Consider the following 112,912-nt stretch of genomic DNA (forward strand, 5'->3'; position numbering starts at 1 on the left):
ATTGGTACGATGGCCTGAAGCAGGAAAAGAATGTGTTCTGGGTTGAAAACGGTGATGCCCAGGGCTTCTTTGATCTGCTGACCGAGCGCCTGGCGCGCCTGAAATAACGCTTTCGGCGGTGTTGCTTACTCGCGCTCGGGGTCGTGTGCCCCCTTGTGATCGGCTGGGTATTTTTCGAATACCTGGCCGATGAACGCCTGCGCCGCCTGGGTGCCCAGCTCCTTGACCAACAGGTCGATGCCGATGATTGCCAATTCTTCCGGGCTTCCGGGGCTATAGGAGCTCTGTCCCAGGGGCCACTTGGCTTTGATGTCGGCTTGGAGCGTTACGGTGGTCATGGAAATCTCACGGGGCTGAAGTGCGGGGCGGCGCGCTGGAACGCGGCTTTTACGCGGGCAGTTAAGCATTTTGCGCCGCGTTTGGCACTGCTACTTAGGCATGAGGCAAGCGCTGTGCGACACTGCTCTCCTGTTTAATTGCCGGGGAACACCGCGTGCAGATCGATTTGAACAACCCCGAGAACCTGACACTGGCCGCTGTGCGCCAGTTGATTGCGAGTGCCAGTGACGACGAGCACACGCAGTTGCGGGTGACCAAGGCCGGTATTGCCTACATCTCCTCCGGCAGGGCCGTAGGTGGTGTGGAGATTGATGGTCTGTTGTTTCGCCTGGAGACCTGGGCCAAGGGGTCCGGATATGTCGGCAACGTGGCGGCCAGCGACGAGGTCTGGGTCACGCAGATTTTCAACGCCCTCAAGCAGAATTGGCCGAAACCGCCGTTTGACTACATCGACATATACTGACTGCGTTCATATTTGGTGACGATTGGCCTGGCGAATACCGCTTGAGAGTCAGGCAGACTTGCCCACCGGCGGTTTACGTCTTGAAACCAATCCGCCTCACAGCTGTCGCACGATCTCTGTCCATTTTTTTACATAGGAGGCTTCATGCCTTGGAAGCTCGCATCATTCGGTACTTTGTTGGCAGCACTCGCATTGGCGGGTTGCAGCACCCCGGGTGCCTCTGAGCCAGCCAAAGACGCCGCCGTGACCGATGCAGGTCATAGCCGCTGTGAGTCGAAGGCTGCCGAGTTCGCGATCGGCCAGAAAGCGTCTCCCCAGTTGCTGGAGCAGGCCCGTGCCCGCGCTGGTGCGCAGAACGCCCGGATTCTCAAGCCCAATGACATGATCACCCTGGAATACCGCTCCGACCGCCTGAACCTGAACACCGATGACAACCTGGTGATCACGCGCGTCAATTGTGGCTGATTGCTTCCAGCTTTTTGCAGCGCTCATAAAAAACCCCGTCACATGGACGGGGTTTTTTTAGCTCAGCGGAGAATTACTCGCCGCGAACCTGTGCAGCTTGCATACCCTTTTGGCCTTTCTCAGCCACGAAGGAAACGGTTTGGCCTTCTTTCAGGCTTTTGAAACCGTCGCTTTCGATAGCTTTGAAGTGTACGAACAGGTCGTCACCGCCACCTTGAGGAGTGATGAAGCCGAAGCCTTTTTCATCGTTGAACCATTTAACGGTGCCGGTTTGGCGATTAGACATGGTGTATCTCCAAGAAACATATATTTTCAGTAGTACTGTGCTGCTCAGGCCAACTGGGCACACTGGGCTATCATAGTCGAAATGTTCGGCTTGGGAGCCCCCCCAAGGCATTGTTTGCTAATCAATAGCGTTGCGTTTAGTGCTTTTTTCGACTGAAAGCCCCGATCTACGGGGCTTTCAGCCGAAATGTCAGCTGGTAAAAAAAGCCGTAAAAGCTGCGTAATTTGTATGAAATGGCTGTTTTTGGGCTGTTTTTTCGGCAAGACGACCGTCTGATCAGTGGTCGTTCTTACTTTTTCTTCACGACTTTGCAGGACGAAATCGCCGAGACCGCTTTGTTTTTGAGCTCGGGCTTGGCATCCGGGTTGCTCATCAACTCTTTGATTTCTGCCGTGGTCAATTCGGCATTGATCTTGTCGGCGCCGCATTCGCAATGGTCTTTGGCAGTTTTAGCGTCTACGTTCTGGCTGGCTGCAGCGCTGCAGTCTTTGACGAAGCTGTCGCGGGCGCCGGCCGGCCAGTTCGACGGGGCGGCTGCCTGTGCGCCAAGTGACAGGAGACTCAGGGAGGCGGCGAGAGCGAGGGTCGAGGTAAAACGCATCATGGGATGCTCCTTTGGGTCGGGGACAAACGGCAATTCTCAGGGGATTGGAGGTGGTGCGTACAGCTCAAGTTCCGTTTTGCAGCTATAAAGCCTGGAATTTGTCTTTACCAGGCCTGGCGTCGGCGCGATGACCGTTCATCTGTGCTAGCATCGGTGCCCTGGCTATTTCCAGGTGTGCCATTTGCCGCCTTGCCATGTTCTTTTTAGCTCACTCCAGTCACTCTGGTTCGATTATCGGTTGGCCGAAAGGCTCCTGCCGCTGTAAGGCAGGCGTTCATCACTGAACGGCCTGGTATTGGATCTTGTACTGGCTCATCCCAACCCACGTGACCTTTGGTAGGGGTCACCACTAGGAGAGGAGGCGCCATGCCAACTATTACTCTTCCCGACGGCAGTCAACGTTCATTCGATCATGCGGTTTCCGTAGCTGAGGTCGCCGCATCCATCGGTGCCGGCCTGGCCAAGGCCACCGTCGCCGGCAAAGTCGACGGCAAGCTGGTTGATGCCAGCGACCTGATCACCAGCGACGCCAGCCTGCAAATCATCACGCCCAAGGACCAAGAGGGGCTGGAGATCATTCGCCACTCTTGCGCGCACCTGATTGGCCACGCGGTCAAGCAGCTGTACCCGACGGCGAAAATGGTAATCGGCCCGGTCATCGACGAAGGCTTCTATTACGACATCGCCTATGAGCGTCCTTTCACTCCGGACGACCTGGCCGCTATCGAACAGCGCATGCATCAGCTGATCGAAAAAGATTACGACGTGATCAAGAAAGTCACGCCGCGCGCCGAAGTGATCGACGTGTTCACCGCCCGTGGCGAAGACTACAAGTTGCGTCTGGTGGAAGACATGCCGGACGAGCAGGCCATGGGCCTGTACTACCACGAAGAATACGTCGACATGTGCCGTGGCCCGCACGTGCCGAACACGCGTTTCCTCAAGTCGTTCAAGCTGACCAAGCTGTCCGGCGCCTACTGGCGTGGCGACGCGAAGAACGAGCAGCTGCAGCGGATCTACGGCACCGCCTGGGCTGACAAGAAGCAGCTGGCCGCTTACATCCAGCGCATCGAAGAAGCCGAAAAGCGTGACCATCGCAAGATCGGCAAGCGCCTGAACCTGTTCCACCTCCAGGAAGAAGCGCCGGGCATGGTGTTCTGGCACCCGAACGGCTGGACCCTGTATCAGGTGCTCGAGCAGTACATGCGCAAGGTGCAGCGCGACAATGGCTACCTGGAGATCAAGACTCCCCAGGTCGTTGACCGCAGCCTCTGGGAGAAATCCGGGCACTGGGCCAACTACGCCGACAATATGTTCACCACTCAGTCGGAAAACCGCGATTACGCCATCAAGCCAATGAACTGCCCTTGCCACGTGCAGGTGTTCAACCAGGGCCTGAAGAGCTATCGCGAGTTGCCGATGCGCCTGGCCGAGTTCGGTGCCTGCCACCGTAACGAGCCATCGGGTGCGCTGCACGGCATCATGCGCGTGCGTGGTTTTACTCAGGACGACGCCCACATCTTCTGCACCGAAGAGCAGATGCAGGCTGAATCCGCTGCGTTCATCAAGCTGACCATGGACGTTTACCGCGATTTCGGCTTTACCGAAGTCGAGATGAAGCTGTCCACTCGTCCGGAAAAACGCGTGGGTTCCGACGAGTTGTGGGATCGCGCCGAATCCGCACTGGCCGCAGCGCTAGACAGTGCGGGCCTTGCGTACGATCTGCAGCCTGGCGAGGGGGCCTTCTACGGTCCTAAGATCGAGTTCTCGCTGAAAGATTGTCTTGGTCGTGTCTGGCAATGTGGTACTTTGCAGCTCGATTTTAACCTGCCGATCCGTCTGGGAGCCGAATACGTCTCCGAAGACAACAGCCGTAAACACCCGGTTATGTTGCACCGGGCGATCCTCGGCTCGTTCGAGCGGTTCGTCGGGATCCTGATCGAGCACTACGAGGGTGCATTCCCTGCGTGGCTGGCGCCGACCCAGGCAGTGATCATGAATATCACTGATAAACAGGCAGATTTTGCCGCTGAAGTTGAAAAAACTCTCAACGAAAGCGGATTTCGTGCCAAGTCCGACTTGAGAAATGAAAAGATCGGCTTTAAAATCCGCGAGCATACTTTGCTCAAGGTTCCCTATCTTTTGGTTATCGGAGATCGGGAAGTCGAGATGCAGACTGTCGCTGTGCGTACTCGTGAAGGTGCTGACCTGGGCTCGATGCCCGTCGCCCAGTTCGCTGAGTTCCTCGCGCAAGCGGTTTCCCGGCGTGGTCGCCCAGATTCGGAGTAATTATTATTAAGCGTGAAATGAGACAAGATAAACGAGCTGCACCGAAAGCCCCGATCAACGAGAATATCTCGGCACGCGAGGTTCGGTTAATTGGCGCTGACGGCGAGCAGATTGGCATCGTCTCGATTGATGAAGCGCTTCGTATCGCTGAAGAGTCCAAATTGGACCTGGTGGAAATCTCCGCCGACGCAGTCCCGCCTGTTTGCCGGGTGATGGACTACGGCAAATCGATCTTCGAAAAGAAGAAGCAGATTGCTGCGGCGAAGAAGAACCAGAAGCAGATTCAAGTAAAAGAAATCAAGTTTCGTCCAGGGACGGAGGAAGGGGATTACCAGGTAAAACTGCGCAACCTGGTACGTTTCCTGAGTGATGGGGACAGGGCCAAGGTATCCTTGCGATTCCGCGGCCGTGAGATGGCCCACCAGGAGCTGGGTATGGAACTCCTCAAGCGGGTTGAAGCTGACCTGCTCGAGTACGGTTCCGTCGAACAGCATCCTAAGATGGAAGGACGCCAGCTGATCATGGTCATCGCCCCGAAAAAGAAGAAGTAATCAACAGGGCACGGCAGGCCTTCTGATTATGTTTATCAACTGAATGCGGAGTATCCGAACATGCCAAAGATGAAGACTAAAAGTGGTGCTGCTAAGCGGTTTCTGAAAACTGCTAACGGTATCAAGCACAAGCACGCTTTCAAGAGCCACATCCTGACCAAAATGTCGACCAAGCGTAAGCGTCAACTGCGCGGTAGCAGCTTGCTGCATCCGTCTGACGTGGCAAAAGTCGAGCGCATGCTGCGCCTTCGTTAATTTTTGGATCAAGAATAGAGGAAGTAACTCATGGCTCGTGTAAAGCGTGGCGTCATTGCCCGTAAACGTCACAAAAAAATTCTGAAACTTGCTAAAGGCTACTACGGCGCGCGTTCACGCGTATTCCGTGTTGCCAAGCAAGCGGTAATCAAGGCAGGCCAATACGCTTACCGTGACCGTCGTCAGAAAAAACGTCAGTTCCGCGCTCTGTGGATCGCTCGTATCAACGCTGGTGCACGTGTTAACGGTCTGTCCTACAGCCGTTTCATCGCTGGCCTGAAAAAAGCTTCCATCGAGATCGACCGTAAGGTTCTGGCCGAACTGGCAGTGAACGAAAAAGCGGTGTTTGCTGCGATTGTCGAGAAAGCTAAAGCCACTCTGGCTTAAGTACCCCCGACAATCACCCTGGGCTGCTCCTGTAGCCCAAGGTGGTAAACGTCTTAAATAGGGGAAGAGCCTTCAAGCTCTTCCCCTATTTTGTATCTGGAGTCTGTACATGGAAAACCTGGACGCGCTCGTCGCTCAAGCTCTTGAGGCTGTGCAAAGCGCTGAAGATATCAATGCCCTGGAGCAAATCCGGGTTCACTACCTTGGCAAAAAGGGTGAATTGACTCAGGTGATGAAGACCCTGGGGAATTTGCCGGCTGAAGAGCGTCCGCAAGTCGGTGCGCTGATCAACGTCGCCAAGGAGCGTGTCACAGAGGTGCTCAATGCGCGCAAAGCGACGATGGAGGAGGCTGATCTTGCGGCCAAACTCGCCGCCGAGTCCATTGACGTAACCTTGCCTGGCCGTGGCCAGGCCTCGGGCGGCCTGCATCCGATCACCCGGACTCTGGAACGTATCGAGCAGTTCTTCACCCACATTGGCTACGGCATTGCCGAAGGCCCTGAGGTCGAAGACGACTATCACAACTTCGAGGCGCTCAACATCCCAGGCCATCACCCGGCCCGGTCGATGCACGACACCTTCTATTTCAACGCGAACATGCTGTTGCGCACCCATACCTCGCCGGTACAGGTCCGCACCATGGAAGCGAACAAGCCGCCGATCCGCATCGTCTGCCCAGGCCGTGTGTACCGTAGCGACTCCGATATTACCCACTCGCCGATGTTCCACCAGGTCGAAGGCCTGCTGGTTGATCGCGACATCAATTTCGCCGACCTCAAAGGCACCATCGAAGAGTTCCTTCGTGTGTTCTTCGAGAAGGAGCTGGCGGTACGTTTCCGTCCATCGTTCTTCCCCTTCACCGAGCCATCCGCCGAAGTCGACATGGAGTGCGTGATGTGCAGCGGTAAAGGCTGCCGCGTCTGCAAACAGACCGGCTGGCTGGAAGTGATGGGCTGCGGCATGGTTCACCCCAACGTGCTGCGCATGTCCGGGATCGACCCGGAAGAGTTCTCGGGCTTTGCCTTCGGCATGGGCGTTGAGCGTCTGGCCATGCTGCGTTACGGCGTGAACGACTTGCGTCTGTTCTTCGACAACGACTTGCGGTTCCTCGCGCAATTTCGCTAGTCGTAACGAATCTTTAGGAGAGCAGGATGAAATTCAGTGAACAATGGCTGCGTGGCTGGGTAAACCCGCAGGTAGGTCGCGACGAGCTGGTTGCCCGTCTGTCGATGGCCGGTCTTGAGGTCGATAGCGTTACCCCGGCCGCCGGTGTTTTCAGTGGTGTGGTGGTGGGCGAGGTGCTGAGCACCGAGCAGCATCCGGATGCCGACAAATTGCGTGTGTGCCAGGTCAGCAATGGCGCGGAAACCTTCCAGGTCGTGTGCGGAGCGCCCAACGTGCGCCCGGGCCTGAAGATCCCGTTCGCCATGATCGGTGCCGAACTGCCGGGCGATTTCAAGATCAAGAAGGCCAAGCTGCGTGGCGTCGAGTCCAACGGCATGCTGTGCTCCCAGGCCGAACTGCAAGTAGGCGAGGGCAACGATGGCCTGATGGAACTGCCGGCCGACGCGCCAGTGGGTCAGGACATTCGCGTTTACCTGGAACTGGAAGACGCAAGCATCGAGGTCGACCTGACCCCGAACCGTGGCGACTGCCTGTCCCTGGCCGGTCTGGCCCGTGAAGTGGGCGCGTTGTACAACGTCCCAGTCACGCGTCCAACCGTCGCCGCTGTGCCAGCGGTACACGATGAAGTGCGCGCGATTGAAGTGCTGGCGCCAAACGCCTGCCCGCGTTACCTGGGTCGTGTGATCCGTAACGTCGACCTGTCCAAGCCGACCCCACTGTGGATGGTTGAGCGTTTGCGTCGCGCCGATGTGCGCAGCATCGACGCTGCCGTCGACATCACCAACTACGTGATGCTCGAGCTGGGCCAGCCGCTGCACGCCTTCGATCTCGCCGAGATCAACGGCGGCATCCGCGTACGTATGGCGGAAGAAGGCGAGAAGCTGGTACTGCTTGACGGCCAGGAAGTCAGCCTGCGTGCCGACACCCTGGTCATCGCCGACCACTCCCGCGCTCTGGCGATTGCCGGCGTGATGGGTGGCGAGCACAGCGGTGTGTCCGCGACCACACGTGACGTCTTTCTTGAAAGTGCGTTCTTCGACCAGATCGCCATCGCGGGCAAGGCGCGTTCCTACGGCCTTCACACCGATGCCTCGCACCGTTACGAGCGTGGTGTGGACTGGAAGCTGGCCCGTGAAGCCATGGAGCGCGCCACTGGCCTGCTGCTGGAAATCACTGGCGGCGAAGCCGGCCCGATCACCGAAACCGTCAACGAACAGTACCTGCCGTCCGTTGCGCCGATCACCCTGCGGGCCAAAAGCGTTGAGCAAATGCTTGGCCTGGTGATCGAGCCGGCTGAAATCGAGCAACTGCTGTCGGCCCTGGGCCTGGCGATCTCCGCGAGTGGGGAAGGGCAGTGGCACGTTGAAGTGCCAAGTCATCGTTTCGACATCAGCCTCGAGGTCGACCTGATCGAAGAGTTGGCCCGCCTGTACGGCTACAACCGCCTGCCGGTTCGTTACCCACAAGCGCGCCTGGCACCACAACCCAAGGCCGAGGCGCGCGCGCACCTGCCTGAGTTGCGTCGTCTGCTGGTTGCCCGTGGTTATCAGGAAGCGGTGACCTACAGCTTCATCGATCCGAAGCAGTTCGAGCTGTTCAACCCAGGCGTCGAGCCGCTGTTGCTGGCCAATCCGATTTCCAACGACATGGCTGCCATGCGTTCGTCCCTGTGGCCAGGCCTGGTGAAAGCACTTTCCCACAACCTGAACCGTCAGCAAGATCGCGTGCGCATGTTCGAAAGCGGCCTGCGTTTCGTCGGCCAACTGGATGGTTTGAAGCAAGAGCCGATGCTGGCTGGCGTGGTGTGCGGTAGCCGCCTGCCGGAAGGCTGGGCGCAGGGCCGCGATGCCGTGGACTTCTTCGACGTCAAGGCTGATGTCGAAGCGGTACTGGGCTTTGCTGGTGCGCTGGATGCATTCAGCTTTGTACCCGGCAGCCACCCGGCGTTGCACCCAGGCCAGACAGCGCGCATCGAGCGTGAAGGTCGTTTGGTTGGTTTCATCGGTGCCATTCACCCTGAATTGTCGAAAACCCTCGGTCTTGATCGCCCGGTCTTCGTCTTCGAACTGGTCCTGGCGGAAGTTGCCGCGGGCAAGATGCCGAAGTTCAGCGAGCTGTCGCGCTTCCCTGAAGTGCGCCGCGACCTGGCGCTGATCGCCGACCGTGAAGTGGCCGCCACTGCTGTCCTGGATGTAATCCGTGAAAATGCAGGGGAATGGCTGACAGACCTCAGGCTATTTGACGTCTATCAGGGTAAAGGTATTGATCCGCATAGAAAAAGCCTTGCAGTTGGCTTGACCTGGCAGCATCCATCGCGCACTCTTAATGACGATGAGGTGAATACCACGACACAAAATATCCTCACCTCGCTCGAACAAAGGTTGAACGCCACGTTAAGGAAGTGACGTATGGGGGCTTTGACGAAAGCTGAGATGGCGGAACGTCTGTACGAAGAGCTGGGTCTGAACAAACGCGAGGCCAAGGAATTGGTCGAGCTGTTTTTTGAGGAAATCAGACACGCTCTGGAAGACAACGAGCAGGTCAAGTTGTCCGGTTTCGGCAATTTCGACCTGCGGGACAAACGCCAGCGGCCTGGCCGCAATCCAAAAACGGGAGAAGAAATCCCGATCACGGCTCGCCGTGTGGTCACCTTTCGTCCAGGGCAGAAGTTGAAGGCCCGAGTTGAGGCTTATGCTGGAACCAAGTCATAACGACGAGCTACCCGTCATCCCAGGCAAACGCTACTTCACCATTGGTGAAGTCAGCGAGCTCTGTGCGGTAAAACCGCACGTGCTGCGCTATTGGGAGCAGGAGTTTCCTCAACTCAACCCCGTCAAACGCACCGGGAACCGTCGGTATTATCAGCGCCAGGATGTGCTGATGATCCGACAGATCCGCGCGTTGCTGTATGACCAGGGGTTCACCATCAGCGGTGCGCGCCAGCGTATGTCCGGTGATGAAGCCAAAGACGACACCACCCAATACAAGCAAATGATCCGCCAGATGATCGCCGAGCTCGAAGATGTGCTGGTGGTTTTGAAGAAGTGATACCGGCTTTTAAAATACTTCCACATTTCAAAAGCTTGCGGTATATTCCGGATCGCTTCGTCAAGAAGCGAACCCAGTAACACGCCTAGTCGGGGCGTAGCGCAGTCCGGTAGCGCACTAGCATGGGGTGCTAGGGGTCGAGTGTTCGAATCACTCCGTCCCGACCATATTTTTCAGTAACTTAGCCGAACTCTAGCCAGTTCGGCTTTTTTACGCGTAGGGACTTTTGCGGGGGATCATCCCAATTTCCTCCTCAAGATGGTCAGCGCTGGCCCACGAGAGTCAGTAGCCGACACTTTGTTCGCAGCCTCAATCAAGTGCTGCAACTCCGGGGTAGAATAGTGGCTCGTAATGCTGCCGTTCTTATGCCCCAACAACGCTTTCCGATCTTCCTCCGTCACGCTCGCTGCACGTAGCCTTCTGCCAAAGGTGTGCTTCAAGTCGTGAATCCTGATCGACCTGAATCCGGGGTGTGCTGGCGCCTGGTGGGCTTTCTCCCATTTGTCCGCTGCGCGCACCCTGGCTTTCTTCCAGGCCGAATCATTCATTCGATGCATAGCCGTTGGCCCGAACTGATCTGGCTGCCCATACGGGAACACCAGGTCTTTGTGTAGACCGCGCTGGCCATCGATGATGGATAGCGCCACATTGTTCAAGATCACCAGGCGCTCATCGCCGTTCTTTACCCCTGCTTTTTCACTCCGCCCGCCGAACCCGGCAGGTATCAGAAATACGCTGGTGTTCAACGCCGGCACCCGTATTTCCCAATCCCACCGCAACTTGCACACTTCCTGCTCCCGACAACCCGTGTTCACCTTATAGAGGGCCATCCTCAAAAGGTGGTCGGGCAGCTCAGGAAACAACAGGGCCTGCTCTTCCCAGGACATTGGGTAGGGTTGTCGCCTGCGCCAGACAGCGGATAGTCGATTGAGTGCTTTTCGAGAAGCTTCTTAAGTGTTGTGTTGGTGATATAGAGCTTCCCGCAAACCTGCCGCCTGCTTATGCCGAGCTGCTTGTATGCATTGATCCGCTCCCCAAGAACCAGCTCATGTTCAACCAGCGCCTTCATGCGCTCAGGGCTAGTGCAGGTCCAGCGATTGGCACGCATAAATTTGAAGTCGAACTCCTTTGACATGCTCAGTAGGGTTCGCCTGCCAATGCCTGTGGCCAGGGCGACTTCCGCCTGGATGTGGGTTGGTGCCAGCTCCATGATCTTTGCCACTCGCTGCCGTCGCTGTTCTTCCTGGCGCTCCAGCGGGGTCGGCGGTGGCGGTGCTATGGGCTCAATACGACGCCGAAAAAACGGCTTTGGCGCCGGTGGCATCTGGTTGCTGTAGGTGATGGGCTTGGGCTTGTAGCCGATCGCTTCGGCTACTTCGATCTTGCCGCCTGCCGCTACAAATTCCGCGACCTGGTCGGCAAGCTCATTTGATTTTGGCCGCAGTGCCTCGACCAGGCTTACGTGGTTGCTGATCATGCTGCTATCCCCAGGACTTGATTCATACGCTCATCGAGGATTTCGTAGAAGGTCTTAACCCGTTCGGTGATCTTTCGGATCGATGACGCTACCTTTCAAGGCCTAAGTGATTTTCTACCGGGCTTCAATGAAAAACTACGCGAAGCCAGGATCAGCGCCAAAACAATTAAGCACATTCAGGACAGTCGACCGGAGATTGTTAAGGACGTGCTTGATCGCCTGGAGCGCGGCGTACTGAATGCAGATGAGGTGTTGCCGAATCCGAAGAATGCCAATCGGGTGCTGGTTGTTCTTCATGATGAGCGCGATATTGGACGCAACGAGAAGCGCCACCAAAGCACTGTGCTAGAGGTGTCGGCGAACGGAAAAGGAATTGATGTGGTTTCGGCGATGACTATGCCGGAGCGCACCCTGCAAAAGGCGAGAGTGGCAAAGGTAGGAGTTGAAGCATCACGATCGGAGGGACTGTGTTCCCCTCATCCTCATCAGTCACCAGGCGAACCTGGCGACCTCACTCGGCAGCCGTCAAATTTTCCGGCGGTCGAGCGAGATGCTTCTGATCCCAGTAATATCCAAACTCGAAGGTGGCGCAAGCGATCCAGAATTGCAGGCAGCCCAAGAGATCCTGGCTCGCGTCGAGGACATGCGAATTGGCACAGGCGCCATGGACGCCGACGGCAACCCCATCACCGTATCTGCCCGTGAATTGCTTGCCTGTCCAGATGCAGACATCGCCCAGGCCACCCAGGACGCCAAAGGCTTTGCCGCCGCGGCTGCCTGCTTCCTGCAACGAGGATGATGTGTGAATATGCGGAACCCTCGAAACAATCAGGAATGCATGGATGAAACAGCTGTTTATTCTCGTCGGTATCGCACTTTTGGGCGGATGCGCCACCGAAGGAAAGTACCAAAGAGCGCTCGACATGTGGAAGGGCTCAACTGAGCTTGCTCTGATTCGTGGATGGGGGGCCCCGCAGCAGGCGTACGAATCCGAGGGGCATAAATTTCTGGTTTATTCGAGCAACCGGAATGTGGTAATGCCTGGTGTTTCACCAACCTACCAGACCAATGTCATTGGCAATACCGCATATACCACCGGTTACGGCGGGACGCCGGCAATGAACTTGGATTTTTTCTGCACTACAACGTTTGAGGTTGTCGACGGCAAGGTCTCTTCCTGGTCGTATCGTGGTAACGACTGCACCTCGACGGATTAAATAGTCGGGAAACCGTCTATCCCGCAACCATAGGCTTGCTCCCATTCCAACAGGAGCAAGCCCATGCGCCCCGAATGCATCAAGGCCGTAACCCAGGCAATTGGCCGCCCCCTCAACCAGCAGGAAATCCAGGGCATCGAGAACCGCGTGCGCCGAAACATGAAGCAACTGGCGCAGACCGATACCACCTGGCAATCCAAAACTGCCGCTGACCGGCTCAACGAGGCCGCCGCCAAATCCGCCAAGGATCTGGTGGAAGAGGCGAACCTCAAGAAAAAGCGCGTGGCTCTGACCATCCTGGCCCACGACCGTATCGACAGTTATATGAAGCGCTTCCCGGATCAGCCCCTTGAGGGACTCGACCGTATGTTGGCGTTTTCCGCCGAAGCCCGGCATCTCTTCTTCCTTCCATCCCGCGTAGCAGTTCGCAGCCTCCCTAGCCTCCTTGAATGCTCGCGTCAAATACCTCTCCTCAACCTTCGTCCAGTGGTCCTTTGTCGCGTCTTCGCCGTTTTAAGCTTTTTGCGAGCATCTGGTGATAGCTCAATCTCAACACCTAAGTAGGCAATCCAGCTTCCGTCTGCCTGCAGTTCAATGGCTGCCAAGTACGTCCTGTCCTGTAAATGCCAGGTGAAAAGGATGTCGCCGAAACGAAAGGTCTCGCATTGCGGCCTGCTTGAAGGCCGTTTTCAGAATGATGTAGCTATTGATTGGGCCAGCTGCATGTCTGACATGAGCGGAGAAGGATAGGTCGAATGGTAGTATCTGGATGCCTGCTCAAACTCTGCGCCACGAATCTCGCCGTCTGAACCAATGAATGCCAGGGCGTCGGTCTTGGCTGACTTGAAGATCTTCGGCGGCTCGGTCGTGAGAGATGTGGTCGCGCCAATTAAAATGGTCGGCGCGGAGATTGTGAGAAATACCGCGGCAGCGATAGGGTTGGCGCCATCACCTGATACGGCTGGTGTGCTGATAGACACCAAGAGGGCAATTGCCAGAGTCTTCCATGAATCCATTCTTCGATGCTTCCATTGCGATCTGAGGGCACCACCTTAGCAGGGTCGGGGATCGCCAGATACAAGAAGCCCGGGGCAGGGCCGGGCTGTACACCCAGGCTTGTAGCAGTCGCGAATCTCATGCTTTGGCAGATGGCGCATCTTTGGTCCTCACAATCCTTCCCGCCTTCACCTCATCCGCATAACCCACCAGCCTGTCGGCTTCCTCATAGAACGTGCCCACCCAACCCATCAGGGCTATGGCATTGGCATCGCTGAGTAGGCTGGCCAACCTACCCAGGTCGACACAGGACTGCTCAAGCTTGAAGGCGATGGCCTTCAGGTCGCGGCGCAGTTGCTGGTTTGGCTTGGTGAGCGCCATTAGGCTTACTTAAAGTCACATCGCTACTTTGCGAATTACCGACTGCCACATGTCCGTGATGAGTGGCGCCGACCTTGCTCGGGCGATACGTAAAGGCGCAGTTGTTGGTCGAATGCTGCCAGGCATCGCCGGCCTGCCCAACTTGCATCAGTTATCCAAGCAACGCCTGTGCTTGCGCCAACGTCACTCGCGGCACCACTGCCTCCGGAATCCTCGAACAATCCGAAAGGTTATAAACCCTGAACCCATCCCCAATGACCTTCTCGGACATCAACTCAAACGACGGCAATATCCGCGTGTGATAGTGCTGGTCCAGCCCGCAAGGGGAGTTGATGCCCTCCCGCTTTTCGTAAAACCTTCCCGATTTCTCGTTCAGATCCACCCCCACCAAAAACACCTTGGAAAACCCCAGATGATAGGCCAGCTGCAAGGCCAGGTAAGCCACGGTGCGTGCGTCAAAGAAGCCCTCGCTCATGTCCTTGCTGAACCCAACAGGCCGCTGGCGAAATCCCGGCAACGCATGATTGGCGACCAGCGCCTCATGTTTGCCCAGAACAGCGTCGAGCCAGGACGGGCGTTTTGCCTTGGATAGCGGATACACCCGTCCGGTAGGACGAATGCCCGACGAACGTGCGTGATCTTCCCAAAGTGCCACGTTCTGGCTGACAGCCATCGCGTACTTGAACAACTCCGGCTGTTGCTCGGAAAAGCTCTTGTCGGTGCAGGCGTAAAAACACGGTTTAACGCCGGTATCCATAAACATCGAAATAGCGCCATTCATCGTGATCATCGGCACGTGGGCAAACTGTTCGAATGGAAACGACTTGGCCGACATGCCGGACGCGATGATGAACACAGGCCCGGTGCGGGTGTTTCGACAGGCGTCAAAATCGTGCAGAGTCAGCTGGGATCGCCGTGATCCCGACGCTGCTGCATACAAAGCCTGCTGACTGTCGCGGGCAGGCGTGGTGTCGACGAGGGACATCGGTTTCATCGGACCCAACCATGCAATAAAGTAAAAATGTGTATAGGGTCGGATCTTAGGGGGCTCGGATAATTCAATTAATGAAGAAAACTACATAAACCCCCGCTCAAAACGACTGCCCCATAGAGAACTGGAAAATCTGCTTGTCCGCTCCCACATTGGGTGTGTACCCGCCCCGACAACGCTACCGTTCGGCACAGTATTGGGGCAGCCGCTGGGCTATTCGGTAGCACAACCCGCCTTCCTTGCCTGCATGTCCGTAAGCCGAGCATGCCGGTTACTTTCTTTAAATCAGTGACTTAATCCGGCTACACAGCAGTTGGCACACATCCTGCTTTTTTGCATTCGTGGATAATTGGATACAAAAATTCAAAAGGTGCTGCCGATGCAATTTGCCCCCGCTTATGTAGACCGCCAGCCCCTCACCGCCGAGGAGGAGGCCTACAACTTTCTGCTCGATGCCATTTGCGGTGGCCGCTACCGCAAGGGCGACCGGCTGATCGCCGAAGACATCGCCAGTGAAATCGGCATGAGCCGCATGCCGGTGCGTGAAGCGTTCCGCCGCCTGGATGCCCAGGGCCTGGTGACCCTGCGCCCCAACCGTGGCGCGATCGTCAGCGGCCTGGACATCGATGAATTGCACGAAGTCTTCGAAATGCGCAGCGCCCTCGAAGGCCTGGCAGTGCGTGTCGCGGTCGGCCGTATCGGCGAACGCCAACTGGCCGCCCTGGAGCGCATGCTCGACGAGATGGACGACTACCGCGACGAAAGCGCCGCCTGGGTCAGTCGCCACCGTGCCTTCCACGAATACCTGTGCAGCCTCAGCGGTCGCCCGCGCTTGATGAAGCAGATTTCGGCGCTCTATTCGCTGGTGGAAGCCCCCATGCGCCTGTGGTTGCAACACGGCGACAAACCCCTCAGCGCCCGCCAGGAACACGCGGTGATCCTCGCAGCCATCCGCGCCGGTGACGCCGCCCGCGCCGAAGCCGTGGTGCGCGAGCACATCGAAGGCACCGTGCCGGCGCTGATCCAGTTTTTGCAAACGGAACAATAATCAGAGGCGGGCCCAAGCCCGCCCGTGTTTTGACTTTGAGTCCTGCCCCGTTATTCAACGAACTGGAGTGTCTGGTCATGCATAAACGCCGCGCCTTGCTGGTGGCTCTCTCCCTCGGGCTCTGCACACCATGGGCCGTTGCCGCGCCCCAGGTGCCGGAGCGCTTGCAGAAAGTCGACAAACTCACCTACTGCTCGGGGATGGATTCACCACCCCTGGTGTCCTTCGATGAAACGCAGAAACCGCGCGGGTTGACCGTCGACCTGGGCCTGGAAATCGCCAGGCGCCTGGGCGACAAACAGGTGCAATGGCGCGTGATCCCGTTCTCCGGCCTGGTGCCGGCGTTGCTCGCCCAGCAGTGCGACATGATCGTCGACCAACTGTTCGACAAGCCCGAGCGGCGCCAAGTGATCGACATCGTCAACTACATGTATTCCAGCCAGTCGGTGGTGGTGCCCAAGGGCAACCCCAAGGGCATCAAGACCCTGGATGACTTGTCCGCGCACAAGGTCGCGGTGCTCAACGGTTCCACCATCAAGACCCTGCTCGACACACAGAACGACAGCCTGACCAAAGCCGGCAAGCCGCCGATGAAACTGGTGGTGTACAACACCGACACCGATGCGTTCCAGGCCTTGCGCATCAACCAGGTCGACGCCTACGGCACCACTGTGGAAACCGCCGGCTACTACGCGGCGATGGCCCCCGACCTGTTCCAGGAAGGCGTGCCGGCGTTCAGTCGTATCCTCACCGGCCTGGGCATGCGCAAGGACGATCCACAGCTCACCGCCGCCGTGCAGCAGGTGATCAGCGACATGCGCAGCGACGGCAGCTACACGCAATTGCTGAACAAATGGCATGTCAGCAGCGACACACTCGACTGAGGTTTCCCGCAATGAACTTCAATTGGGATGTGTTCTGGCAGTACCTGTTGCAGCCCAGCGGGGTTTACCTCACCGGGCTCTGGCTGACCTGCCTGATCAGCGTGTTGGCTATGCTGCTGGGCTGCGTGCTGGGGTTGGCGGCGGCACTGTTGCGGCTGTCGAGGAACCCGCTGTTGCACCTGCCGGTACGCTTTTATGTGTGGCTGATGCGCGGCACGCCGCTGCTGGTGCAGATCGTATTTCTGTACACGGCGCTGGCGGCGGGCGGGCTGTTCCGCTTCGAAGACATCGAGCTGTTCGGCCTGATCGTGCCCGGCAATATCCAGGCGGCCATCATCGCCCTGGGCCTCAACGAAGGTGCGTACATGGCCGAGATCATCCGTGCCGGCATCGGTGCGGTGGACAAGGGCCAGTACGAAGCCGGGCGTTCCCTGGGCATGGGTTTTGCCAAGCTGATGCGGCGCATCGTGCTGCCCCAGGCGTTCCGCGTGATCGTGCCGCCGCTGGGCAACGAGTTCAATGTGATGCTCAAGAACACCACCCTTGTCAGCGTGATCGGCGTGCAAGAGTTGCTGCTCAGCACGCAGATGGTCACCTCGGCGACGTTCCGTGTGTTCGAGTTGTACCTGGTGGTTGCTATCTACTTCCTGATGCTCACCACCCTGTGGGGCTTCTTCCAGCGCTGGCTGGAGGCGCGCTTCGGCCAGTCCGACCGGCCATCCGGGCCACCGCCCGCGTCCAGCCGCATGTTCGGGCGCAGCACCTTGAAACTGCTGAGGGGACGCTGACCATGGCGCATAAAAGTGAAGAACTGATCATCGAAGCCCAGGACCTGCACAAGTCGTTCGGCGACCTGCAGATCCTCAAGGGCATCTCCTTGAACGTGCGGCGCGGTGAAGTGGTGGTGTTGATCGGCGCCTCGGGCTCGGGCAAGACCACCTTTATCCGCTGCATCAACCTGCTCGAAGACATCCAGGGCGGACGCATCCGCGTCAACGGCCGCGCCATGGGCTATCGCGAACGCAGCGACGGCAGCCTGGTGCGCGACTCAGAACGCAACATCGCCCGCCAGCGCCGCGACATCGGCATGTTGTTCCAGCGCTTCAATCTGTTCCCGCACATGACCGCGCTGGAAAACATCATCGAAGCGCCGATCCACGTGCTCGGCACCCCGCGTGCCGAAGCCCTCGAGCAGGCCCGTGGCTTGCTGGCGCGGGTCGGCCTGGCGGACAAGGCCAGTCACTACCCGTCGATGCTTTCCGGCGGCCAGCAACAACGCGTGGCGATTGCCCGTGCGCTGGCGATGAAACCCCAGGCCATGCTGTTCGACGAGCCCACCAGCGCCCTCGACCCGGAAACCGTCGGCGAAGTGCTGCAAGTGATGAAGGAGTTGGCCGAGGAGGGCATGACCATGGTGGTGGTCACCCACGAAATGGGATTTGCCCGTGAAGTGGCCGATCGCGTGGTGGTGCTCGACCAGGGCGAACTGATCGAACAGGGGCCGCCGGAACAGATTTTCAGCCACCCCAGCCACCCGCGGACCCAAGCGTTTCTCAGCCGCGTGTTATGACTTCAAACCTTGTGTGGAAGAGCCTTTGCCATGTTGAATTTTTCTGCTCACGAGTACCCCTATCCGTCGCAACGCCAGAGTGTGTTCGCCAGGCGCGGCATGGTCGCTGCCTCCCAGCCGCTGGCGGCCCAGGCCGGTATCGAAATCATGCAACAGGGCGGCAATGCCATCGACGCGGCGATTGCCACGGCGGCGGCGTTGACCGTGGTTGAGCCCACCGGCTGCGGCCTGGGCGGCGATGCGTTTGCATTGGTGTGGTGCAAGGGCCGGTTGCACGGCCTGAACGGCAACGGCCATGCGCCGGCGGCCTTGAGCGTCGAGGCGGTCAAGGCGGCAGGGCATGAGCAGATGCCGTTGTACGGCTGGACCCCGGTCACCGTACCCGGTTGCCCGTCGGCCTGGGCCGAGCTGTCACAACGCTTCGGCAAGCTGGCGTTTGCCGCGTTGCTGCAACCGGCCATTCGCCTGGCGCGTGACGGTTTCCCGCTGTCGCCGGTGGTCGCCCAGCAATGGCAGAGCGCGCTGGACGAATTCAGCCCCCATCGCGACGCCGTGCTGGACGCCTGGTTCGACACCTTCCTGATCGATGGCCGCGCACCCCGGGCGGGGGAGATTTTCCGCAACCCGGCCCAGGCGCGCACCCTCGAGGAACTTGCTGCCAGCCGTTGCGAAAGCCTGTATCGCGGCGCCTTGGCTGCGCGTCTCGATGCACATTCCAGGGCCACGGGCGGCTACCTGCGCGCCACCGATCTGCAAGACTACCGCGCCCAGTGGGTCGAACCGATCCACATCAACTACCGCGGCGTCGACGTCTGGGAAATCCCCCCCAGCGGCCAGGGCCTGGTGGCCTTGATGGCGCTGAAAATCCTCGAAGGCTTCAGCTTCGATCACCGCGACAGCCAACAGACCTGGCACCGCCAGTTGGAGGCGATGAAACTCGCCTACAGCGACGGCCTGCACTACATCACCGACCCGCTGCACATGCGCGTGGCCGTTGCGGATCTGCTCAGCGACGACTACAGCCGCCGCCGCCGCGCCCAGATCAGTGAACACGCCCAGCCGCCCAAACCGGGCGATCCTCATGCCAGTGGCACGGTGTACCTGGCCACGGCGGATGCCGAAGGCAACATGGTCTCGTTCATCCAAAGCAACTACCACGGCTTCGGCTCCGGCGTGGTGCTGCCCGACAGCGGCATCGCATTGCAGAACCGTGGGCAGGAATTCAGCCTCGACCCGGCCCACGCCAACTGCCTGGCACCGGGCAAAAAAACCTTCCACACCATCATCCCCGGCTTCCTCACCAAAGACGGCGAGGCTCTCGGGCCGTTTGGCGTGATGGGCGGCTACATGCAGCCCCAGGGGCATGTGCAGATGGTGATGAACCTCGTGGATTTCGGCCTCAACCCGCAAGCCGCCCTGGACGCGCCGCGCTGGCAATGGCTGGGCGAGATGAAGGTCGGTATCGAACAAGGCGCTTCCCGCGACCTGGCCAATGCCCTGGCGCGGCGGGGGCATCAGGTGCAAATCGCCAGCGACCTCACCGATTACGGGCGCGGGCAGATCATCCTGCGTGATCCGGTCAGCGGCGTGCTATGCGGTGGCACCGAGCCGAGGGCCGACTCCCATATCGCCCTCTGGTGACCCCCGACGACCTGTAGTGAGCGGGCTTGCCCGCGCTGGGTGGCGAAGCCGCCCCAAATCGATCTCTGGTGCCCCCCGACGACCTTGTAGTGAGCGGGCTTGCCCCGCGCTGGGGGGCGAAGCCGCCCTAAACCCAGGCGCCGCGGTGTATCAGAAAGACCGAGGCGCGTGGATTTGGGGCGGCTTCGCCCCCCAGCGCGGGGCAAGCCCGCTCACTACATAGGGCGCGCGCTAACACAACGAGGTTTTTGGCGCGGGCTGAAAAATAATTCAAATAGTCTGTCCCTTTTTTTCGCGTCACCGGTCATTTGAGGTAAGTGCACATCATCGAGAGCTTCCTTCAATGCCCGTAGTCCGCCCCTTGCTCAACCTGAGCCTGCTGCTGAGCCTCAGCGCCGGCCCGCTATTCGCCACTGTCTGCTACGCCGACGACGCCCGCCGCAGTTACCAGGTGCCCGCCGGTAGCCTGAGCGCGGCGCTTACCCGGTTTGCCGGGCTGGCGGGGGTCAACCTGTCGGTGGACCCGGCACTCGTCAGCGGGCGCAGCAGCAGTGGTTTGTCCGGCGAGTTTGCCGTGGAGGAGGGCTTCGCACGCCTGCTGCAAGGTTCCGGCCTGCAACTGCAACCCGTCGGCGATTCAGCCTACATGCTCATCCCGGCACCGGATGGCAGCAGCCTGGAACTGGCCCCGACCTCGATCCTCGGCACCACCGGCCTGTACGACGGCGACACCTACGCCGGTGGCCAAGTGGCGCGGCGTGGCGCCCAGGGCATTCTCGGTACGCGGGACTTCATGGAAACCCCGTTCAGCATCACCACCTACACCGCCGACGCGGTGAAGAACCAGCAAGCACGCACCCTGGGCGAACTGATCGCCAGCGACCCATCGGTACGCGCCACCAACCCGGCCGGTGGGCGCTACGAGCAATTCACCATCCGCGGCTTCAGCCTGTTCAACAGTGATGTGTCCTATAACGGCCTGTACGGCGTGCTGCCGACCTACAGCATTGATATGGAAATGGCCGACCGCGTCGACATCTTCAAAGGCCCGACCCAGTTGATCAACGGCATTTCACCCCGTGGCAGCGTGGGCGGTGGGATCAACGTAGTGCCCAAGCGCGCCACCGACAAGGACATCACCTCGTTCACCGGCACCTGGGCTTCCGAAAGCCAGGCGGGCGGTGCAGTGGATGTGGGCCGGCGGTTTGGCGAGGACAACAAATTCGGCATCCGCTTCAACGGCGTGAAGCAGTCCGGCGACACCGAATGGGATCACCAGAGCGTCGACCGTGAAATGGCCGTGCTCGGCCTGGATTTCCGTGGCGAGCGCCTGCGCCTTTCCACCGACATCGGCCACACCGAGCGCGACACCGACGCCCCCCAGGAACGCGTGCAAGTCGCCGCCGCCGCGCCGGTGCCCAGCGCCAACGATGTGCGCCGCAACTATGCGCAATCCTGGAGCAAGGCGCGCACCAACGACACCTTTGGCACGGTCAACGGCGAGTACGACCTCAGCGACAACGTGATGCTCTACGGCGGCTTCGGTGCGCGTAAAAGCAACCATGACTTCCTGCGTCACGCGGTCTCCGTCACTAACGCCGCCGGTGATTTCAGTGTGCTGCCCCGTGACTTCACCCGCGATGAAAATGTGCGCACCTACACGGCGGGCGTGCGCAACTGGTTCCATACCGGGCCGGTGAGCCATGAGGTCAACCTGGCCGCCAGCTACTTCGACATGGATTTCACCAACGGCGGCGCGCGGTACGCGACGGCCTCCAGCAACCTCTACAACCCGGTGCAGACCCCGACACCGTCCACGGCCACGCGCCAGGACGCCAAGGTCTATACCGAGAACAAATTCAGCGGCGTGGCCTTGTCCGACACCCTGGGCTTCTTTGACGACCGCCTGCTGCTGACCCTCGGCGCACGCTGGCAGCGGGTCAAGGTGACTGACTGGAGCAACGGCGTCAAAGGCAAGACCGGCTACGACGAAGAAAAGGTCTCGCCCTCCGGCGGCCTGCTGTTCAAGGCCACCGACCGGCTGTCGCTGTACGCCAACTACATGGAAGGCCTGAGTCAGGGCAAGATCGCGCCGACCACATCGCGCAACAGCGACGAGATCTTCCCGCCGTTCATCAGCCGCCAGGTTGAAGTCGGGGCCAAATACGACGCCGGTGCCGTCGCCGTGACGGCAGCGGTGTTCCGCATCAAGCAACCGGCCTATGAAACCAACGCCACCACGCGGCTGTTCGGGCCCAACGGCAAGCGCGAGAACACCGGTGCAGAACTGAGTGTGTTCGGCGAACCGCTCAAGGGTGTGCGTTTGCTTGGCGGCGTGATGTACATCGACAGCAAACTCAAAGACACCACCAACGGCGCCTGGGACGGCAACCGCGCCCCGGCCACCCCCAAATACAACGTCAACCTTGGCGCCGAGTGGGATGTGCCGGGCCTGGAAGGCTTGACCCTGACCAGCCGCGGCATCCACTCCAGCTCGCAGTACCTGGACCAATCCAACGTCAAGGAAATCGACGCCTGGAACCGCATCGACGTGGGCGCGCGGTATGCCTTCAAAGTGGACGACAAACACGTGACCCTGCGCGCAAACGTGGAAAACGTCGCGGATAAACGCTACTGGAGCTCGGCCGGTGCATCGGACGACAGCGAGCCAGGCCTGACATTGGCGACACCGCGCACCTACCTGCTCTCGGCCACTGTCGATTTCTAACGGGTGCACACCCATCGACATGTGGGAGCGGGCTTGCTCGCGAAAGCGGAGTGTCAGTCACAACATGTATTGGCTGATCCACCGCATTCGCGAGCAAGCCCGCTCCCACAGGTTGATTTCAGTTGTTCTCTATGGCTTTTTTCACGTCGATGGATTTGGGCAACAGGTGGTTCTGGTAGAACAGATCCGCCGTCGCCTGCTGCGCCTGGAGGATCTTCTGGTCAATCGGCAGGATCGGCGAAGGCGGGCGATTGTCCATGTACCGCGCGATCACGTTCTCAGGCAGGCCCATAAAGCCGGTCAGCACTTTCAGACTGTCTTTGCGATGGCTGCGTGTCAGCGCTTCGGCGGCGCTGAGCTCATTCAATAAATCATGCACGAACGCGCCATTCGCCTTGGCATACTCGCGCCGTGCGGTATACACCGGCCCCGACAACCCCAGCCCCTCGCCGTTGGCCAGCACATGGCTCGGGCTCTGGCTCAGCGCCAGGGACGAGTAGGGTTCCCAGATCGCCCAGGCATCCACGCTGCCTTGTTCGAACGCGGCACGCGCGTCGGCCGGCGGCAGGTACACCGGCTGGATGTCCTTGTAGCTCAGCCCGGCCTTGTTCAGTGCACGCAGGATCAGGTTGTGGGAGCTGGAGCCTTTCTGGAACGCGACTTTCTTGCCCTTGAGGTCCGCCACCGAATGCAGCGGGCTGTCGTCTCGCACCAGGATGGTTTCCGCACTGGGCTTGGGCGGTTCGGCGCCGATATAGACCAGATCGGCGCCCGCCGCCTGGGCGAACAACGGCGGGATGTCGCCGGTGGAGCCCACATCCAGCGCGCCAACGTTGAGCGCTTCGAGCATCTGCGGGCCAGCGGGGAATTCGATCCACTTCACGGCGGTCTGTGGGAAGCGTTTTTCCAGCAGGCCGTGTTCCTTGGCCAGCACCAGGGCGATGGAGCCTTTCTGATAGCCGATGCGCAGGGTGGCAGGGTCGGCGGCCAGGGCGGTCTGGGTCACGGCCAGCAAGGCCAGCAGCAGGGCGGGAATTTTCATGCGTGGTCCTTTTTGAAACGGTTTTCAGGGCGTGCCAAACCGAGGTTTTCCCGCAAGGTCGTGCCGCTGTATTCGCTGCGGAACAGACCACGCCGTTGCAGTTCGGGCACCACCCATTGGGCGAAATCCTCCAGCCCGCCGGGCAGGTGTGGCACCAGGATATTGAAGCCATCGGCGGCGCCGTTTTCGAACCAGCGTTGCAGCTCATCAGCGATCTGCGTGGGGGTGCCGATCAGGCTGTAGTGCCCGCGACCACCGGCGATCCGTCGGCCCAACTGGGCCAGCGTGAGGTTTTCGCGCAACGCCAGGTCACTGAGCAACTGCTGGCGGCTGCGCTGCCCGCTGTCGGTCAGTGGCAGCTCCGGCAGCGGGCCATCCAGCGGGTAGCCGGACAGGTCGAAGTTACCGAGCATGCGCCCCAGCAACGCGACGCCGACTTCGGGCTCGACCAAATCCTGGAACGCCTCGAACTTGGCCTGCGCCTCGGCCTCGGTCTGCCCGACCACCACAAACACGCCGGGCATGATCTTCAGCGAGTCGGCCTCACGTGCGTATTGCGCCAGGCGCCCCTTGAGATCGGCATAAAACCCCTGGGCATTTTCCAGCGAGGTCTGTGCGGTAAATACCACCTCGGCGGTTTGCGCCGCCAGGTCACGACCGGCCTCGGAAGAGCCGGCCTGTACGATCACCGGCTGGCCTTGAGGCGAGCGGGCCACGTTCAGCGGGCCCTTGACGCTGAAGTGTTCGCCCACATGCTCCAGCACATGCAGTTTGGCCGGGTCGTAGTAGTTGCCGCTGGCCTTGTCGCGCCCGAAGGCGTCGTCTTCCCAGCTGTCCCACAACCCGGTCACCACCTGATGAAACTCGCGGGCGCGGCTGTAGCGCTCGGCGTGGCCGAGGTGTTCGTCGCGGCCGAAGTTCTGCGCCTCGGCGGCGGCGTCCGAGGTCACCAGGTTCCAGCCCGCACGCCCGCCGGACAGGTGATCCAGTGAGGCGAATTTGCGCGCCACATGGTACGGCTCGTTGTAGGTGGTGGTCGCCGTGGCGATCAGGCCGATATGCTCGGTCACCGCGCTCAGCGCCGAGAGCAAGGTCAGTGGTTCGAAATGATCCGAGCGCGCCATGTGGCTGGCAATCGCGCCGGTGGCCGCCGCCACGCTGTCGGCGACGAACAGCGCATCGAACTTCGCCGCTTCGGCGACCCGCGCCAGGTGTTTGTACTGGGCGAAATCCAGCCCGGCATTCGCCGGAACATCCGGGTGACGCCAGGCGGCGACGTGGTGCCCGGTGGCCATGAGGAAAGCACCGAGTTTGAGTTGACGGCTCATGCTAGAAATCCTTGCGCAGTTGCACGCCGAAGTAACGTTCATCGTCACGGGGCACGGCGCGGTAGATGTAGTTGCCGCCGCTGGCGAGCATCGGCGAATAGGACTTGTCGGCGAGGTTCTTGGCCAGCAGGGCGACGCGCCAGCCGTTGCTGTAGTCGGCCAGGGCGACGCTGGCGTTCCAGATGCCGTAGGCGCCTTGTTTGGTGTCGACGTTCTGGCTGATGTTGTACTGCACTTCGCTCTGCCAGCTGTAGTCGGTGCCCAGCTCGATGTCGAGGCCGTTATCCAGCGGGATGCTGTAGTCGGCGCGCACGTAGCTTTTCCAGTCCGGGCTGTACGGCAGTGGCTTGCCATTCACGTTGCAGGTTGCCGCTGCACCCGCCGGGCAGGCGAACTCGTCGATGCGCGCGCGGGTATAGGCCAGGGCGCCGGAGAGCTTGAGTTGCTGGGTGGCCTGCAAGGCGTAATCCAGCTCGACGCCTTCGGTGCTGACGCTGCCGGCGTTGATCAAACGGGTCACCACTTGGCCGGCGACGGTGTCGAAGAAGTTCGCCTGGTAGTTGTCGTAGTCGCTGTGGAACACCGCGAGGTTGGTGGTCAGGCGGTTGCTCCAGGCGCTGGCCTTGATCCCGGCTTCCCAGGTGTTGGAGGTCTCGGGCTTGAGCGCGTCGGTGTCACGCGGTTGCATGTTGAAGAACACGTTGTAGGCCGGGCCTTTGTAGCCGCGCGAGTAGGTCAGGTAGCTGGTGACGGTATCGCTGATGTCGTACTGCACGCCCAGGCGCCCTGACCAACCGTCTTCATCCACCGAGCCGGAGCTGGAGGTGGCCGGTTGAATGCCGCTGACCGTGGTGGCCGAGGTGGAGACGCGGCGGTGATCGTATTTCAGCTCGTCGTGGGTGTAGCGCAGGCCGGCGATGCCGCGAAAGCGTGAGGTGAAGTTCAGCGTGGTCTCGCCGAACACCGCGTAGCTGTCGTTGGTGGTGCTGTAGTCGGCAATGCCACGGTCGGTGCGCGTGGTGGTGGTCAACGTGCGCTGATAGGTTTCTTCATCCTTGCCGTGCATGTAGAACAGGCCGCCGACGTACTCCAGCAATTCACCTTTGGGCGAGGCCAGGCGCAGCTCCTGGGAGTACTGGTTGAACTCCAGTTGGCCCTTGTCGGCGGTGCCGGGGAACGCGGCGGTCACCGTGCCGAGACGGTCGCCATCCTGGTACTGGGTGTTGTCCCAGCCGCGCCAGGCGGTGATCGAGGTCAGGGTGTAGTCGCCGAGGTTCCAGTCCAGTTGGGCCGACAGGCCTTTGTTGGTGTCTTCGACATGGCTGCGGGTGTCGGTGTTGATGTCGCGGTTGTCGCTGGAGGCGCGCACCGGACCCAGGGCGTTGGCGAACGCCGGGGTCAGGGACTTGCTGACCACGCCGTTCGGTGCATCGTCGTGGGACTGCATGTAGTCGGCGATCAGGGTCAGTTTCACGGCGTCGTTGGGGGTGAACTCCAACTTGCCGCGAATGCCCTTGTGGTTGTAGCCGTTGACCTCCTGGCCGTTGTGCTGGTTGTCGACGTTGCCGTCATAGCTGCCGAACAAGGTGCTGACCGAGCCCTTGAGCACATCTGGGACAAGGCTGCCGCCGATGCCGAAACGGGTGCGGCTTTCGTTGCCGCTGTAGTAGGACTGGTCGATATAGCCGTGGGTCTCGGCGGTCGGCGCCTTGCTGGTGATGTTGAGTACCCCGGCCGAGGCATTCTTGCCGAACAGCGTGCCTTGGGGCCCGCGCAGTACTTCGATGCGTTCCAGGTCGAGCAGGTCGAGGGTGGCCTGGCCGGGACGGGCGTAGACCACGCCGTCGATCACCGTGGCCACCGTCGGCTCGACGCCGGGGGAGGTGGAGATGGTGCCCACGCCGCGCACGAACAGCGAGGTGTCCTTGTTCGACGCGCCGGTGCGGAAGTTCAGCGACGGCACCTGTTGCGCGATGCTCGCCACGCCGTTGCGGTTGTCGCGCTCCAGTTGCTCGCCGTCCAGCACCGAGACCGCCACCGGGACTTTTTGCAGCGATTCTTCGCGGCGGGTGGCGGTGACGGTCACGGATTTGAGCGTCGGTTCCTGCTCATCGGCCGCAAAGGCGCCGGGCACCGGGAGTGCCGTAAGACCAGCGAGAAACAGTAGATGGGTATGCCGTGGGAAGTGATACATGCTGTGCCCGCTCGAAAAAAATGCCCTGAACCGCTGCTGTTGCGCAACCTGCAGCGCCTGTGAATTCGTCTTTGGCATTCGCTCGAGCGAGTAGCAGACAACGCGTTTTGTTAGCGCTAACATCGGCATTATTGGTGGGGCTGGTTTAGAACGTCAAATACTGAAAAATTAGTCCTATATGCCTTTTGGTTTCTAGCAGGATTTCCCCGTGAGCGAAGACAAACCGCGCAAACGCCGTGGCGCCGGACGCGTCACCCTCAACACCGTGGCGCGCCAGGCCGGGGTGTCGGCGATTACCGTGTCGCGTTACTTCAACCAGCCGGAGCAGGTTTCGCCAGAGCGCCGCGAGCGCATTGCCGCGGTGGTGGCCGAGTTGGGTTACGTGCCCAACCTGGTCGCTGGCGGGCTGGCGTCGGCGCGCGGGCGGATCGTGGCGATGGTGATCCCGAACATCTCCGGGCCGATTTTTGCCAATACGATCCAGGGCTTCAGCGACACCCTCAGTCGCCACGGGTATCAGCTGTTGCTGGCGTCGAGTTACTTCAGCGCCGAACAGGAAGAAAGCGCGGTGCGCGCGTTTCTCGGCTGGTCGCCGGCAGCGCTGGTGTTGACCAGCCGCTTCCACAGCGCGGCCACCGAAAAGATGATCGCCGACGCCGACATCCCGGTGGTGGAAACCTGGGACTACGTGCCCGAGCGTGAGCCGTTGCAGATCGGCTTTTCCCACTACGCGGTGGGCGTCACGGCCGCGCGCTACCTGCATGCCCAGGGCTACCGGCGCATCGCCTTCGTGCACAACAGTGTGGCGGGGGATTTCAGCGCGATGGAACGGGGCGAGGGGTTTGCCGCGACGCTGAGCGAACTGGGCGTGCAGCCCTGGACCTTCGCCCCCGACGCCGGCCTTGCACCGTTCGAAGCCGGCAAGCAGGCGATGCAAGTGCTGATGAGCCACGCCACGCCGCCCGATGGGATTTTCTTCGCCAATGACAACCTCGCCGCCGGAGGCTTGCTGGCGGGGCAACGCGCCGGGCTGAGAATCCCCGAGGACTGCGCCGTGCTGGGGTTTGGCGACTACCCTTTCGCCGAAATGCTGCTGCCGAGCCTCAGCACCATCAAGCCACCCGCGCTGGAGATCGGTGTACTCGCCGCCACCCGCGTGCTGGAAAGCCTGGGTGTGCTGCCGCTGGAGGATGAGGTACAACGGTTGAACCTGTTGGACTGCCGCCTGATCGAACGGGAAAGCTCAAGGACGCTGCCATGACCGAACCCACGCCCAAGACCCGTCGCGCGCCCAAGGGCGAAAAACGTCGCGAAGAACTGCTGGATGCGGCCTTGCAGGTGTTTTCCCTGGAAGGCTACAGCGGTGCCTCGATGGCCCAGGTGGCGGCGATCGTCGGTATCTCTGTGGCCGGCTTGCTGCATCACTTTCCCAGCAAGATCTCGTTGTTGATGGGCGTGCTGCAACGGCGCGATGAGGTCAATCAGCGGATTGCCGATCAAGTGCGTGCGGAGAAATCGTTGTCCGGCTTGCTCGGCAGCTTGCGGGCGATCAACCGTTCGAATGCCACGGCACCGGGGGTGGTGCGTGCGTTTACCATCTTGAATGCCGAGAGCCTGTTGGATTCCCACCCGGCGTGGGGCTGGTTCCAGGCGCGCTACACGGCGATTCACCAACGCATGCAGGGGCAGTTCGCCGAGCTGGTGGCGATGGGGGAGGTGCGCGGGGACGTGGATCTGGCCGGGCTGGTGGAAGAGATCCTGGCCATGATGGATGGCTTGCAGATCCAGTGGCTGCGGTTTCCCGAGCAGGTGGACCTGGTGGCGCGATTTGACAGCTACATCGCCGGTGTCGAGGCAGCGATCAGACCCTGATATCAGCTGATGTATGGAGATCAAAATGTGGGAGCGGGCTTGCTCGCGAAAGCGGTGGGTCAGTCCCCTTATGCGGTGAAGGACACTCCGTATTCGCGAGCAAGCCCGCTCCCACAAAAAAGCAACCGTGCTTAGGGATCAGTTAGCGGCAGCGCTGCCTTGTGCGCTGTCGTCGCTCATGTCATAGCCGTCGCCTGCACTGGTGTCGCTGTCATCATTTTCATTCTGATGCAGCACCCCGCCGGTCTTCACCTGGGGCAATTCACGCAGTGTCGAGTTCAGCGCCGAGCGCGGCAGCGGGTTACTGGTGGTGGTCGACAGTTCCTGGCGGAACGGGTTGACCAGCTTGGCGTTCAGGCGGATGTCCTGGGAGGACGCGCCCACCGACAGGTTGAAGCTGTCGGCATCCACTACCCATTGCTTGCTCTTGACGTCGTAGTAGGCCAGCGAGCGGTCGTTGAGTTCGATGGTCACGCGCTTGCTCTCGCCCGGCTTCAAGAACACCTTCTTGTAGCCCTTGAGCTCCTTGAGCGCGCGCTCGACTTTCGGATGGTTCTGGCCCACATACAGCTCGGCGACTTCCGCCCCCGCGACCTTGCCGGTGTTGGACAGGTCGAACGACACCTTGATCGGCGCACCCGCCACCGCGACGCCAGGGGTCACGCTGATGTTGCTGTAGCCGAAGGTGGTGTACGACAAGCCATAGCCGAATGGGTACAGCGGCTTGATGCCTTTCTTCTCATAACCGCGGTAGCCGAGGAACAGGTCGTCCTTGTAGCTCATCTCGGCCAGGGTTTCCTGGTTGTCGAATCTCGGGAAGGTCGCGTAGATCGGGTTGTCTTCGATGTTGCGCTCGATGCTGATCGGCAGCTTGGCCGACGGGTTGACCTTGCCCAGCAGGATCTCCGCCAACGCCTGGCCGCCGTTCTGCCCAGGGTAGAACGCATGCAGCGCCGCCGGCACCTGGTCGATCCAGTCGCTCATCTTCAAGCCAGTGCCGCCGTGCAGGGTCACCACGGTGTGCGGGTTGACCTTGGCGATGCTCTGGATCAACTGGCTCTGGAACTCCGGCAAATCGAAGCTGTGGTCGAAACCTTCACCCTCGTATTCATTGCTGTTGCCGGCCGCCACCAGGACCGCGTCGTACTGCGCCAGATCCTTTGGTGCCACCAGCGAGGCCCAACTCATCTGCACGCCCACCAGGCCGCCCATGGTCGAGAGGTAGCCGTTGCGGCGCGAGTATTCGAGCTTGATGTCCACCGCTTTGCCCGCTTGCAGGTTGACCTTGGCGAACACCGGAATGGTCGGCGGGATGCTGTTGTTCGGCAGGGGTTTGCCGTCGCCGTTGTCGAGGATCTTCTTGCCGTCCACATACAGGCGCACGGCCCCGTCGGCGCGGATCTTGAACACCTGTTCGCCACTGACCGTTGGCGTGACCTGGCCGCTGTAGCGGATCGAGGTGGCGGCGGTGTCGCCGTTGACCGGCAGGCTGTCGGTGGACCAGTCCAGATCGACGTGGGTGTCGGTGCGGCTGGCAGCCGCGTCGCCGGACCAGTTGGTGTTGCTGAAGAACTCGGTCTGCAAGCCCTTGACGCGGTTGCCGGCGCTGTCGGTGTGGGTCCAGACCGAGGCGCTCGGGTCCAGGGACAGGCCGTCGATAAACTCGACCTTGGCGCCCGGAGCCAATTGCTGCAAGCCGCTCAGCTCGCTGATGTAGTTGGCCGCCATCACGTTGGCACTGCCGAAACCGGTCGGCGGCGCATACTTGGCGAGGTTGCCGACCACGGCGATGCGCTTGGCTTTCTTGGCATCCAGTGGCAGCAGGTTGGCCTGGTTTTTCAGCAGCACGATGCCTTCGCGTGCGGCATTCAGGGCCACGCGGTTGCTGGTGGCGCTGTTCATGTTGTGGTTGGTCAGCGGTGCCTTGCTGTCGAACTTGTACAGGTAGACCTGCTTGAGGATGCGCCGCACCTTGTCATCCAGGGTTGCGCCGCTCAGCTCGCCGCTGTCCAGGAACGGCTTGAGCACCGTGCTGTTCATCTGGTAGCCCATCATGTCCAGGTCGGTGCCGGCCTGGGCGGCGGGCAGGCCGTTGACCACGGCGTTGTAGTCACTCTGCACAAAGCCCGGGTAGCCCCATTCGGTCTTGAGGATGTCGTGGATCAGGTGTGAGTTCTCGCAGGCGAACTCGCCGTTCACCTTCTGGAACGCGCACATCATCATCGCCACCTTGCTGTTCTTCGAGGCGGACTCGAACGGTGGCAAGGTCATCTCGCGCAACACGCGCTCGCTGATGATTTCATCGAGGTGGAAGCGGTTGCTTTCCTGGTCGTTGGCCGCGTAGTGCTTGGCGTTGGCCCACACCCCGCGCGATTGAATGCCGTTGATCAACGCCGGACCGAGGCTGGCACCAAGGAACGGATCTTCACCGGACAGGTACTCGAACGCCCGCCCGCTGTAGGGCATGCGGTACAGGTTCACGCCGGGCCCGGTGACGAACTGGTAACCGCCGCTGGCCGTGTCGTAGCCCAGGGCGCGGCCCAGGTCGATGGCGCGACGCGGGTTCCAGCTGGCCGCCAGGTTCGGCCCGGACGGGTACACCACGCCTTGGGCATTGCCTTCGCTGGTGTAACGCACGCCGACGCCGCCATCGGCACCGTGAATCTGCGGCACGCCGTACTGGCTCAGCGGCTTCACATCCCAGCCACCGATGCCGCCGATGTAGGCGAGTTTTTCTTCCGTGGTCATCTTCGCCAGGGTCTTGTCTGCCGCCTTTTCGGCACGGCTGACCATGCCTTCATTCAGCGCCGGGCTGGTCGCCGCGTGCGCGTGGGACACGGCCAGCGCCAGCAGGGCGAACGCTGACTGCGCACCGATCATCTTGCGTTTATTCATGGGGTTTCTCCGAACAGCGGTGTGTTGAAAATAGGGCGTGGAGACGTGCGTCGCATACAGCACGCTCGTCACTTTTTTACGGGCAATAGTTCGCCTTGATCGCAATGTTTAACCGATGGCTAATTGCAATTACTTGGCGGATTTCGCAGTTTTATAAGTTTAATAATTGTATTAATTATTGTTGTGGGTGATGTCTTGGTGATATTGCGGGGTGGCATTTTGAATCGCGGAAGCGCCATAATTAAGGCAATTCTTGCGGTTATCTGTCAAACAAAAGCTATTTTTTGCGTGAAATAAGAAATATTTCATTACGATTTTGAACTAAGACTAAACCTACCAGTCGATTGGTTTAAGAAAATAGATGCGGCAATGGCGAACTAGTGGCTTTGCGCGGTAGTTCTAAAAGGCCATGTTTTATACGTGCTGTCATATACAACGCTTTGGTGTAGGGTCTTGAGCCGATTCAAGACGCCATTCGAGCAAATCGCTGTTTTTTGATCTGGAGAAAATCGATGAAAGTATCCCTGTTGAGTGCCGGTGTAGTCCTGGGTGTTGCACTGAGTGGCGCGGCCATGGCGGCTGAATCCACCGATGCCGATGCCAAGTCCGGCGCCACCGATTCCACGGTGATCACCCAGGCCCATGACGCCAAGGCGGTCAAAAAGCAGAAGGCCGAAACCACTCGCGGCGGTCGCCCGCTGAATGGCCAGCAGGTCGCGCCGAAGGCCTCTAACTAACGGCTTGCGCCCCTCTCTTTGTGGGAGCGGGCCCGCTCCCACAAGGGTTTTACCTAGTCCCTCAGATAGCTGCTCATGCCAAGTCCCGCAACGCCCATCGATGCCTGCCAGATGCCCATCCCGACCACCGAACAGGTGTGCGCCTGGTTGATGCAGCACGCCGGTTTGAAAACCGTCGACCTGGAGCGTGCCCGGCGTTTGTCCCAGGAGTCTGACGAGGCCGGGTTGCTCAGCCTGTTGACCCGCCTGGGGCTGGTCTCCGAAGTCGAGTTGGCCAAGGCCTGGGCCGACTTGATCGGCGCGCCGCTGTTGCTCGCCGATGCCGCGCCACCGTTGCTGGACCCGTTGCCCAGCGTGACCGAACGCTTCATGCGCCACTACCAGGTGGTGCCGGTGGGGTGGCGCGATGACGGCTTGAGCGTGCTGGCCGCCAACCCGGCGCAGGCGTACCCGTTCCAGGCGCTGGCCTATGCCTGTGGGGTGCCGATCTGGCTGGCCATCGGCCCGCGCAATGAAGTCGACACCCTGATCGAGCGCTACTACGGCCAGGGCCGTTCGGCCATGGGCACCCTGATCGAGAACCTCGACGAGCAGGGTGGCGCGCTGGAAGACATCGAACACCTCAAGGACATGGCCTCCGAAGCGCCGGTAATCCGCCTGGTCAACCTGATCCTGCAACGCGCCGTGGAACATCGGGCGTCGGACATTCATATCGAACCCTTCGAAAACCAGTTGCAGGTGCGCTACCGCATCGACGGCGTGTTGCACGAGGCCGAAGCGCCGCCGTCCAGCTCCTCGGCGGCGGTGATTTCACGGGTGAAGATCATGGCGCGCCTGGACATTGCCGAGCGCCGCCTGCCCCAGGACGGGCGCATCATGCTGCGCATCCAGGGCAAGGAGCTGGATTTGCGGGTGTCCACGGTGCCCACCAGTTTTGGCGAATCGGTGGTGATGCGCCTGCTCGACCGCCAGACCGTGCAGTTCGATTTCCAGAGCCTGGGTTTCGACGGCCAGCGTCTCGACGCGTTTTTGCAGGTGCTGGAACGACCCCACGGCATCCTGCTGGTCACCGGGCCGACCGGCTCGGGCAAGACCACCACGCTGTACACCGCGTTGTCGCGGCTCAACACCGCCGAACGCAAGATCATCACCGTCGAAGACCCGGTGGAATACCAGCTCGAAGGCATCAACCAGATCCAGGTCAAGCCCGCCATCGGCCTGGATTTCGCCGCAGCCCTGCGCTCCATCGTGCGCCAGGACCCGGACGTGATCATGATCGGCGAGATCCGTGACCTGGAGACCTGCCGCATCGCGATCCAGTCGTCGCTGACCGGCCACCTGGTGCTGTCGACGCTGCACACCAACAGCGCGGCGGCGAGTATCACGCGGCTGCTCGACATGGGCGTGGAAAGCTACCTGATAGCCTCGACGGTCAACGGCATCCTCGCCCAGCGCCTGGTCCGCCGTCTCGACCCGGCCACCCGCGAAGCCTTTGACGCACCGCCCGAATTGATCGCCGAACACGGCCTGGATCGCTTTACCGATGCGCGTCCGATCCGGCTTTACCGCCCGCGTGCCGATGCCCCCGGCGGCGGTTACCACGGGCGCAGTGCAATCACCGAATTGCTGGTGATGAACGACGAACTGCGCAGCCTGCTGATGCGCCAGGCCGACGCCGCCACCCTTGAACACGCCGCGCGCCGCAGCGGCCTGCGCACCCTGCATGAAGAGGGCCTGCGCCAGGCCGTGGCGGGCGTGACCTCGCTGGAAGAAGTGCTGCGCGTCACGCGGGGCGACGGCACATGAGCCTGTTCAAATACCGCGCCCTCGACAGCCAGGGTGCTGCGCATAACGGCACCCTCGACGCCAAGGACCAGGCCGCTGCCGTCGCCGCCCTGCATAAGCGTGGCCTGCTGTTGTTGCAGATTGCGCCGGCGGGCAGCCAGGGCCTGCGGCAGGCCTTGGGGCGCGGCCAGTTGAAGGCGGCGGCGTTGGTCAGTTTCACCCAGCAACTGGCCACGCTGCTGGGCGCCGGGCAACCGTTGGAACGCTCGCTGGGCATCCTGCTCAAGCAACCCGGCCAGCCCCAGATGCGCGCCTTGATCGAGCGTATCCGCGAACACGTCAAGGCCGGCAAGCCGTTATCCAAGGCCCTGGAAGAAGAGGGCAGCCAGTTCTCGCCGCTGTACCTGAGCATGGTCCGCGCCGGTGAGGCCGGTGGTGCATTGGAAAACACCCTGCGTCAGCTCAGCGACTACCTGGAGCGCAGCCAGCTCCTGAGGGGCGAGGTGATCAACGCGTTGATCTATCCGGCGTTCCTGGTGGTGGGCGTGCTCGGTTCGCTGGCGCTGCTGCTGGCCTATGTGGTGCCGCAGTTTGTACCGATCTTCAAAGACCTCGGTGTACCCATCCCGTTGATTACCGAAGTGATCCTTGGCCTCGGCCAGTTCCTCGGCGCCTGGGGCCTGGCAGTCCTGGCCGGGGCTATCGTGACCATCTGGACCCTGGCCGCGCGCCTGCGCAACCCGCAACGGCGTGAACGCTACGACCGCCGCGTACTTGGCATCCGCGTCATCGGCCCGCTGTTGCAGCGCGTAGAAGCCGCACGCTTGGCCCGCACCCTCGGCACCTTGTTGAGCAATGGCGTGGCCTTGCTGCAAGCGCTGGTGATCGCGCGCCAGGTCTGCACCAACCGCGCGCTGCAAGCCCAGGTCGCCCAGGCGGCCGAGTCGGTCAAAGGCGGCGGCACCCTGGCCAGCGCGTTCGGCGCCGAGCCGCTACTGCCGGACCTGGCCCTGCAAATGATTGAAGTCGGCGAACAGGCCGGTGAACTGGACAGCATGCTGCTCAAGGTCGCCGATGTGTTCGACGTTGAAGCCAAACGCGGCATCGACCGTCTGCTCGCCGCACTGGTGCCGTCCCTGACCGTGGTCATGGCGGTGCTGGTCGCGGTGATCATGCTCGCGATCATGCTGCCGCTGATGAGCCTGACCAGCAATATATGAACCCCCGAGGACCCACCCCCATGCGCTTGAAACCTGCACGCCGCCAAAGCGGCTTCACCCTGTTGGAAATGCTCGCCGTAATCGTGCTGCTGGGCATCGTCGCGACCATTGTGGTCCGCCAGGTTGGCGGCAATGTCGACAAGGGCAAATACGGCGCGGGCAAGGCGCAATTGGCGAGCCTGGGCATGAAGATCGAAAGCTATGGGCTGGACGTCGGCTCACCGCCCAAGACCCTGCAACAGCTGGTCGACAAGCCCGCCAACGCCGCAGGCTGGGCCGGCCCGTACGCCAAGCCGTCGGACCTCAAGGACCCGTTCGGGCATGCCTTCGGCTATCGCTTTCCCGGTGAGCACGGTGCGTTCGACCTGATCTTCTTCGGCCAGGACGGCCAGCCCGGCGGCGAAGGCTACAGCGCCGACCTGGGCAACTGGGAATAACCCGCGACCATGCCCAACCCTCAACGCGGCTTTACCTTGCTGGAGATGCTGGTGGTGATCGTGTTGATCAGCATCGCCGCCGGGTTGCTCGGGTTTGGCCTGCAACAAGGGCTCAAGACCGCCCGCGAGCGCCAGGCGGTCGGGCAGATTGTCGATGCCCTGCGCAGCACGCGGGCGCGGGCGATTGTCAGCGGGCAAACCGCCACGACTGTGTTTGATCTGCGAGGGTTGAGCGTGCAGGCCCCCGATCGGCCACCCAGGCACTGGCCGGCCGACCTGCAAGTGACTCTGCACACCGCCGAACAAGTGGGCGCTGCGGTGGCGTTCTACCCGGATGGCAGCTCCACCGGCGGCAACCTGTTGCTGGCCAGTGGCAGTCGGCGTTGGCGCATCGACATCGGCTGGCTGACCGGCAGCGTGCAATCCAAGGCGTTGCCATGAAGCGCCAGGCGGGGTTCACCCTGCTGGAGATGCTCGCCGCCCTGATGCTCATGGCGATCTGCAGCACGGTGTTGCTGGTCGCGTTTGGCCAGAGCGCGCGGTCGTTGTTGCAGGTCCAGCACAGTGATCGCCTGACCCACGCGGCACTCAGCGTGTTCGATCAGGAAGCGGCGGGGCCGCTGGCCAGTGGCATCCGCCAGGGCAACCTGGCGGGCATCGCCTGGCACTTGCACATCGCCCAGCAACCCACGCGCCTGGGCCAGCCGCGTTTGTTTCGCCTCGATCTGACGGTGCGCGAAGGGCCGCGCCAGGCGCAGTTCAGCACGCTGAAATTGCGCGCGGCCAGCGACAAGGCGCCGTTATGAACCGGCGCCAGCAGGGGTTTACCTTGCTCGAAATCTTGATCGTGCTCAGCTTGCTCGGCGTGCTGCTGACCCTGGTCGGCGGCGCGTTGCTGGGGGCCAACCGTGCGGTGCTCAAGGCCCAGCGCTACGCGGTGAGCCTGGATGAAATGCGCGCCGCGCAGCAGTTTTTGCGCACGGCGATCAGCGAAGCGCTGCCGCTGGACGTGACCGAAGACGACAGCCAGACCCCCGGTTTTTTTGTCGGTGCGGCGCAGCGCCTGCAGTTTGTCGCGACCTTGCCTGGGGTGCTTGGCGGTGGAATTCAGCGCTTCACCCTGCAACTGCACGGCGATGACTTGCAGGTGGCGTTCGCGCGCTTCGAATCCACCGCCCAGGTCAGCGTGCCAGCCGCGCGCAGTGAGCCGCAGGTGTTGTTGCGCGATGTCGAGGCCTTGCAATTCAGTTATCGCGGCGTGTCCCCCAAAGGCCAGGCCACTGGTTGGATCAGCGCATGGCCGTGGACCAAGCGCCTGCCTTACGCGGTGCGTATCGACGCCACCGTCGGCGGGCCGGTGCCGTGGGTCAGCCAGGTGGTGGCGTTGCGTCTGAACCTGTCCGGCGGAGCGTCGGATCAATGAAGCAGCAACGCGGCGTGGCCTTGTTGCTGGTGCTGTGGGTGCTGGCGTTGCTCAGCCTGTTGCTCGGTGGCCTGGCCGGGTGGGTGCAACTGCAGACGCGCCAGGCGACGTGGCATCGCCAGCACACCCAGGCCGTGCTGGCGGCGGAGGCGGGCGTCGCGCTGGTGATGCAGGCGCTGGCTGATCCGCTGCAGCGCAAACAGTGGGTCGCCGATGGGCGGCAAATGCCGTTGGTATTTGACGACGCGCAGTTGCGCGTAAGCCTGCGCAGCGAGCGCGGCAAGTTGTATCTGAACAGTGCCGAGCCGGCTGATTTCGCCCGCGTGGCCTTGGCCTGCGGCGCTTCCGCGGCCCAGGCTGCGCGCCTGGCCAAGGACCTGGAAACCCGCCGCAATCAAGGTGTAGCGCCGTTCCGGGTGGTTGAAGAGTTGCGTCAGTTGCCGGGCATGACCCAGGCGCTGTACAGCCGGTTGGTGCCGCAGATCACTTTATGGAGCGGCCTGGACCGGCCCGATCCCGCCTTCGCCAGCACACTGCTGCGCAAGGCCCTGAACCTGCCGCAACAAAGCGCGGTGGGGGCTGATCCCGGCGAAGTGCTGGTGATCAGCAGCCGGGCAGAACGCCCTGGCGGTTACCACGCGCGGTTGCAAGTCACCGTTTTATTGAGCCCATCGGAGGGAAGCGCACAACCGTATCGGGTGTTGCGTTGGCAAGAATGAATCGATCGTTATCCAAACCCCTGGCGCAGCTTGAGCAGTGGGCTCAACCCATTGCCCAGCGCTGGCGCGGCAGCCTGTTGCAGCAGGGCTGGCGCCTGTGGCTCAAGGAGCTGCGCGGCTGCCTGCCGGCGTGGTTGCTGGCGCACGAGCCACCTGAGCGCAGCTACCCCTGGCCGTTGACGGCGCCGGTAGGGCCGGTGCCCGAGCATGTGCGCCAGGTGTTGCTGCTTGCGCCGTCGACGGTGCTGGTGCAGAGCCTGCAACTGCCGCTGGCGGCGGCCCGCAACCTGACGGCGGTGGTCGGTTATGAACTTGACCGTTTCACCCCGTTTGACGCCGAACAACTGTACTTCGTCGCACGCCAGGAGCGGCGCACTAGCACGCACCTCAAAGTGACGCTGGTGGCGATCCAGCGCACACGCCTCGACCAGATCCTGCTCGACTGCGCAGCCCTGGGTTTGCATCCCCATCAGGTCGATGTGCCGGGCCTGGGCATCGACCTGCTGCCCGCGCCGTTGCGGCCACGCCAGCGCGCCCGCGGCAAAGGCCTGCAACGCAGCCTGCCGTGGCTGTGCGCGGCGTTGGTGATTGCGGCGATGCTGTTGTGGCTCAACGACCGCCAGCGCGTGCTGGATGTGATGCACGCCAGCGTCCAGCAGCAAAAACACCAGGTGGCCCAGGTCCAGCAGCTGCGCCAGCAACTGCTCAATACCCGCGGTGCAGCGAACTACCTGACCCGCCGCAAAGCCGCCCAGCCACCCTTGGCGGCACTGCTTAACGAGTTGACCACCTGCCTGCCCGCCGACACCTGGATCGAGCAATTGGAAATCACCGATGGCGCCGAGGTGTCGCTCTCTGGGCAAAGCGCCAAGGCCAGCGCCTTGATCACCCGGATCAAGGCGTGCCGCAGCCTGGAAAACGCCAGGTTCGAAGGGGTGATCCAGCCCGATGCGCAAACCGGCAAGGATCAGTTTGCCCTGCGCGCCCACTTGCACCAGGAGGCCAACGATGCGCCGACCCCTGACACCCCGTGAACGTCGCGGCGCCGCGCTGTTGGTGCTGGCCCTGGTGCTGGGCGCGACGTATTGGCTGTTGATCGACAGCTGGTTCGCCGGCCCGCTGCGCGACATGGGCGAGCGCGCCGAGCAACTGCGCGAACAGCAGCAACGTTACGCCGGGCTGTTGCAGCAGGGCGCGTCGTTGCGTGAGCAATTGGAGCAGGCGCGCCAGGACCCGGCGAGCAGCACCAGCCTGTTGCCCGGTGACGACCCCAGTGCCGTGGCCGCCGACTTGATGCAACGCGTCGCCGACCTGATCAGCAGCCAGGCCAGCCTCGGCGGCGGCTGCAAGTTGACCCAGCGCATGCCGATCACCCCGGAGCAGGACGACAGCGAGCCGTACCGCCAGGTCAAGGTCAGCCTGACCCTGGACTGCGCCATCGAACCGCTGACCGCAATCTTGCATGCACTGGAATACCAGCGGCCGTTCCTGTTCGTGGATGAAATGAGCATCCGCCGCCGCGCCGATGCGCCGGCCAGCGGTGGCGCCGGGAAGCTGGTGGTGCACCTGCTGGTGCGCGGTTATCTGCAACCGGCTGGCGCCGGGCAGGTGGCCCGATGATTCCGGTATTGCGCCCCATCGAGTGGGGCTTGCTGGGGTTGTCGGCGGCATTGGGCCTGTTGATGCTCGGCATTTTGAGCAGCATCGGCGACGCGCCGCAGTGGCTGCCGGCACCCGCGCCGAGCGCGCGCAGCACCGCGGCGGCCAAGGTGCTGGCCGCCCCGCAGGCGAGCCTGGAAAGCCTGGCCGGCACCTGGCAGGCGCCGTTGTTCAGCCCCGATCGCAGCCCTGATCGCGCGGTTGGCCAGGCGCAGGCGTCGAGCCTGTCGAGCCTGGTGTTGACCGGCATTGTTCTCGACGGCGAGCTGCGCGTGGCGCTGCTCAAGCCGCTCGACGGCCCCGCGCTGAAAATCCACCAAGGCCAGGCCCTGCCCAACGGCTGGCGCCTGGAACACCTGACACCCCGCGAAGCGCACTTCGCCCTCGATGGCCGCACGCAAACCTTGAGCCTCAAGGCCCTGCGTCTGCCGCCGCCATCGACCACCCCCCCGATTACTCTTCCTCACGAGCCCACCCCTTGATCGATACATTGCGTACCACCGCGTTTTGCCTGGCCACTGCCGTTTCCCTTGGTGGCTGCGGCTCACTGCCCGACCACCTCGACGCCGATGACGCGCTCATGCACGAGGCGATGCAGGGCACCGGCTCACAACGTCCGCCGCTGGACCCGGCCAGTGAGCCGGCGGTAGCGGCCGACACCCAACAGGCCAAGGCTGCGCCGCAGCGCCAGTTGATCCGTGGCAACCAGCAATTCGTGCGCCCACCCACGGCCGCGGCAGCAGCGCAGCAGGGCGGCGGCGACATCGTGTTCAACTTCGCCGACCAGCCCATCGAAGCGGTGATCAACAGCGTGATGGGCGACCTGCTGCACGAGAACTACAGCATCGCCCAGGGTGTGAAAGGCAACGTCAGTTTTTCCACCTCCAAACCGGTGAACAAGCAGCAGGCGCTGTCGATCCTCGAGACCCTGTTGTCCTGGACCGACAACGCGATGATCAAACAGGGCAACCGTTATGTGATCCTGCCCGCCAACCAGGCCGTGGCGGGCAAGCTGGTGCCGCAGATGCGTGTTGCGCAGCCGTCCAATGGTTTGTCGGCGCGGCTGTTCCCGCTGCGCTACATTTCCGCCACCGAGATGCAGAAACTGCTCAAGCCCTTCGCCCGGGAAAATGCCTTCCTGCTGGTGGACCCGGCGCGCAACGTGCTGAGCCTGGCGGGTACGCCGGAGGAGTTGGCCAACTACCAGGACACCATCGACACCTTTGATGTGGATTGGCTCAAAGGCATGTCGGTGGGCGTGTTCGGCTTGCAGCGCGCGTCTGTGGCCGAGTTGATGCCCGAGCTGCAAAAGATGTTCGGCCCCGACAGTGGCATGCCGTTGGCCGGCATGGTGCGCTTCCTGCCAATCGAACGGACCAACTCGGTGGTGGCGATCTCGTCGCAGCCGCAGTACCTCAGTGAGGTCGGTGACTGGATTCATACCATCGACGAAGGCGGCGGCAACGAGCCGCAGATGTACGTGTACGACGTGCGCAACATGAAGGCCACCGACCTCGCCAAATACCTGCGGCAGATCTACGGTACCGGCGCGATCAAGGATGACGCCCCGGCCAAGGTCGCGCCGGGCTTGCGCACGGCGACCCTGTCGTCGCCAGGCACCAACAGCACGTCGGGCAGCACGCCCGGCGGCCTGAGCAACAATCTGAACAACAACCCGTCTGTTGCCGATGATGAGGAGCAGGCACCCGAGTCCGACCAGGACAATCCCGAGCAGGGCGCCACTGAGGACGCCCCGGCCAAAAGCCTCGACGCCGGCACCCGCATCACCGCGCAGAAGAGCAGCAACCAATTGCTGGTACGCACGCGTCCGGTGCAATGGAAAGAAATCGAATCGGCGATCAAGCGCCTCGACAACCCACCGCTGCAAGTGCAGATCGAGACGCGCATTCTCGAGGTCAAGCTCAGTGGTGAACTGGACCTCGGGGTGCAGTGGTACCTGGGGCGCCTGGCGGGCAATTCCGCCAGCACCACCGTGGCCAACACCGCCGGCAGCCAAGGCGCCCTGGGCGGCGGCGGGGCAGGGCTGGGGGCGACGGATTCGTTGTTCTACTCGTTTGTCAGCTCCAACCTGCAAGTGGCCTTGCATGCGTTGGAAACCAACGGCCGTACCCAGGTGCTGTCAGCGCCCTCGCTGGTGGTGATGAACAACCAGCCGGCGCAGATCCAGGTGGGCGACAACATTCCCATCAGCCAGACCACGGTGAACACCGGCACCTCGGACACCACCCTGAGCAGCGTCGAATACGTCCAGACCGGGGTGATCCTCGACGTGGTGCCACGGATCAACCCGGGTGGCCTGGTGTACATGGACATTCAGCAGCAGGTCAGCGATGCCGAGACCCAAGCGGCCAGCGACACGCAGAGCAACCCGCGCATCTCCACGCGCTCGGTCTCCACCCAGGTGGCGGTACAGAGTGGCCAGACCGTGCTGCTCGGCGGCTTGATCAAGCAGGACAACGCCGAATCCGTGAGTGCGGTGCCCTACCTCGGCAAAATCCCCGGCTTGCGCTGGTTGTTCGGCAACACCAGCAAGTCCAAGGACCGTACCGAGCTGATTGTGTTGATCACACCAAGGGTGATAACCAGCGGCAGCCAGGCGCGGCAGGTGACGGATGATTATCGTCAGCAGATGCAGTTGCTGCGGCCGTCCAATTGAAGATGCACCAGGCGGTAGCTTTGGTTCGGTGGGTATATCCGTTGGTTAGGTAAGGGCGGCTTAGGGTTGCGCTCTTACAGCGGCTCACTTTTGGAAAGACCTAAAAGTAAGCAAAAGGCCTACGCCCTTACACTCGGCACCTCGCCTGCGTTCGGCCAGCGTGTTTTACGGGGCGACCCCAGATCAAAAACCAGAGCGCGGCGACCTTAGAACCGACCGGTATGTGCGGGTTGAACGGCGTCAAAACTGTGGGAGCGGGCTTGCTCGCGAATGCGATGGATCAGCCAATGAATGAGTTGACTGACACACCGCATTCGCGAGCAAGCCCGCTCCCACATTTGGAGCTCCATGTATTCAGATGGAACTGTGGTTTGCGCTTTTCAAAAGTGAGCCGCCGTTACCGCAGCAATGGATATGCACTCAAAAACATCATTTATATGTATAAAAAAATCCATAAATAATGAAATACAAGAATATTAGCTTAGACCAAAACAGCATTATATTTTCAAAACCCATTCCGTTATGTTTGATCGCAACAGCCTACCCCTGACCTCGGATGGTACTCATCGTGATTCAGATTCTGCTGCCATAACCGGGTAATCATGCCCGTAGCAGAATCGTTGGAAGGGAATTCAACGTATGTTGCCGATTCACACCCCGCACGCGCCTTAGCCCCCAATCGCCGCCACACCCCCCAAAAAACGAGCACCGCGCACGACCGCGTGGCTGCCCGACTTCGCGATTTGGATAAGCAGGAATGGCTATGAAGCAAGCGCTAACACCCACCGCCGTACTGGCCCTGGCAATGCTGGCCAACGCCGCCCAGGCCCAGGATGACAGCACCCTTTCGACCGTAGTGGTCACCGGCAACCGTGGCGCCGAGCAGCGCACTGTCACCAGCAGCGCGGTGCCGATCGATGTGGTCAGCGCCAAGCAATTGCAGAACACCGGCAAGCCCGGTTTGATGGAGGCCCTGAGTGCGGTGATCCCGTCGCTGACCCTGCCGGAAAAAACCGGCTGGGACGCCAGCGGTATCGCCCGCGCCCCCAACCTGCGTGGCCTGAGCGCCGCTGAAGTGCTGGTGCTGGTCAACGGCAAGCGCCGCCACACCAGCGCCACCCTGAACATCAACGGGATCAACACCGGCGCCGCGCCGGCTGACCTGGACCTGATCCCTATCAGCGCCATCGACCATGTGGAAGTCCTGCGTGACGGCGCAGCCGCCCAATATGGCTCGGACGCCATCGCCGGGGTGATCAACGTGATCCTCAAGGCCGACACCAGCGGCACCTCGGTGACCAACGCAGGCCTGGGTTACGACGGCAAGAAACAGACCGTGCAACAGAGCCTCAACAAGGGTTTTGAAATCGGCAACGGTGGCATTGTGCAGTTGGCCCTTGATGCACGCAGCCAGAACGATGACAACAAGGCCAGCGCCAACGGCTACACCTACGCCCAGGCCCATGAGCAGGCGGGGCGTTCTACCTACGGCGGCTACGGCACACCCAAGACCAATCTGCTGACCCTGGGCTACAACGCCGAGCTGCCGCTCGATGACAGCTTCAGCCTGTATTCCTTTACCACCTACTCGCGGCGCAAGGCCGAGCAGGGCCAGAACTTCCGCCTGCCGACCATCACCAACACCATCACCACCGGCCCCAACGGCTACCCCGGCGGCTACACGCCGACCTGGTTTATCGACGAAGACGACTTCCAGGCCGCCTTCGGTGGCAAAGGCACCGTCGGCGAGTGGGATTGGGATTTGTCCACCACCTACGGGCGCAACGACGCGGAGCAGGGCACCACCCACAACCAGAACCCATCCCTGGGCGAGGCCACGCCGAATCACTTCACCTCGGGCACGTGGATTTCCACCGAGCTGACCACCAACCTCGACTTCAAGCGCGGCTTCGACATTGGCCTGCAAAAGCCGCTGGACCTGAGCTACGGCTTCGAACACCGGCGCGACACCTATGAGGTGCAGGCCGGTGACTATGCGTCCTACGCCAACGGCGGCTACTGCGTGGCACCGGGCAATTGCGCCTCGTCCGGGGCGCAGGTCACCAACGGCATTTCGCCGGATGAAGAAGCCACCGCCTCGCGCAACAGCCTGGCCAGCTATGTGGACGTGGGCTTCAACCCGGTGCCGGACTGGTACGTGGGCACCGCGTTGCGTTACGAACACTACAACCAGGGCGTCGGCGCCACGCGCAGCGGCAAGCTGACCACCCGTTATGACTTCACCCCACAATTCGCCGTGCGCGCCACGGTGAGCAATGGCTTCCGCGCGCCGTCCCTGGCCAACAGCCTGTTCAGTGCGCGTTCCACCACCTATGGCGTGGTGGACGGGGTGTATCAGTCGATCAACTACGGTGTGCTACCGGTCGGTTCGGCCGCCGCCCAGGCCCTCGGTGCACAAGCGTTGAAACCCGAGCGCTCGACCAACTTCAGCCTCGGTTTCACCCTCACACCCACCGACCGCCTGAGCTTCACCGCCGACGCCTACGTGATCAACCTGCGCGACCGCATCACCCTCACCGGCACCTTGCTCGGCCCGCAAATCACCCAAGTCCTGCAAGGCAACGGCATCACTTCCACCTCCGGCGGCCAGTACTTCATCAACGGTGCCGACACCCGTACCAAGGGCCTCGACCTGGTCAGCAACTACAACCAGGACCTCGGCGCATACGGTTCGCTGAAGTGGACCGCCGCGTTCAACTGGAACCAGACCAGGATCCTCAACTACAAGGAGTCCACCACGATCCTCGGCACCTCCTACGACCTGATGGATCGCCAGGCGCGCAACCTGATCACCGGCGTACAGCCGAGCACCAAGCTGATCCTTGGCGGCGATTGGAGCATCGAGCGCTTCAACCTCAACCTGGCCCTGACCCGCTACGGCGCCTACAAGGAGGTCAACGTCTCCGCCGACCGCAGCCTCGACCGGGTCTACAGCGCCAAGTGGATCACCGACCTCGACCTTGGCTACAACCTCACCAAAGACCTCAACGTCGCCATCGGCGCCAAGAACCTGTTTGACGTCTACCCGAAAAAACAAGGCGTGCCGAGCAGCACCATGGTCAGCAGCTACGGCACCTATTCGCCCTTCGGTTTTACCGGCGGTTACTACTACACCCGGCTGACTTACGCCTTCTAAGGCCACAACCCGCGAGGAAGAGAACATGCCCATCGTCGCCAAACCCTATGATCTGATCGAGCACGCCAGCCCGGTCCGCACGGCGCGTGTCGCCACTCCGATCAAGACCCTGCAAGTCGTTCCCGCGCGGCATCCCTGGCGCTGGGCCGGGTCGATCTTTGCCGCGTTGGTACTGCTCGGCATCGTGCACTCCCTGGCCACCAACCCGCGTTGGGAGTGGGGCGTGTTCGGCCAGTGGTTCTTTTCGCCGTCGGTGCTGCGTGGCCTCGGCCAGACGTTGTTGCTGACGCTGCTGAGTACGCTGTTCAGCATGCTCCTCGGCACCGGCCTGGCGCTGGCGCGGCTGTCGGGCTCGCCGCTGCTGGCCGCGTTGGCCTGGGGCTACATCTGGTTTTTTCGCTCGATGCCAGCGCTGTTGGTGCTGATCATCCTGTACAACTTCGCCTACCTGTATGACCACATCGTGCTGGGCGTGCCGTTCACCGACCTGGTGTTCGCCGAGTGGTCCACCGTGGACGTGCTCAGCCAATTCACCGTGGCGGTGCTGGGCTTGAGCCTGATGCAGGCGGCCTACGCGGCGGAGATCATTCGTGGCGGCCTGATCGGTGTGGACGCCGGCCAGCACGAAGCGGCGGCCGCCCTCGGGTTACCGGCGTCGCGGCGGGTGTTCCGGATCATCCTGCCCCAGGCGCTGCGCTCGATCCTGCCGTCGGGTTTCAACGAGATCATCGGCCTGGTCAAGGGCACTTCCATCGTCTACGTGCTGGCCTTGCCCGAGCTGTTCTACACCGTGCAGGTCATTTACAACCGCACCCAGGCGGTGATCCCGCTGCTGATCGTGGCGACGGTCTGGTACTTGATCATCACCACCGTGCTGACGAGTGCGCAGTACTACGTCGAGCGCTACTTCGCCCGTGGCACTGCGCGGGTGCTGCCGCCCACGCCGTTGCAGCGCATCACGCGCTGGCTCAAGGAGAAATCCCATGAGTGAAGCCCGCGCCGGTCGTATTCAAATCCAGGGCGTGGGCAAGCGCTTTGGCAATCAACAGGTGTTGAAAGACATCGACCTGACCATCGACCCCGGCAAGGTCACGGTGATTCTCGGGCCATCGGGCTCGGGCAAGTCCACCTTGCTGCGCACCATCAATCACCTGGAAAAGATCGACAGCGGCCACATCACCATCGACGGTGAATACGTCGGCTACCGGCGCAAGGGCGACCTGCTCTACGAATTGAAAGAACGCGAAATTCTCAAACGCCGCATCGACGTCGGCTTCGTGTTCCAGAACTTCAACCTGTTCCCGCACCTCACCGCCTGGGAAAACATCGCCGAAGCGCCCCTGGCCCACCAGCGCTGGAGCAAGGCCGAGGCCCAGGCCAGGGCGTCGGCGCTGCTGGCCAAGGTCGGCCTGGCGGACAAGGCCGACGCCTACCCGCGCCAGCTGTCCGGCGGCCAGCAACAACGTGTGGCCATCGCCCGCGCCCTGGCCCTGGACCCGAAAGTGCTGCTGTTCGACGAACCCACTTCGGCCCTCGACCCGGAGCTGGTGGGCGAGGTCCTCGACGTGATCAAGGGCCTGACCCAACTCGGCGTGACCCTGGTGATCGTCACCCACGAAATCGGTTTTGCCCGCGAAGTCGCCGACCACGTGGTGTTCCTCTGCGACGGTCAACTCATCGAAGAGGGCCCGCCCGAACAGATTTTCCGCCAACCCCGACATCCTCGCACCGCGGCCTTTCTCGGCAAGGTGCTTTAGCTCAAGGAGTGACTGCCCATGTTTATCTCTACTGCCCGTGTGGCCCTGCTGGCGCTGGCCGTCAGTGCTGCGCAAAGCGCGTTCGCCGTGCAACAGGTCGACCTCAGCCCCGACCGCGTGCGTATCCATGCGCCGCGTAACGAGGCGGCCATCGCGCAAATCCCGCCGGGCTTCAAGTTCGCCCAGCCCGGCAAGTTCACGGTGGCCGTGTCCGGCGTGGCCGGGCCGCCCCTGGCTTTGCTGGCCAGCGATGACAAGACCACCATCGGCAGCGAAGCCGACACCGCGCAGTTGGTCGCTGACAGCCTTGGCCTGCAACTCAACGTGGTGCAGACCAGCTGGGAAGATTGGCCGCTGGGCGTCAGCTCGGGCAAATACGATGCAGTGATCAGCAACGTCACCGTGACCGAGGCGCGCAAGAAACGTTTCGACTTCGCCACCTATCGCCAGGACGTGCTCGGCTTTTATGTGAAGAGCACCAGCAAGATCAACGCGATCAAGCAGGCCTCGGACATCGCCGGGTTGAAGATCATCGTTGGTTCGGGCACCAACCAGGAGAAAGTCCTGTTGGCCTGGAACGAAGCGAATGAAAAGGCCGGGATCAAGCCCGCGCTGTTGCAGTACTTCGACGACCAGGCCGCCGCGCAACTGGCGGTGCAGTCCGGGCGCAGTGACGCGCTGTTCGGGCCGAACTCGGTGTACGCCTATTCGGCCGCGATCACTGGTGGCATCAAGCGCGTCGGCACCGTCAACGGCGGTTGGCCGTTGCAGGCCGACATCGCCGTGACCACGCGCAAGGACAACGGCCTGGTCAAGCCGATCCACACCGCCCTGGAAAGCGCGATTGCCGGCGGCCAATACGAACAGGTGCTGCAACGCTGGGGCCTGGACGTGGAGCGTGTCGACAAGTCGCTGATCAACCCACCCGGCCTGCCGGATTAAGGAGCAGCGAGCATGGGACTGACACGACGTGAAGCACTGTCGAGTATTGCTGCGGTGGGCGGTGAGCAGGCGGTCAAGGATGCGCTGGCGGCGCTGGGCCTGGGGCCTTCGTCGCACCGCCGCCCGCAACCGCTGAAACTCAAGGACGGCCTGGGGCAGGGCACCCGCGTGCTGGTGCTGGGCGCCGGGATCGCCGGGCTGGTCACAGCGCTGGAACTGAGCCGCGCCGGGTTCACTGTGCAAGTGCTGGAGGCCCGCGACCGGGTCGGCGGCCGCACCTGGACCATTCGCCATGGCGACCGTGTGGACTACAAGGACGGCCGCACGCAAACCGCCGGGTTTGATCAGGGCCACTACTTCAACGCCGGGCCTGCGCGGATTCCCAGCCAGCACCGCACGATCCTCGACTATTGCAGTGAGTTGGGGGTGCCCCTGGAAGTGCTGGTCAACAGCAGCCATGGTGCCCAGGTGCGGCCGGATCTGGAGAAACCGGCGTTCAGCGTCGGCCAGGCGCTCAACGATACGCGCGGGCACTTGTCCGGCCTGCTGGCAAAGGCCGTGCAACGCGATGCCCTCGATGATGTGTTGAGTCGCGAGGAACGCACGCGCCTGCTGGCGTTTTTGCAGGTGTATGGCGACCTTTCGCAAGCGCTGGCATTCGAAGGCACGATTCGTTCGGGGCACCTGGACTCCCCGGCGCACCCCGGCGCGTTGCCGGCTGCGCGCAGCCCGTTGGCGCTGGATCAACTGCTGCACCCGGAGTTGTGGGGCGCGTTGCTGCACACCGAATTCCCCGAGTTTTCCGCGACCATGTTCCAGCCGGTCGGCGGCATGGACCGCATCACCGATGCGTTCTACGCCCGGGTTCGCGACCACGTGCAACTCGGCGCCCAGGTGCGCCAGATCCGCCAGTTGGAAGACGGCGTGGCAGTGACGTATCACGACCAACACAGCGGCCGCGAGCAGGTGGTACGCGCCGACTACTTGATCTCGACCCTGCCATTGCCGCTGTTGGCCAAGCTGGATACCGACTTCAGCGACCCGATCAAGGCGGCCTTGCTCAGCACCCGCAGCGACCAGGCGACCAAAGTCGCGTGGCAGTCGCCGCGTTTCTGGGAGACCGACTACCGCACCTATGGCGGCCTGTCGTGGATCGAGCACCCGGCGCGGCTGCTGTGGTACCCGAGCAACGACCTCAACACCCGCGACGGTTTATTGGTGGCGGGTTATGTGACCGGCGAGGGCGCCGACCGGTTTGGCGCCAAAGCCCTGGAAGAACAGTACGCCACCTCGCAAGAAGCCGTGGAGTTGCTGCACCCGGGCTATTCCAGACACCTGCGCCACCCGCTGGCGGTGTCCTGGGAACAGATCCCCTACAGCGAAGGCCCGTGGCTGCAACGCGAACACTTTGCGGCCGAGGCCAGCGCCTTGCTCGAAGCGGGTTTCGGTCGCGTGTACCTCGCCGGTGACGGCCTGGTGCAGAGCGGCGTGGGTATCTGGCAGGAATCGGCGGCGAATTCGGCGCGGCATGTGGTCGCGCAACTGGCCGAACGGATCACTGAGCAACAACACCGCGCGGCGCTTGCCGCTTCTTGAGGAGCATCACCATGAGCGACAGCATTCAACGGACCAGCGTCGGCCACTTCCCGATCTCGCAGACCGTCACCGTACCGGCGTCGGCCAGCTTGATCTTCGTCAGCGGCACCTTGCCCGACCTGCACGATGCCAACGCCCCGGCGGGCACCCCAGCGGCTTACGGCAACACTGAGGTGCAGACCGTTTCAGTGTTCAACAAGATTCGCTCGATCCTGCGCCAGCAAGACCTCGACCTTGGTGACATTGTGCAGTTGCGCGTGTTTCTGGTCGGCGCCGAAGAGACCGGCGGCAAGCTCGACTTCGCCGGTTTGCAGGCGGGTTACACGCAGTTCTTCGGTACACCGGAGCAACCGAACAAACCGGCGCGCACGGCCTTGCAGGTGGTGGCACTGCCACTGCCCGGTGCCTTGGTTGAAGTCGAAGCCATCGCCGCGAGAACCCACTGACTCACTCGGTAAAAAACTGTGGGAGCGGGCTTGCTCGCGAAAGCGGTGTATCAGTCAAAGCTGTTCCAGCTGAACCACCGCATTCGCGAGCAAGCCCGCTCCCACATTTCTGATCCGGTTTCTCCAGTGATATCCATCTATTTCAGGAGCATTTTCATGTCTACAACACCCCGGCAACTCAAGTTCGGCGCCATTCTCACCGGTGTCGGCACTGCGCAGAACGAATGGCTGCACCCACAAATTCCCGGCGATGCCAGCGTCGACATCGACTGGTATCGCGCCCAGGCGCAGCAGGCGGAAGCGGCCAAGTTCGACCTGGTGTTCATCGTCGACAGCCCCTACATCACCGCGGATTCGGCGCCGCATTTCCTCAATCGCCTGGAACCGTTGACCCTGCTGTCGGCCATCGCCGGCGCCACCTCGAACATCGGCCTGGTGGCGACCTTGACCACGTCCTATACCGAACCCTTCAACGTGGCGCGCCAGTTCGCGTCCCTGGACCATATCAGCGGCGGCCGTGCCGGTTGGAATGTGGTCACCACCGGCCTGGAAGGCGCCGCCGGCAACTTCGGCCGTGAGCAGCATATCGATCACACCGAGCGTTATCGCCGGGCTGCCGAGCATCTGCAGGTGGTGCAGGGCCTGTGGGACTCCTATGAAGACGACGCGTTTGTGCGTGACAAGCGCAGCAAGGTGTTCCTCGACCCGCAGCGCCAGCATCGCCTTGATCACCACGGTGAGTTTTTTTCAGTGACCGGGCCGTTGAATATTGCGCGTTCGGCCCAGGGCCAGCCGGTGATCTTCCAGGCTGGCATTTCCGAATCCGGGCGTAGCCTGGCGGCCCATTACGCCGAGGGGATCTTTGCTGGCGTGGGCAATTTCGAGGACGCCCAGGCCTACTACCGCGACATCAAACAACGCACCGCCGCCGCGGGGCGCAATCCGGATCACGTGACCATCCTGCCGGGCATCTCGCCGATCATTGCCGACACCGACGAGCAGGCCCGGGCTATCGACCGGGAACGCAACGGCGCGCTGGACCTGGACAAGGCCCTGGTGCAACTGGGGCGGCCGTTCAACTACCACGATTTCAGCCAGTACCCGCTGGACGAACCTTTCCCGGAACTGGGCGACCTGGGCAGCAACGGCTATCGTGGCCACGCGGAAAATATCAAACAAGTCGCCCGCGACCAGGGCCTGACCTTGCGCCAGGCGGCGTTGCGTTTTGCCAAGCCGTTCTCCAGTTTTGTCGGCTCGCCGCAAACCGTGGCCGATGAGATCGAGCGTTGGTTTATCGAGGGGGCGGTGGACGGTTTTAACATCCACGTCGGTGCGCCGGATGACTTTGCGCGCTTTACCGATCAAGTGCTGCCGCTATTGCGCGCGCGCGGTTTGTTCCGCAGTGAGTACAGTCACAGCACCTTGCGCGGGCATTTGGGCTTGCCGGTGCCGGTCAATCGACATACGGCGGCGCGGGGGGTGAAGCCTTTGCAGGCGGTTGGTGCATAACTATTTCCAACGGCGTGAGCGCGGCATTTACCACCCTTTCCATTTGCCCTGTTTTTTCAGGGTGGCGATGATGTGCTCGCGCTTGTGTCGGAGTTCAACCATCTTGTGGCGCAGTTCGCGGCAGCGGTTGCTGTTGAGGATGAGTAGGCCGATCAGGGGGCTGAGCAGGGCCATGAAGTAGAGAAAAAGCGGCGGACGGTACGCTATTGCAGGTAGGGATGTCAGTAAGCAGATTACATAGATGCCGACACTCATCCATACCAAGTGGATTCGACCGTAGGTCACCTGAATCTTTGAAACAAACAGGACAAGACCTGCTACGAGGCTGCCGAAGAAAGAAATTTTGATTGCACGGTCTTCTGGAAGTACCGAGAGAAACGTCACCAACAGTAAGACGGCAGTCATCGCTATCGTGAAACAGCCGGCAAGTACATCGGCCCCGATCACCAGCGCATAACGCCTCCTGAATTTTAGTGGGTTTTCAAGGTAGAGGTATGTGCAAGCGAGCTCCTCGGGCGTCATCGTTTTCCAATCTTTCCATGCTTCATCCATGTTGAATTCGCCAAGTTCTCTTGCTGCTTTATGCTTGCTCATTGGCTGGCCTCCTCGTAGATGCCGATTGCCAACGCCTTGATGTTTCCCGGCATTGAGCTGCTAGCAAAACCCACTGCGGCCGCCAAGGCTTCTCTTATGTGATGGGCAGTAGCAAGTTGCATTTCTGTGGCACTGATTCGTTTCGGCAGTGCTCTGTTGGCCTGTTTCACCTTGAGGATTTTTGGGGTTAATCGAGGGTCCTGAAGCCTGAGCAATTCATCATTCAGTTTTGCGCGTTCTTGGCGGTTCAGGCCTTTCAAGACTTTTCTGAGTGGCTTTCCGGTGGCTTTGGTTGCTGTGTTTACTGTTCGGATAGTGGTCACTACTGAGGTGGCGACGCCCAGTAATGCGATGGTATCCAGTGCTGCCTCAACGGCCTGATACCAGGCGTCGTTGTCCAATTGATCAAGGTATTGCGGAGCAAACGCTTCAACGCTGGTTCGACCCAACCCGGCAACGCATTGGGTGATGCTGGCAGCCAGGGCGGCCTGGCCGATAAATGTAATCACCACACTCGCTCCCGCTGTAAAGGGCATGAACGCCACTCCACTTGACACTACGATCCAACTCAATATCGCCCCTGTACAGATCACCGCCGTTTTCAAAGCCTCCGCGACCAACTTCGACTCCCGCGGCTTATGCTCCAACATCCGCTTGAACTCCACCGGCCCCACCGCCCTCGGCGCTTCACGCAACACCACCTTTTTCACCTGCACACTGCACACCGCTTGAAACTCGCGCAGTGTCAGCACATTGAAATCTTCATCGATATACACCACCCCCGCACCAATCAGCGCAGGGTCGGCGTCGATGGCGCAGAACAGTCGACGCAGGTCAATGCTGCTTTCAATTCGCTGGCGCGTGGTGCGGTGGGCCGAGGGAAATCCATCTTTGAACAGGGCGGTCGTCATTCCTTAACTCCTGGGTGTTTCGGGAGTTGAGAGGTTAAAGACGCGTTGGCGCAAATGAATGTCGGAAGTTTCGGTGTTTGCCGACAGGCGCTTCCCGATCCTGCTGTGGCGGCTTGTGGCCCTCGTGTCGGATCAGGAAGAGTTCGCCCCGCGCCATTTCCGGCGCTGACTAAGGAGAGGGAGCCAACATGGCCGTCGATATGTTTTTGAAACTGGGCGATATCAAGGGCGAGTCACGGGACCAGGCGCACCGCGACGAGATCGACATCACCGAATGGGCGTGGGGGTTGTCGCAGACGGGTTCGATGCATTCGGGTACGGGGGGCGGTGCGGGCAAGGTCGATATCAACAACCTGAACCTGAGCAAACCGCTGGATAAATCCAGCCCCAACCTGATGATGGCCTGCGCCAGCGGCAAACATTACCCCGAGGCGCGGTTGGTGGTGCGCAAGGCGGGCGGCTCCAGCCCGGTGGAGTACTTGGTGATTACGTTGAAGGAAGTCATGGTGGTGTCTTACAGCACCAGCGCAGAAAGCAAGGATGATCTGCTCTACGACCGCATCGCCTTGAATTTCGCCACCGTGGATGTCAGCTACCAGCCGCAGAAGGCCGACGGTGCCAAGGACGGTGGGCCGGTGAAGTTTGGGTGGAATATCCGGCAGAACGTAAAGGCCTGAAACCTCACCGCGTGCCCGGATACCGCGTCTGCATCACTATCGACAACGCATCCGGGCGCCAGAATTGACAACTAATTTTCCAGGTGCAACGCCTGTTGCTTGAGCTGGCGCTTGCGTTCGAAGGGCAGTTTTTCCTGGTCGCCATAGGGCGCGCTGTACCAGTTGCCGTAGGTCGGGTTGGGCAGCAGGAACCAGCGCTGGCCGAGCCAGGCCAGGTACGGTGCGGCTGCCTTGCGTTGGTCGGCCAGGGTGTTGTGTTCGGCCTGCACGAAGTCGCCGAAGGAATCCCCGGCCAGCATCAGCACGCGGGCATGGCTGGCGACCCATTGGCGTCGGCAGTTCTTACCGTAGCCAGCCTGTTCGCAGCCGCCGGTCGGGGTGCTGGCGGCCAGCACCTGTTCGTTGTGCGCCACCGGAAAACCGCGCAGGCGCAGGTTGTTGACCGTGGCCTGGACCTGGCTGTGTTCGCGGTTGGTGATGTAGTAGACGGTGATGCCTTTCTTGTCCACCGCCTGCAAGAACTCGACGGCACCCGGCAGGGCCTGGGCCTTGGCCTGGTCGACCCAGGTGTTCCAGCGGTCGTAGGAGTAGACCTGGTTGGTGAGGATGTCCCGCGCATTGAGCGGCACGTTGTCGAGCACGGTTTCGTCGATGTCGACCACCACGGCCGGCGGCAAACCGGCGAGGTCTCGCGGCGGCAGCGCCAGGGCGTCCCAGGTCGGGTCGGCCAGGGCAGTATCCAGCTGGCGCGTGGCGCTGGCGAAGACCTGGCTGTAAATCAGCTCGTGCTCGATCGACGTTTGCGTCCACAGTACTGCGTCCAACTGGTCGTTCGCGGGTGGTTGCTGCTGGCAGCCGATCAGGGCGGTGGAAAGCAGGCACACGCCGGAAAACATCAGATTACGCATGAACAATCAGCCTCGAAATTTTAAGGTGGCGGACAACCGCGCCGTGCAACAGGTGGCCGTCGTTTGCGGATTCACCCTCGTCGCGCCAGTACAGTAGCGTAATCGCCGACCCAGGTGGTGTCGCGCAACTGATCGAACTGGCGCAGTTGCTGGCGGATCGCGTGCACGATGGCGTTTGCCAGCCGATCACCACGTGTCGCTAAAACATGCCCATGAAGCTCAGGCCCGGTACGCCGACCGAGGCAAAGTCGTAAGCGTATTTCACCTGCCAGGTGGTCTCGCGCCCCCCCAGCGCGGGCAAGCACTTAGGGGTGCCGCCAGAGGGGGGGCAGGTTTGCGTCAATCACCCAATGCGGTTGGCCGGGTGTGACCCGTGTACCACCTACCCACCGCTCATGGCTGGCATGCTCCAGCCAATACGCTTGCCCATCGAGCACCGCCCGGCCCAATTCGGTCAGCGCCAATCCTGCTGGAGTTTCCGTCAGCAAGGGTTCGGCCCCATCGATCAACGGCCGCAACAGCGCATAAAACATCATGTCCCCCAGGAACGGCAGCGGTTCGCGCTTGGCCATCAACTCGGCAAACACCCGGCCCGCAGGTTTTGGCCCGGCTTCGGCAAGGTAGCTCAGGGTCAGGCGCTCGGTCAGCGACAAGCCATCGCGGGCGCCGGGCAACTCCTGCAACTGCCGCAGCAATGCGGGCGCCAAAAACGGCAGGGCCGGGTGAGTGCCGTGAGCCAGCTGCGCCCATTTGATCGGTGAGCTGTCGCAATACGCGGCCCATGCCTGTTTGGCCAGTTGCACGGCCTGCTCATCGATCAAGCGCCGTTGCGGCCACAGCCATGCAAGCAGGTCGGGCGCCAATTGGCCGATACCGATAAAGCGCTGCACACCGGGTATGCGGTCAACCTCAATCAGCTCCAGTTTCTTTGGCACCCGCTCCAGGCCTGCCAATGCACGGATCAGGAACAGTTGGTCGTAAGCGTCGGCTTCGCACCACAGCACGCTGTGTTCGGCGTGGGCCAAGGCTTCCAGTTGCAGGTATTCGTCGGCCAGCCGGCGCGAGGCCTCGTTCTTGTCCAGGGCAAACGCCTGGCTGATAAAGGCCGCGCGCAGGGCCTGGTAATCGTCAGTGGGCAGGTCGCGCACCGGGCCCATGCACAACGGGTCGCTGAGCATCTGGAACCGGCCCTTGAACCCGGCCAACTGCAGGCTGTGGGCGATGTCATTGCCGCAGCGCCAGTGGGTGGTGCGGGCTTCATCGCTGGCGGCGAAGTCGGGGTGGCGGGCGGCGAAGTCGATGGCGTCGACATGGGCCTTGAGCTTGGGCCAACTGCTGAAGCCCAGTCTCTTGGCGATCGCCCATTGCGCCTGGGACAGGGTGGCGCTGGAGTCTTGGGCTTTGAGGCGCGCCAGCAGTTCCTTGGCGCGCTTGCGCTGTTGCTCAAGGTTGAGGCGACCGTCGGTGTTGAAGTGCTGGGACATACGAGCTCCTTGTCTGAACCTTGTCCGCTTTAAGGTCGGGAGTCGTAGAAAAATAAGGGTGTTGCAGTGTCCTGGGCGCAGCCCTTTCCGCGGAAGGTGGCGTAGAAGGCGCCAGGCGAGGAATATAGGCAGGATCGTCGGGGTGTGCAACACGCTGATCGATCAAGATTCAGGGGGGAGCAGGCTTGCTCGCGAATGCGGCGTGTCAGATACAGGCTCAGTGGCTGAGCCAGCGCTTTCGCGGGCAAGCCCGCTCCCACATTTTGACCCCGTATAGCCCGTGGGGCACCATTGCGCTTAACCGAATCGAAAGGAACCCCGCGTCCATGAGCGCACTGATCGAAACCCGCGCCCTCACGCGCATGGACGAGCGCCGCCAGGTGCCGTTGCTCCAGCCCACCGATTTCATCTTGAACGCAGCCGATCGTGTCTCCATCACCGGTTCCTCCGGCTCTGGCAAAAGTGTCTTCCTGCGCGCCTTGGCCCTGCTGGACGCGCCCAGTTCCGGGCAAATCCTGTGGAACGGCCAACCGATCAGCAACGCCGAGATTCCCCATTACCGTTGCCATGTCAGCTACCTGTCCCAGCGCCCGGCGTTGCTCGAAGGCACGGTGGAAGACAACCTGCGCTTCCCGTTCAGCCTCAAGACCTCGCGCAATCGCAGCTTCGACCTGGGCGCGGTTACCACCCTGTTGGGCCACGCTGGCAAGGCAGCGGATTTTCTGTCGAAGAACGCCGCTGACCTATCGGGTGGCGAATCCCAGGTCGTCTCGCTGATCCGCACCCTGCAACTCAATCCCGAAGTGCTGCTGCTGGATGAGCCTACCGCCGCCCTCGATCCCACCTCGTCCCGCGAAGTGGAAGCGCTGATTGACGCCTGGTTCTGCGCCGACAAGTCCCGTGCCTGCATCTGGGTTTCCCATGATCTCGAGCAGGCGCAGCGCATGAGCAACATCCACCTGCATATGAACGCGGGCGTTCTGAGCGGAGCCACCCAGCCATGAACTACCAGAACCTCACGGCCCTCGACCTGGGCATCGCGGCCTCGCTGATCCTGATCAACGGCGCGCTGTCGCTGCTGCTGCGCCTGGGCCTGGGCCGCCAACTGCTGTGGGCGGCAGTGCGCACCGTGGTGCAACTGCTGGCCATCGGTTATCTGTTGGGCTGGGTGTTCGAGTTCGCCTACTGGTACGTGGTGCTGCCGTTGATGTGCGCCATGACCTTGATCGCCGGCATCTCTGCCGCCGGGCGCGGGCGGCGCACGTACAAGGGGCAGCGGGTCGACAGCATATTGTCGGTGTGGGGCAGCTCGTGGCTGGTCACGGCGGTGGGGTTGTTCGCGGTGATCCGTATCCACCCGTGGTACGAACCGCAGTACGCGATCCCGATCCTCGGGATGATCCTTGGCAACACCCTGACCGGCGTGTCCCTGGGCATCGAGCGCATGACCCAGGAACTGACCTCGGGGCGCAACACCATCGAAATGATCCTGGCCCTCGGCGGCTCACGCTGGGAAGCCGCCCAAGACGCCATCCGCCAAGCCGTGCGCGCGGGCATGATCCCGACGCTGAACCAGATGACCGTCGTCGGCATCGTCAGCCTGCCCGGCATGATGACCGGCCAGGTCCTGGCAGGAGAAAGCCCGGCGGATGCGGTGCGGTATCAGATCGTGATCATGTTCCTGATTGCCGCATCATCGGCGCTGGGCACGGTGGGGGCGGTGCTGTTGACGTATCGACGGTTGTTTTCGGTGGGGCATCGGTTTTTGCGGGAGCGGCTCGAAGAGCGGTGACAGCCCGCCCTACCTAGCCGTTCGGTCAGTATTTAATCCACACCTGATTTGTTAGGTTGCGAAACTAACAACAAAACGGGTGTGCCGACGTGCTCAAACAAGGCGTTTTTATTGGATTGTTGTTCAGCCTGCTAAGCGCCGCGTTCGATGTCTACGTGGCATTTATCACGCAAACCCTCATTACGCAGTTGGTGTTGTTCTACTGCTTCGTTACTTCTGCTGGCTTTTTTCTGGCACTCGCGTTGTATTTCGATTCGGCTTCCTTGCGGTCCAAACTCAAAGCCGATTGGAAGCTCATCGTCATCATCAACGTCTCCGTGCTGCTCAACTGGGGCGGCCTGTTTTACGCCTTGCGTTATTTGGAGCCAGCGGTGGTCGGCGTTGCTTCGGTCGCCTGCGGTCCTGCGCTTACCCTGATCATGTCCCTCGTCAAAAAACGCAGTGCCAAGGCTGTCTTCGCAGATGCACTGGTTTCATGCCTGGTGCTTATCTCGGTGGGGATCATGTTGTTCAACGCCTTTGCCGGGGACAGCGGTATTGTCAACACCACGCTGGAACAACGCTTGTCGGGCATTGTTGCCGTGATCGTCTGCGCACTGGGCACGGTGATGTATACGGTTTTCTCGAAGGACATGTTCGCGCGCCAATGGTCAGTCTACGAAATTCTGGCCGTCAGGAACGTGGCGATGATTGTTGTTTGTGTCGTCGCCATTCCCGTATCAGGCGCAGGCTTTGCGCTGGATAGGGAGTTGATTGTGCCGATGATGATTCTGGTCGTGGTCGGGCACTTGCTCCCGATTTTCCTGATCCAGAAAACCATTTACTACCTCACGCCAATTCACGTTTCTCTGGTGTTGCTGACCCTCCCGGTGTTTGTACTGTTGCTCCAGTACCTGGATACAAGGGTGGCGTTTTCCATGGCGAGTGTCACCGCGGTCGGCATCATCGTGCTTTTGCTGTTGGGGCGTGCGTTGTATGCAATCAAGAGGGGTACACCATGATCAGGGTCGTCGTAGTCGATGGTTTTTCATCCGGGAAATTTGTAGCCAGTCGCTTGAGTGAAAAGGGCTGTGTACTGATGCATGTGGCCTCATCGGGCGACTTGGACGGTTATTACTACAAAGGCTTTGATCAGGCGCTGTATGAGCAAATGATCGTCAACGCCGATTTCGCCACAACCCTTGCAAGTGTCGAGCGTTTCGAACCGCAGTTTATTATTGCCGGCGCCGAAACCGGTGTATTGCTGGCTGACCAGTTGAATGAACGGCTGCGACTGCCTTACCGCAATGACTTTGATAAAACCAGCGCCCGTCGCAACAAGTACGACATGATCCAATGCGTGACCCATGCACAACTCCCCGCTGCGCACCAGTTCATCGCAGGCACATGGGAACTGGCTCAAGACTGGATCAGGCATCACGGGCGTTTTCCGGTGGTCATCAAGCCCCTTGAAAGTGCAGGCGCTGATGGTGTGTATATCTGTGACACCCTGCTTGACTGCGAGAGGGCTGTGGGAAAGCTGCTGGGAACGACGAACAAACTCAATATTCCCAACTCGCAGGTACTGATCCAGGAGTATCTGGCAGGGTCGGAGTATGTGGTGAACATGGTCTCGCTAGAGGGGCAGCAGCTAGTCACTGAAGTCGTGCGGTACCAAAAACAGCGTGTCAAAGAGGGCGGCACTGTCTATGACATTGATGAACTGATCGAGCCCGACGCTGTGGTCTATCCGATACTGGTGGACTACACCCGAGCCGTGGTGCGCTGCCTGGGTATCCGCAACGGCCCGAGCCACGCCGAGGTGATGTTTACAGAGGAAGGGCCAAAACTGGTGGAAATTGCCGCAAGGACCGACGGTATCTTGCGCCCGGATGTGTCCGCCAAGACCACTGGGCTTGGGCAAATTGAGGCGGTGGTTTTATCGATTACCGAACCCGACATGTTCGTGCAATTGTTGACAAGGGCATTCGATTATCGACGTTTGCAACACACCTACAACGTGTGCTTGATCAACCGTTCGGCAGGCTATTTTGATAAAGACCTGTTCCTGACTGAGTTGCTTAAGCTCGAGTCGTTTTTCGATGCGGTGTTTTATGTCGAGAACGGGCAGCAGATAGGTGCGACTCATGATGTGTTCAGCCAGCCGGGTACGGTCTACCTTGTGCATGCCAACCCTGCGGTGGTCGAGGCGGACTATCGCAGGATTCGCATGCTTGAGGCTCAGGGCGTGTATTTGGTCGCGGGTGAGTAGAACTCAATCCCGATCCAACACCCCAAAATCCAACACCACTTTCATCGCCTGACTCTTGTCCGCCGCCAGCTCAAACGCTTGCACCGCCTGGTCAAATGGCACGGTGTGGGAGATCACCGGGGTGACGTCGATGATCCGGCGGTTGAGCAGGTCCACGGCCTGGGCGAACTCAGGATGGAAGCGGAAGGTGCCGCGCAGGTCGATTTCGCGGCTGACCAGCAGGTTGAGTGGCAGGGTGACGTCGCCGCCCAGGCCGACGGTGACCAGCACACCCCGTGGCGCGATGCATTCCAGGCCGTTGCGCAGGGCCTGGGCGCTGCCGGAGACTTCGAACATCACGTCGAAATAGCCCTTTTGCGCGGTGTAGCGTTTGAGCGCATCGGCACCGTCGACGATGTTGTGGGTGCGCGTGGCGCCCATTTTTTCGGCGCAGGCGAGGGCGCTGGTGGACAAGTCCACCGCGACGATTTCAGCGGCACCGGCGGCGCGCAGGCTGGCGATCAGCAAGTTGCCGATGGGCCCGCAGCCGGTCACCAGCACGCGTTTGCCGAACACGGCACCGGCGCGCTGGATCGCGTGCAGCCCCACGGACAATGGCTCGGCCAAGGCGCCTTCGGCCAGGCTGACGCCGTCGGCGAGCAGGTGGGCCTGATGGGTCTCGATCACCAGGCTCTGGCGAAACGCGCCCTGGATATGCGGGAAGGGCATCGCGCTGCCGTAGAAGCGCATGCCCAGGCAATGGTTGGGCAGGCCCTGGTGACAATAGCGGCAAGCGCCGCACGGGCGCGATGGCGATACCGCGATCCGCTGGCCAACCTTGAACGTGCCGGCGTCGCTGCCCACGGCATCGATCACCGCCGAGACTTCATGGCCGAGCACCATCGGCTCGCGCAGGCGCACGGTGCCGAAGCCGCCGTGCTGGTAGTAATGCAGGTCCGAGCCGCAGATACCGCCCCGGGCGATGCGCACGCGCAACTGGTCGGGGGCGAGGGCCTGGGGTTCGTCCTGGGGCTCGACCCGCAGGTCTTTCGAAGCGTGGCAGACAATGGCGTGCATGAGATTCTCCAAAATTACAGCTGCGCGGTGATGCCACCGTCGACATACAGGATATGACCGTTGACGAAACTGGCCGCATCGCTGGCCAGGAACACCGCCGCTCCGGCCAGTTCGGCCACGTCACCCCAGCGTCGGCTCGGCGTGCGTTGCACCAACCAGTCGCTGAACTCGGGGTTGGCCACCAGGTTGGCGTTCAACTCGGTCTTGAAATAGCCGGGGCCGATGCCGTTGACCGTCAGTCCATGGGGGCCCCAATCGATGGCCATGCCCTTGGTCAGCATCTTCAGTGCGCCCTTGCTCGCCGCATACGGCGCGATCCCGGGGCGGCCCAGCTCACTCTGCACCGAGCAGATATTGATGATGCGCCCCTGCTTGCGCGCAATCATCACCCGCGCCACCGCCTGGCCGACCAGAAACGCACTGTCGAGGTTGGTGCTGAGCAGTTCGCGCCAGTGCTGTTCGCTGTAGTCTTCCAGCGGCCCGCGCCGTTGCATGCCGGCGTTGTTGACCAGGATGTCCAGCGGGCCGAGACGCGCTTCAATATCGGTCACGGCGGCCTGGATCGCCGCGCTGTCAGTCACATCAAACGCCTGGGTGTGCACTTCCAGGCCTTCCAGGGTGAGCATGGCCGCCGCATCGCACAGGTTGCTGCGGTTGCGCCCGTTGAGCACCACCCGCGCACCCGCCTGGGCCAGGCCACGGGCAATCGCCAGGCCGATACCGGCGCTGGAGCCGGTGACCAGCGCGAGGCGGCCATCGAGGCGGAAGTTGTCTAGAACGTTTTGCATGGGATCACTCTCCTAACGCTTCACACCACCAACGACAGCAGCATGATGAACCCCAGGGCGGCGAAGGAGAGCACGGTCTCCATCAGCGTCCAGGTCTTGAAGGTTTCGACGACGGTCATGTTGAAGTACTGCTTCACCAGCCAGAAACCGGCGTCATTGACATGGGACAGCACCAGCGAACCGGCGCCGGTGGCGAGCACCAGCAGCTCGCGGTTGACGCCAGGCAGCAAGCCGATCACCGGGGCGACGATGCCCGCGCCGGTGATGGTGGCGACAGTGGCAGAGCCGGTCGCAACGCGAATCACCGCCGCCACCAGCCACGCCAGCAGAATCGGCGAAATCTCGGCACGCACCGCCATGTGCCCGATTACATCACCCACGCCGCTGGCTACCAGCATCTGTTTGAAACCACCACCGGCGCCGACGATCAGCACAATCGCAGCAGTGGGCGCGAGGCTGGCATCCAGCAGTTTGCTCAGGTGTTCGCGCGAGAAACCCCGCGCCGCGCCAAAGGTGTAGAACGCCAGCAGCAAGGCCGCGAGCAGGGCGGTGATGGGGTGGCCGATAAAGTCCATCCACACCCGCAAGCTGCTGTCGGCGGCAAAGGCCACGTCGGCGAAGGTTTTGAGCAGCATCAGCACCACAGGCAACAGGATGGTGGTGACGGTGATACCAAAGCCCGGCAGGTTTTCACCGGAGGATTCCTTGGCCAACTGTTCCATCAATTCCGGCGACGGCGTGCCGGGCACATAGCGCGAGATCAGGTTGCCAAACAGCGGCCCGGCGATCACCGCGGTGGGCAGGCCGACGATCAGCCCGTAGAAAATCGTCTTGCCGATGTCTGCGCCGAAGATGCCGATGGCCAACAACGGGCCTGGATGGGGCGGCACCAGCCCGTGCACCACCGACAACCCGGCCAGCAGCGGCATGCCGACCTTGATCAGCGACAGCCCGGTGCGCCGCGCCACGATGAACACCAGTGGGATCAGCAGCACAAAGCCGATTTCAAAAAACAGTGGAATGCCCACCAGGAACGCCGAAAACATCATCGCCCAGTGCACCCGCCGCTTGCCGAAGGCACGGATCAGGGTGCGGGCGATCTGGTCGGCGCCGCCGGAATCGGCCATCAACTTGCCGAGCATGGTGCCCAGGCCAAGGATGATGCCGACAAACCCCAGCACGCCGCCAAAGCCGTCCTGGAAGGCTTTCATCACCTTGTCCACGGGCATGCCGGAGGTGAGCCCCAAGAAACCCGCGGCCACGGTCAGGGCAACAAAGGGGTGGACCTTGAGGTGGGTGATCAACAATATCAATCCGATAATCGTGACCAGTGCATCGAGTAGCAGATAAGTGTCGTTAGCCATGCCGAGCATGGTGCCTCCTTGTTCTCATTGTTATAGGCCAAGCCCTGTCATATCGTGTATGACCGGGTGTTACTTCAACGCAGGGGCGCGGCAGCGTCCAATTTTCATTTGTGATGGGCTGATCAATATTCGTGATAACCATGGAAAATTTATGGAGCTGAAGCACTTGCGCGCCTTTGTGGTGCTTGCCCAGGAGCTGCATTTCGGCCGTGCGGCGGCGCAGTTGGCGATCGTGCAGCCCGCGCTGAGCATGCAGATCAAAGTGTTGGAAAGTGGCCTGGGCGTGCGCCTGCTGGACCGCAATCGCCACTCGGTGACCTTGACCGACGCCGGCCGCGCGTTTCTGCCGGAAGCCCAGGCCACCCTGCACCAGGCGGCGCGGGCGGCGGATGCGGCGCGGGCGTCCAATCGCGGTGAAATCGGCCGGGTGCGCCTGGGTTTTGTGTCGTCGGTGCTGCCGCACCTGTTGCCCCAGTTGATCCGCGCGGTGCACCAGCGCTACCCGCGCATCGAACTGGAACTCAAGGACATGCCCGGCCCCGATCAGGCTGCGGCGCTGAAGCAGGGCCTGCTGGATTTCGGCCTGATGCGCCTGCCCGCCGCCCACCCCGGGGTGCAGACCCGAGCGGTGCTGCGCGAGCATTTCTGCGTGGCCTTGCCGGTGGATCATCCCTTGGCGGCACAAGCGTCGATCCACCCCGGCGACCTGCTCCAGGTGCCGGTGTACATCCTGGCGCGACGTTATGCGCCGGGCTTCTACGACGAGTTTATCCAGGCCGTGGGCATGCCCTTGCAGATCGCCTCCGAGCTGGGGGAGTTCACCACCATGCTCGCACTGGTCTCCGCCGGGCTGGGCGTGGGGGTGTTGCCGCAGCAGGCGGCGCGGGCTTTGCCGGCCAATTGCGTGGCGCGCCAGTTGCAGTTGGGGACGTTCCAGGCCACCACCGGCCTGGCCTGGACCGAGTTGGACAGCGCGGTCAAGACCACCTTGTTCAACCTGATCGTGGAATTGTTTGGCGAATGATTGTTTCGCCGGGTGAAATGCTGGATTGTGAATCCTGGTGATTCCAACGATCCGGGGCGCGGTGGAACATGTGTGGCGTCGATTACCCCTTTTTGGAGCCTTTCATGTCCCAGCCTGCGATCAAACTGTATGGTTTCCCGTTGTCCGGCCACTCCCATCGAGTCGAGCTGATGCTGTCCCTGCTGGGCTTGCCCACCGAATTCATCCTGGTGGACCTCAAGCACGGCGCACACAAGGCGCCGGACTTCCTCGCCACGATCAACAGTTTTGGCCAGGTACCGGCCATCGATGACAACGGCACGGTACTGGCCGACTCCAATGCGATCCTGGTGTACCTCGCCAGTCGATATGGCAAAGGCCAATGGTTGCCCAGCGATCCGGTGGGCCAGGCCCGTGTGCAGCGTTGGTTGTCGGCGGCTGCCGGTCAACTGCATGTCGGCCCGGCTTCTGCGCGTTTGGCGGTGGTGTTTGGCGCCCAGATCGATACGGTTGACGCCATCAGCCGCGCCCATGCCTTGCTGCAACTGGTGGAGCAGCAACTGAGCCAAAGCCGCTTCCTCGCCAGCGACCAGCCGAGCATCGCCGATATTGCCTTCTACACCTATATCGCCCATGCGCCGGAGGGCAATGTGTCGCTGGCCGACTACCCTCAGGTGCGCGCCTGGCTGGCCAGCATCGAGGCGTTGCCAGGTTTTGTCGGCATGCCGCGCACGGCGGCCGGCCTACAACAGGCCTGAAGTCGTCACCTTTGGCGAGGCAACAAGTGTGTAAGCCACAGAAGGATCAACAATGGATCGATTCCACGAAATGCAGGTGTTCCTCGCGGTGGCCGAGGAGCAGGGCTTCGCCGCCGCCGCACGCCGCTTGAACACCTCGCCACCGAGCGTGACGCGTGCCATCGCCGCCATGGAGGCGCGCATTGGCACGCAATTGCTGGCGCGTACCACACGCAGCCTGCACCTGACCGAGGCGGGCCAGCGTTATCTGGAAGACTGTCGGCGCATCCTGGCCGAACTGGATGAAGCCGAAGAGGCTGCGGCGGGCAGTTATTCGATCCCCTGTGGCCACCTCACGGTGACCGCGCCGGTGCTGTTTGGCGAACTGTATGTGGCGCCGGTGCTGGGGGCGTATCTGGACCGTTTTCCCTTGGTCACGATCAACGCGCTGCTGGTCGACCGCGTGGTCAACATGACCGACGAAGGTGTCGACGTGGCCGTGCGCATCGGTCATCTGCACGAACCGGGGCAGCAGGCGATCCAGGTCGGTGAAGTGCGGCGCGTGGTGTGTGCGGCGCCGGGGTACCTGGACAGGCATGGGCGGCCGTCGCATCCGGCGCAGTTGCGTGACGCTCAGATCGCCACGTCGTCGTCCAGCCAATTGGTCAGTGAGTGGACGTTTGTCGACGCCGGCCAGCCGCTCAGCGTGCCCATCGAGCCGCGCCTGGTGGTTTCGGCCAATAACGCCGCGATCAACCTGGCGCGGCTCGGCTGGGGCGTGACGCGGGTGTTGTCGTATCAAGTCGCGGCGCTGGTGGAAGCGGGGGAACTGGAGATCGTGCTGCAAGCCTTTGAACCGGCGCCGCTGCCGATCCAGGTGGTGTTCCAGAAGAGCGCCCGGGTGCCGGCCAAGGTCCTCAGCTTTGTGGATTTTCTTGGCGAGCGCCTGGGCCAGGACGCCGCCCTGAACCGGCGCAATTGATGGAGCGCTATCGCGACATGCAGCTGTTCGCTGCGCTGGCCGGGCAGCCGAGCCTGGCGTCGGCGGCGCGCAGGGCTCAGGTCTCGGGCCCGACCCTGGTACGCGCGGTTGCACGTTTGGAAGCGCGCCTGCGCGTGGCATTGCTTGAGCGCAGCACCCAGGGAGTGAGCCTCACCGACGCCGGCCGCGCCTACCTGGCTGACTGCTTGCGCCTGCTCGCCGCCGTGGACGCCGCCGAGGCATCGGCCAAGGGCTTGCATGTGCAGGCCCAGGGCAATCTGCGGGTGTTCCTGCCGTTGCTGTTCAGCCGGTATGTGATGGCGCCGGTGTTGGCCGACTATCTGCAGCGCTATCCCGAGGTGCGCCTCAATGCCCGCTACCACGACTATTACCCCAACCTGCACGAAGAGGGGCTGGACGTGGCGATCCTTGTTGGTGAACTGCCCAGCTCGTCACTGATCGCCCGGCCGCTGGGGCAGGTGCGGCAGATCCTCTGTGCCAGCCCCGACTACCTCAACGCCCACGGCGAACCCCGGCATCCGCGAGACCTCAAGCAGCATCGGCTGATCGCCAATGCCGAGCAGGTGGATTGGGGGTTTCCCGGCTACCCGCTCAAGACTCGCGCACGCTTGAGTTGCGCCACCGTGCAAGGCGCGATCAATGCGGCGCTGCAGGGTGCAGGCCTGGTGCGCTGCCTGAGCTATCCGTTGCACGAGCACCTGCATAACGGCCAATTGCGCCGGGTGTTGCAGGCGTATGAGCAGGCACCGTTGCCAGTGCACGTGGTGTACCGCGAAGGCCGCAACGCACCGATGCGCGTGCGCAGTTTTGTCGATCACTGTGTTGCGGCATTGCGCGAGCATCCGGCATTTCAGCTGGCGTAATAGTGGATTGCCTGGGGTGGTGATTCCCTCGCAGGCGAGAGGGGCGCAGCATTGGCACATACAACCTGAGGTGCTCGCCATGAACCCGATCGAACATTCCCCCTGGCATGCCGGTGAACGGCAGATGCAAGCCGCCGTTGGCGTGGCCGACCGCATGGCGGTAGTCGGGCCCAAGGTGATCCGTGACCACTTGCCGGAGCAACACCGAGATTTTTATCCGTTGTTGCCCTACCTGCTGCTGGGCGTGGTGGATGCGCAGGGCATCCCGTGGGCGACGATGGTGGAAGGCGCGCCGGGGTTCGCCCACTCGCCGGACCCGCAGACCTTGCAGGTCGACAGCCTGCCGCCCCTGAACGACCCGGCCCGCGCGGGGTTTTATCCAGGGGCGGCGGTGGGGGTGCTGGGGATCGATCTCAACACCCGGCGCCGCAACCGCATGAACGGACGGATTGGCAGCCTTGATCACGAGGGTTTCTCGGTGGCGGTGGTGCACTCGTTCGGTAATTGTCCCAAGTACATCCAGGTGCGCCCGGTCGATGGGGTTGCGCGCAAACCCGGCGTACAGAGCGAGCGCTCCGACAGCCTGGATGAGCGCGCACAAACGCTGATCCGCAACGCCGACACCTTCTTCGTCGCCAGCTACGTGGACACCGATGGCGAGCGCTCGGTGGACGTCTCCCACCGTGGCGGCAACACCGGCTTCGTGCGGGTCGAGGGAGACGTGCTGACCATCCCCGACTTTGCCGGCAACCTGTTCTTCAACACGCTGGGCAACTTGCAGTTGAACCCGGTGGCGGGGTTGTTGTTTATCGACTTTGAATCCGGGGACGTGCTGCAGGTGGCCGGGCGCACCGCGCTGATTCTCGACGGGCCGCAGGTGGCAGAGTTCGAGGGCGCGCAACGCTTGTGGACGCTGACCGTGGAACATGTGGTCAAGCGCCCGGCGGCGTTGGCGTTGCGCTGGCAGTTTGCAGAGTTTTCGCCGTTCAGTCTGGGAACGGGGCGTTGGTAGCCTGGACGTCGCCACAACCCAGCCCCACCCCAATGCCTTGTAGTGAGCGGGCTTGCCCGCGCTGGGTGGCGAAGCCGCCCCAAACGGGCCACCGCGGTATATCAGAAACACTGAGGTGCCTGGATTTGGGGCGGCTTCGCCACCCAGCGCGGGGCAAGCCCGCTCACTACCAAAGATGGGGGTCAGTAGCGGATCATCACCGATTTGAGCTCGGTGTAATCCTCAATGAATGCTGCGCCAAACTCCCGCCCAACCCCCGAGGACCGGTTGCCGCCAAACGGCACCGCCGGGTCGAGCAGGGTGTGCATGTTCACCCACAACGTCCCTGCGTTGATCGCCGGGACCATGCGCAGGGCCTTGCCCAGGTCGTTGGTCCACAGGCTGGCGCTGAGGCCGTAGGGGCCTCTGTTCATCAGTGCGAGCAGTTCGTCTTCGTCGTCATAAGGCAAAAAGGTCGCGATGGGGCCGAAGGTTTCTTCGTTGAGCAGGGTGTCGTGGGCATGGTTGGCGAGGATCACGGTAGGTTCGATGTAGCAGCCGGGACGGTCGAGCAGGGTGCCGCCATGGATGATGGTGTTGTGTTCGGCGCGGGCCTGGGCGATGTAGCCGAGTAGTTTGAGTTGGTGTTGATGGTGCGTGACCGGGCCGAATTCGGTGCGTTCGTCCAGGGGCGAGCCGATGGTCAGGCGGCTGAGACGCTGCTTGAGTTTTTCCAATACGGCATCGAGCTGCGAGCGATGCACGTAGAAACGCTCGGCCGCTGCGCAGATTTGCCCGGCGTGCAGGAAACCGGCTTCGAAGATGCCGTCCACGGCCTTGTCCACGTCCACATCGCGCAGGAACCCGGCGGCATTCTTGCCGCCCAGTTCCAGGGTGGCACGGGTCAGGCCGGCGCCCATGGCACTGCGGCCCACGGCGATGCCGGTGGGCACCGAGCCGGTGAAGGAGACTTTTTGGGTGTCTGGGTGTTCCACCAGGCCCTTGCCGACGTGGCCGCCGCCGGTCAGCACGTTGAGCACGCCAGCCGGCAGCCCGGCGTCAATCGCCAGCTCGGCGATGCGCAGGATGGTCAGCGGGGTGAATTCGCTGGGCTTGATGATGATGCTGCAACCGGTGACCAGCGCCGAGGCGAGTTTCCAGATGGCGATCATGGTCGAGAAATTCCACGGCACGATGCCCACCACCACGCCCACCGGCTCGCGCAGAGTAAAGGCGGTGTAGCGCTCGCCGTTGAACGAGGGCAGCGACGGGGTGATGGTCTGGCCGCTGATCTTGGTGGCCCAGCCCGCGTAATAGCGCAGGAAGTGCGCGGCCTGGTCGACCTCGAACGCACGGGCGATCTGGATGATCTTGCCCGACTGGCAGGTCTCGATCTGCGCCAGTTCTTCGCGGTTGCGCTCCAGCAGGTCGGCGAGCTTGAGCAGTACCTGGCCGCGTGTTGCCGGGGCGGCCTGGGACCATTGCGCGAAGCCGCGATTGGCCGAAGCCACGGCGGCGTCGATGTCGCTGAGGTCGGCATCGGCCACGTGGGCAATGACCTCGCCGTTGGCCGGGTTGACCACGGCCAGGGTCTGGCTGGAATGGCTGCGCACGCTGGCGCCGTCGATGAACAGCCCGTGGTCGCGACGCAAAAATGCTTCGACTTGAGGCAGCAGCGGAATATCGCTCATGGCAGGTTCCTGGCAGTTCACAAAGGAAAGGCCGAGGTTAACCAACGGCCCCCCTCGGTGGCTTGACTGTGCCTGCCAGGTTTCCTGCCTGTGCCTGCCTGCGCCGTTCAGAACGGCACGGCGACCAGCAACTGGCTGTAGACGTTGGTGCCGTTGCCACCGACCTGGTTGCCGCCGGTCTCGGCATCCTTGTTGGGCTTATACAGGCCCAGCAACGGCGTGATGATCAGGTGCTCGTTCACCGCCCATTCGGCGTACAGGTCCAGCTCGCGGCCATCCAGGTTCAACTGGCCACGGGTGCTGACGGTGCTGTAGTCGAAAAACAGCGCACCGAGGGTGAGGTTTTCCCGCGGCTTGAGCTTGAGCCCCACGTGCTGCACCGTCGTATTGGTGTTGAACGGCCCGGAATAATTGCCCGCCACTTCGCCCTGGACCCAGGTGCCCAGGCCGCGATTGAAACCGCTGAACATCGCGTCCCAGTTCTTCGAATAGCGTGCGTAGCGGTAGGTCAGGTCGGGTGACCACGGCAGGTCGGCGAAGGTATAGCCCGCTTCGGCGTAACCGGCGTTTTGCTGGCTGTCGCGACGGTCCTGGCGCGCCAGTTCAAACGCCAGGTGCGCGTTGTCGATGCCCGCATTGCCCGCGCCGCGCAGGCTGTAGAGGTTCATACCCTTGCGCTGGCGCTGTACATCGGTGGCGTAGCGCTCGTCCACATCGATGCCATGCATATAGGTGAGCCCCAGGGTGCCGGGTGCAGCGCTGTATTCCAGAGTGCCGGCGGCCATTTCGGTCATGGCCTGGGCCGGGTTGTCGGACTTGAACCACAGCAGGCTGCCGTGCACGCCGTCCTTGCCGCCGAGGCGGAGCACGGCGGTCTTGTCGAAGGCGTGCCGCGCGGCGATGTAGTAGGCGCCGCCGCGATTGAACTGGCCATCGCCGACGCCTTTGCCGAGGTTGGGGCCGTCGTCGTTGAGGATGAAACCATCACCCAGCATCAGCACTTGGCGGCCGAACGACAGGTCCACGCCATCCTTGCCCAGTACCGGGAACAGCTCACCGGAGCGCCAGCCGGCGAAGGCTTCGTCAAACTTGGTGGTGCGCTCGCGGCCGGTGGTGACGCCGGACGCGTCGCCATCGCCCCAGGTGCCGGAACTCACCAGATTCGCCGTGCCGTAGACGCCACCAAAGCTGCCCAGGTTCTGCTCGACACTCAGGCCGTACTTGATGAACGCTTCACGCCAGGTGGAACCACCGCTGCGGCCATCATAGTTTTTCGGGCTGTTGAACAGGCCGTACACGGCGAGGAAGTTGCCGGTGACTTTGCTGTCGGCATCGGCATACAGCTCGACCGCCTGCGCATGGCTCGCCAGCAGCGCGAACGCCAGGCCAAGGCCGCGATTTTTCAGGGTGTGCACCATTGTTATTGTCCCCATCTTGGTTAAGAGTGAGGGCGCATTAGGGCCAGCGCGCAGGCGTAAGTCTTTCCTCTGCGTGCCAGGCAATTGACCCTGGCCGCCACGCCGCCCGCGGTGGCAGGCAGCAACAAAAGCGGCGGCAGACAGGGGCAAGACGCTCGACACGGGTGGGGCGCAGAGTGCCGACACATTCCAGAAAACCGCTTTCGAGGACCCCACCATGTCGAGCAATGACCGACTCACCGCGCACCTCAACCGGGGCACGGTAGGTTTCCCCACCGCGCTGGCCAGTACCATCGGCCTGATCATGGCCAGCCCGGTGATTCTCACCGCCACCATGGGCTTCGGCATCGGCGGCAGCGCGTTTGCCCTGGCGATGCTGATCGCCGTGATAATGATGCTGGCCCAGGCCACGACCTTTGCCGAAGCCGCCGCCATCCTGCCCACCACCGGCTCGGTGTACGACTACATCAACTGCGGCATGGGGCGTTTTTTCGCGATCACCGGCACCTTGTCCGCCTACCTGATCGTGCATGTGTTTGCCGGCACGGCCGAGACCATCCTCGCCGGGGTGATGGCGCTGGTGAACTTCGAACACCTCAATACCCTGGCCGAGTCGGCCGGTGGCTCGTGGCTGCTGGGGGTGGGGTTCGTGCTGGTGTTCGGCGTGCTGAACGCGTTTGGTGTCAGCGCGTTTGGCCGTGCGGAAATCATCCTCACCTTTGGCATGTGGACCACCCTGATGGTCTTCGGCGTCCTTGGCCTGATTGCCGCGCCGGCGGTGCAGTTGGACGGCTGGTTCGGTGCGTCGCTGGTGGGCACCGATGTGATCACCGTGCTGTCGCTGGTGGGCATGGCGATGTTCATGTTTGTCGGCTGCGAATTTGTCACGCCGTTGGCGCCGGACTTGCGCCAGTCGGCCAAGGTGATGCCGCGCGCGATGATGCTCGGGCTGATGGGCGTGGCGTCGTGCATGTTCATCTATGGCGCGGCGATGAAGCGCCAGGTGGAAAACGTAGTGCTCGACGCCACCTCGGGCGTGCACCTGCTGGACACCCCGATGGCCATCCCCAGGTTCGCCGAGCAGGTGATGGGGCAGGTCGGCCCGCTGTGGCTGGGCATCGGGTTTCTGTTTGCCGGTGCGGCGACCATCAACACCCTGATGGCGGGCGTGCCGCGGATTCTCTACGGCATGGCGGTGGACGGCGCGCTGCCCAAGGTCTTTACCTATTTGCACCCGCGCTTCAAGACGCCGCTGCTGTGCATCCTGGTGGCGATGCTGATCCCGTGCCTGCACGCGCTGTATCTGGGCGGCAACACCGACACCATCATGCACTTGGTGCTGGCGGCGGTGTGTGCCTGGAGCTTTGCCTACCTGCTGGTGACGCTGTCGGTGGTGATCCTGCGCATTCGTCGCCCGGATCTGCCACGGGCGTACCGCTCGCCGTGGTTCCCGCTGCCGCAGATCGTGTCGAGCGCGGGCATCCTGCTGGGCATGTGGTTCATCACGCCACCGGGGATGAACCCGGCCGACATCTACGTGCCGTTCGGCGTGATGCTCGGCGGTACGGCGCTGTATGCGTTGTTCTGGACCCTGGTGGTGCAGAGGGTCAACCCGTTCAAGCCCGCCTCGGTAGAAGAGGTGTTGGCCAAGGAATTCAGTTATCACGCGGAGCAGGCTGGCCATGGTTATAGCGACTTTGCGGCAAAAGCTGTTTGAGCTGTTTCGCGCCGATCGAGCGCCGTCGGGCTATCGCCCGGGGCTGACCCTTGAGCGTTTGCGGCGCAACCTCGGGCTGGCGCAGCTTGAGGTGGATGGCGTGGCGTTCGAGATTGTCGAGCGCACCGAATCACAGTTGTTGATGCACCTGGTGCTGACCGAATTTGTACTGCGCGTGCCTGCTGCGACACAGGGCATGGCATGCCTGGAGGTGCACCATGGCGGCGCGATTCGGCGCAGCGGGATGCGCGTGCGTCAGCGTGGCGGTGACCCGACGCTGGGGCGTGAACTGCAGGCGTGCATCGAGGCGGATGCGGCGTTGTTCGCGGCGCTGATGCCCCTGGACTTCAAGCGCCTGCGCATCGGCCTGCAAGGCGGGCAATGGTGCGTGCGCCTGGAGCATATGGGCGGCAGTGAGGTGGTCAATCGCCTGCCGGCGTTCCGGCGGTACATCGCGTTGAGCGCTGTGCAGCGCGAGCATCTGCTCGCCAGCCTGGCGGGCCTGCAACGGCTGTTGTCGAGCCGCTGATTGGCATCATTAGTGCAACCGTAATGGGCAGACAGGTTGTTGTTGCGCGCATATAGCTAACATGTTAACTATTGCCCGAGAACAACAAAAAGAAGCCATTGCGGAGACACCCCATGAGCATCCCTCAGCGTGCGCACGACGGGCTGGACACTTGGAATCGGGAGCTGCGCGCCGCGTGCGGCTATTTCGATACGGAACTGGCGTTCAACCGCTCGCTGTTCATCGGCGAGATCAGCAACTTGCCGCGCGGCCTTGCCATGCTGCGCACCAATGCCGGGCTGATCAAGCGCCCGGCGCACCACGCCGACCACGACAACGACCAGGACTGTTTCCTGGTCAGCCAGCGCAGCGGTTACTCGCAGATTGTACAGAACGGCCAGACCCTGCAACTGGCGCCTGGCGAGATGCTGCTGATGGACTCGGTGGGCTCCATTGAGATCATCCCCTTCGGCCTGATCGAACACGCCTCGCTGTCCCTGTCGCGCGCCGATGTGTGCAAACACCTGGGTGGCGATGGACGTGCGTTCGGCAAGATCTCCTCGACCAAAGCCTGCGGGCGCATGTTGCATGTGTTGATGGATCAACTGTGCAAGGACAACTCAGAGGATGGCGGCGGTGAAGTCGAGGCGCTGCAATCGGCTTTTGTCTCGCTGCTGGGCTCGGCGTTGGAGCAGGGCGATGACGGCCGCGAGGGCGTGGCGTCGTTGCAGGGCAACAACCTGCGCAGTTATGTGCAGAAGGTCATTGACGAGTCACTCAGCCAACCGGGCCTGAGCCCGATCGGCCTGGCCAACCGCTTGAACATCTCGGTGCGCCACTTGTACCGGTTGTTTGAGGAGCAGGACGACAGCGTCTGCCGCTACATCCAGCGCGCACGGCTCAAACGCAGCGCGGATGATTTGACCAACCCGTTCTTGCGCAGCGAGTCGATCACCTCGATCGCCTACAAATGGGGCTTTACCGACTCGGCGCATTTCAGTCGTTCGTTCAAGAAGCAGTTTGAAGTGTCGCCGAAGGATTTCCGTTCGAGCCGGATGCAGGCGGCGGGCTAGACCGGGGCATTTGTAAGGCGCCGTAGTGAGCGGGCTTGCCCGCGCTGGGTGGCGCAGCCGCCCCAACAAGACCGCTGCGGTGTTTCAGGAGGACCGCGGCGCCTGGGTTTGGGGCGGCTGCGCCCCCCAGCGCGGGGCAAGCCCGCTCACTACAGACGTATTTGGTCACTATGTGGGGCTGGTTGGCTGTAAATCGCTGGCTAGTGTTAATGCTCTTAGGGACTTTGCCCAGGAGCAACGGATTGCGCTCAACACCTCAAACCCATCGTCTGCGTCACGGCCGCTACTCGGAGCACGGACGCAGCTACCTCATCACTATTGTCACTCACCACCGCCAGCGCTTGTTCACCGACCTGTTCCTCGGTCGCCTACTGGTGGCCGAGTTCCGCCAGGTGCACGAGCTGGGTCTGGTCGACTCGCTGGCGTGGGTCATCATGCCTGATCATCTTCATTGGCTGTTTGAGCTAAAGCAGCAGACGCTGGGCGACGTGGTACGTCGTATCAAGTCGCGCAGTACGCTGACGATCAACAGGTGTCGACAAAGCCAAGCGCGTGTATGGCAACCCGGTTATTACGATAGGGCTGTGCGTGTGGAGGATGATATTCGCACTATGGCGCGTTATATCGTGGCTAACCCGTTGCGGGCTGGTTTGGTTGAACACCTAGGCGACTATTCACTCTGGGACGCCACCTGGCTCTGATTGTAGTGAGCGGGCTTGCCCCGCGCTGGGGGGCGAAGCCGCCCCAATAAGACCGCTGCGGTGAGTCAGGTAATCCGCGGTGTTTGGATTTGGGGCGGCTTCGCCCCCCAGCGCGGGGCAAGCCCGCTCACTACAAGGGTCAGGGGGGCCCCGGAGCGAAGGGTTTGTCAGGCAACGGCAAAGTAGTGTTTGACGAAACTCTCGCTGACCACTTCCCACAACACCGGCGTGCCCTGGGTGACGAACCAGCTGTCACCGGTCTTGAAGCGTGTGGACTGGCCGGTGGACTCGTCGGTGAGGATCACTTCCCCGGTCACGACGGTGGCCTGCTCATTGAACGGATAGACCATGCGGAACTTGCCCTGTGTCGTACCGAAGTAGGCGCTGCTGATCGCGTCGGTAGGTGCACCAAAGGTCATTTTGCCGAAGGCACGCACTTCGCCTTCGAGGATTTCGGAACCGAGGTCGGCCACGCTGCCCCAGGCGTCGAGTTCGGACAGCTGGATATTGTGCTTGAGGGTGGTAAGGGTCATGGCAGTTGCTCCTGATGAGTAAAAATATTTAGCGGCGCCCGTTCCAATAGCCGGAAAGTTGGTGCCAGGATTTGCCCGCCGTCAGCAGCAAGGGGCGGATGGCGTCCTTGCCGATAATGGTCGGGCGCGGGATTGAGCTGAGCAGGTCATAGCGCGCCGAGCCTTCGCTCATGCCTTCGGCCAGGACCTTGCAGATGATGTGGCTGGGGGTCACGCCAAAGCCGGAATAGCCCTGCACGAAAAACGCATTGCTGCGCCCCGGCAAGGTGCCGATCTGCGGGAACAGGTTGGGGCTGCACGCCATCGGGCCGCCCCAGGCGAGGTCGATTTTCACCTCCTTGAGGTACGGGAAAATCTTCAGCATAAGGTGGCGGTTCCACGCCTTGAGATCGCCGGGAATATGCTCCACCAGCGGCGTCGCGGCACCGAACAGCAGGCGGTTTTCATTGGTCACGCGGTAGTAGTCGATCACCGGGCGGATGTCGCTGTAGGCCCCGCGAATCGGGCTGATGCGCTGGATCAATTCTTCGGGCAACGGCTCGGTCATCATCTGGAACGCATAGGTTTTGATGGTCGAACGGTGCAGCTGCGGTTCCAGTTTGTTGAGGAAACTGTCACAGGCCCACAGCAGCTTGCTGGCCCGCACCGAACCGCGCCCGGTGCGCACGGTGATGCGTTCGCCGTAGCTGACCTCCAGCGCCGGGCTGTTCTCGAAAATCCGCACGCCGTGGCTGGCCAGCGCGGTGGCTTCGCCCAGCAGCAGGTTCAACGAGTGCACATGGCCGCCGCCCATGTGCAGCAGGGCACTGGTGTAGGCCTTTGAACCGATGATCTGCTGCACGTCGGAGCCGCCGAGAAAGCGGATCTCGTGCTGGCTGTTGATCGACTTGAAATCTTTCTCCCAGGCACGCAGGGTTTTTTCCTGGCGGGCGTTGAAGCCCATGTAGCCGTAGCCGTGGCAGAAATCCGCATCGATGTTGTACTTGGCGATGCGGTGCTTGATGATGTCGGCGCCCAGGTCGCTGATCTCGAACACCTGGCGCAGGCCGTCTTCGCCCACGTCCTTCTTGATCTTCTCCAGGTCGTGGCCGATGCCGGCCATGATCTGCCCGCCATTGCGGCCGGTACCGCCAAAACCGAGGTAGCGCGCTTCCAGCACGACGATATTGGTGAGACCTTTTTCGGCCAGCTCCAGGGCCGTGTTGATCCCGGAGAAACCGCCGCCAATCACCACGACGTCGGCGTCGATGTCCTGCTCCAGGGTCGGGAAACTCAGGTTGTACTTCTTGGTGGCGGTGTAATACGTGGGGGTTTCGATGTTGATCATGGCGCAGCCTGAAAGGTGAAGGAAGGCGCTAAAGCGGATGCCTCCATTAAGGGCCCTGACGGGGTGGAAGTCTTGATCCTGCGTGCCCGGGGTTTTGATTCTGGGCGCCACCGGCAGCACGCGCCAAACGTATAGCGCGCACTTGGCGGCAGGGAATGCTAGAGTTTCGTTAAATTATTAATCAAATCCATCGTGACCCTGATCCCTATGCTCAAACCTCGCCAGTCCCTGACCTTGATCCTGTTGCAAGCCCGCGAAGCCGCCATGAGTTTTTTCCGCCCGTCCCTGAATGAGCACGGCCTGACCGAGCAGCAGTGGCGCATCATCCGCATCCTCGAACAGCACGGTGAGCTGGAGATTTACCAGCTGGCCGAACTGGCCTGCATCCTCAAGCCGAGCATGACCGGCGTGCTGGTACGCATGGAAGCCGCCGGCATGGTGCATCGCCGCAAGGCCGAGCAGGACCAGCGCCGCGTATTGGTGACCCTGGCGGACAAGGGCAGGGAAAGTTTCGAGGCCATGAGCTCGTGCATGGAAGCCAACTACCAGCGTTTGCAGGATGAATTGGGCGACGAGAAATTGCAGACCCTGTTGGGCCTGCTCGATGACCTGAAAAACATCAAGCGCTAGCGCGGATTGACGATGGCGGCGTGGGTGCGCAGCACCAGCAAACCGCCGAGCGCGATGAACAGCGCAAGCACGTAGAGCGCCAGGCTGGCGCTCTGGGTGGCATCGCGCATCCAGCCGATCAGGTACGGTGCGAGGAACGCTGCCACGCTGCCGAACGAACTGATCATCGCGATGCCCGCCGCCTGGGTGGTGTTGGACAAAAACGCCGGCGGCAGTTGCCAGAACATCGGCAACGCGGCGCTCGCGCCCATGCCTGCCAGCACCAGCCCGCCCATCACCAGCAGCGGGTTTTCCGGCGCCAGCCCGGCGACGGCAATGCCCAGCGCCGCCATCAACAGCGGCACGCACAGGTGCCAGCGGCGTTCACGCAAGCGGTCGGACGAGCGCCCACAGCCGATCATGAAAAAACACCCGGCCAGGTACGGCACGGCGCTGAGCAGGCCGACCTGGCTGTCGCGGCCGATGCCCGCGCCGTGGATCAGGGTCGGCATCCAGAACGCCAGGGTGTTCACTGCCAGCATCACCGCAAAGTACACCGCGACCAGCAGCCACACCTGCGGGTCACGCAGGATGCCGCTGAACGAGGTGATGGTCTTGCGTTGTTCTTCGCTGCGCAGTTGCGCATGCAGTTGCTGCTTCTGCGCGGCGCTCAGCCACGGCACCGAGTCGAAACCATCCGGTAGCCACTTGAGCACCACCAACCCCAACAGCACCACGGGCGCGCCTTCGATCAGGAACATCCACTGCCAGCCGCGCAGGCTGCCTACGTTGTGGAAGTGTTCGAGGATCGCCCCCGACAACGGCCCGCCCAACACCCCGGCCATCGGCACCGCAATCGCGAACAGCGCGGTGACCTGGGCACGTCGGCGTGCCGGATACCAGCGGTTGAGAAACACCAGGATCCCCGGGAAAAACCCGGCCTCGGCCACCCCCAGCAAAAAGCGCAGCACGTAGAAGCCACGGGCGCTTTCCACCCACAACATGCCGGTGGACAACAGGCCCCACACCACCATCAGGCTGGCGATCCAGCGCCTCGGCCCGACGCGGTCCAGCGCCATGTTGCTGGGCACGCCAAACAGCGCGTAGGCGATAAAAAACAACCCGGCGCCGAAGCCGTAGACCGTGTCGCTAAAGTGCAGATCGCTGCTCATCTGCATCTTGGCGAAGCCGATGTTGATGCGGTCCAGATGGGCGAACAGGTAACACACCAGCAGCAACGGCATGAGGCGCCAGGTGACTAAACGATGGGTGCGATCGTGCTCGGCCAGCTCGCGGCTGGCGATGGAATTGACGGTGCTCATAGTGTTGTACTTTTTGTTTGAGTGGCCGTGGGGAGAAGGGCCTGTCGCGGCCCGCCTCGAACAATCACGCCGACCTTGCGGCAGATCGTTCATGTGTTAACGTTATATTTAATATGTTAACTACCGTCAAGCGTGGCAAAATCCAGCAGCGTTAAAACAACAAGAAGAGAGCAGCGTGAAGCCGATCCCCAACATCAACATCGGGCAGGTCTACGACCAGCGTTACAGCGACGCCGAGGTGCATTACGACCGGCTGGCCAACCTGGCGGGATTTTTCGGGCGCAACATGCCGGTGCATCGGCATGACCGGTTTTTCCAGGTGCATTACGTCAAGAGCGGCGTAGTGCGGGTGTATCTGGACGATCGCCAGTACGTCGAATCGGGGCCGATGTTTTTCCTCACGGCGCCGACGGTGCCCCACGCCTTTGTCACTGAAGCGGACGCCGATGGGCACGTGCTGACGGTGCGCCAGCAGTTGGTATGGGCATTGATCGATGCCGATCCCAGCCTCGCCTCAGGCTCGGCTTGCGTCGCATTGGCGCCTGACAGCCAGGGCCTGGATCAACTCTTCGAAGAACTGTGTAGCGAGATCAACGCCGAGCGGGCAGGGCGCGCCGCCGCCCTCGACAGCCTCACGCGGTTGATCATGATCCGCTTGCTGCGTCTGTGCGCCCACTCCCTGCCGGCACGTCCGACGCGGCATGAAGACCTGCGCATCTTCCATCGTTTCAACGAACTGATCGAAGCCCACTACCTGGAACACTGGCCGCTGGCCCGCTACGCCGAGGCAATTGGCGTCACGCCGGCCAGGCTCAACGAGGTGTGCCGACGCCTGGCCGACCTATCGTCCAAGCGCCTGATCCTGGAGCGGGTGATGCAGGAAGCCAAGCGTCTGCTGCTGTTTACCGGCAGCTCGGCGAATGAAGTCTGCTACCAGCTGGGGTTCAAGGACCCGGCGTATTTCAGCCGGTTTTTCCTGCGTTATGCGCAACTGACGCCGGGGGAGTATCGGTTGCGGCAGTCGGGGCTTTGACGCCCCACGCGCCGCCCAGCGCGGTGTACAGGTTGACCTCGGCCACCAGCGCCCAGCAGGCAGGCCAGGGCCAGCGTGGAGAATCTGAGGTTGTGCATCAGGCGCCCACCATCCATTTGGCCAAACCATGCCGGCCGCTCACGCCCAGCTTGGCGGCGGCGCGCTTGAGGTAGGTTTCGATCGAGCTGTTTTTCACGCTGAGTTTTTCCGCCATCTGCGGCACGGTGCCGCCGGTCAACAGCCCCAGGCACACCTCCTGCTCGCGCGCCGACAGGGTCACCTCGCTGAGGGCCAGGCGCTTGTAGAACTCACGTTGCAACTGCGACTGCTCGAGTGAGGTGGGGGCCGGTTCGCTGTCGACGGCGGGGGCCTGGCGCAGGATCTGCGCGTGGCGCTCCATCAGCGGCAGCAGGGTGTCCGACAGGCACTTGAGAAACGACAACTCGGCCAGGGAAAACCCGCGCTGGGTCGGTGGGCGGTAGAACGAAATCACACAGCGCCGGTTGCCCTGGCGTGACACCAGGTTGCACTGGTGCGAACCGCCCCGGGGATGGGCGCTATGGGCCTTGGCCTTCATCTGGATCAGCAACGGGTCTTGCATGTGCAACATGTCCCGCAACAGGGGATGGTCGCTGGGCGGGTGCACGATCTGCGGTGCTGACAAAGCCTGTTTGATCCCGGCGCTGCCCAGCAACTTGATGTCGAGCACCGTGTCGCGCGCTTCGTCGAGGGTCCATTCGCTGAGGTCCACCAGATGGATCGGCACCCACTTGTCCACCAGATGCAGCATGTTCGCGGCAAAATCCCCGTGGCCGCTGTTGGCAATCAACTCACCCATTTCGGCATAGAAATGCGGGCTCTCGGGGGTGCCAATGCTCTGCGTCAAACTCATAGCCATCTCATCCTTGATGTCAAAAACCGTCAGCGGACACCCTGGCGGGTTCGGGGCGATCCGTTCTTCCAGAACAGTCATCGGCGCTCGAAAATCCATTCAACCAGGGGATTTTTCCTACGTATGTAGCGGAAATGCGTGACAGAAGCTGCCATAAAAATAACGTCATTAATTCGACGTTTCTGAAAGGCAATTCCGCCAAAAAAAAATCATGGAGTGCCGTGCTTATTAATTAAGTAATTGAAATAGGAAGGAAAATATTTTCGTTGAGAGCATCCGTTGCTCATCGACATCGGGAAGATGTAGCCAATCTCCTACAACTATTTAATCGTTTCAGCACTGAGTCGTTCGCCAAGCCCGTTGCTATCCATTTGGATGTCCGGGTTTCGGCTGACAGACAGTCCCCGGGGCCCATGCTCAAATCCGGCAATTTCGCCGTAATGGGCCTCTCTGCGCGGTCAGTGCCCGACCTCCATGAGAAGGATCTTATGCAGCATTTTCCCCTCCCGCCCTACAGGACATCTGGCTCGACCAACTCAAGCAGGATTTCCGCCACCAGCGGTTCCCCCTGAGCGAGATGAACCGCGAGCTTGGCCTGCGGCGTACAGATCGCGGGCAGTTGTTTGATTTGTCGGTGTCGTTCGAACAGGACGACCATGACCTGCGCTACGCAGAGGCCCAGGGGCGGGCGGTCAAGGTCTCCAACCACCACGAGCCGCTGCCGATTGCCTTCCACCTGCGCAGCAACTGTCAGCAGGGCAGCGCGCTCTGGCATTGCGTGTACAACGAGGCGTATTTCCTGCACGACGACGTGCAGGCGCTGACCCAACGGTTTACCTGGCTGCTGGAGCAGGGCCGGCACCGAGCCTGGATGCGCGGAGCTTGTTCAGCCAGCCGACGTTGGCGTTGCTGGCGGCACGGACCACTACCCAGGTACAACGCGTCGAAGTCCCGCAAACCGCCATCCCCCAACTCAACCGACGGCGCCGAATTTGATTGTAGTGAGCGGGCTTGCCCCGCGCTGGGGGGCGAAGCCGCCCCAAACGGTCCGCCGCGGTGTTTCAGGGGGGAGTGCATCTGGGTCGAAATAATGACGCCGTTGGTCGGATGTTTTTCCGAATCATGAAAGCCCGACGTTGCATTGTGCGGGATATTTTTGCTCAGACATTATTGGTCGTATTAGTGCCGTTATTTGGAGGGTGCTAATTTTGTTTGTTAGGGTTTTTATTTTTACTCGAAAGTGTCTAGCGTCTCTGGAATATGTAGGCAATTCTCGGTTTTCTGAATTCTTTGAATGAAACTTCCTAAACATATTAGATGATGGTTCTAAGTGAAAAGGGTTCACGGGTTTGCGAAATTTCGCAGAATAACTAAATTGTGTTTGTTATTTCATTGATGGTTTTGTCATCTGGTGCCATTCCCTGAGGTGTACCATGACCCACTACTCAGCCTTCAAGCCGTTATTACTAAGCATGCTTTTTATAAAAGAGCAGTTGAAAGAGCCCGTCGCGCTGTTCTGGATTGTTATTTCACCGGTAGTCACGTTTTATCTGATCAACTACGCACGAGCCCCGCAGGGCGGAGTGTCGGGCGGGTATCTCTCAAGCACTTCATGGTTTTACTCTTTTGTCTCTTCAAGCGTCGCGCTGTTTGGGTTGGCATTTTATGTGGTGGGCCGTAGGGAAAGTGGGTTTCTTCGCTCGTTTGTGTATACGCCGCAGACAAAGGCAATTTTTATGGTTGGGCAGTTTCTGGCCTATTCCGTTATGTCGATAACCTATTGTGCCGCATTCTACGTATTGACCCGTGCGTATTTTGGTGTGATGGACGTTGGCGAGTTCGTGGTGATTGTTGGCAGGTTTTATGTTTGTTTCTTGCTGTTTTCCACGCCGGCGCTTTTATTGACACTACTGCCTATGGGCTTTCAAAACACCAACACGTTGTTTTCGATGTTGTCATTTTTAATGTTGGCGCTGGGGATTGTCAGCCTTGGGGTGTCTCAGTCTTCGTTCGCGAAGCTCATGCATTTAAATCCTATGTGGTGGGCAAACCGGATTATGCAGTTTGGTGTGGTTGAGTCTTTGCAGATAGTGGTGGTCGTGATTGCTTTATTTATATGTTCGTTCTGGATGACGTTGCGCTTTTTATGGGTCAATCCGGTATGGAGTCGTTACTGATGAAACAGCTTGTCGTCACTTCCCTTGATGTGAACTACGGGCAGCATGTCTTGTTTCGTGGTGCCTCGTTGCAGGTGCGGGCGGGTGCAATCTCTGGTTTGTTGGGCCCCAATGGTTCTGGCAAGACCACGTTCTTTGATGTGCTCTGTCGCTTGAAAACAATAGACGGTGGGGTGATAGACAATGCTTTTTCAAAGCTGCTTTATCTGTCGCAGGTGATCAGCACGCCTGCCGTGTTTCGCATGTTTGATATTTTCAAGATGATGATGCTGTTTTGCTCCGACTCGAAAGTCACGCAACAGCATGCGCTGGAAAAGATCGAGCAGTGGAGCCCTGGCATTGCAGAACGCTACTGTGAAATCTGGAACAAGAAATCGTCCCTGTGCAGCTACGGGGAAAAGCGTTGGTTCTTCACGTTGTCATTGTTGTGCGCGAATGCAGACCTGGTGATCCTGGACGAGCCCACCGCCGGGGTGGACCCTGAGTTTCGCCATCACATCTGGAGATGCCTGGAGGGCGCGGCGGCGCAAGGTGTCGCCGTGCTCGTGTCATCGCACAATGTCGATGAAATCGTTGCTCACTGCGATGACTTTTATATGCTCAGCCAGCGGCGCTTCAATCACTTCACCGATGGGCAAGGCTTTATGACGGCCTATGGCGCCAGCACGCTGGATGAAGCGTTCATCCATGCTGCGAGCCTGCCGAAAGGGGCGCCTTAACGCCCCGGCAAAAACGCCACGCTGCCTTCCTCACGTTTCTTGAACATGCGCTCGCCGTTATCCGGTTGGGTGACGATCACCTGGTGGTCCGCCCCCAGGTACGCCAACGGCGTCGGGTCGTCTTTGCTGAATTGCGCGACGATGAGGGTGTGCTGCGGGTCGAAGTGCCGGCCGCTGGTTTTGTCCAGCCAGGCAATGAACGCGGCGCTGTCGCCCTGGCGCGGGAAGTCCTGGTCCTGGGCCACGTAGTAGAACGGTTTGCCGCCGTTTTGCAGGTACATCGGCAGCTTGTTGTCGACTTCCACCAGCACCATTTGCCATTGCTCCCAAGGCGCGCGTTTGACGGCTTCGGCGCGCACGTCTTCGGCGAAGCGGGTCACGCCGCCGTTGCCGTTGGTCCAGGGATACGCCACGCCAAGTATCAGCAGCAACAGGCCCGCGGCGATGCCAAACCCTGTGCGCCAGCGTGGCCGGGCGGCCGGTTTTTTCAGCAGGTGTTCCTGCAGCCACCAGGCGCCGAGCAGTTGGGCAAACGGCACCAGCGGCAGCACGTAATAGCTGCGGCGGCTGCCGCTGGCGGTGAAGAAGATGAACAGCAGGCCCAGGCCCCACACCAGCCAGCGCACGTTGGGTGGCGTGGTGCGCCAATGGCGCAGGGCAAGCCACAGGCCGAGCAGCCAGCAGGGTGTCCAGGGCAAGGTGTAGGCGGGCAGGTAGATCAGGTAGGTATAGATCGGCCCCATATGGTCAAAGGGGTCGAAGAAGCGCACTACGTTTTCCCGGAACACCAGGGCCAGGCCGCTTTGGCCATAGGTTGGCGTGCCGTAGAAGTGCGACAGCACGAACGGCACCGCATACACCCCGGCGGCGATCAGCAGCGCCAGCAGCAGGCGCAGGTTGAGGTGACGTTTGTAGCGTTGTTCGCTGAGCAGGTGCGGCAGCAGCACCAGGCCCGGCAGCACAAAGCCGATCAAGCCTTTGAACAGGGACGTCAATGCCAGTAGCAGGAAAAACACCGTGTAGCGTCCCAGCCGCGTGTCATCCGGGCCGCGCCAATACCACCACACCGCCGCCAGCACGCCGCACACGGTAAGCACATCCGCGGTGGCGACCCGTGCCCAGAACATGAAGTAGAAGGTGGTGGCGAGCATCCAGCCTGCAAGCAGGCCGGTGCCCTTGTGCAGCAGGCGTGCGCCGATCAGGTAGACCAGCCACACGCTCAACCACGCCGCCAGCACCGACGGCAGGCGCAACGACCACGGGCCCAGGCCACCCATCACGTGGGCCAGGCCGGTGATCAGCCAGTAGGAGGGCAGGGGCTTGTCGTAGTAAGGCACGCCCTTGAGGTAGGGATCGAAGTAGTCGCCGCTTTGCAGCATGTGCAAGGCGATGTCGGCCCAGCGCGTTTCCGGGCCCCACAGGTCACGGCCGCCGAGGCCCGGCAAGAGCATCAATGCCGTGACCGCCAGCAGGAGCAGCAGGGCGCCGTGTTTCTCTGTGAATCGCTGGTTCATGGCAGCTTCGGATAAATGATCAGTTGCAGGTAGCCCTTGTCATACCGCGTGCCACCGAGGGGCAGTTGCCCGGCCTGACGCATTTCACTGGTACTGCCGACGCGGATCAGCACGCCCACCGAACCTTTGCGGCGGGCGTCCCTCAGCCAGTCTTCAACCTGGTCCAGGCTGATCTTGCGTTGTGCGCTGTCCGGATATTGCAGGCCATAGCGCAGCTCGCCTTCGGTCTCATACAACCCCACTTCGGGCCGTTGCAGGCGCCAGGCGAGGGCGCTGGCACTTTCCAATTCGTTGCTGAGCAAGGCACTGGTTTGCTTGAGTTCGTCCAGGTGCTCCAACACAAACTGGTCGGGCATTTCGTTGTCGGTGACTTGCGCCGGCATGCTCGCCGGCAACAGCACCACCAGCAAGCCGATGCCCAGCACCGGCATCGCCCACAGCGTCAGCGGGCGGAACGCTTGCAGCAGGTTCGTGAGGATCCAGCCCAGCAGCACGATGAACATCAGCGATAGGCTGAACATCTCCGCGTGGCTATTGCCATACGGCGGCCTGGTGATTTGCAGGTAGATCAGCGCCACCATCGCCGCCATGCCGATGCCAAAGTTGAGCATGCCGTTGACGCGGATCGAGCGCGATTTGCCCTGTTGTACCAGGTCGCTCAGCGCATGCCCCATCAACAACGCCAGCGGCAGCAGGCACGGCATGATGTAGGTGGGCAGCTTGCCTTTGCTCAGGCTGAAAAGGAACAGCGGCAACAACAGCCACAGCGCAAGAAAGCCCACCGCCGGCTGGCGTTTTTGCGTCCAGGCCTTGCTCAAGGTGGCCGGCAATAGCGCAGCCCAGGGCAGGCACGCCACCACCATGATCGGCAGGAAGAACCACCACGGCCGGGCGTGTTGAGCGGTGGCTCCGCTGAAGCGGCGGACATGTTCGTTCCAGAAGAAGAACCGCCAGTAGTCCGGTTCTTGCACATGGATCGCCCATACCCAGGGCAGGCACAGTAGCAGCGCCACCGCCATGGCCAGCGGGCCATAGCGCAACAACTCGCCCAGGCGCCGCTGCCAGAGCATGTAGGGCACGGCGATCAGCACCGGCAGCGCCCAGGCCAGGAAACCCTTGGTCATGAAGCCCATGGCGCAGGCCCCGCCCAACATTGTCCACGCGGCCAGGCGACCACGGGTGGTGGTGTTGTCGAGGGCAAACCACAGCGCGACCAGGCTGAGGTTGACCCAGAAGGTGAATTGCGGATCGAGGTTGGAGTACCCGGCTTGCCCGGCGACCAGGCCAAAGCTCAGGTACAGCAGCGCACAGGTCAGGCTCTTGCGTGGATCGTTCCACATCCGCCGTGCGATCAGATAGGCCAGCAGCACGCTGAGGGCGGTGGTCACGGCCGAGGCGATGCGCACACCGAACAGGTTCTGGCCAAATATCGCCTGGCCGAGGGCGATGAGCCAATAGCCGGCGGCAGGTTTTTCGAAGTAACGCACGCCCATGAAGTGCGGTGTGACCCAGTTGCCGCTCAGCAGCATTTCCTGGCTGATCTGGGCGTAGCGGGTTTCATCCGGGATCCACAAACCGTGCAGGCCCAGGGGTAACAAATAGAATGCGACAACGGCCAGCAACAGCAGCGGCAGGGGTTTGAATCGGGTCATGAAAACGTCGCTCCTTGACGTTCGCGGCAAGCGGGAGAGGGTATGAAAGTCATAGCGTAAAACATTGAAGTTTCCACTAAGTCACTGAAAATATTCATGACGTCCTTAACTAACAGGCACAACTAAACATGCCAGAAGTTGGCTGTCGTTTTGCTGAACATGGGCTGGGGCGGTAAGTATTTAAGTTCTAGAGTTGCTTGAGTACGGCGGGCCAATCCTTGTTGTTGACGATGCCCAGAGTCTTGAACTTGCCGTTCGCCAGCACCTGCACGAACAGTGCGCTGCCGTACTCGGGGAACGTCGCGTGGGGGAAACCCAGGGTCTTTTCGAAGTCGGCGATGCAGCCGCTGTGGGTGACGAAGACCAGATTGCGGCCAGGCAGTTTGTGGCTGAGCATTTCTTCACCCATGGCCGCGCCGCAGATGGCTCTTTCGCCTGAGCTGAACTCACTTTTGTCAAACATGAAATGCACCGTCTGGGCGGTTCGCACGGCCGGGCTGGCAAGGATGTCGCTGGCCTCCATGCCCAATGAATTAAAGGCTTTGCCGAGTTTTACCGCCTGTTGGCTGCCATTCACGGTCAGACCTTCGGGAGGGCCCAGGCAAGGATTGGCGGAGCGGTCGCAGCGCTCTTCATGGCGCACCAGCACAATCACCTCGCCGCTGTGCCAATGGGCCAACAGGCCTGAGCTGAGCAGCCGGCTGCCGACGCCCAGATCGGGCGGTGACGACGGCCATAACATCGCGCCGGTGAGCAGCAGGCCGACGGCCGCAGTGCCGATCCAGAGCCTTCGCAGGCGTTTGATAACGGCTCGGATTGAGCGCGGTTTGGTCAGAGTAAGGTCAACCACACTAATCACCATGGGCACTGTTGGCAGTGTTAAATCAAACAGGCGCAACGTTACAAATAGAAGCCCGTAGTGGAACTGGAGCGTGGCACAGGGCTGCTGTCTTTTCGCTGAACATGTGAGTGCTAGAAGTTGCCATTGCTACCGGCGGAAAAGTTGCAGGTATTTGGCGTGTGATGGGCAATTTAGAGGGCGATGGGTGGGCAACCGGTGAAATCCATGTGAAAAATTTGCGTGAGCCTGTCGGCCAACCGTTATTCTCGATTTCAGTCCTTTGGTGAGTGCTCCCATGTTGCAGGTGCAAGGTGTCTTTAAAAGCTACGCAACCCCGCAAGGTCCGCTGGCGGTGCTGGGCGAGGTCGACTTGCAACTGCCGGCGCGCAGCAGCCTGGCGCTGATGGGCGAGTCGGGCAGCGGCAAGAGCACCTTGTTGCATCTGGTGGCCGGTCTGGACCGGGTGGATAGCGGCAGCATCCGCGTCGGTGAGCAGCGCCTTGATCAACTCGGTGAGGCACAACTGGCCGATTGGCGTCGCACCGAAATCGGCCTGGTGTTCCAGCAGTTCAACCTGATCGGCAGCCTGCGCGTCGACGACAACCTGGCCTTCCAGGCGCGCCTGGCCGGGCGGTTTGACCCGCGATGGCAAGCGCAATTGGTGGAACGCCTGGGCCTGGGCGACTTGCTCAAGCGTTATCCCGAACAGCTCTCCGGCGGCCAGCAGCAACGGGTCGCGGTGGGGCGGGCGTTGGCGTCGCGTCCGGCGCTGCTGTTGGCCGATGAACCCACCGGCAACCTCGACGAAGCCACCAGCGATGAGGTACTGCAATTGCTGTTGGACCTGTTGCGCGACAGCCCCACCAGCCTGTTGATGGTCACCCACAGCTCGCGCATCGCCGCACGCCTGGAGCGTCAAGTGGTGCTGCACCGTGGCCGGGTTGTCCCGGCGGACGCTGTTTGAGATGGCGGTGTTTTACTGGGCCTTGCGCGCACTGCTGAGCCACTGGCGGCGCCATCCCGTGCAGTTTTTCAGCGTGTTGACCGGGTTGTGGCTGGCCACGGCGTTGCTGACCGGGGTGCAGGCCCTCAACAGCCAGGCGCGGGACAGTTACGCGCGGGCCAGCCAATTGATCGGCGGCGAGCCCCAGGCCAGCCTGAGCGCGCCGGATGGGGCGAGTTTCCCCCAGGCGCTGTTCGCCGAGTTGCGCCGGATGGGGTGGCCGGTGTCACCGGTGGTGCAGGGGCGGGTGCAGCTCCAGGGGCATGAAGACACGCGCCTGCAATTAATGGGCATCGAGCCGTTGTCGCTGCCGGGCGGCGGCGCGGTGGCGGGCCAGCGCTTGAGCCAGGCGCAGATGCTGGCGTTCTTCGAGCCGCCGGGGCGTACCTGGATCGCGCCGCAAACCCTGCATGCCCTCGGGTTGCAGGAGGGCGACCAGCCGTTGACCACCAACGGACATCGCCTGGCGCCGTTGCAGGTCCGGCAGGACATGGCCCCCGGCGTGCTGCTGACCGACGTTGGCTTCGCCCAGCCCGTGCTGGACATGCCCGGGCGTCTGTCGCGCTTGCTGCTGGACAAGGCCTACGCCGCCGCCCAGCCCACGCCACCCGCCGGGTTGCAACTCAGGCAGGGCGAAGACAACAACTTGTCGCGCCTTACCGAGAGCTTTCACCTGAACCTCGATGCCCTGGGCTTTTTGTCCTTTGTGGTGGGGCTGTTTATCGTGAACGCCGCCATCGGCCTGGCCCTGGAGCAACGTCGTGGCCTGTTGCGCACCTTGCGCGCCTGCGGGGTCAGTGCGCGGCTACTGATCCTCAGCCTGGCCGTGGAACTGGGCGTGTTGTCCTTGCTCGGCGGCGTGCTCGGGGTGGCCAGCGGTTATGTGCTGGCGAGCCTGCTGCTGCCGGATGTGGCGGCGAGCTTGCGGGGCCTCTATGGCGCCGAAGTCGCTGGCCAATTGAGCCTGAGCCCGTGGTGGTGGGCCGCCGGGCTGGGCCTGAGCCTGCTCGGCGCGCTGCTTGCCGGCGCCAGTAGCGTGTGGCGGGCGGCGCGTTTGCCCTTGCTGGCGCTGGCCAATGCCCAAGCCTGGCACGACGCCCATGGGCGCTGGTTGCGCCGCCAGGGTTGGGTTGCCGCCGCCGCGCTGTTGATCGCGTTGCTCGCGCTGCTGCTGGGCGACAGCCTGGCCGCCGGTTTTGTGCTGATGGCGGCCTTGCTGCTGGGGGCGGCGCTGGGCTTGCCGGTGATGCTCAATGGCGTGCTCAAGGCCGTGCTGGGGCGCAGTCGCTCGGTGCTGGGGCAATGGTTTCTCGCTGACTGCCGCCAACAGCTGCCCGCGTTGAGCCTGGCGTTGATGGCACTGTTATTGGCCCTGGCGGCAAATATCGGCGCGGGCTCCATGACCTCGGGGTTCCGCCAGACGTTCAACAACTGGCTGGAGCAACGCCTGACGGCCGAGCTGTACCTCAATCCGCAAAACCCGGCGCAAGCCGAACAGCTCAACGCCTGGCTGGTGCAACAGCCGTTGGTGCAGGCGGTACTGCCGACCTGGCAGGTCGCCGTGCAATTGCGCGGTTGGCCGGCGGATCTGTTCGGTGTGGTCGACGACCCGACCTATCGCCAGCATTGGCCGTTGCTCGAGGCTGCGAGCGCGCCGTGGGACCGCTTGCTGCAAGGCGACAGCCTGATGCTCAGCGAGCAATTGGCGCGGCGACTGTCGGTGAAACTGGGGGATACGGTCAGTATTCCCACACCCCGAGGCGTCTGGTCGCCCGTCCTGGTGGGGATTTATGCCGACTATGGCAACCCCAAGGGCCATCTGTTGGTCAATGCCAAGCACCTGCTGGCGCACTGGCCGACCCTGGCGCCGGCACGTTTCAACCTGCGGGTGTTGCCACAGGATGTGCCGCCGCTGGTGCGTGAAGTGCAGCGCGGGTTTGCCCTGGAGGACAGTCGCATCGTCGATCAACAGCAACTCAAGGGCTGGTCGAGCCAGGTGTTCGAACGCACCTTTGCCGCCACTGCGGCGCTCAACAGCCTGACCCTTGGCGTCGCCGGCGTGGCGCTGTTTATCAGCCTGTTGACCCAGAGCCAGAGCCGCCTCGGTCAACTTGCGCCGCTGTGGGCGCTGGGCGTGACACGGCGGCAATTGATGTTGCTGAACCTGGGGCAGACTTGGCTGTTGGCGGTGCTCACGCTGGTCCTCGCCGTGCCCCTGGGGCTGTTGCTGGCGTGGTGCCTGGATGCGGTGATCAACGTGCAGGCGTTCGGTTGGCGCCTGCCGTTGCAGGTGTTCCCGTGGCAGCTTGCGCAGTTGCTGGCACTGGCGCTGCTGGCCACCTTGCTGGCGTCGGCCTGGCCGCTGTGGCAGCTGTACCGCAGTCGTCCGGCGGACTTGTTGAGGACCTTTGCCCATGAAGATTAGAGCGACGTTGTCCGCGGTTTTGCTGCTGTTGGGCGCGTGCGACAAAGTCCCGGCGCCCGAGGAAAGCTTCGCCGGCCTGGGCAGCGCGGCGGCGGACTTTGCCCAGGTGGTACCCGGCAGGGTGTTCAGCTTTCCTGGCGACCATGGCCCTCACGACGGTTTTCGCATCGAGTGGTGGTACGTCACCGCCAACCTCAAGGACGCCCAAGGCAATGAATTCGGCGTGCAATGGACGCTGTTTCGCAATGCGCTCAAGGCCGGGCCGACGCAGCCCGGCTGGCACGACTCGACGGTTTGGCTGGGCCACGCCGCCGTCACGTCCGCCACGCGCCACTACGCCGCCGAACGCTACGCCCGCGGCGGCGTCGGCCAGGCCGGCGCGCAGGCGGTGCCGTTCAATGCGTGGATCGACGACTGGGACTTCGCCAGCCAACCTGGCGCCGCGAGCCCACTGGCCGACATGCGACTCAAGGCCAGTGGCGCGCAGTTCGCCTATGACCTGCACCTGACCTCCAGCCGCCCGCTGGTATTGCAAGGGGACAAGGGCTACAGCCGCAAATCCGACCAGGGCCAGGCATCGTACTACTACAGCCAACCGTTTTTCCGCGCCAGCGGCAGCGTCAGCATCGACGGCCACACCTATCAGGTCAGCGGTCCCGCGTGGCTCGACCGCGAATGGAGCAGCCAACCCCTCGCCGCGGGCCAGACTGGCTGGGACTGGTTCTCCCTGCACCTGGACAGCGGTGAACAGTTGATGCTGTTCCGCGTGCGTCAGCAGGACGGCGCGGGTTACCTCACCGGCACCTGGATCGATCAGCAGGGTCAGGTCCAGACCCTGCACAACGCCGACATCCAACTGACACCGTTGGCGACCACCACTCTTGACGGGCGCACGATTCCCACGCGCTGGTCACTGAACATTCCCGGCAAACAGCTGGACATCACCCCAACGGCGCTCAACCCGAACGCCTGGATGAACCTTGGTATTCCCTACTGGGAAGGACCGGTGCAGTTCGACGGTGGGGTGGGTTACCTGGAAATGACCGGTTATTAGGCTGGTTTCTGTCAGCACTCTTTCTGCGCCTATGTAGGCCGCTTCCCAAATTGAATGGTCGCCCCCTGGGCTTGTGTCCGGGGCGGCAGTGCCTGCTTATATTTCGACGCCATCTCCATTGGATTCGGGATGCAGGGCATGGCGCAGGGCTATATCAACCGCGAAACCATCGATCTCACCAGTTTGAAAACCCGCTTGATGGGCCACGGCCTGAGCCGCCAGCGCTCGGACCATTTCGATGTGTTGAACCATCACCTGCGCCACGGCTTGGTGACGCCGGGGCAATTGGTGGTGATTCCCGACACCTACAGCGTGAGCTGCTCCCGAGAGGAAGCCTGGTTGATGCGCCGCGCCGAAGAAGTGCGGCGCGAGCTGGAGCAAAAGGCATCGGTCGGCACAGCCGTGATCAATGACTATGACCTGCTGCAAAGCCTGCTGACGTACGGCTCGATAGGTGTGGGCAGCACGACCTCGGCGTGGGCGCGGCACCTGGATGAAGTGCTGCGCACGCTGGAAGACATCGAGCAGTTGCATCAGCGCTTGAAGGCCGGTGGCTTGGACCGACCGGCGTTTATCCGCCAGCGCCAGGTGTTGTTTGAATTGCTCGACACACAACTGCGTGGCGCGGCGCGGTTTGGCACGGGGTTGCGTGGCAATCAGTCGTTGAAGAACGTGTTGGGGATTTCCACCAAGAGCTTTTTGCACAAGGGCGAGATCGATGGGTATGCCAAGCGCATGGGGGCGATTGCGCAGGTGTCGAAGTGGTTGGGGAAGGGCACGTATGTGGGCTTGGCGATGGACGTCGGGGCTGCGGGATTGGAGATCAAGGAGGCGTGTGTGGTGGGGCGGGAGGCGCAGTGTCGGCGGGCGAAGTATGTGGAGAGTGGGCGGTTGGCGGGGAGTGTGGCGGGGGCTGCTTGGTTCGGAGCGGTAGGTGCAAAAGTTGCGCGTCGCCTATGTTCAGTCGCTTTGGGTGTGGCGATGAAAGGACAGAGTGAACTGGTCTGCGCAGTTATTGGGGGAGCGGGGGGAGGGTATTTAGGCGGTGACAGGATGGGTGATAGCGGTGCCTTTCTGGGGGGGAAAGTTGTAGAGGTCGATGGCGTTTTGATTTTTGAACCGGAGCGGGCTTAACAATGTCGTTTTTTCTTATCTACAGCATTGTATTGATGGCCGGCGTATTCATCCTTTTGGGGCTGATGTTATTTGCGGAGTATCGAAAGCTCGATGAGTTGGAAAAATACTTCAGTGAAAACGAAAAGGTTCGAAGGCATAAGCGTTTCTGGGGAAAAAACCAGCGGATCGACAGATTTCATCGCATGGGGCTGATGATTGATTTCCTCTCGAATCCAAAGCCCTATTTGAAGGCAGGGCTAGTTTCAGAGGCCGAACTTGCATCAGTTCCCATAGCGCTCAAGCGATGGGCGTTGTGGCCCTATCGCATTTCTTACATTTGGATAGTTGTCATGATCATCGGCGGCATTTGGCAGAAGTGGTAACTCACTTTCCGGCCGTCATGCAAACCGCTGAGCAGGAAGCCGTCAGCAGCAGGAACGCCACCACCCAGCAGCAACACAAACAGCAGGTGACGCCGTTTTCGTGAGCGGGTACGCATTCCGACTCCTGGCTATTTTTGTGGTGTTGGAGCGTAGCCCGGCCTGAACATTCTGCTGGTCGCGTATGTGTTTCGTACGGCTCGATAGGCGTCGGCAGCACGACCTCGGCGTGGGCGCGGCACCTGGATGAAGTGCTGCGCACGCTGGAAGACATCGAGCAGCTGCATCAGCGCTTGAAGGCCGGTGGCTTGGACCGACCGGCGTTTATCCGCCAGCGCCAGGTGTTGTTTGAATTGCTCGACACACAACTGCGCGGCGCGGCGCGATTTGGCACGGGGTTGCGTGGCAATCAGTCGTTGAAGAATGTGCTGGGGATTTCCACCAAGAGCTTTTTGCACAAGGGCGAGATCGATGGGTATGCCAAGCGCATGGGGGCGATTGCGCAGGTGTCGAAGTGGCTGGGGAAGGGCACGTATGTGGGGTTGGCGATGGATGTCGGGACTGCAGGTTTGGAGATCAAGGAAGCGTGTGTGATGGGGCGGGAGGCGCAGTGTCGGCGGGCGAAGTATGTGGAGAGTGGGCGGTTGGCGGGGAGTGTGGCGGGGGCTTCGATTGGTGGGAGGTATGGCGCAGAGGTTGCTCGTAGTGCATGCAAGATCGTGTTGGCCGTTGGTTTGAAAGGACGCGCTGGGCTGGCCTGCGGAGTTATTGGCGGTGCTGCGGGAGGGTATGTAGGAGGCTCTGTTTTTGGAGACGGCGGTGCGTTTTTGGGTGGGCAAGTCATAGAGCGCGATGGAGTTTTTATATTGCAACCAGAGGGGGCATAACGATGTCTTTTTTTCTTGTTTACACCATCGTCTGGATGGCGGGGGCGTTTGTGCTCTGGGGGTTGTTGCTCTTTGCGGAATATAGAAAGCTCGACGCGCTGGAAGCTTGTTTCAGCGAAAACGAAGCGGTTCGTAGACACAAGCGCTTTTGGGGAAGAAATCAGCGCATCGACAGGTATCACCGCATGGGCCTGATGGTCGACTTTCTTTCAATGCCAAAAACTCACATTAAAGCAGGTCTAGTAACGCAGGCCGAATTGGCGTCTGTTCCTATCGCCCTGAGACGATGGGCGTTGTGGCCCTATCGCATCGGTTATGTCTGGGTGGCCGGGACTGTCCTCTGGGCCATCTGGTACCGCTGGTAACTCACACCCCCACCAACGCCCCGAGGTGCAACCACTGCCCAGACTTGCGCGCCCTGGTAACAGTGAGTCATTCCCCGGCCTGAATATTTCGCTAGTCGCATGTGTGTTTCAAAGTACCGGGTCCCAGCGTTGCGACCAGTCGCTCTCGGCCTTGACCACGCCCCGGAGTAACTCCAGAGCGTGTTGCAACACCGCCGAATCCCGTGCCCGCGAGTACACCAGATACGTCGGGAAACTGAACTCCGGCGCCTTCGCCACGCGCTGCATCACGCCGCTGTCGAGGTAGCTTTGTACCACCCGCGTGCGGAAGTACCCGGCGCCGCCGTTTTCCAGGATGTACTGCAAGGCCAGCGGGCCCAGGTTGAAACTCAGCGCGGCGCGTGCCCTGTCCGGCAGGGCGGCGTCGTGTTGCTGGCGGAAGCCTGGGCCCCAGTCGATGTACACGTAGGGCACCGGGTTGCTGACCAGTTGCACCAGGATCAGTTTTTCTTCCAGCACCTGCTCCACCTGCAACCCCGGCCAGTATTGCGGCTGGAACACCAGGGCGGCATCCAGCACCCCCAGCTCCAGCTGGCGCAGCAGGTATTCGCCTTCGCGCACTTCGGTGCGCAGCGCATGGCCGGGGATGTGTTCACGCAGGGCCTGGGCCCAGCCGAGCATCAACGGGTTGCACAGGCTGACCTCGCCACCGATGTGCAGCACGTTGCGATAGCCCTCGGGCAACGGCAGATCGCGGCGCGCGGCTTCCCAGGTTTGCAGCAACTGGTTGGCGTAGACCACGAAGGCTTCGCCATCCGCAGTCAGGCGCGCGCCAGCGCGGTTGCGGATGAACAGCGTGCTGCCCAGCTGGCTTTCCAGGCTTTTGACCCGGGCGGTGATGGCGGTCTGGGTAACGTGCAGTTTCTCGGCCGCGGCGGCGAGGCTGCCGCAGCGGGTGATTTCGAGGAAGGTGCGTGCCAGTTCGATGTCCATGGGAGCCCCGGAGAATGAATGGGGGCATTGTAGTGGAATGCGCTCAGAACTGTGGGCGCGGGCTTGTGTGGGAGCGGGCTTGCTCGCGAAGACGGTGGATCAGTCGATAATTCTGTGACTGACACTCCGCTTTCGCGGGCAAGCCCGCTCCCACAGTTGATGGGGGTTGATGGGGAGTGAGTGCTCGGCTGGAGATCGCCCGGGCACTGCCAATCTCCCACATTCAATTGCATTTCAGGTCGGAGTTACTGGGGCTTGCAGGTGCTGGGTAGGGAATGCCTTTGAATAAGCCTGGCAAACCCGCAACACCACATCATCGGCAAACCGCGCACCGACCACATGCAACCCCACCGGCAAGCCATTCGCCGCCAACCCGCAGGGCACTGACGCGGCCGGTTGCTGGGTGAGATTGAAGGGGTAGGTGAACGGTGTCCATTCGGTCCATTCCTGCAACCCGGAGCCCGGCGGGACGTCGTGCCCGGCGTCGAATGCGGTGATCGGCATCATTGGCGAGACCAGCACGTCGTAATGTTGGTGGAACGCAGCCATCCGCGCTACCAACGCCGCCCGCGCTTCAAGGGCCGCGCTGAAGTCATCCAGGCTCAAGCGTTCGCCCCGTTGCGCGATGCGCAGCAGGCCGGGGTCCAAGAGCTGTTTTTGCGCGTCGCTCATCGAACCGGTCAAACGTGCGGCCCCGGCTGCCCACAGGGTGCTGAACACCTCCAGCGGGTCGCTGAAACCGGGGTCGATCTGTTCGACATGAGCGCCCAATCGCACCAACCCCTCAACCGCCTGGGCGACCACTTTAGCCACTTGCGGGTCCACGTCCACGTAGCCGAACGCAGGGCTGTACGCTACCCGCAAGCCCTTCAAGTCTGCCCCCGGCGTCAGCCACGGCGCAGTCCTCGGCGCACCGCTCAAACCGTCCCGCGCATCCGGCTGGGCGATGGTTTGCAGCATCAATACGCTGTCTTGCACCGTGCGGGTCATCGGCCCCAGGTGCGACAGAATCGTCATGGAACTGGCCGGCCACTGCGGCACATAACCAAAGGTCGGCTTGATCCCGAACGTGCCGGTAAACGCACAGGGGATACGGATCGAGCCGCCCGCATCACTGCCCTGGTGCAACACCCCCAGGTTCAACGCCGCCGCCGCCCCCGCGCCGCCGGACGAACCACCCGCCGTGGTCCGCGTGTCCCACGGGTTGCGGGTGATGCCGTATAGCGGGTTGTCGGTGACGCCTTTCCAGCCGAATTCCGGCGTGGTGGTTTTGCCCAGCAATACCGCGCCGGCCTTGCGCATAAAGGCCGGGAAGGGCGCGTCGACGTCCCACGGACCGTCGGCAGATGAGGTGCGCGAGCCCTTGCGGGTCGGCATGCCGAGCGTCAGCGTGAGGTCTTTGATGGAGGCCGGTACACCGTCCAGCGCGCCGCACGGCTGGCCCTTGAACCAGCGTTGTTCCGAGGCGCGCGCAGCGTGCAACGCGCCCTCCGGGTCCACATGGCAGTAAGCGTTTACCACCGGGTTGTAGCGTTCGATGCGCAGCAAGGCATCCTCGGTGACCTCCACCGGCGACAGGGTCTTGTCGCGAAAATGCGCCAGCAATTGCACCGCCGTCAGTTGCCCGATATCGCTCATGCCCGATCCCCCTGCGCCGCATTGACCATGGCCCGCAGCAACACCGCGCAGCCCGCCGCCAGGTCATCCGGCGCGGCGTTTTCGATTTCGTTGTGGCTGATACCACCTTCGCACGGCACAAAGATCATCCCGGCCGGGCCCAGTTCCGCGACGAAAATCGCGTCATGCCCGGCGCCGCTGACGATGTCCATATGGCTCAGGCCCAGGCTGCGCGCAGCGTCGCGCACGGCGTTGACGCAGGCCGGGTCGAAGTCCAGCGGCGGGAAGTCGGCCGTCGGTGTCAGCTCATAAGCCAGGCCGTGTTGTTGTGCCGTGGCTTCAATCACACCGCGCACCTCGTCGACCATGGCTTGCAGCTTGTCGGCATGCAGGTGGCGCAGGTCGAGGGTCATGTGCACCTGGCCCGGAATCACATTGCGCGAACCCGGATGCAGGCTCAGGCAACCCACCGTGCCGCAGGCGTGGGGTTGCTGTTGATGGGCAATACGGTTGACTGCACTGACCACCTCGGCAGCGCCGACCAGTGCGTCCTTGCGCAGGTGCATCGGTGTCGGCCCGGCGTGGGCTTCGACGCCGGTGAAGGTCAGGTCGAACCACTTCTGGCCCAGGCAACCCATGACCACGCCAATGGTGGTGGCGCGATCTTCCAGCACCGGGCCTTGTTCGATATGCGCTTCGAAATACGCCCCCACCGGGTGGCCCAGCACCGCGCGCGAACCGGCATAACCGATGCGCTGCAACTCGGCACCCACCGACAGGCCCTGGTCATCGAGCTTGGCCAGGGTCTCCTGCAAATCGAATTTCCCGGCAAACACGCCGGAACCCATCATGCACGGCGGAAAACGCGAGCCTTCTTCGTTGGTCCACACCACCACTTCAATCGGCGCTTCGGTTTCAATCTTCAGATCGTTCAGGGTGCGGATCACTTCCAGCCCGGCCATCACCCCGTAGCAGCCGTCGAACTTGCCGCCGGTGGGTTGCGTGTCTATATGGCTGCCGGTCATCACCGGGGGCAGGGCGGGATTGCGCCCGGCGCGGCGCGCAAAGATATTGCCGATGGCATCCACACTGACGCTGCACCCGGCCGCTTCGCACCACTGCACAAACAGGTCGCGGGCCTGGCGGTCGAGGTCGGTGAGGGCCAGGCGGCACACGCCGCCTTTTAGCGTGGCGCCGAGTTGGGCCAGGTCCATCAGCGACTGCCACAGGCGGTCGCGGTTGATCAGCGGGGCGTTGCTCTGGAGCGGTTGCGCAAAACTGTTCATCTGCATTCTCCGGTCAGGCACTCAGGGCCAAATAGCGGTTCTTGATGCTCGGGTCGGCGCGGAAGGCGGCGGCGCTGCCTTCGTAGACCACGCGGCCCTGTTCGAGTACGTAATGGCGGTCGGCGAGCTTGTCGCAGACCATCAGGTTCTGTTCCACCAGCAGCACCGGCAGGCCGTCGTCCTTGATCTTGCGCAGGATCTTCACCAATTCGTCGACGATCACCGGGGCGAGGCCTTCGGTGGGTTCATCGAGGATCAGCAACTTGGGGTCATTGAGCAGGGCGCGGGCAATGGCGAGCATCTGCTGCTCGCCGCCGGACAAGGCATGCCCGGCGTTTTTGCGCCGTTCCTTGAGGCGCGGGAACATGCCGTACACGTCTTCCAGCTGCCAGCGGCTGGTCTTGCGGGCGGCGATGCGCAGGTTTTCCTCGACCGTGAGCAAACGGAAGATCCCGCGGTTCTCCGGCACCAGCGCCAAGCCTTGGCGCGCAATTTCAAAAATCTTCTGCCCCACCAGCGCCTGGCCGTTGAAGTGAATCTGGCCCTGGCGCGGGCAGATGATGCCGAGGATGCTGCGCAACGTAGTGGTCTTGCCCGCGCCGTTGCGCCCCAGCAGCGTTACCAGCTCACCAGGGTTGACGTTCAGCGACACGCCTTCGAGCACGTGGCTCTTGTCGTAGTAGGAATGGATATTCTCGACGATCAGCATCAGGCGGCCTCCCCCAGATACGCAGTGCGCACACGTTCATCGGCGCGCACGAATTCCGGCGTGCCTTCCACCAGGATCTGCCCGTGGCTCATCACCGTGATGCGTTGGCTGATGGACATGACGATGCTCATGTTGTGTTCGATCAGCAGCACCGTGTGGTCGCGACCGAGGTCACTGATCAGTTGGGTCATGATCGGGATGTCATCGATGCCCATGCCCGAGGTGGGCTCGTCGAGCATCAACAGTTTGGGCTTGGAGCAGATCGACATGCCCACCTCCAGCACCCGCTGCTGGCCGTGGGACAACTCGCCGGCCAGGGTGTCGGCGCGGGCAGTGAGTTGCAGGCGTTCCAAGACCTGGTCGGCCATCTCCAGGTGCTCGCGTTTGCTGTCGACACGGCGCCAGAAGTTCAGCGCCCGCGCACCGTCACGGCCTTGGGCGGCCAGGCGCAGGTTTTCGCGCACGCTGAGGTTCTGGAACAGGCTGGTCAACTGGAACGAGCGCGCCATGCCCAGGCCGACGCGGCCGTGGGCCGGTTTGCGCATCAGGTTCTTGCCGTCGAAATGGATTGCCCCGGCGGTGGCCTGGCGCTCGCCGGTGAGGCAATGGAACAGGCTGGTCTTGCCCGCACCGTTGGGGCCGATGATGGTGTGGATGGTGCCGGCTTCGACCTTGAGGTTGACGCCGTTCACCGCATGGAAGGCGCCGTAGGCCAGTTCCAGGTTCTCTGTTTCCAGCAGGATGCTCATAGCACTTCCTCCTTGGCCACCACTGCGGGCTTGCGAGCGCCGCGCACTTTTTCAAACAGCGACGCCAGGCCGCCCCACAAACCACCGCGCATGAAGATCACCACCAGGATCAGGATCACCCCCAGCAGCATCAGCCAGCGTGGCCACAGGTCGGAGAGGAAATCCCCCAGCAGCACGATGGAGCCGGCACCCAGCAACGAGCCGAACAGCGAGCCGGTGCCGCCGACGATGGTCATGATCAGGATGTTCTCGGACATCGCCAGGTCGATGTTCGACAGCGGCACGAAGTGCAGCAGCATCGCGTACAACGCACCGGCGATCCCGGTGACTGCGCCGGACAGCACAAACACCAGGATCTTGAAATGACGCGTGTCGTAGCCGATCGCCGCGGCGCGGGTTTCGTTTTCGCGGATCGCCATCAGCGTGCTGCCAAAGGGCGAGGCGATGACCCGGCGCGCGCCGATAAAGATCAGCAGGAACAGCACCGCCACAAAGCCGTAGAAGGCGCGGGCGTCGGCCAGGGATAGCAGCACAGTGTCACCGACGCGGATTTCCGGGCGCGGCACGCTGAGCAGGCCGTTGTCGCCGCCGGTCCAGTCGCTGAGGGTGTAGGCGACGAAGTAGGCCATCTGGCTGAAGGCCAGGGTCAGCATCACGAAGTAGATGCCGGTGCGGCGGATCGCCAGGGCGCCGACCAACAAGGCCAGGAAACCACCGGCCACGGCCGCGCCGAGCAACGCAGTGAACAGGCCCATCTGCAAATGCAGCATCAGCAGCGCCGCGCAATATGCCCCGGCACCAAAGAAGATGCCCTGGCCGAACGACAGCAGCCCGGTATAGCCCAGCAGCAGGTTGCAGGCGAGGGCGGCCATGGCAAAGATCAGGATCTCGGTGGCCAGGGTCGCCGAAGGCAAGATCAACGGCAGGCCGATCAGTACGGCCAGCACCCACAGCAACATCGCACGGGATTGGGTCTTGGCAAACGGCAGGGGATTTTTCTCGCTCATGTCAGGCTCTCCCGAACAGGCCGTAAGGGCGCACCAGAATCACCACGGCCATCGCGCCGTAGATCATCAGGCTCGCACCCTGGGGCCAGAGTGTGGTCATCAGGCTTTGCACCACGCCGACCAATAAACCGCCGACCAGCGCTCCGCTGAACGACCCCATGCCGCCGATCACCACCACCACGAAGGCCACGCCGAGAATTTCCGGGCCGACAAAGGGCTGTGCGCCGCGCAAGGGCGCGAACAGCACCCCGGCGACACCAGCCAGGGCCACCCCGAGGGCGAAGGTCATCGAGAACAAACGGAAAATATTGGTGCCCAGCAGCGACACGGTCTCGGTGCTTTCACTGCCGGCGCGCACCAGGGCGCCGAAGCGCGTGCGTTCCAGCAGCAGCCACAGGCCCAGGCCGACCAGCCCCGAGAAGCCGATCAGGAACAGGCGATAGTGCGGGTACACAAAGTCACCGATCACCAGCACCCCGCGCAGCAGTTCCGGCACGGCGACGCTTTTGCCCACCGGGCCCCAGATCATCACGCTGGCCTCCTGGATGATCAGCGCTATCCCCAAGGTCACCAGGATCTGGAACATGTGTGGCAAGTGATAGATGCGCTGGATCAATAATCGCTCGATCACCCACGCCAAAGCGGCCACCACCAGCGGCGCGATCAGCAGCGCCAGCCAGAAGTTGCCGGTGAGGCTCACGGCGGTGTAGCAGATGTAGGCACCGAGCAAAAAGAACGCGCCATGGGCAAAGTTGACGAAGTTGAGCAGGCCGAAAATGATGGTCAGACCGACGGCGATGAGGAAGTAGATCATCCCCAGCCCGAGGCCGTTGAGGATCTGGAACAGGTAAAGATTAAGCATGCAGGAACCCTCGGCAGGACGCCGCTTGCGCGGCCCTGCCTGCAATATTCAGGGGGTCAGGCGAGCGTGCAGCCCGTGGCGTCCACTGGCGGGAAGGATTGGCCGGCGCTTAGCACTTTGGCCAGGTCGTCCTTGTCGGCCATCTCGCTGGCGGCTTTGCCGACGAGCAGGTAGTAATCCTTGATCACCTGGTGGTCGCCGGCGCGGATCGATTCCTTGCCGGTCGGGCCATCGAAGCTCAGGCCCTGCATGGCCTTGGCCACGGTCGGCCCGTCGAAGCTGCCGGTGGCGACGATGGTGTCGAGCATGACCTTGGTGCTGATGTAGTCGGCGGCCAGCGGGTAGGTGGGGTTGATCCCGTATTTGGCCTGGGTCAGCTTGACCAGTTCGCGGTTGAGCGGGGTGTCGACCTGATGCCAGTACTGCGCGCCCAGGTACACGCCTTCAAGGATGTCGCTGCCCAGTTCCTGGAACTGGTCGAGGCCGGCGGACCATACCAGCAGTACTTTCATGCGCTGCTTGATGCCGAAGTTCACTGCCTGGCGCAGGGTGTTTGACGACTGGCTGCCGAAGTTGAGCAGCACTAGCACGTCGGGTTTGGCGGCGATGGCGTTGGTCAGGTAACCGGAGAATTCCTGTTCCTGCAACGAGTGATAGCTGTTGCCGATGTGTTCCAGGCCGCTGTCCTTGAGCACACTTTTGGCGCCTTCGAGCAGCGCTTCGCCAAACACGTATTGCGGGGTGATGGTGTACCAGCGCTTGGCGTCCGGCAGCAGCTTGATCAGCGGCAGCATGGTTTCGCGAATCGCGCCGTAGGTGGGCACCGACCAGCGGAATGTCGCGCGATTGCAATCCTTGCCAGTGACTTCATCGGCGCCCACCGGGGTCATGAACACGCCGCCGACCTTGTCCACTTCCTTGGCCACCGCGAGCGCCGACGACGACAATGTGCAGCCCTGGAAGAACCGCGCGCCGTCCTGCTGGATGGCTTCCTGCACCTTGCGCACCGCCTTGCCGGCGTTGCCTTCGGTGTCGATGACCTTGTAGTTCAGCGGGCGGCCGAGAAGGGTGGCGTGTTGTTCCACCGCCAGGCGCGAACCCATGTCGGCAAACTTGCCATAGCTGGCAAAGGCGCCGGACATGGACTTGAGGCCGTAAAAGGTAAAGGGCTCGGCGGCGAATGCGTGGCGCACGCTCAGCGGGAGGCTGAGGGCGGCGGCTGCGGTGAGGCTGGCTTTCAATAACGTACGACGCTGCATGGGGTGACTCCCTGGTTTAGTTATTGGCAGGAGCGGCAAGGGCGATACGGTGGAGCTTGGGCCTGTGGGCAGGCCTGTTATTTATTGGATGACGCGAGTGTTGGTTGGAATGCGGTCAAAATGTGGGAGCGGGCTTGCTCGCGAATGCGGTGCATCAGTGACGAGATGCTTTGCTGGCCCACCGCATTCGCGAGCAAGCCCGCTCCCACATTGGAACTGTGTTGTCTTTAGGGGCGATGATCGAACTCCAGTAGAAAATGCGGGCTGACCTGGCCTTCAAGCGCGGTCATGTGGTGTTCGGCATCGCACATATGTTCATGCATCAAACCGCGCACCGCGCTTTCATCACCGGCGCGAAAGGCAATCAGCAACTGTTTGTGATAGTCGAGGTTGGCGGCGTCGAACTGCTTGCGCTTGGGTTTGTAGGCCTTTTTCAGCACCACCAGGTCGCGCAGCAGATCATTGAGGAACTGCGCCATGAAACTCAGCAACGGGTTGGGGCACGCCTTGGCCAGCAGGTTGTGGAACTCCAGTTCTGCCAGGCGCTGTTCGCGTTGACCGGCCTCGCTGTCTTCCGGGGCGCTGCAGAAGGCCACGTTGTCTTGCAGGGCCTGGTAGTCGTCTTCGCTCAAGCGCCCCAGCACCGAGACCGCCAGTTCCACTTCGATGACCTTGCGCAACTGATACACCTGCTCGCCATCCAGATGCTGGAAGTGCAGGTAGTTACGCAGCGCGCGGCTGGCCGGTTCGGTGCCGGCCTGGTTGAGGTATGCACCGCCGCTGGGCCCGGTGCGCGTGCTCACCAAACCCTCGACCTCAAGGGCCTTGAGCGCCTCGCGGGCCGAGCCTTTGGAGCACTGGAAGCTTTCCATCAGCTCGCGCTCGGTGGGCAAACGGTCGCCGGGCTTCAAGGCGTCGGTGACGATGGAGCGCTTGACCGACTCGACAATCACGTCGGAGAGCTTCTGGCGTTTGCGTTTCAGCGGGCGGCTTAGCATGGCGTCGATTTATCGTATTAATGCGGATAAATAGCACTTAATAACGATTAGCCTGGAGCGTCAACGCAAGGTGTCGTTTTCAGCGGCAACAGGTCGCAAACGGTGCGCTACTCCCAATCGCCTTTGTCGAGGCAGTGGGTGGCAGGTGGCGGCTGCTTGCCGAAGGCGAGGAAGTCGCCGACCCATCGGATCACACATGCACTGGCCTCAGACTTGGGTGGTGCCTTGAGGCGCAATTGCTCGACTTGCGTAAGGTTCGCCTCGCCACGCTCGGCGTTGACCAGCACCATGCGCGCGACCCGCTCGGGAAACAGCGCCGCGTAGCGACTGCCCAGGCGTGTGGCGTCGGCGCTGCCGAGGTAATTGAGCTGGGTCTCTTCAAGTTGGGCGCGGACGAACTCCATGTCCCGTGCCGCGTTTTCGACCCCGCTCTCCTGGCTGAGATCACGCGGGGTGAGTTCGACCACATCGTAGCGATTGAGCAGGGTGCGATAGGCCTGGGTGGAATGGGCACTCCAACTGCCGGCCAGGAGGATGGCGAAGGTGCCGCTGTGGTTGGCCTGGGGGCTGTTGCCGGGTTGGGCGAACACCACGCCTTGGCGGCTCAGCGGGTCGCGGGCGCCGACGCGGGTCAGGTACAGGCGCAGTTTGCCTTGCCGGGGCGCGGCGTAGTTGCGCGGCACGGTGACGATGCCGCATTGGGTGCGCTCAAGCACGTCGGGAGCCAAGTGTGCGAAGGCGGGGAGGCGGCAGTCCAGTTGCCAGTCGATGGCGGTGGGGCTGATCAGCGGCAAGCCATGGGCAAGGCTTGCCGTCAGCCACAGGCAGGCGCAGAGCAGGTGTTTTACAACAGTCATCATGAGGTCCCGGGCAGCCGTGAGATAGCGGCTTTTTTACCAAGGACCCCGGGTCAAAAAATGTAGGGCGAACAGACAGCTTCTGTAAGGAAATGGAGTTTTGTTTATCGGATATTGCTTTCCCAGCCGCCCCCCAGTGCTTTGTACAGGGCGATGCTGGCTTGTACGCGCGACAGCCGCAACTGCACGTTCAAATCCTGGGCCGCGTACAGGGTGCGCTGGGTTTCCAGGACCGTCAGCAAGTCCGCGGCGCCTGCCTGGTAGCGGCTTTGAGCGATCTGGAAGGCCGTCTGCGCCTGTTGCAGTTCTTCGGTTTGCCAGTGGCGCTGCTGGTCGAGGCGGGTGATGTTGCTGAGGGATTTTTCCACATCGGCAAAGCCGTTGATGATCGCGCCGCGATAGGTTTGCAGCAGCTCATCCTGGCGTGCGCGGGCCTTGTCGCGCTCGGCGCTTAAACGGCCATTGTTGAAGATCGGCGCGATCAGGCCGGACGTCAGGGTGTAGAACGGGCTGCGCAGGATTTCGTTGGCCTTGTAGGCGCCGCTGCCGAGTGTGGCGCCAAGGGTCAGGGTTGGCAGCATGGCGGCGCGGGCGACGGTGACGTCAGCACTGGCGGCGGCCAGTTGCGCTTCGGCCTGGGCCAGGTCGGGGCGCCGGCTGAGCAACTGGCTCGGCACACCGCTGCCGATGGTCGGCCAGGTCAGGGCCTGGAACGTTTCGTTGCCCAGGTCCACGGCTTGGACGGGTTGGCCGAGCAGGGCGGCGAGGGTGATCTGCGACTCTTCGGCCAGCTGCTCGATCAACGGCAATTGCCGTTGCTGGCTGGCCACCAGGCTTTTCTGCTGGGCCAGTTCCAGGGCAGTGGCGGAGCCGGCGTCGTAGCGGGTCTGCACCAGGTCGAGCACGTTGCGCGCATTGGCCAGGTTGAGCGCGGCGATCTGTTGGCGCTCGCGTGCGGCGAGGGTCTGCGCGTAGCGGTCGGCGACGTTGCCGAGCAGGGTCAGCTCCACTGTGGCCTGGTCGAACTCACTGGCGCGCAAGGTCTGCACCGCGCTGTCGCGGGCGGCGGCGCGGCCACCCCAGAAGTCCAGTTCATAGCTGGCGGTGAAGTTGGTGTCATAACTGTTGACGGTGTTGTTGCTCGCAGTGGCGTTCAGGTCTGAGTTGCCGCTGCCGCGCAACAGCCGTTCACGGCTGGCGGTGAGGTTGAACTTCACCTCGGGCAGCAGCGGCGCACCGGCGATCACCGCGCTGGCCTGGGCCTGGCGCACGCGGGCCATGGCGGCGGCGACGTCGAAACTGTCGCGGCGCGCCTGCTCGATCAAGCGGTTGAGCTGTGGGCTGCCGAACTGCGTCCACCACCGTGCATTGCGGGCCTGCGCCGTCTCGCGTTCGGCATATTGCCAGGCGGCGGGTGCGGCGATGCCGCTGTCGACAGCCGGCGGCTGGCCGGCGCAGGCGCTGAGCAACAGGCACAGGCCGGGCAGGTAAAGGGACGGTTTATTCACTGGTCAACGCCTTAACCGGATCGAGCCGGGCAGCTTTACGGGCCGGCATGAAGCCGAAGATGACACCGGTGACCAGCGCACAGCCAAACGCGCCGAACACCGCCACCAGGGAAAATTGCACGGCCACTTCGGCCAGCACCAACACGCCGCCGACGAGCAGCGCGAGGGCGATGCCGAACAGGCCGCCGACCACCGAGAGCATCACCGCTTCGGTGAGGAACTGGCGCAGGATGTCGCGCTGGCGTGCGCCGGTGGCCATGCGGATACCGATTTCACGGGTACGCTCGCGGACGGTCATCAGCATGATGTTCATCACACCGATACCGCCCACCAGCAGCGAGATTGCGGCAATCGAACCGAGCATCAGCGACAGCGTATTCTGCGTGCGCGCCTCGGCCTGGATCATCGCCGCGTTGTTGGTCAGCTGGTAGTCGCGCTTGCCGTTGTGCAACTTGAGCATCAACTGGTCGATGGCCCGCTCGGCTTCGTGGACCTTGCGCGCATCGGCGGCGGCAATCGCCACGTATTCCGGGTTATAGGTGCCGAACAGGCGCACGCTGGCGGCGGTGTAGGGGATGGCGACGCGGTCGTCGCTGTCCTTGTTGCCGGAGCTGGAGCCTTTTTCCGCGAGCACGCCGATCACCTGGAACGGCACGTTTTCGATGAGGATGTATTGGCCGATCGGCGTCGGCAGATCCTTGAACAGCTTCTCGCGGATGCGATGGCCGATCACCGCCACGGTGGCCCCGGCGCGCTCATCGGCCTCGGTGAAGTAGCTGCCCTCGACCACCGGCCAGTTGAAGATCTCCGGGAAGTTGATGTCGTTGCCGCCCACGTACGCCAGGTAGTCGAGGTTGCCGAAGCGGATCCCGGCGTCGCTGCCATTGACCGGCATGATGCGCTTGACCTGGGGCAACGCCGCCAGTGCCGCCACATCGTTGAGGGTAACGATGCCCAGCGGCGTACGCGGGTTGGGCGACGAGCCGCTGAGGTAGATGATGTTGGAACCGAACGCGCCCATCTGCGCCATGACCTGGCGCTTGCTGCCTTCGCCCACCGCCAGCATCACCACCACCGACGCCACGCCGATGATGATCCCCAGCAAGGTCAGCGCGGTGCGGAACTTGTTGATCCACATCACCCGCCAGGCGGCCTGCACGGCGTCGACCAGTTCGGCCTTCCACGCGCCATTGTGCTCGGCGCCGTCGATCAGGCGCTGGCGCAGGTCCACGGCTTGCAAGGCATCACTGTTGGCGACCGCCGGCACGTAGCTGGCGTCTTTGGCCGAGTCGCTGATGATCTGGCCGTCGCGGATCTCGATGATGCGGTTGGCGCGCGCCGCCACTTCGCGGTCGTGGGTAATCAGGATGACCACGTGGCCCTGGCTGGCCAGTTCGTCGAGCAGTGTCATCACCTCGGCGCCGCTGTGGCTGTCGAGGGCGCCGGTGGGTTCGTCGGCCAGGATGATATGGCCGCCGTTCATCAGCGCGCGGGCAATCGATACCCGTTGCTGCTGGCCGCCGGAGAGTTGGTGCGGACGGTTGCCGGTGCGCTCGGCCAGGCCCAGGCGGGTGAGCAGGGCCTTGGCGCGGGCGTGGCGTTCAGCGGCGCTGATGCCGGCGTAGATCGCCGGCATCTCGACGTTTTCCTGGGCCGAGCCCGACGGGATCAGGTGGTAGCCCTGGAACACAAAGCCGAACGCCTCGCGGCGCAGCCAGGCCAGCGCGTCGCCGTCCAGGTGCGCGACGTTTTCCCCGGCGAACAGGTAGTCGCCCGCAGTGGGGCGGTCGAGGCAGCCGAGGATATTCATCAGCGTCGATTTGCCCGAGCCGGACGCGCCGACAATCGCGACGAATTCCCCGGCGTGGATCGCCAGGTCGATGCCGCGCAACACGTCGACCTGCGGGCTGTCGCCGCCGCCGTAGGATTTGCGGATGTTCTTGAGTTCGATCAGGGGCGTGGCCAACTCAACCCCCGTTGCCGTCGGCTGGGCCGATCAGCAGGTGATCGCCTTCGTTCAAGCCGTCGAGCACTTCGACGCGCAGGCGGTCGCTGATACCCAGGCGCACTTCGCGTTCCTCGATACGGCCGTTCTTGGCGACCACACGAGCGATCTGTTTATCGGCGCTCGCTGTACCCTGCAGCGCGGCGACGGGGGCGGTGAGGGCATCCTTGACCTGGCTGGCGACAAAAAACACCTGGGTGGTCATCTCGGCCATCAGCGCGTGGTCGCTGTTGTCCACGTCCAGCAGCACGGTGTACAGCACCACGCGGCCGCTGCCGCTCTTGTTGGAACTGCTGGGGCTGCCGCTGCCCTGGGTTTCGTTCAGCGGCTTGGGCGGGATCGGCAGGATCTGCCGCACGGTGCTGGTCCAGCGCCGGTTGCCGCCGCTGAGGGTGGTGAAATACGCAGTCATCCCCGGTTTGACGTGGCCAATGTCGGCCTCCGAGACTTCCGCCCACACGGTCATCGGCGACAGCTTGGCGATGCGCAGGATCAGCGGGGTCTGTTGTTGCGCGTTGAGGGTCTGGCCGACGCGGGCGTCTACCGCGACGACGGTGCCGTCCATCGGCGCATAGATGCGCGTGTAGCCCAGCTCCGCTTCGTCGCTGCGCAGGCTGGCCTGGGCCTGGAGGATCTGCGCCTGGAACATCGCCACCCGCGCCTGGGTGGCGCTCAGCTCGGCCTTGGCGGTTTGCACGTCTTCTTCGCGGGTGGCGTTGCCGGCCGTCAGACGTTGCTGGCGCTGGTATTTCTGCTGCGCCAGTGCCAGTTGGGCCTGCTGTTCCTGCAACTGCGCCTTGAGGTTCTGGATGCCGTAGCGGCTGGCGTCAAGCTTGGCTTTTTGCGTCGACGGGTCGATTTCCACCAGCAGTTGGCCTGCCGTGACGTGGTCGCCGGCTTCGACGTGGATCTTCTGGATCTGCCCCGACGCCTGGGCGCCGACGTCCACATAGCGGCGCGGTTGCAGGGTGCCGAGGGCGGTGACGCTGTTTTCGATATTGCCGCGGGTCACGGTGACGGTGGCGAGGGCGTCGCGGTCCGAGGGCAGCACTTGCCAGGCGGCAACGCCGATGACGGGGATCAGGCACGCGACAACAAGCAGCGCGCGTCGGGCGGGTCGAGAGCGTTTCATGCTTTGGTTCCAGCCAGGGAAGTTCGGGGCGCAGTTGCGCAGAGCTGACTGTTAAACGAGGGGGTTGCGCGGGGATTTAGGCGGTTACACAAGCGGTTACAGCTCCATGGGTTAAAAAAAACGTCCGTTGGTACAACACTTCTTTAAAAGTAGATGAGAATTACTATAAATTGCACGCACCCAAACTGCCATCATCGTTTGGGTATCTTTTCTTACAGTGCACAAGGAACGGATGCCGCCTCTTCCGGCGGTCGGGAGTCATGTTGGAAAACTACTATCGCGAGCTGGTGTGTTTCCTCAACGCCAAGCTGGGCAACCGACAGGTGGCCGAGGATGTGGTGCATGACGCTTATGTCCGGGTGCTGGAGCGCTCCAGCGACACGCCGATCGACCAGCCACGCGCGTTTTTGTACCGCACGGCGCTGAACCTGGTGATCGACGGGCACCGCCGCAACGCGTTGCGCCAGGTCGAGCCGCTGGAAGTGCTGGACACCGAAGGGCGCTTCGCCAACTCATCGCCCCACGCCAGCCACGCCCACGAGCAGCGCCTGGCGATGGTGGAGCGGGCCCTGGCGGAACTGCCCAAGGCCTGCCGCGACAGCTTCCTGCTGCGCAAGCTCGACGGCCTGTCCCACCCGCAAATCGCTGAGCGCCTGGGGATTTCCCGCAGCCTCGTGGAAAAACACATCGTCAACGCGATGAAGCACTGCCGGGTACGGATGCGCGAGTGGGACGCACACTGAGCGCTGATCGGTTAAATTTTATTTCACTGTCCTCGTTTCCTATCAACACACGACCTGTTGTGCAGGTCTTGAAGGTATTCCCGCCCCACCGCCAAGGGGCTTATCCAGAGGACACTGGAATGACACAGGCAATTGCTTCGCCCGCGGTTCACGACCTGATCGGTATCGGTTTCGGCCCTTCGAACCTGGCGCTGGCCATCGCCCTGCAGGAGCGCGAAAAAGCCCAGGGCAAACTCGACGTGCTGTTTCTCGACAAGCAGGCGGACTACCGCTGGCACGGCAATACCCTGGTGACCCAGAGCGAACTGCAGATTTCTTTCCTCAAGGACCTGGTGACCCTGCGCAACCCCACCAGCCCTTATTCCTTCGTCAATTACCTGAAAACCCACGGGCGCCTGGTGGATTTCATCAACCTGGGCACCTTTTATCCGTGCCGCATGGAATACAACGACTACCTGCGCTGGGTCGCCGGGCAGTTCCAGAGCCAGGCGCGCTACGGCGAGGAAGTGCTGGCCATCGAGCCGATCCTGCATCAACAGCAGGTTGAAGCGTTGCGCGTGATCTCCCGCGACGCAGTGGGCGAGCAGCATGTGCGTACCACCCGTTCGGTGGTGGTCAGCGCCGGGGGCACGCCGCGTATTCCCGAGGCGTTCAAGGCGCTCAAGGGTGACGGCCGGGTGTTCCACCATTCCCAGTACCTGGAGCGCATGGCCCAGCAGCCCTGCATCGACGGTAAGGCGATGCGTATCGCGATCATCGGCGGTGGCCAGAGCGCGGCCGAGGCGTTTATCGACCTCAACGACGGCTTCCCGTCGGTGCAAGTCGACATGATCCTGCGCGGTTCGGCGCTCAAGCCGGCGGATGACAGCCCGTTCGTCAACGAAGTGTTCTCGCCGGCGTTCACCGACCTGGTGTTCCAGCAGGTGGGCGAGGAGCGCGAACGCCTGGTCGCCGAGTACCAGAACACCAACTATTCGGTGGTGGACCTGGATCTGATCGAGCGCATCTACGGCATCTTCTACCGCCAGAAAGTCTCCGGTATCGCGCGCCAGGCGTTCCGCACCATGACCGTGGTCGAGAAAGCCACGCCTGGCCCGCTGGGTATTGAACTGGTGCTGCGCAACAACGCCAACGGCGAAACCTGCGTCAACCACTACGATGCAGTGATCCTCGCCACCGGCTACGAGCGCCAGACCCATCGCGCCTTGCTGGCACCGCTGGAAGCCTACATGGGCGACTTCGAAGTGGCTCGCGATTACCGCATCGTCACCGACGAGCGCTGCAAGGCCGGCATTTATATCCAGGGCTTCAGCCAGGCCAGCCATGGTTTGAGCGACACGCTGCTGTCGGTACTGCCGATCCGTGCCGATGAAATTGCCGCGTCGTTGCACGAAAACGACCGCAGCCGTGGCCAGGAGCGTTCGGTGAAAGACCTGCTGCTCGCTACCGCGAGCTGACAGGCTGCACTTGTGACATAGGGGGGCTGCTGATACTGTACAAAAAACCAGTATCGGTAGCCTTCCATGCAGTTGATCGAAAAACTCAGCATCCTCGCCGACGCCGCCAAGTACGACGCTTCCTGCGCCAGCAGCGGCGCGCCCAAGCGCAGTTCCGAGGGCAAGGTCGGGCTGGGCTCCACCGACGGCATGGGCATCTGCCACAGCTACACACCGGACGGGCGCTGCGTC

Annotated in this window: 109 protein-coding genes, 1 tRNA gene and 4 pseudogenes (2 of these 114 cut by a window edge); 70 read left to right on the forward strand and 44 right to left on the reverse strand. The window is 62.0% G+C overall.

All coding sequences use genetic code 11. The features are described 5' to 3' along the window. Positions 1-107: the final stretch of a nucleoside hydrolase gene (locus LIY36_RS06260; RefSeq protein ID WP_192296815.1), read on the forward strand. Its footprint begins 922 nt before the window's first position; 107 of the gene's 1,029 nt are visible here — the last part of the coding sequence; the start codon falls outside the window, past its left edge; the stop codon is at positions 105-107. Positions 108-125: 18 nt separating this feature from the next. Here LIY36_RS06260 and LIY36_RS06265 read toward each other — a convergent pair whose 3' ends face one another. Beyond that, positions 126-338: a hypothetical protein gene (locus tag LIY36_RS06265; RefSeq protein WP_192296814.1), complete on the reverse strand. Its 213-nt coding sequence runs from the start codon at positions 336-338 to the stop codon at positions 126-128. 155 nt (positions 339-493) lie between these two features. Here LIY36_RS06265 and LIY36_RS06270 point away from each other — a divergent pair, with 155 nt between their 5' ends. Together LIY36_RS06270 and LIY36_RS06275 are read left to right on the forward strand one after the other, a co-directional pair. After that, positions 494-802: a hypothetical protein gene (locus LIY36_RS06270; RefSeq protein WP_192296813.1), complete on the forward strand. Its 309-nt coding sequence runs from the start codon at positions 494-496 to the stop codon at positions 800-802. A 144-nt stretch (positions 803-946) separates the two neighbouring features. Next, a complete protein-coding gene (locus LIY36_RS06275; protein ID WP_192296812.1) occupies positions 947-1,267 on the forward strand; it encodes an I78 family peptidase inhibitor in 321 nt (106 codons plus the stop codon). 73 nt (positions 1,268-1,340) lie between these two features. On the opposite strand, the gene LIY36_RS06280 is transcribed toward LIY36_RS06275, so the two are convergent. Together LIY36_RS06280 and LIY36_RS06285 are read right to left on the reverse strand one after the other, a co-directional pair. Then, entirely contained in the window at positions 1,341-1,553 is a 213-nt protein-coding gene (locus tag LIY36_RS06280; RefSeq protein WP_003234260.1) for a cold-shock protein, read from the reverse strand. A gap of 289 nt (positions 1,554-1,842) precedes the next feature. Beyond that, complete coding sequence (locus tag LIY36_RS06285; protein WP_192296811.1) at positions 1,843-2,157, reverse strand: hypothetical protein; 315 nt, start codon at positions 2,155-2,157, stop codon at positions 1,843-1,845. Between the two features lie 366 nt (positions 2,158-2,523). Between LIY36_RS06285 and thrS the strand changes: the two genes are divergently transcribed. The 9 genes from thrS (at position 2,524) to LIY36_RS06330 (ending at position 9,980) form a co-directional block, all read left to right on the forward strand. Further along, entirely contained in the window at positions 2,524-4,446 is a 1,923-nt protein-coding gene (gene thrS, locus LIY36_RS06290; RefSeq protein ID WP_192296810.1) for a threonine--tRNA ligase, read from the forward strand. Then, the gene (gene infC, locus LIY36_RS06295) at positions 4,446-4,997 is read left to right on the forward strand and encodes a translation initiation factor IF-3 (protein WP_169850653.1); all 552 of its coding nucleotides are present in this window, start codon (positions 4,446-4,448) and stop codon (positions 4,995-4,997) included. Before thrS ends, infC begins: the two co-directional genes overlap by 1 nt. 60 nt (positions 4,998-5,057) lie before the next feature. Then, positions 5,058-5,252 (forward strand): 50S ribosomal protein L35, encoded by a 195-nt coding sequence (gene rpmI / locus LIY36_RS06300; RefSeq protein ID WP_002553160.1) that lies wholly within the window; start codon positions 5,058-5,060, stop codon positions 5,250-5,252. A 30-nt stretch (positions 5,253-5,282) separates the two neighbouring features. After that, entirely contained in the window at positions 5,283-5,639 is a 357-nt protein-coding gene (gene rplT / locus LIY36_RS06305) for a 50S ribosomal protein L20 (RefSeq protein WP_003174975.1), read from the forward strand. Between the two features lie 109 nt (positions 5,640-5,748). Next, entirely contained in the window at positions 5,749-6,765 is a 1,017-nt protein-coding gene (gene pheS / locus LIY36_RS06310; protein ID WP_017737822.1) for a phenylalanine--tRNA ligase subunit alpha, read from the forward strand. 26 nt (positions 6,766-6,791) lie between these two features. Beyond that, positions 6,792-9,170, forward strand: coding sequence for a phenylalanine--tRNA ligase subunit beta (pheT, locus tag LIY36_RS06315; RefSeq protein ID WP_226455125.1), 2,379 nt, complete (start codon positions 6,792-6,794; stop codon positions 9,168-9,170). A gap of 3 nt (positions 9,171-9,173) precedes the next feature. Next, a complete protein-coding gene (gene ihfA, locus LIY36_RS06320; protein WP_002553164.1) occupies positions 9,174-9,476 on the forward strand; it encodes an integration host factor subunit alpha in 303 nt (100 codons plus the stop codon). Then, the gene (locus tag LIY36_RS06325; RefSeq protein ID WP_010209127.1) at positions 9,457-9,813 is read left to right on the forward strand and encodes a MerR family transcriptional regulator; all 357 of its coding nucleotides are present in this window, start codon (positions 9,457-9,459) and stop codon (positions 9,811-9,813) included. The genes ihfA and LIY36_RS06325 overlap by 20 nt, the downstream gene beginning before the upstream one ends. Positions 9,814-9,903: 90 nt before the next feature. Then, positions 9,904-9,980: transfer RNA gene (locus LIY36_RS06330), tRNA-Pro, on the forward strand. A 69-nt stretch (positions 9,981-10,049) separates the two neighbouring features. Here LIY36_RS06330 and LIY36_RS06335 read toward each other — a convergent pair. From LIY36_RS06335 to LIY36_RS06345, 3 genes and pseudogenes are all read right to left on the reverse strand, one after another. Further along, positions 10,050-10,718 (reverse strand): annotated as a pseudogene (locus LIY36_RS06335) (tyrosine-type recombinase/integrase); the annotation flags it as partial. Further along, positions 10,646-11,290, reverse strand: a complete 645-nt coding sequence (locus tag LIY36_RS06340; protein WP_226455126.1) for a hypothetical protein — start codon at positions 11,288-11,290, stop codon at positions 10,646-10,648. The gene LIY36_RS06340 and the pseudogene LIY36_RS06335, both read right to left, overlap by 73 nt. Further along, positions 11,287-11,370, reverse strand: a pseudogene (locus LIY36_RS06345) (exonuclease); the annotation flags it as partial. The pseudogene LIY36_RS06345 and the gene LIY36_RS06340, both read right to left, overlap by 4 nt. A gap of 362 nt (positions 11,371-11,732) precedes the next feature. Here LIY36_RS06345 and LIY36_RS06350 point away from each other — a divergent pair. Together LIY36_RS06350 and LIY36_RS06355 are read left to right on the forward strand one after the other, a co-directional pair. Continuing rightward, the gene (locus LIY36_RS06350) at positions 11,733-12,089 is read left to right on the forward strand and encodes a hypothetical protein (RefSeq protein WP_226455127.1); all 357 of its coding nucleotides are present in this window, start codon (positions 11,733-11,735) and stop codon (positions 12,087-12,089) included. Between the two features lie 43 nt (positions 12,090-12,132). Then, the gene (locus tag LIY36_RS06355) at positions 12,133-12,507 is read left to right on the forward strand and encodes a hypothetical protein (protein ID WP_226455128.1); all 375 of its coding nucleotides are present in this window, start codon (positions 12,133-12,135) and stop codon (positions 12,505-12,507) included. Positions 12,508-12,786: 279 nt separating this feature from the next. Here LIY36_RS06355 and LIY36_RS27780 read toward each other — a convergent pair. The 4 genes and pseudogenes from LIY36_RS27780 to LIY36_RS06375 form a co-directional block, all read right to left on the reverse strand. Beyond that, positions 12,787-13,005 (reverse strand): annotated as a pseudogene (locus LIY36_RS27780) (hypothetical protein); the annotation flags it as partial. Between the two features lie 191 nt (positions 13,006-13,196). After that, positions 13,197-13,523 carry a DUF2388 domain-containing protein gene (locus tag LIY36_RS06365; protein WP_226455129.1) on the reverse strand — a complete coding sequence of 109 codons (327 nt, stop codon included), beginning with the start codon at positions 13,521-13,523 and terminating at the stop codon, positions 13,197-13,199. 118 nt (positions 13,524-13,641) lie between these two features. After that, complete coding sequence (locus LIY36_RS06370) at positions 13,642-13,884, reverse strand: hypothetical protein (RefSeq protein WP_226455130.1); 243 nt, start codon at positions 13,882-13,884, stop codon at positions 13,642-13,644. A 151-nt stretch (positions 13,885-14,035) separates the two neighbouring features. Further along, positions 14,036-14,878: a lipopolysaccharide biosynthesis protein gene (locus LIY36_RS06375; protein ID WP_226455131.1), complete on the reverse strand. Its 843-nt coding sequence runs from the start codon at positions 14,876-14,878 to the stop codon at positions 14,036-14,038. A gap of 376 nt (positions 14,879-15,254) precedes the next feature. Here LIY36_RS06375 and LIY36_RS06380 point away from each other — a divergent pair, with 376 nt between their 5' ends. The 6 genes from LIY36_RS06380 to LIY36_RS06405 all read left to right on the forward strand — a co-directional run bounded on the left by LIY36_RS06380 (position 15,255) and on the right by LIY36_RS06405 (position 22,746). Continuing rightward, the gene (locus tag LIY36_RS06380) at positions 15,255-15,923 is read left to right on the forward strand and encodes a GntR family transcriptional regulator (RefSeq protein ID WP_226455132.1); all 669 of its coding nucleotides are present in this window, start codon (positions 15,255-15,257) and stop codon (positions 15,921-15,923) included. A 77-nt stretch (positions 15,924-16,000) separates the two neighbouring features. Further along, on the forward strand, positions 16,001-16,807 hold the full coding sequence (locus tag LIY36_RS06385; protein WP_226455133.1) for an ABC transporter substrate-binding protein: 807 nt from the start codon (positions 16,001-16,003) through the stop codon (positions 16,805-16,807). An 11-nt stretch (positions 16,808-16,818) separates the two neighbouring features. Next, positions 16,819-17,595 carry an amino acid ABC transporter permease gene (locus LIY36_RS06390; RefSeq protein WP_192296801.1) on the forward strand — a complete coding sequence of 259 codons (777 nt, stop codon included), beginning with the start codon at positions 16,819-16,821 and terminating at the stop codon, positions 17,593-17,595. A 2-nt stretch (positions 17,596-17,597) separates the two neighbouring features. After that, positions 17,598-18,377 carry an amino acid ABC transporter ATP-binding protein gene (locus LIY36_RS06395; protein WP_226455134.1) on the forward strand — a complete coding sequence of 260 codons (780 nt, stop codon included), beginning with the start codon at positions 17,598-17,600 and terminating at the stop codon, positions 18,375-18,377. Between the two features lie 30 nt (positions 18,378-18,407). Continuing rightward, a complete protein-coding gene (locus tag LIY36_RS06400; protein ID WP_226455135.1) occupies positions 18,408-20,018 on the forward strand; it encodes a gamma-glutamyltransferase family protein in 1,611 nt (536 codons plus the stop codon). Positions 20,019-20,361: 343 nt separating this feature from the next. After that, positions 20,362-22,746, forward strand: a complete 2,385-nt coding sequence (locus tag LIY36_RS06405) for a TonB-dependent receptor (RefSeq protein WP_226455136.1) — start codon at positions 20,362-20,364, stop codon at positions 22,744-22,746. Positions 22,747-22,864: 118 nt separating this feature from the next. Here the strand turns inward: LIY36_RS06405 and LIY36_RS06410 are convergent, their stop codons facing one another. Genes LIY36_RS06410 through LIY36_RS06420 form a run of 3 tightly spaced genes read right to left on the reverse strand, consistent with a single transcriptional unit; the run spans position 22,865 to position 27,310 of the window. After that, entirely contained in the window at positions 22,865-23,788 is a 924-nt protein-coding gene (locus tag LIY36_RS06410) for a sulfonate ABC transporter substrate-binding protein (RefSeq protein WP_226455137.1), read from the reverse strand. Continuing rightward, the gene (locus LIY36_RS06415; RefSeq protein WP_226455138.1) at positions 23,785-25,116 is read right to left on the reverse strand and encodes an LLM class flavin-dependent oxidoreductase; all 1,332 of its coding nucleotides are present in this window, start codon (positions 25,114-25,116) and stop codon (positions 23,785-23,787) included. Before LIY36_RS06415 ends, LIY36_RS06410 begins: the two co-directional genes overlap by 4 nt. Position 25,117: 1 nt before the next feature. Beyond that, the gene (locus LIY36_RS06420) at positions 25,118-27,310 is read right to left on the reverse strand and encodes a TonB-dependent receptor (RefSeq protein WP_226455139.1); all 2,193 of its coding nucleotides are present in this window, start codon (positions 27,308-27,310) and stop codon (positions 25,118-25,120) included. 208 nt (positions 27,311-27,518) lie between these two features. On the opposite strand from LIY36_RS06420, the gene LIY36_RS06425 reads away from it, so the two are divergent. After that, positions 27,519-28,571 (forward strand): LacI family DNA-binding transcriptional regulator, encoded by a 1,053-nt coding sequence (locus tag LIY36_RS06425; RefSeq protein ID WP_226455140.1) that lies wholly within the window; start codon positions 27,519-27,521, stop codon positions 28,569-28,571. Then, complete coding sequence (locus tag LIY36_RS06430; protein WP_226455141.1) at positions 28,568-29,182, forward strand: TetR/AcrR family transcriptional regulator; 615 nt, start codon at positions 28,568-28,570, stop codon at positions 29,180-29,182. Before LIY36_RS06425 ends, LIY36_RS06430 begins: the two co-directional genes overlap by 4 nt. Positions 29,183-29,320: 138 nt before the next feature. Here LIY36_RS06430 and LIY36_RS06435 read toward each other — a convergent pair whose 3' ends face one another. Next, complete coding sequence (locus tag LIY36_RS06435; protein ID WP_226455142.1) at positions 29,321-32,077, reverse strand: beta-glucosidase; 2,757 nt, start codon at positions 32,075-32,077, stop codon at positions 29,321-29,323. A gap of 512 nt (positions 32,078-32,589) precedes the next feature. On the opposite strand from LIY36_RS06435, the gene LIY36_RS06440 reads away from it, so the two are divergent. The 19 genes from LIY36_RS06440 (at position 32,590) to LIY36_RS06530 (ending at position 52,141) form a co-directional block, all read left to right on the forward strand. Further along, entirely contained in the window at positions 32,590-32,814 is a 225-nt protein-coding gene (locus LIY36_RS06440; RefSeq protein WP_192296791.1) for a hypothetical protein, read from the forward strand. A 111-nt stretch (positions 32,815-32,925) separates the two neighbouring features. Continuing rightward, positions 32,926-34,620, forward strand: coding sequence for a type II secretion system ATPase GspE (gspE, locus tag LIY36_RS06445; protein WP_442962208.1), 1,695 nt, complete (start codon positions 32,926-32,928; stop codon positions 34,618-34,620). Then, positions 34,617-35,819 (forward strand): type II secretion system inner membrane protein GspF, encoded by a 1,203-nt coding sequence (gene gspF, locus LIY36_RS06450; RefSeq protein ID WP_226455144.1) that lies wholly within the window; start codon positions 34,617-34,619, stop codon positions 35,817-35,819. Before gspE ends, gspF begins: the two co-directional genes overlap by 4 nt. 20 nt (positions 35,820-35,839) lie before the next feature. After that, positions 35,840-36,256: a type II secretion system major pseudopilin GspG gene (gspG, locus tag LIY36_RS06455; protein WP_192296788.1), complete on the forward strand. Its 417-nt coding sequence runs from the start codon at positions 35,840-35,842 to the stop codon at positions 36,254-36,256. Between the two features lie 9 nt (positions 36,257-36,265). Beyond that, positions 36,266-36,697 (forward strand): type II secretion system protein, encoded by a 432-nt coding sequence (locus LIY36_RS06460; RefSeq protein WP_226455145.1) that lies wholly within the window; start codon positions 36,266-36,268, stop codon positions 36,695-36,697. Next, a complete protein-coding gene (locus LIY36_RS06465; RefSeq protein WP_226455146.1) occupies positions 36,694-37,062 on the forward strand; it encodes a prepilin-type N-terminal cleavage/methylation domain-containing protein in 369 nt (122 codons plus the stop codon). The genes LIY36_RS06460 and LIY36_RS06465 overlap by 4 nt, the downstream gene beginning before the upstream one ends. Next, complete coding sequence (locus LIY36_RS06470) at positions 37,059-37,679, forward strand: prepilin-type N-terminal cleavage/methylation domain-containing protein (RefSeq protein WP_226455147.1); 621 nt, start codon at positions 37,059-37,061, stop codon at positions 37,677-37,679. Before LIY36_RS06465 ends, LIY36_RS06470 begins: the two co-directional genes overlap by 4 nt. After that, positions 37,676-38,398: a general secretion pathway protein GspK gene (locus tag LIY36_RS06475; RefSeq protein WP_226455148.1), complete on the forward strand. Its 723-nt coding sequence runs from the start codon at positions 37,676-37,678 to the stop codon at positions 38,396-38,398. Before LIY36_RS06470 ends, LIY36_RS06475 begins: the two co-directional genes overlap by 4 nt. Further along, a complete protein-coding gene (locus tag LIY36_RS06480; RefSeq protein WP_226455149.1) occupies positions 38,395-39,432 on the forward strand; it encodes a PilN domain-containing protein in 1,038 nt (345 codons plus the stop codon). Before LIY36_RS06475 ends, LIY36_RS06480 begins: the two co-directional genes overlap by 4 nt. Further along, on the forward strand, positions 39,407-40,018 hold the full coding sequence (gene gspM / locus LIY36_RS06485) for a type II secretion system protein GspM (protein WP_226455150.1): 612 nt from the start codon (positions 39,407-39,409) through the stop codon (positions 40,016-40,018). The genes LIY36_RS06480 and gspM overlap by 26 nt, the downstream gene beginning before the upstream one ends. Continuing rightward, on the forward strand, positions 40,015-40,539 hold the full coding sequence (locus LIY36_RS06490) for a general secretion pathway protein GspN (protein WP_226455151.1): 525 nt from the start codon (positions 40,015-40,017) through the stop codon (positions 40,537-40,539). Before gspM ends, LIY36_RS06490 begins: the two co-directional genes overlap by 4 nt. After that, entirely contained in the window at positions 40,536-42,734 is a 2,199-nt protein-coding gene (gene gspD, locus LIY36_RS06495) for a type II secretion system secretin GspD (protein WP_226455152.1), read from the forward strand. Before LIY36_RS06490 ends, gspD begins: the two co-directional genes overlap by 4 nt. A 763-nt stretch (positions 42,735-43,497) precedes the next feature. Further along, positions 43,498-45,891 (forward strand): TonB-dependent receptor plug domain-containing protein, encoded by a 2,394-nt coding sequence (locus tag LIY36_RS06500; RefSeq protein WP_226455153.1) that lies wholly within the window; start codon positions 43,498-43,500, stop codon positions 45,889-45,891. A gap of 25 nt (positions 45,892-45,916) precedes the next feature. Beyond that, a complete protein-coding gene (locus LIY36_RS06505) occupies positions 45,917-46,882 on the forward strand; it encodes an amino acid ABC transporter permease (RefSeq protein WP_192296776.1) in 966 nt (321 codons plus the stop codon). Further along, positions 46,875-47,648, forward strand: coding sequence for an amino acid ABC transporter ATP-binding protein (locus tag LIY36_RS06510; RefSeq protein ID WP_192296775.1), 774 nt, complete (start codon positions 46,875-46,877; stop codon positions 47,646-47,648). The genes LIY36_RS06505 and LIY36_RS06510 overlap by 8 nt, the downstream gene beginning before the upstream one ends. 18 nt (positions 47,649-47,666) lie before the next feature. After that, positions 47,667-48,590: an ABC transporter substrate-binding protein gene (locus LIY36_RS06515; protein ID WP_226455154.1), complete on the forward strand. Its 924-nt coding sequence runs from the start codon at positions 47,667-47,669 to the stop codon at positions 48,588-48,590. Between the two features lie 12 nt (positions 48,591-48,602). Further along, entirely contained in the window at positions 48,603-50,186 is a 1,584-nt protein-coding gene (locus LIY36_RS06520; protein ID WP_226455155.1) for a flavin monoamine oxidase family protein, read from the forward strand. An 11-nt stretch (positions 50,187-50,197) separates the two neighbouring features. Beyond that, complete coding sequence (locus tag LIY36_RS06525; protein ID WP_226455156.1) at positions 50,198-50,632, forward strand: RidA family protein; 435 nt, start codon at positions 50,198-50,200, stop codon at positions 50,630-50,632. Positions 50,633-50,788: 156 nt separating this feature from the next. After that, a complete protein-coding gene (locus LIY36_RS06530; RefSeq protein ID WP_226455157.1) occupies positions 50,789-52,141 on the forward strand; it encodes an LLM class flavin-dependent oxidoreductase in 1,353 nt (450 codons plus the stop codon). A gap of 27 nt (positions 52,142-52,168) precedes the next feature. Here the strand turns inward: LIY36_RS06530 and LIY36_RS06535 are convergent, their stop codons facing one another. Both LIY36_RS06535 and LIY36_RS06540 read right to left on the reverse strand, forming a co-directional pair. Further along, the gene (locus tag LIY36_RS06535) at positions 52,169-52,735 is read right to left on the reverse strand and encodes a hypothetical protein (RefSeq protein ID WP_226455158.1); all 567 of its coding nucleotides are present in this window, start codon (positions 52,733-52,735) and stop codon (positions 52,169-52,171) included. After that, positions 52,732-53,646: an NAD synthetase gene (locus LIY36_RS06540; RefSeq protein WP_226455159.1), complete on the reverse strand. Its 915-nt coding sequence runs from the start codon at positions 53,644-53,646 to the stop codon at positions 52,732-52,734. The genes LIY36_RS06535 and LIY36_RS06540 overlap by 4 nt, the downstream gene beginning before the upstream one ends. Positions 53,647-53,834: 188 nt before the next feature. Between LIY36_RS06540 and LIY36_RS06545 the strand changes: the two genes are divergently transcribed. Further along, positions 53,835-54,323, forward strand: a complete 489-nt coding sequence (locus LIY36_RS06545; RefSeq protein ID WP_192296768.1) for an Hcp family type VI secretion system effector — start codon at positions 53,835-53,837, stop codon at positions 54,321-54,323. A gap of 71 nt (positions 54,324-54,394) precedes the next feature. On the opposite strand, the gene LIY36_RS06550 is transcribed toward LIY36_RS06545, so the two are convergent. The 3 genes from LIY36_RS06550 to LIY36_RS06560 all read right to left on the reverse strand — a co-directional run bounded on the left by LIY36_RS06550 (position 54,395) and on the right by LIY36_RS06560 (position 56,715). Further along, a complete protein-coding gene (locus tag LIY36_RS06550; RefSeq protein ID WP_226455160.1) occupies positions 54,395-55,231 on the reverse strand; it encodes a 5'-nucleotidase, lipoprotein e(P4) family in 837 nt (278 codons plus the stop codon). A gap of 199 nt (positions 55,232-55,430) precedes the next feature. Then, entirely contained in the window at positions 55,431-55,574 is a 144-nt protein-coding gene (locus LIY36_RS27785; protein ID WP_442962206.1) for an OprD family outer membrane porin, read from the reverse strand. Further along, the gene (locus LIY36_RS06560; RefSeq protein WP_226455162.1) at positions 55,537-56,715 is read right to left on the reverse strand and encodes a DUF1835 domain-containing protein; all 1,179 of its coding nucleotides are present in this window, start codon (positions 56,713-56,715) and stop codon (positions 55,537-55,539) included. Before LIY36_RS06560 ends, LIY36_RS27785 begins: the two co-directional genes overlap by 38 nt. A gap of 326 nt (positions 56,716-57,041) precedes the next feature. On the opposite strand from LIY36_RS06560, the gene LIY36_RS06565 reads away from it, so the two are divergent. From LIY36_RS06565 to LIY36_RS06580, 4 genes are all read left to right on the forward strand, one after another. After that, entirely contained in the window at positions 57,042-57,719 is a 678-nt protein-coding gene (locus LIY36_RS06565) for an ABC transporter ATP-binding protein (RefSeq protein WP_226455163.1), read from the forward strand. Further along, entirely contained in the window at positions 57,716-58,507 is a 792-nt protein-coding gene (locus tag LIY36_RS06570; RefSeq protein WP_192296764.1) for an ABC transporter permease, read from the forward strand. The genes LIY36_RS06565 and LIY36_RS06570 overlap by 4 nt, the downstream gene beginning before the upstream one ends. 89 nt (positions 58,508-58,596) lie before the next feature. Next, positions 58,597-59,508 (forward strand): EamA family transporter, encoded by a 912-nt coding sequence (locus LIY36_RS06575; RefSeq protein WP_226455164.1) that lies wholly within the window; start codon positions 58,597-58,599, stop codon positions 59,506-59,508. Further along, positions 59,505-60,758, forward strand: a complete 1,254-nt coding sequence (locus LIY36_RS06580; protein WP_226455165.1) for an ATP-grasp domain-containing protein — start codon at positions 59,505-59,507, stop codon at positions 60,756-60,758. The genes LIY36_RS06575 and LIY36_RS06580 overlap by 4 nt, the downstream gene beginning before the upstream one ends. Positions 60,759-60,761: 3 nt before the next feature. On the opposite strand, the gene LIY36_RS06585 is transcribed toward LIY36_RS06580, so the two are convergent. From LIY36_RS06585 to LIY36_RS06595, 3 genes are read right to left on the reverse strand one after another with little or no spacing between them, the layout of a single operon-like run. Beyond that, positions 60,762-61,814 carry an L-idonate 5-dehydrogenase gene (locus LIY36_RS06585; protein ID WP_226455166.1) on the reverse strand — a complete coding sequence of 351 codons (1,053 nt, stop codon included), beginning with the start codon at positions 61,812-61,814 and terminating at the stop codon, positions 60,762-60,764. Positions 61,815-61,828: 14 nt separating this feature from the next. Next, positions 61,829-62,602, reverse strand: coding sequence for a glucose 1-dehydrogenase (locus tag LIY36_RS06590; RefSeq protein ID WP_226455167.1), 774 nt, complete (start codon positions 62,600-62,602; stop codon positions 61,829-61,831). Between the two features lie 20 nt (positions 62,603-62,622). Further along, on the reverse strand, positions 62,623-63,975 hold the full coding sequence (locus LIY36_RS06595) for a GntP family permease (RefSeq protein WP_192296759.1): 1,353 nt from the start codon (positions 63,973-63,975) through the stop codon (positions 62,623-62,625). A 142-nt stretch (positions 63,976-64,117) separates the two neighbouring features. On the opposite strand from LIY36_RS06595, the gene LIY36_RS06600 reads away from it, so the two are divergent. The 5 genes from LIY36_RS06600 (at position 64,118) to LIY36_RS06620 (ending at position 68,584) form a co-directional block, all read left to right on the forward strand. Next, positions 64,118-64,990, forward strand: coding sequence for a LysR family transcriptional regulator (locus LIY36_RS06600; protein WP_226455168.1), 873 nt, complete (start codon positions 64,118-64,120; stop codon positions 64,988-64,990). A gap of 104 nt (positions 64,991-65,094) precedes the next feature. After that, positions 65,095-65,727 (forward strand): glutathione S-transferase family protein, encoded by a 633-nt coding sequence (locus LIY36_RS06605; protein WP_192296757.1) that lies wholly within the window; start codon positions 65,095-65,097, stop codon positions 65,725-65,727. Positions 65,728-65,779: 52 nt separating this feature from the next. Beyond that, positions 65,780-66,688: a LysR family transcriptional regulator gene (locus LIY36_RS06610; RefSeq protein WP_226455169.1), complete on the forward strand. Its 909-nt coding sequence runs from the start codon at positions 65,780-65,782 to the stop codon at positions 66,686-66,688. Then, on the forward strand, positions 66,688-67,572 hold the full coding sequence (locus tag LIY36_RS06615; RefSeq protein WP_226455170.1) for a LysR family transcriptional regulator: 885 nt from the start codon (positions 66,688-66,690) through the stop codon (positions 67,570-67,572). The genes LIY36_RS06610 and LIY36_RS06615 overlap by 1 nt, the downstream gene beginning before the upstream one ends. A gap of 79 nt (positions 67,573-67,651) precedes the next feature. Further along, positions 67,652-68,584, forward strand: a complete 933-nt coding sequence (locus LIY36_RS06620) for a pyridoxamine 5'-phosphate oxidase family protein (protein WP_192296754.1) — start codon at positions 67,652-67,654, stop codon at positions 68,582-68,584. Positions 68,585-68,766: 182 nt separating this feature from the next. On the opposite strand, the gene LIY36_RS06625 is transcribed toward LIY36_RS06620, so the two are convergent. Further along, the gene (locus LIY36_RS06625) at positions 68,767-70,254 is read right to left on the reverse strand and encodes an aldehyde dehydrogenase family protein (protein WP_226455171.1); all 1,488 of its coding nucleotides are present in this window, start codon (positions 70,252-70,254) and stop codon (positions 68,767-68,769) included. Positions 70,255-70,361: 107 nt separating this feature from the next. After that, positions 70,362-71,672: an alginate export family protein gene (locus LIY36_RS06630; protein ID WP_226455172.1), complete on the reverse strand. Its 1,311-nt coding sequence runs from the start codon at positions 71,670-71,672 to the stop codon at positions 70,362-70,364. A gap of 217 nt (positions 71,673-71,889) precedes the next feature. Here LIY36_RS06630 and LIY36_RS06635 point away from each other — a divergent pair, with 217 nt between their 5' ends. From LIY36_RS06635 to LIY36_RS06650, 4 genes are all read left to right on the forward strand, one after another. Further along, positions 71,890-73,389, forward strand: a complete 1,500-nt coding sequence (locus tag LIY36_RS06635) for an APC family permease (RefSeq protein ID WP_226455173.1) — start codon at positions 71,890-71,892, stop codon at positions 73,387-73,389. Beyond that, positions 73,355-73,918: a DUF3156 family protein gene (locus LIY36_RS06640; RefSeq protein ID WP_226455174.1), complete on the forward strand. Its 564-nt coding sequence runs from the start codon at positions 73,355-73,357 to the stop codon at positions 73,916-73,918. Before LIY36_RS06635 ends, LIY36_RS06640 begins: the two co-directional genes overlap by 35 nt. Positions 73,919-74,031: 113 nt before the next feature. Further along, positions 74,032-74,970 (forward strand): transcriptional regulator FeaR, encoded by a 939-nt coding sequence (gene feaR / locus LIY36_RS06645; RefSeq protein WP_226455175.1) that lies wholly within the window; start codon positions 74,032-74,034, stop codon positions 74,968-74,970. Positions 74,971-75,212: 242 nt separating this feature from the next. Then, positions 75,213-75,671, forward strand: coding sequence for an REP-associated tyrosine transposase (locus tag LIY36_RS06650; RefSeq protein WP_226455176.1), 459 nt, complete (start codon positions 75,213-75,215; stop codon positions 75,669-75,671). Between the two features lie 167 nt (positions 75,672-75,838). On the opposite strand, the gene LIY36_RS06655 is transcribed toward LIY36_RS06650, so the two are convergent. Continuing rightward, positions 75,839-76,204 carry a cupin domain-containing protein gene (locus LIY36_RS06655; RefSeq protein WP_226455177.1) on the reverse strand — a complete coding sequence of 122 codons (366 nt, stop codon included), beginning with the start codon at positions 76,202-76,204 and terminating at the stop codon, positions 75,839-75,841. A gap of 28 nt (positions 76,205-76,232) precedes the next feature. After that, positions 76,233-77,531, reverse strand: coding sequence for an NAD(P)/FAD-dependent oxidoreductase (locus tag LIY36_RS06660; protein WP_226455178.1), 1,299 nt, complete (start codon positions 77,529-77,531; stop codon positions 76,233-76,235). 207 nt (positions 77,532-77,738) lie between these two features. Here LIY36_RS06660 and hpaR point away from each other — a divergent pair, with 207 nt between their 5' ends. After that, positions 77,739-78,161, forward strand: coding sequence for a homoprotocatechuate degradation operon regulator HpaR (hpaR, locus tag LIY36_RS06665; protein WP_192297227.1), 423 nt, complete (start codon positions 77,739-77,741; stop codon positions 78,159-78,161). Here hpaR and LIY36_RS06670 read toward each other — a convergent pair. Then, complete coding sequence (locus LIY36_RS06670) at positions 78,158-79,462, reverse strand: MFS transporter (RefSeq protein WP_226455179.1); 1,305 nt, start codon at positions 79,460-79,462, stop codon at positions 78,158-78,160. The genes hpaR and LIY36_RS06670 overlap by 4 nt on opposite strands. A gap of 175 nt (positions 79,463-79,637) precedes the next feature. Between LIY36_RS06670 and hpaA the strand changes: the two genes are divergently transcribed. Beyond that, positions 79,638-80,495, forward strand: coding sequence for a 4-hydroxyphenylacetate catabolism regulatory protein HpaA (gene hpaA, locus LIY36_RS06675; protein ID WP_226455180.1), 858 nt, complete (start codon positions 79,638-79,640; stop codon positions 80,493-80,495). Positions 80,496-80,592: 97 nt separating this feature from the next. On the opposite strand, the gene LIY36_RS06680 is transcribed toward hpaA, so the two are convergent. Next, entirely contained in the window at positions 80,593-81,387 is a 795-nt protein-coding gene (locus LIY36_RS06680; RefSeq protein WP_226455181.1) for a helix-turn-helix transcriptional regulator, read from the reverse strand. Between the two features lie 529 nt (positions 81,388-81,916). Here LIY36_RS06680 and LIY36_RS06685 point away from each other — a divergent pair. The 3 genes and pseudogenes from LIY36_RS06685 to LIY36_RS06695 form a co-directional block, all read left to right on the forward strand. Next, positions 81,917-82,243: pseudogene (locus tag LIY36_RS06685) on the forward strand (condensation domain-containing protein); the annotation flags it as partial. A 577-nt stretch (positions 82,244-82,820) separates the two neighbouring features. Then, positions 82,821-83,564: an ABC transporter permease gene (locus tag LIY36_RS06690; RefSeq protein ID WP_226455182.1), complete on the forward strand. Its 744-nt coding sequence runs from the start codon at positions 82,821-82,823 to the stop codon at positions 83,562-83,564. Next, the gene (locus tag LIY36_RS06695) at positions 83,564-84,283 is read left to right on the forward strand and encodes an AAA family ATPase (protein ID WP_226455183.1); all 720 of its coding nucleotides are present in this window, start codon (positions 83,564-83,566) and stop codon (positions 84,281-84,283) included. Before LIY36_RS06690 ends, LIY36_RS06695 begins: the two co-directional genes overlap by 1 nt. Here LIY36_RS06695 and LIY36_RS06700 read toward each other — a convergent pair. The 3 genes from LIY36_RS06700 to LIY36_RS06710 all read right to left on the reverse strand — a co-directional run bounded on the left by LIY36_RS06700 (position 84,280) and on the right by LIY36_RS06710 (position 88,311). Beyond that, complete coding sequence (locus LIY36_RS06700; RefSeq protein ID WP_192296742.1) at positions 84,280-85,797, reverse strand: ArnT family glycosyltransferase; 1,518 nt, start codon at positions 85,795-85,797, stop codon at positions 84,280-84,282. The genes LIY36_RS06695 and LIY36_RS06700 overlap by 4 nt on opposite strands. Then, positions 85,794-87,449, reverse strand: coding sequence for a lipid IV(A) 4-amino-4-deoxy-L-arabinosyltransferase (gene arnT, locus LIY36_RS06705; RefSeq protein WP_226455184.1), 1,656 nt, complete (start codon positions 87,447-87,449; stop codon positions 85,794-85,796). Before arnT ends, LIY36_RS06700 begins: the two co-directional genes overlap by 4 nt. Positions 87,450-87,636: 187 nt before the next feature. Further along, positions 87,637-88,311: a histidine phosphatase family protein gene (locus tag LIY36_RS06710; RefSeq protein ID WP_226455185.1), complete on the reverse strand. Its 675-nt coding sequence runs from the start codon at positions 88,309-88,311 to the stop codon at positions 87,637-87,639. A gap of 274 nt (positions 88,312-88,585) precedes the next feature. Here LIY36_RS06710 and LIY36_RS06715 point away from each other — a divergent pair, with 274 nt between their 5' ends. From LIY36_RS06715 to LIY36_RS06745, 7 genes are all read left to right on the forward strand, one after another. Further along, the gene (locus LIY36_RS06715) at positions 88,586-89,254 is read left to right on the forward strand and encodes an ABC transporter ATP-binding protein (RefSeq protein ID WP_226455186.1); all 669 of its coding nucleotides are present in this window, start codon (positions 88,586-88,588) and stop codon (positions 89,252-89,254) included. 1 nt (position 89,255) lies between these two features. Next, positions 89,256-91,718, forward strand: coding sequence for an ABC transporter permease (locus tag LIY36_RS06720; RefSeq protein ID WP_226455224.1), 2,463 nt, complete (start codon positions 89,256-89,258; stop codon positions 91,716-91,718). Beyond that, positions 91,708-92,772, forward strand: coding sequence for a lipocalin-like domain-containing protein (locus LIY36_RS06725; RefSeq protein WP_226455187.1), 1,065 nt, complete (start codon positions 91,708-91,710; stop codon positions 92,770-92,772). Before LIY36_RS06720 ends, LIY36_RS06725 begins: the two co-directional genes overlap by 11 nt. A 138-nt stretch (positions 92,773-92,910) precedes the next feature. After that, complete coding sequence (locus LIY36_RS06730; protein ID WP_226455188.1) at positions 92,911-93,906, forward strand: hypothetical protein; 996 nt, start codon at positions 92,911-92,913, stop codon at positions 93,904-93,906. A gap of 2 nt (positions 93,907-93,908) precedes the next feature. Then, positions 93,909-94,271, forward strand: a complete 363-nt coding sequence (locus LIY36_RS06735; protein ID WP_192296735.1) for a hypothetical protein — start codon at positions 93,909-93,911, stop codon at positions 94,269-94,271. A 134-nt stretch (positions 94,272-94,405) separates the two neighbouring features. Further along, the gene (locus LIY36_RS06740) at positions 94,406-95,155 is read left to right on the forward strand and encodes a hypothetical protein (RefSeq protein ID WP_442962207.1); all 750 of its coding nucleotides are present in this window, start codon (positions 94,406-94,408) and stop codon (positions 95,153-95,155) included. A 2-nt stretch (positions 95,156-95,157) separates the two neighbouring features. Beyond that, on the forward strand, positions 95,158-95,520 hold the full coding sequence (locus tag LIY36_RS06745; protein WP_226455189.1) for a hypothetical protein: 363 nt from the start codon (positions 95,158-95,160) through the stop codon (positions 95,518-95,520). A gap of 108 nt (positions 95,521-95,628) precedes the next feature. On the opposite strand, the gene LIY36_RS06750 is transcribed toward LIY36_RS06745, so the two are convergent. From LIY36_RS06750 to LIY36_RS06810, 13 genes are all read right to left on the reverse strand, one after another. Further along, positions 95,629-96,492: a LysR family transcriptional regulator gene (locus tag LIY36_RS06750; RefSeq protein WP_226455190.1), complete on the reverse strand. Its 864-nt coding sequence runs from the start codon at positions 96,490-96,492 to the stop codon at positions 95,629-95,631. Positions 96,493-96,726: 234 nt separating this feature from the next. Continuing rightward, positions 96,727-98,130, reverse strand: a complete 1,404-nt coding sequence (locus tag LIY36_RS06755; protein ID WP_226455191.1) for an amidase — start codon at positions 98,128-98,130, stop codon at positions 96,727-96,729. Further along, positions 98,127-99,395: a Zn-dependent hydrolase gene (locus tag LIY36_RS06760; RefSeq protein ID WP_226455192.1), complete on the reverse strand. Its 1,269-nt coding sequence runs from the start codon at positions 99,393-99,395 to the stop codon at positions 98,127-98,129. The genes LIY36_RS06755 and LIY36_RS06760 overlap by 4 nt, the downstream gene beginning before the upstream one ends. A gap of 13 nt (positions 99,396-99,408) precedes the next feature. Then, complete coding sequence (locus LIY36_RS06765; RefSeq protein ID WP_226455193.1) at positions 99,409-100,104, reverse strand: ABC transporter ATP-binding protein; 696 nt, start codon at positions 100,102-100,104, stop codon at positions 99,409-99,411. Next, positions 100,104-100,853 carry an ABC transporter ATP-binding protein gene (locus LIY36_RS06770; RefSeq protein ID WP_192296730.1) on the reverse strand — a complete coding sequence of 250 codons (750 nt, stop codon included), beginning with the start codon at positions 100,851-100,853 and terminating at the stop codon, positions 100,104-100,106. Before LIY36_RS06770 ends, LIY36_RS06765 begins: the two co-directional genes overlap by 1 nt. Further along, entirely contained in the window at positions 100,850-101,860 is a 1,011-nt protein-coding gene (locus LIY36_RS06775; RefSeq protein ID WP_192296729.1) for a branched-chain amino acid ABC transporter permease, read from the reverse strand. The genes LIY36_RS06770 and LIY36_RS06775 overlap by 4 nt, the downstream gene beginning before the upstream one ends. 1 nt (position 101,861) lies before the next feature. Beyond that, entirely contained in the window at positions 101,862-102,722 is an 861-nt protein-coding gene (locus LIY36_RS06780; protein WP_192296728.1) for a branched-chain amino acid ABC transporter permease, read from the reverse strand. 56 nt (positions 102,723-102,778) lie between these two features. Further along, on the reverse strand, positions 102,779-103,981 hold the full coding sequence (locus LIY36_RS06785) for an ABC transporter substrate-binding protein (protein WP_226455194.1): 1,203 nt from the start codon (positions 103,979-103,981) through the stop codon (positions 102,779-102,781). Positions 103,982-104,208: 227 nt separating this feature from the next. Continuing rightward, the gene (locus tag LIY36_RS06790) at positions 104,209-104,979 is read right to left on the reverse strand and encodes a FadR/GntR family transcriptional regulator (protein WP_226455195.1); all 771 of its coding nucleotides are present in this window, start codon (positions 104,977-104,979) and stop codon (positions 104,209-104,211) included. A gap of 107 nt (positions 104,980-105,086) precedes the next feature. Further along, on the reverse strand, positions 105,087-105,836 hold the full coding sequence (locus LIY36_RS06795) for an alpha/beta fold hydrolase (protein WP_226455196.1): 750 nt from the start codon (positions 105,834-105,836) through the stop codon (positions 105,087-105,089). Between the two features lie 104 nt (positions 105,837-105,940). After that, the gene (locus tag LIY36_RS06800; RefSeq protein ID WP_226455197.1) at positions 105,941-107,344 is read right to left on the reverse strand and encodes an efflux transporter outer membrane subunit; all 1,404 of its coding nucleotides are present in this window, start codon (positions 107,342-107,344) and stop codon (positions 105,941-105,943) included. Next, positions 107,337-109,310 carry a MacB family efflux pump subunit gene (locus LIY36_RS06805; protein WP_226455198.1) on the reverse strand — a complete coding sequence of 658 codons (1,974 nt, stop codon included), beginning with the start codon at positions 109,308-109,310 and terminating at the stop codon, positions 107,337-107,339. Before LIY36_RS06805 ends, LIY36_RS06800 begins: the two co-directional genes overlap by 8 nt. A gap of 1 nt (position 109,311) precedes the next feature. Beyond that, positions 109,312-110,481 (reverse strand): efflux RND transporter periplasmic adaptor subunit, encoded by a 1,170-nt coding sequence (locus LIY36_RS06810; RefSeq protein WP_226455199.1) that lies wholly within the window; start codon positions 110,479-110,481, stop codon positions 109,312-109,314. A 260-nt stretch (positions 110,482-110,741) separates the two neighbouring features. Here LIY36_RS06810 and LIY36_RS06815 point away from each other — a divergent pair, with 260 nt between their 5' ends. The 3 genes from LIY36_RS06815 to LIY36_RS06825 all read left to right on the forward strand — a co-directional run. Continuing rightward, a complete protein-coding gene (locus tag LIY36_RS06815; RefSeq protein WP_192296721.1) occupies positions 110,742-111,224 on the forward strand; it encodes a sigma-70 family RNA polymerase sigma factor in 483 nt (160 codons plus the stop codon). A 119-nt stretch (positions 111,225-111,343) separates the two neighbouring features. Continuing rightward, positions 111,344-112,681 carry a lysine N(6)-hydroxylase/L-ornithine N(5)-oxygenase family protein gene (locus LIY36_RS06820; RefSeq protein WP_226455200.1) on the forward strand — a complete coding sequence of 446 codons (1,338 nt, stop codon included), beginning with the start codon at positions 111,344-111,346 and terminating at the stop codon, positions 112,679-112,681. Between the two features lie 66 nt (positions 112,682-112,747). Next, positions 112,748-112,912, forward strand: the beginning of a protein-coding gene (locus LIY36_RS06825) for a putative DNA modification/repair radical SAM protein (protein ID WP_226455201.1). The gene runs 1,056 nt beyond the window's last position; 165 of the gene's 1,221 nt are visible here — the first part of the coding sequence; its start codon is at positions 112,748-112,750; the stop codon falls past the right edge of the window.

The organism is Pseudomonas sp. AF03-9 (assembly GCF_020515815.1).
Taxonomy (GTDB): domain Bacteria; phylum Pseudomonadota; class Gammaproteobacteria; order Pseudomonadales; family Pseudomonadaceae; genus Aquipseudomonas.

Coding starts and splice junctions, on each gene's coding strand:
- gspM (WP_226455150.1), top strand. CDS start 39,407: ATGCGCCGACCCCTGACACCCCGTGAACGTCGCGGCGCCGCGCTGTTG.
- LIY36_RS06475 (WP_226455148.1), top strand. CDS start 37,676: ATGAAGCAGCAACGCGGCGTGGCCTTGTTGCTGGTGCTGTGGGTGCTG.
- LIY36_RS06815 (WP_192296721.1), top strand. CDS start 110,742: ATGTTGGAAAACTACTATCGCGAGCTGGTGTGTTTCCTCAACGCCAAG.
- LIY36_RS06565 (WP_226455163.1), top strand. CDS start 57,042: ATGAGCGCACTGATCGAAACCCGCGCCCTCACGCGCATGGACGAGCGC.
- LIY36_RS06415 (WP_226455138.1), bottom strand. CDS start 25,116: ATGAGCCGTCAACTCAAACTCGGTGCTTTCCTCATGGCCACCGGGCAC.
- LIY36_RS06385 (WP_226455133.1), top strand. CDS start 16,001: ATGCATAAACGCCGCGCCTTGCTGGTGGCTCTCTCCCTCGGGCTCTGC.
- LIY36_RS06460 (WP_226455145.1), top strand. CDS start 36,266: ATGCCCAACCCTCAACGCGGCTTTACCTTGCTGGAGATGCTGGTGGTG.
- LIY36_RS06440 (WP_192296791.1), top strand. CDS start 32,590: ATGAAAGTATCCCTGTTGAGTGCCGGTGTAGTCCTGGGTGTTGCACTG.
- LIY36_RS06620 (WP_192296754.1), top strand. CDS start 67,652: ATGAACCCGATCGAACATTCCCCCTGGCATGCCGGTGAACGGCAGATG.
- LIY36_RS06435 (WP_226455142.1), bottom strand. CDS start 32,077: ATGAATAAACGCAAGATGATCGGTGCGCAGTCAGCGTTCGCCCTGCTG.
- LIY36_RS06375 (WP_226455131.1), bottom strand. CDS start 14,878: ATGAAACCGATGTCCCTCGTCGACACCACGCCTGCCCGCGACAGTCAG.
- LIY36_RS06515 (WP_226455154.1), top strand. CDS start 47,667: ATGTTTATCTCTACTGCCCGTGTGGCCCTGCTGGCGCTGGCCGTCAGT.
- LIY36_RS06630 (WP_226455172.1), bottom strand. CDS start 71,672: ATGGTGCACACCCTGAAAAATCGCGGCCTTGGCCTGGCGTTCGCGCTG.
- gspF (WP_226455144.1), top strand. CDS start 34,617: ATGAGCCTGTTCAAATACCGCGCCCTCGACAGCCAGGGTGCTGCGCAT.
- thrS (WP_192296810.1), top strand. CDS start 2,524: ATGCCAACTATTACTCTTCCCGACGGCAGTCAACGTTCATTCGATCAT.
- LIY36_RS06365 (WP_226455129.1), bottom strand. CDS start 13,523: ATGGATTCATGGAAGACTCTGGCAATTGCCCTCTTGGTGTCTATCAGC.
- rpmI (WP_002553160.1), top strand. CDS start 5,058: ATGCCAAAGATGAAGACTAAAAGTGGTGCTGCTAAGCGGTTTCTGAAA.
- LIY36_RS06660 (WP_226455178.1), bottom strand. CDS start 77,531: ATGATCAACATCGAAACCCCCACGTATTACACCGCCACCAAGAAGTAC.
- LIY36_RS06715 (WP_226455186.1), top strand. CDS start 88,586: ATGTTGCAGGTGCAAGGTGTCTTTAAAAGCTACGCAACCCCGCAAGGT.
- LIY36_RS06755 (WP_226455191.1), bottom strand. CDS start 98,130: ATGAGCGATATCGGGCAACTGACGGCGGTGCAATTGCTGGCGCATTTT.
- LIY36_RS06395 (WP_226455134.1), top strand. CDS start 17,598: ATGGCGCATAAAAGTGAAGAACTGATCATCGAAGCCCAGGACCTGCAC.
- LIY36_RS06275 (WP_192296812.1), top strand. CDS start 947: ATGCCTTGGAAGCTCGCATCATTCGGTACTTTGTTGGCAGCACTCGCA.
- LIY36_RS06680 (WP_226455181.1), bottom strand. CDS start 81,387: ATGAGTTTGACGCAGAGCATTGGCACCCCCGAGAGCCCGCATTTCTAT.
- LIY36_RS06605 (WP_192296757.1), top strand. CDS start 65,095: ATGTCCCAGCCTGCGATCAAACTGTATGGTTTCCCGTTGTCCGGCCAC.
- LIY36_RS06505 (WP_192296776.1), top strand. CDS start 45,917: ATGCCCATCGTCGCCAAACCCTATGATCTGATCGAGCACGCCAGCCCG.
- LIY36_RS06770 (WP_192296730.1), bottom strand. CDS start 100,853: ATGAGCATCCTGCTGGAAACAGAGAACCTGGAACTGGCCTACGGCGCC.
- LIY36_RS06405 (WP_226455136.1), top strand. CDS start 20,362: ATGCCCGTAGTCCGCCCCTTGCTCAACCTGAGCCTGCTGCTGAGCCTC.
- LIY36_RS06530 (WP_226455157.1), top strand. CDS start 50,789: ATGTCTACAACACCCCGGCAACTCAAGTTCGGCGCCATTCTCACCGGT.
- LIY36_RS06430 (WP_226455141.1), top strand. CDS start 28,568: ATGACCGAACCCACGCCCAAGACCCGTCGCGCGCCCAAGGGCGAAAAA.
- LIY36_RS06380 (WP_226455132.1), top strand. CDS start 15,255: ATGCAATTTGCCCCCGCTTATGTAGACCGCCAGCCCCTCACCGCCGAG.
- LIY36_RS06535 (WP_226455158.1), bottom strand. CDS start 52,735: ATGAGCAAGCATAAAGCAGCAAGAGAACTTGGCGAATTCAACATGGAT.
- LIY36_RS06655 (WP_226455177.1), bottom strand. CDS start 76,204: ATGACCCTTACCACCCTCAAGCACAATATCCAGCTGTCCGAACTCGAC.
- LIY36_RS06745 (WP_226455189.1), top strand. CDS start 95,158: ATGTCTTTTTTTCTTGTTTACACCATCGTCTGGATGGCGGGGGCGTTT.
- LIY36_RS06490 (WP_226455151.1), top strand. CDS start 40,015: ATGATTCCGGTATTGCGCCCCATCGAGTGGGGCTTGCTGGGGTTGTCG.
- LIY36_RS06325 (WP_010209127.1), top strand. CDS start 9,457: ATGCTGGAACCAAGTCATAACGACGAGCTACCCGTCATCCCAGGCAAA.
- LIY36_RS06600 (WP_226455168.1), top strand. CDS start 64,118: ATGGAGCTGAAGCACTTGCGCGCCTTTGTGGTGCTTGCCCAGGAGCTG.
- LIY36_RS06760 (WP_226455192.1), bottom strand. CDS start 99,395: ATGAACAGTTTTGCGCAACCGCTCCAGAGCAACGCCCCGCTGATCAAC.
- rplT (WP_003174975.1), top strand. CDS start 5,283: ATGGCTCGTGTAAAGCGTGGCGTCATTGCCCGTAAACGTCACAAAAAA.
- LIY36_RS06730 (WP_226455188.1), top strand. CDS start 92,911: ATGGCGCAGGGCTATATCAACCGCGAAACCATCGATCTCACCAGTTTG.
- LIY36_RS06595 (WP_192296759.1), bottom strand. CDS start 63,975: ATGCTCGGCATGGCTAACGACACTTATCTGCTACTCGATGCACTGGTC.
- LIY36_RS06340 (WP_226455126.1), bottom strand. CDS start 11,290: ATGATCAGCAACCACGTAAGCCTGGTCGAGGCACTGCGGCCAAAATCA.
- pheT (WP_226455125.1), top strand. CDS start 6,792: ATGAAATTCAGTGAACAATGGCTGCGTGGCTGGGTAAACCCGCAGGTA.
- LIY36_RS06615 (WP_226455170.1), top strand. CDS start 66,688: ATGGAGCGCTATCGCGACATGCAGCTGTTCGCTGCGCTGGCCGGGCAG.
- LIY36_RS06545 (WP_192296768.1), top strand. CDS start 53,835: ATGGCCGTCGATATGTTTTTGAAACTGGGCGATATCAAGGGCGAGTCA.
- LIY36_RS06570 (WP_192296764.1), top strand. CDS start 57,716: ATGAACTACCAGAACCTCACGGCCCTCGACCTGGGCATCGCGGCCTCG.
- LIY36_RS06700 (WP_192296742.1), bottom strand. CDS start 85,797: ATGAACCAGCGATTCACAGAGAAACACGGCGCCCTGCTGCTCCTGCTG.
- gspE (WP_442962208.1), top strand. CDS start 32,926: ATGCCCATCCCGACCACCGAACAGGTGTGCGCCTGGTTGATGCAGCAC.
- LIY36_RS06725 (WP_226455187.1), top strand. CDS start 91,708: ATGAAGATTAGAGCGACGTTGTCCGCGGTTTTGCTGCTGTTGGGCGCG.
- LIY36_RS06390 (WP_192296801.1), top strand. CDS start 16,819: ATGAACTTCAATTGGGATGTGTTCTGGCAGTACCTGTTGCAGCCCAGC.
- LIY36_RS06810 (WP_226455199.1), bottom strand. CDS start 110,481: ATGAAACGCTCTCGACCCGCCCGACGCGCGCTGCTTGTTGTCGCGTGC.
- LIY36_RS06785 (WP_226455194.1), bottom strand. CDS start 103,981: ATGCAGCGTCGTACGTTATTGAAAGCCAGCCTCACCGCAGCCGCCGCC.
- LIY36_RS06285 (WP_192296811.1), bottom strand. CDS start 2,157: ATGATGCGTTTTACCTCGACCCTCGCTCTCGCCGCCTCCCTGAGTCTC.
- arnT (WP_226455184.1), bottom strand. CDS start 87,449: ATGACCCGATTCAAACCCCTGCCGCTGCTGTTGCTGGCCGTTGTCGCA.
- feaR (WP_226455175.1), top strand. CDS start 74,032: ATGAGCATCCCTCAGCGTGCGCACGACGGGCTGGACACTTGGAATCGG.
- LIY36_RS06695 (WP_226455183.1), top strand. CDS start 83,564: ATGAAACAGCTTGTCGTCACTTCCCTTGATGTGAACTACGGGCAGCAT.
- LIY36_RS06590 (WP_226455167.1), bottom strand. CDS start 62,602: ATGCAAAACGTTCTAGACAACTTCCGCCTCGATGGCCGCCTCGCGCTG.
- LIY36_RS06420 (WP_226455139.1), bottom strand. CDS start 27,310: ATGTATCACTTCCCACGGCATACCCATCTACTGTTTCTCGCTGGTCTT.
- LIY36_RS06400 (WP_226455135.1), top strand. CDS start 18,408: ATGTTGAATTTTTCTGCTCACGAGTACCCCTATCCGTCGCAACGCCAG.
- LIY36_RS06560 (WP_226455162.1), bottom strand. CDS start 56,715: ATGTCCCAGCACTTCAACACCGACGGTCGCCTCAACCTTGAGCAACAG.
- LIY36_RS06750 (WP_226455190.1), bottom strand. CDS start 96,492: ATGGACATCGAACTGGCACGCACCTTCCTCGAAATCACCCGCTGCGGC.
- LIY36_RS06790 (WP_226455195.1), bottom strand. CDS start 104,979: ATGCTAAGCCGCCCGCTGAAACGCAAACGCCAGAAGCTCTCCGACGTG.
- LIY36_RS06625 (WP_226455171.1), bottom strand. CDS start 70,254: ATGAGCGATATTCCGCTGCTGCCTCAAGTCGAAGCATTTTTGCGTCGC.
- hpaR (WP_192297227.1), top strand. CDS start 77,739: ATGCTCAAACCTCGCCAGTCCCTGACCTTGATCCTGTTGCAAGCCCGC.
- LIY36_RS06780 (WP_192296728.1), bottom strand. CDS start 102,722: ATGCTTAATCTTTACCTGTTCCAGATCCTCAACGGCCTCGGGCTGGGG.
- LIY36_RS06795 (WP_226455196.1), bottom strand. CDS start 105,836: ATGACTGTTGTAAAACACCTGCTCTGCGCCTGCCTGTGGCTGACGGCA.
- LIY36_RS06510 (WP_192296775.1), top strand. CDS start 46,875: ATGAGTGAAGCCCGCGCCGGTCGTATTCAAATCCAGGGCGTGGGCAAG.
- LIY36_RS06735 (WP_192296735.1), top strand. CDS start 93,909: ATGTCGTTTTTTCTTATCTACAGCATTGTATTGATGGCCGGCGTATTC.
- LIY36_RS06670 (WP_226455179.1), bottom strand. CDS start 79,462: ATGAGCACCGTCAATTCCATCGCCAGCCGCGAGCTGGCCGAGCACGAT.
- LIY36_RS06635 (WP_226455173.1), top strand. CDS start 71,890: ATGTCGAGCAATGACCGACTCACCGCGCACCTCAACCGGGGCACGGTA.
- LIY36_RS06775 (WP_192296729.1), bottom strand. CDS start 101,860: ATGAGCGAGAAAAATCCCCTGCCGTTTGCCAAGACCCAATCCCGTGCG.
- LIY36_RS06690 (WP_226455182.1), top strand. CDS start 82,821: ATGACCCACTACTCAGCCTTCAAGCCGTTATTACTAAGCATGCTTTTT.
- LIY36_RS06410 (WP_226455137.1), bottom strand. CDS start 23,788: ATGAAAATTCCCGCCCTGCTGCTGGCCTTGCTGGCCGTGACCCAGACC.
- LIY36_RS06470 (WP_226455147.1), top strand. CDS start 37,059: ATGAACCGGCGCCAGCAGGGGTTTACCTTGCTCGAAATCTTGATCGTG.
- LIY36_RS06280 (WP_003234260.1), bottom strand. CDS start 1,553: ATGTCTAATCGCCAAACCGGCACCGTTAAATGGTTCAACGATGAAAAA.
- LIY36_RS06355 (WP_226455128.1), top strand. CDS start 12,133: ATGAAACAGCTGTTTATTCTCGTCGGTATCGCACTTTTGGGCGGATGC.
- LIY36_RS06820 (WP_226455200.1), top strand. CDS start 111,344: ATGACACAGGCAATTGCTTCGCCCGCGGTTCACGACCTGATCGGTATC.
- LIY36_RS06480 (WP_226455149.1), top strand. CDS start 38,395: ATGAATCGATCGTTATCCAAACCCCTGGCGCAGCTTGAGCAGTGGGCT.
- LIY36_RS06610 (WP_226455169.1), top strand. CDS start 65,780: ATGGATCGATTCCACGAAATGCAGGTGTTCCTCGCGGTGGCCGAGGAG.
- LIY36_RS06580 (WP_226455165.1), top strand. CDS start 59,505: ATGATCAGGGTCGTCGTAGTCGATGGTTTTTCATCCGGGAAATTTGTA.
- LIY36_RS06550 (WP_226455160.1), bottom strand. CDS start 55,231: ATGCGTAATCTGATGTTTTCCGGCGTGTGCCTGCTTTCCACCGCCCTG.
- LIY36_RS06525 (WP_226455156.1), top strand. CDS start 50,198: ATGAGCGACAGCATTCAACGGACCAGCGTCGGCCACTTCCCGATCTCG.
- ihfA (WP_002553164.1), top strand. CDS start 9,174: ATGGGGGCTTTGACGAAAGCTGAGATGGCGGAACGTCTGTACGAAGAG.
- LIY36_RS06720 (WP_226455224.1), top strand. CDS start 89,256: ATGGCGGTGTTTTACTGGGCCTTGCGCGCACTGCTGAGCCACTGGCGG.
- LIY36_RS06265 (WP_192296814.1), bottom strand. CDS start 338: ATGACCACCGTAACGCTCCAAGCCGACATCAAAGCCAAGTGGCCCCTG.
- LIY36_RS06520 (WP_226455155.1), top strand. CDS start 48,603: ATGGGACTGACACGACGTGAAGCACTGTCGAGTATTGCTGCGGTGGGC.
- pheS (WP_017737822.1), top strand. CDS start 5,749: ATGGAAAACCTGGACGCGCTCGTCGCTCAAGCTCTTGAGGCTGTGCAA.
- LIY36_RS06585 (WP_226455166.1), bottom strand. CDS start 61,814: ATGCACGCCATTGTCTGCCACGCTTCGAAAGACCTGCGGGTCGAGCCC.
- LIY36_RS06640 (WP_226455174.1), top strand. CDS start 73,355: ATGGTTATAGCGACTTTGCGGCAAAAGCTGTTTGAGCTGTTTCGCGCC.
- LIY36_RS06540 (WP_226455159.1), bottom strand. CDS start 53,646: ATGACGACCGCCCTGTTCAAAGATGGATTTCCCTCGGCCCACCGCACC.
- LIY36_RS06465 (WP_226455146.1), top strand. CDS start 36,694: ATGAAGCGCCAGGCGGGGTTCACCCTGCTGGAGATGCTCGCCGCCCTG.
- gspG (WP_192296788.1), top strand. CDS start 35,840: ATGCGCTTGAAACCTGCACGCCGCCAAAGCGGCTTCACCCTGTTGGAA.
- LIY36_RS06710 (WP_226455185.1), bottom strand. CDS start 88,311: ATGGTGATTAGTGTGGTTGACCTTACTCTGACCAAACCGCGCTCAATC.
- LIY36_RS06370 (WP_226455130.1), bottom strand. CDS start 13,884: ATGGCGCTCACCAAGCCAAACCAGCAACTGCGCCGCGACCTGAAGGCC.
- LIY36_RS06500 (WP_226455153.1), top strand. CDS start 43,498: ATGAAGCAAGCGCTAACACCCACCGCCGTACTGGCCCTGGCAATGCTG.
- LIY36_RS06765 (WP_226455193.1), bottom strand. CDS start 100,104: ATGCTGATCGTCGAGAATATCCATTCCTACTACGACAAGAGCCACGTG.